The 88,164-nt window shown below is 41.0% G+C and carries 88 protein-coding genes and 7 tRNA genes; 42 read left to right on the top strand and 53 right to left on the bottom strand.

Annotated elements, in window-relative coordinates; translation table 11 throughout:
• Positions 1–98 precede the first annotated feature (98 nt).
• The 20 genes from KPL72_RS05010 (at position 99) to KPL72_RS04915 (ending at position 21,838) form a co-directional block, all read left to right on the top strand.
• Positions 99–174, top strand: a tRNA-Glu gene (locus KPL72_RS05010).
• Between the two features lie 54 nt (positions 175–228).
• A tRNA-Gly gene (locus tag KPL72_RS05005) sits at positions 229–303 on the top strand.
• A 28-nt stretch (positions 304–331) separates the two neighbouring features.
• Positions 332–407 (top strand) — tRNA-Glu (locus tag KPL72_RS05000).
• A gap of 48 nt (positions 408–455) precedes the next feature.
• Positions 456–1,283 carry an aminodeoxychorismate lyase gene (pabC, locus tag KPL72_RS04995; protein WP_219702057.1) on the top strand — a complete coding sequence of 276 codons (828 nt, stop codon included), beginning with the start codon at positions 456–458 and terminating at the stop codon, positions 1,281–1,283.
• Positions 1,270–2,301, top strand: a complete 1,032-nt coding sequence (gene mltG / locus KPL72_RS04990; protein ID WP_219702056.1) for an endolytic transglycosylase MltG — start codon at positions 1,270–1,272, stop codon at positions 2,299–2,301. The genes pabC and mltG overlap by 14 nt, the downstream gene beginning before the upstream one ends.
• 12 nt (positions 2,302–2,313) lie before the next feature.
• Entirely contained in the window at positions 2,314–2,952 is a 639-nt protein-coding gene (gene tmk / locus KPL72_RS04985) for a dTMP kinase (RefSeq protein WP_219702055.1), read from the top strand.
• A complete protein-coding gene (gene holB, locus KPL72_RS04980) occupies positions 2,953–3,891 on the top strand; it encodes a DNA polymerase III subunit delta' (RefSeq protein ID WP_219702054.1) in 939 nt (312 codons plus the stop codon).
• A 7-nt stretch (positions 3,892–3,898) separates the two neighbouring features.
• The gene (locus KPL72_RS04975; protein ID WP_219702053.1) at positions 3,899–4,717 is read left to right on the top strand and encodes a TatD family hydrolase; all 819 of its coding nucleotides are present in this window, start codon (positions 3,899–3,901) and stop codon (positions 4,715–4,717) included.
• Positions 4,718–4,910: 193 nt separating this feature from the next.
• Positions 4,911–7,400 (top strand): Lon protease family protein, encoded by a 2,490-nt coding sequence (locus KPL72_RS04970; protein WP_219702052.1) that lies wholly within the window; start codon positions 4,911–4,913, stop codon positions 7,398–7,400.
• Between the two features lie 564 nt (positions 7,401–7,964).
• Entirely contained in the window at positions 7,965–8,393 is a 429-nt protein-coding gene (locus tag KPL72_RS04965) for a cytochrome b562 (protein WP_219702051.1), read from the top strand.
• Between the two features lie 61 nt (positions 8,394–8,454).
• A complete protein-coding gene (locus KPL72_RS04960) occupies positions 8,455–8,808 on the top strand; it encodes a hypothetical protein (protein WP_212915280.1) in 354 nt (117 codons plus the stop codon).
• 112 nt (positions 8,809–8,920) lie between these two features.
• Positions 8,921–9,982, top strand: a complete 1,062-nt coding sequence (locus tag KPL72_RS04955; protein ID WP_212915279.1) for an AraC family transcriptional regulator — start codon at positions 8,921–8,923, stop codon at positions 9,980–9,982.
• Positions 9,983–10,122: 140 nt separating this feature from the next.
• A complete protein-coding gene (locus KPL72_RS04950) occupies positions 10,123–11,892 on the top strand; it encodes an acyl-CoA dehydrogenase family protein (protein ID WP_219702050.1) in 1,770 nt (589 codons plus the stop codon).
• Positions 11,893–11,945: 53 nt separating this feature from the next.
• Positions 11,946–13,595, top strand: a complete 1,650-nt coding sequence (locus KPL72_RS04945) for an electron transfer flavoprotein-ubiquinone oxidoreductase (protein ID WP_212915277.1) — start codon at positions 11,946–11,948, stop codon at positions 13,593–13,595.
• A 116-nt stretch (positions 13,596–13,711) separates the two neighbouring features.
• Positions 13,712–14,161: a YaiI/YqxD family protein gene (locus KPL72_RS04940; protein WP_219702049.1), complete on the top strand. Its 450-nt coding sequence runs from the start codon at positions 13,712–13,714 to the stop codon at positions 14,159–14,161.
• A gap of 76 nt (positions 14,162–14,237) precedes the next feature.
• On the top strand, positions 14,238–15,527 hold the full coding sequence (locus tag KPL72_RS04935) for an NAD(P)/FAD-dependent oxidoreductase (protein WP_219702048.1): 1,290 nt from the start codon (positions 14,238–14,240) through the stop codon (positions 15,525–15,527).
• Between the two features lie 161 nt (positions 15,528–15,688).
• Positions 15,689–16,099, top strand: coding sequence for a MerR family transcriptional regulator (locus KPL72_RS04930; RefSeq protein WP_212915274.1), 411 nt, complete (start codon positions 15,689–15,691; stop codon positions 16,097–16,099).
• Positions 16,100–16,132: 33 nt separating this feature from the next.
• Positions 16,133–18,718 (top strand): heavy metal translocating P-type ATPase, encoded by a 2,586-nt coding sequence (locus KPL72_RS04925; RefSeq protein ID WP_219702047.1) that lies wholly within the window; start codon positions 16,133–16,135, stop codon positions 18,716–18,718.
• Between the two features lie 257 nt (positions 18,719–18,975).
• Complete coding sequence (locus KPL72_RS04920; RefSeq protein WP_219702046.1) at positions 18,976–20,160, top strand: MFS transporter; 1,185 nt, start codon at positions 18,976–18,978, stop codon at positions 20,158–20,160.
• A 112-nt stretch (positions 20,161–20,272) separates the two neighbouring features.
• Positions 20,273–21,838 (top strand): sensor domain-containing diguanylate cyclase, encoded by a 1,566-nt coding sequence (locus tag KPL72_RS04915; protein ID WP_219702045.1) that lies wholly within the window; start codon positions 20,273–20,275, stop codon positions 21,836–21,838.
• Between the two features lie 98 nt (positions 21,839–21,936).
• On the opposite strand, the gene KPL72_RS04910 is transcribed toward KPL72_RS04915, so the two are convergent.
• Complete coding sequence (locus KPL72_RS04910; protein ID WP_219702044.1) at positions 21,937–22,686, bottom strand: bestrophin family protein; 750 nt, start codon at positions 22,684–22,686, stop codon at positions 21,937–21,939.
• Between the two features lie 398 nt (positions 22,687–23,084).
• Here KPL72_RS04910 and KPL72_RS04905 point away from each other — a divergent pair, with 398 nt between their 5' ends.
• Positions 23,085–23,381, top strand: a complete 297-nt coding sequence (locus KPL72_RS04905; protein WP_212915270.1) for a hypothetical protein — start codon at positions 23,085–23,087, stop codon at positions 23,379–23,381.
• 103 nt (positions 23,382–23,484) lie between these two features.
• Here KPL72_RS04905 and yjjG read toward each other — a convergent pair whose 3' ends face one another.
• From yjjG to KPL72_RS04870, 7 genes are all read right to left on the bottom strand, one after another.
• On the bottom strand, positions 23,485–24,165 hold the full coding sequence (gene yjjG / locus KPL72_RS04900; protein ID WP_212915269.1) for a pyrimidine 5'-nucleotidase: 681 nt from the start codon (positions 24,163–24,165) through the stop codon (positions 23,485–23,487).
• Between the two features lie 33 nt (positions 24,166–24,198).
• A complete protein-coding gene (gene yjjX, locus KPL72_RS04895) occupies positions 24,199–24,759 on the bottom strand; it encodes an inosine/xanthosine triphosphatase (protein ID WP_219702043.1) in 561 nt (186 codons plus the stop codon).
• Positions 24,760–24,840: 81 nt separating this feature from the next.
• Positions 24,841–25,938 carry a chorismate synthase gene (gene aroC / locus KPL72_RS04890; RefSeq protein WP_219702042.1) on the bottom strand — a complete coding sequence of 366 codons (1,098 nt, stop codon included), beginning with the start codon at positions 25,936–25,938 and terminating at the stop codon, positions 24,841–24,843.
• A 3-nt stretch (positions 25,939–25,941) separates the two neighbouring features.
• Positions 25,942–26,856, bottom strand: a complete 915-nt coding sequence (gene prmB / locus KPL72_RS04885) for a 50S ribosomal protein L3 N(5)-glutamine methyltransferase (protein WP_219702041.1) — start codon at positions 26,854–26,856, stop codon at positions 25,942–25,944.
• Between the two features lie 53 nt (positions 26,857–26,909).
• Positions 26,910–27,674 carry a hypothetical protein gene (locus KPL72_RS04880; RefSeq protein WP_219702040.1) on the bottom strand — a complete coding sequence of 255 codons (765 nt, stop codon included), beginning with the start codon at positions 27,672–27,674 and terminating at the stop codon, positions 26,910–26,912.
• Positions 27,675–27,869: 195 nt separating this feature from the next.
• Positions 27,870–28,889 carry a signal peptide peptidase SppA gene (gene sppA, locus KPL72_RS04875; protein ID WP_212915264.1) on the bottom strand — a complete coding sequence of 340 codons (1,020 nt, stop codon included), beginning with the start codon at positions 28,887–28,889 and terminating at the stop codon, positions 27,870–27,872.
• 3 nt (positions 28,890–28,892) lie between these two features.
• On the bottom strand, positions 28,893–29,537 hold the full coding sequence (locus KPL72_RS04870; RefSeq protein ID WP_212915263.1) for an HAD-IIIA family hydrolase: 645 nt from the start codon (positions 29,535–29,537) through the stop codon (positions 28,893–28,895).
• A 67-nt stretch (positions 29,538–29,604) separates the two neighbouring features.
• Between KPL72_RS04870 and KPL72_RS04865 the strand changes: the two genes are divergently transcribed.
• The 3 genes from KPL72_RS04865 (at position 29,605) to KPL72_RS04855 (ending at position 31,233) form a co-directional block, all read left to right on the top strand.
• On the top strand, positions 29,605–30,021 hold the full coding sequence (locus KPL72_RS04865) for a MaoC family dehydratase (protein ID WP_219702039.1): 417 nt from the start codon (positions 29,605–29,607) through the stop codon (positions 30,019–30,021).
• A gap of 266 nt (positions 30,022–30,287) precedes the next feature.
• Complete coding sequence (locus KPL72_RS04860; RefSeq protein WP_212915261.1) at positions 30,288–30,593, top strand: hypothetical protein; 306 nt, start codon at positions 30,288–30,290, stop codon at positions 30,591–30,593.
• 46 nt (positions 30,594–30,639) lie between these two features.
• Positions 30,640–31,233, top strand: coding sequence for a CBS domain-containing protein (locus KPL72_RS04855; RefSeq protein WP_212915260.1), 594 nt, complete (start codon positions 30,640–30,642; stop codon positions 31,231–31,233).
• A 97-nt stretch (positions 31,234–31,330) separates the two neighbouring features.
• Here the strand turns inward: KPL72_RS04855 and tusA are convergent, their stop codons facing one another.
• Together tusA and KPL72_RS04845 are read right to left on the bottom strand one after the other, a co-directional pair.
• Positions 31,331–31,564 carry a sulfurtransferase TusA gene (tusA, locus tag KPL72_RS04850; RefSeq protein WP_212915259.1) on the bottom strand — a complete coding sequence of 78 codons (234 nt, stop codon included), beginning with the start codon at positions 31,562–31,564 and terminating at the stop codon, positions 31,331–31,333.
• Between the two features lie 15 nt (positions 31,565–31,579).
• Positions 31,580–32,170 carry an alpha/beta family hydrolase gene (locus KPL72_RS04845; protein ID WP_212915258.1) on the bottom strand — a complete coding sequence of 197 codons (591 nt, stop codon included), beginning with the start codon at positions 32,168–32,170 and terminating at the stop codon, positions 31,580–31,582.
• Between the two features lie 178 nt (positions 32,171–32,348).
• Here KPL72_RS04845 and hemN point away from each other — a divergent pair, with 178 nt between their 5' ends.
• The 3 genes from hemN to KPL72_RS04830 are packed head-to-tail and all read left to right on the top strand — an operon-like array spanning position 32,349 to position 35,069.
• Complete coding sequence (gene hemN / locus KPL72_RS04840) at positions 32,349–33,719, top strand: oxygen-independent coproporphyrinogen III oxidase (protein WP_219702038.1); 1,371 nt, start codon at positions 32,349–32,351, stop codon at positions 33,717–33,719.
• A 21-nt stretch (positions 33,720–33,740) separates the two neighbouring features.
• The gene (fnr, locus tag KPL72_RS04835) at positions 33,741–34,502 is read left to right on the top strand and encodes a fumarate/nitrate reduction transcriptional regulator Fnr (protein ID WP_212915256.1); all 762 of its coding nucleotides are present in this window, start codon (positions 33,741–33,743) and stop codon (positions 34,500–34,502) included.
• Between the two features lie 24 nt (positions 34,503–34,526).
• Entirely contained in the window at positions 34,527–35,069 is a 543-nt protein-coding gene (locus KPL72_RS04830; protein WP_212915255.1) for an adenine phosphoribosyltransferase, read from the top strand.
• A gap of 72 nt (positions 35,070–35,141) precedes the next feature.
• Here KPL72_RS04830 and KPL72_RS04825 read toward each other — a convergent pair whose 3' ends face one another.
• The 4 genes from KPL72_RS04825 to KPL72_RS04810 all read right to left on the bottom strand — a co-directional run bounded on the left by KPL72_RS04825 (position 35,142) and on the right by KPL72_RS04810 (position 38,956).
• Positions 35,142–35,705, bottom strand: a complete 564-nt coding sequence (locus KPL72_RS04825; protein ID WP_212915254.1) for a YfaZ family outer membrane protein — start codon at positions 35,703–35,705, stop codon at positions 35,142–35,144.
• A gap of 10 nt (positions 35,706–35,715) precedes the next feature.
• Positions 35,716–36,555: a tRNA 2-thiocytidine(32) synthetase TtcA gene (gene ttcA, locus KPL72_RS04820; protein ID WP_212915253.1), complete on the bottom strand. Its 840-nt coding sequence runs from the start codon at positions 36,553–36,555 to the stop codon at positions 35,716–35,718.
• A 119-nt stretch (positions 36,556–36,674) separates the two neighbouring features.
• On the bottom strand, positions 36,675–37,199 hold the full coding sequence (locus KPL72_RS04815; protein ID WP_212915252.1) for a SprT family zinc-dependent metalloprotease: 525 nt from the start codon (positions 37,197–37,199) through the stop codon (positions 36,675–36,677).
• The gene (locus KPL72_RS04810) at positions 37,190–38,956 is read right to left on the bottom strand and encodes a RecQ family ATP-dependent DNA helicase (RefSeq protein ID WP_219702037.1); all 1,767 of its coding nucleotides are present in this window, start codon (positions 38,954–38,956) and stop codon (positions 37,190–37,192) included. The genes KPL72_RS04815 and KPL72_RS04810 overlap by 10 nt, the downstream gene beginning before the upstream one ends.
• A 96-nt stretch (positions 38,957–39,052) precedes the next feature.
• Between KPL72_RS04810 and KPL72_RS04805 the strand changes: the two genes are divergently transcribed.
• The gene (locus KPL72_RS04805) at positions 39,053–39,697 is read left to right on the top strand and encodes a YecA/YgfB family protein (protein ID WP_212915250.1); all 645 of its coding nucleotides are present in this window, start codon (positions 39,053–39,055) and stop codon (positions 39,695–39,697) included.
• A gap of 25 nt (positions 39,698–39,722) precedes the next feature.
• On the opposite strand, the gene KPL72_RS04800 is transcribed toward KPL72_RS04805, so the two are convergent.
• From KPL72_RS04800 to KPL72_RS04770, 7 genes are read right to left on the bottom strand one after another with little or no spacing between them, the layout of a single operon-like run.
• Positions 39,723–40,874 (bottom strand): fused response regulator/phosphatase, encoded by a 1,152-nt coding sequence (locus tag KPL72_RS04800; protein ID WP_219702036.1) that lies wholly within the window; start codon positions 40,872–40,874, stop codon positions 39,723–39,725.
• Between the two features lie 11 nt (positions 40,875–40,885).
• Complete coding sequence (locus KPL72_RS04795; protein WP_212915248.1) at positions 40,886–41,188, bottom strand: STAS domain-containing protein; 303 nt, start codon at positions 41,186–41,188, stop codon at positions 40,886–40,888.
• Positions 41,189–41,206: 18 nt separating this feature from the next.
• Positions 41,207–41,521 carry a BolA family protein gene (locus KPL72_RS04790; RefSeq protein WP_212915247.1) on the bottom strand — a complete coding sequence of 105 codons (315 nt, stop codon included), beginning with the start codon at positions 41,519–41,521 and terminating at the stop codon, positions 41,207–41,209.
• A gap of 11 nt (positions 41,522–41,532) precedes the next feature.
• On the bottom strand, positions 41,533–44,949 hold the full coding sequence (locus KPL72_RS04785; protein ID WP_212915246.1) for an SbcC/MukB-like Walker B domain-containing protein: 3,417 nt from the start codon (positions 44,947–44,949) through the stop codon (positions 41,533–41,535).
• A gap of 9 nt (positions 44,950–44,958) precedes the next feature.
• Complete coding sequence (locus KPL72_RS04780; RefSeq protein WP_212915245.1) at positions 44,959–45,606, bottom strand: DUF4194 domain-containing protein; 648 nt, start codon at positions 45,604–45,606, stop codon at positions 44,959–44,961.
• Positions 45,606–46,997: a Wadjet anti-phage system protein JetA family protein gene (locus KPL72_RS04775; protein ID WP_219702035.1), complete on the bottom strand. Its 1,392-nt coding sequence runs from the start codon at positions 46,995–46,997 to the stop codon at positions 45,606–45,608. The genes KPL72_RS04780 and KPL72_RS04775 overlap by 1 nt, the downstream gene beginning before the upstream one ends.
• 39 nt (positions 46,998–47,036) lie before the next feature.
• A complete protein-coding gene (locus KPL72_RS04770; protein ID WP_219702034.1) occupies positions 47,037–47,444 on the bottom strand; it encodes a sirohydrochlorin chelatase in 408 nt (135 codons plus the stop codon).
• 167 nt (positions 47,445–47,611) lie between these two features.
• Here KPL72_RS04770 and KPL72_RS04765 point away from each other — a divergent pair, with 167 nt between their 5' ends.
• A complete protein-coding gene (locus tag KPL72_RS04765; protein WP_219702033.1) occupies positions 47,612–48,493 on the top strand; it encodes a TIGR01777 family oxidoreductase in 882 nt (293 codons plus the stop codon).
• A 23-nt stretch (positions 48,494–48,516) separates the two neighbouring features.
• On the opposite strand, the gene KPL72_RS04760 is transcribed toward KPL72_RS04765, so the two are convergent.
• The 6 genes from KPL72_RS04760 to KPL72_RS04735 all read right to left on the bottom strand — a co-directional run bounded on the left by KPL72_RS04760 (position 48,517) and on the right by KPL72_RS04735 (position 53,166).
• A complete protein-coding gene (locus tag KPL72_RS04760) occupies positions 48,517–49,032 on the bottom strand; it encodes a DNA topoisomerase family protein (RefSeq protein WP_212915241.1) in 516 nt (171 codons plus the stop codon).
• Between the two features lie 4 nt (positions 49,033–49,036).
• A complete protein-coding gene (locus tag KPL72_RS04755; protein WP_249411555.1) occupies positions 49,037–49,405 on the bottom strand; it encodes a hypothetical protein in 369 nt (122 codons plus the stop codon).
• Positions 49,405–50,142 (bottom strand): HAD family hydrolase, encoded by a 738-nt coding sequence (locus KPL72_RS04750; RefSeq protein WP_212915239.1) that lies wholly within the window; start codon positions 50,140–50,142, stop codon positions 49,405–49,407. The genes KPL72_RS04755 and KPL72_RS04750 overlap by 1 nt, the downstream gene beginning before the upstream one ends.
• Position 50,143: 1 nt before the next feature.
• Complete coding sequence (gene hemH / locus KPL72_RS04745) at positions 50,144–51,136, bottom strand: ferrochelatase (RefSeq protein WP_212915238.1); 993 nt, start codon at positions 51,134–51,136, stop codon at positions 50,144–50,146.
• Between the two features lie 185 nt (positions 51,137–51,321).
• Positions 51,322–52,125 carry a sulfite exporter TauE/SafE family protein gene (locus KPL72_RS04740; RefSeq protein ID WP_219702032.1) on the bottom strand — a complete coding sequence of 268 codons (804 nt, stop codon included), beginning with the start codon at positions 52,123–52,125 and terminating at the stop codon, positions 51,322–51,324.
• A 105-nt stretch (positions 52,126–52,230) separates the two neighbouring features.
• Positions 52,231–53,166, bottom strand: coding sequence for a chemotaxis protein CheV (locus KPL72_RS04735; RefSeq protein WP_212915236.1), 936 nt, complete (start codon positions 53,164–53,166; stop codon positions 52,231–52,233).
• A gap of 114 nt (positions 53,167–53,280) precedes the next feature.
• Here KPL72_RS04735 and KPL72_RS04730 point away from each other — a divergent pair, with 114 nt between their 5' ends.
• A complete protein-coding gene (locus KPL72_RS04730) occupies positions 53,281–54,465 on the top strand; it encodes an EAL and HDOD domain-containing protein (RefSeq protein ID WP_212915235.1) in 1,185 nt (394 codons plus the stop codon).
• The gene (locus tag KPL72_RS04725) at positions 54,462–55,238 is read left to right on the top strand and encodes a TatD family hydrolase (protein ID WP_219702031.1); all 777 of its coding nucleotides are present in this window, start codon (positions 54,462–54,464) and stop codon (positions 55,236–55,238) included. Before KPL72_RS04730 ends, KPL72_RS04725 begins: the two co-directional genes overlap by 4 nt.
• Before the next feature lie 15 nt (positions 55,239–55,253).
• On the opposite strand, the gene KPL72_RS04720 is transcribed toward KPL72_RS04725, so the two are convergent.
• The 3 genes from KPL72_RS04720 to KPL72_RS04710 form a co-directional block, all read right to left on the bottom strand.
• Positions 55,254–57,602 (bottom strand): DNA polymerase II, encoded by a 2,349-nt coding sequence (locus KPL72_RS04720; protein WP_219702030.1) that lies wholly within the window; start codon positions 57,600–57,602, stop codon positions 55,254–55,256.
• Between the two features lie 64 nt (positions 57,603–57,666).
• Positions 57,667–60,126: an ABC transporter permease gene (locus tag KPL72_RS04715; protein WP_219702029.1), complete on the bottom strand. Its 2,460-nt coding sequence runs from the start codon at positions 60,124–60,126 to the stop codon at positions 57,667–57,669.
• A complete protein-coding gene (locus KPL72_RS04710; protein WP_219702028.1) occupies positions 60,123–60,806 on the bottom strand; it encodes an ABC transporter ATP-binding protein in 684 nt (227 codons plus the stop codon). The genes KPL72_RS04715 and KPL72_RS04710 overlap by 4 nt, the downstream gene beginning before the upstream one ends.
• Positions 60,807–60,832: 26 nt before the next feature.
• On the opposite strand from KPL72_RS04710, the gene KPL72_RS04705 reads away from it, so the two are divergent.
• The 3 genes from KPL72_RS04705 to KPL72_RS04695 are packed head-to-tail and all read left to right on the top strand — an operon-like array spanning position 60,833 to position 63,142.
• On the top strand, positions 60,833–61,462 hold the full coding sequence (locus KPL72_RS04705) for an arylesterase (RefSeq protein ID WP_219702027.1): 630 nt from the start codon (positions 60,833–60,835) through the stop codon (positions 61,460–61,462).
• Positions 61,463–61,481: 19 nt separating this feature from the next.
• A complete protein-coding gene (locus KPL72_RS04700) occupies positions 61,482–62,417 on the top strand; it encodes a D-2-hydroxyacid dehydrogenase (protein WP_219702026.1) in 936 nt (311 codons plus the stop codon).
• Complete coding sequence (locus KPL72_RS04695) at positions 62,417–63,142, top strand: pseudouridine synthase (protein WP_212915228.1); 726 nt, start codon at positions 62,417–62,419, stop codon at positions 63,140–63,142. The genes KPL72_RS04700 and KPL72_RS04695 overlap by 1 nt, the downstream gene beginning before the upstream one ends.
• Here the strand turns inward: KPL72_RS04695 and KPL72_RS04690 are convergent.
• A complete protein-coding gene (locus KPL72_RS04690; RefSeq protein WP_219702025.1) occupies positions 63,114–63,656 on the bottom strand; it encodes a GNAT family N-acetyltransferase in 543 nt (180 codons plus the stop codon). The two genes, KPL72_RS04695 and KPL72_RS04690, sit on opposite strands and share 29 nt — an antisense overlap.
• Positions 63,657–63,801: 145 nt before the next feature.
• Here KPL72_RS04690 and yciH point away from each other — a divergent pair, with 145 nt between their 5' ends.
• The 4 genes from yciH (at position 63,802) to KPL72_RS04670 (ending at position 67,730) form a co-directional block, all read left to right on the top strand.
• On the top strand, positions 63,802–64,146 hold the full coding sequence (gene yciH, locus KPL72_RS04685; RefSeq protein ID WP_219702024.1) for a stress response translation initiation inhibitor YciH: 345 nt from the start codon (positions 63,802–63,804) through the stop codon (positions 64,144–64,146).
• 160 nt (positions 64,147–64,306) lie between these two features.
• Positions 64,307–65,335, top strand: a complete 1,029-nt coding sequence (locus KPL72_RS04680; protein ID WP_219702023.1) for a GGDEF domain-containing protein — start codon at positions 64,307–64,309, stop codon at positions 65,333–65,335.
• A gap of 26 nt (positions 65,336–65,361) precedes the next feature.
• Positions 65,362–65,772 carry an acyl-CoA thioesterase gene (locus KPL72_RS04675; protein WP_212915224.1) on the top strand — a complete coding sequence of 137 codons (411 nt, stop codon included), beginning with the start codon at positions 65,362–65,364 and terminating at the stop codon, positions 65,770–65,772.
• Positions 65,773–65,831: 59 nt separating this feature from the next.
• Complete coding sequence (locus KPL72_RS04670; protein ID WP_219702022.1) at positions 65,832–67,730, top strand: alkaline phosphatase D family protein; 1,899 nt, start codon at positions 65,832–65,834, stop codon at positions 67,728–67,730.
• A 65-nt stretch (positions 67,731–67,795) separates the two neighbouring features.
• On the opposite strand, the gene KPL72_RS04665 is transcribed toward KPL72_RS04670, so the two are convergent.
• Positions 67,796–67,883, bottom strand: a tRNA-Ser gene (locus KPL72_RS04665).
• 92 nt (positions 67,884–67,975) lie between these two features.
• Positions 67,976–68,542 (bottom strand): nitroreductase family protein, encoded by a 567-nt coding sequence (locus KPL72_RS04660; RefSeq protein WP_212915222.1) that lies wholly within the window; start codon positions 68,540–68,542, stop codon positions 67,976–67,978.
• A gap of 110 nt (positions 68,543–68,652) precedes the next feature.
• Between KPL72_RS04660 and KPL72_RS04655 the strand changes: the two genes are divergently transcribed.
• Positions 68,653–70,170: a coiled-coil domain-containing protein gene (locus KPL72_RS04655; RefSeq protein WP_219702021.1), complete on the top strand. Its 1,518-nt coding sequence runs from the start codon at positions 68,653–68,655 to the stop codon at positions 70,168–70,170.
• Positions 70,171–70,193: 23 nt separating this feature from the next.
• Here KPL72_RS04655 and nadA read toward each other — a convergent pair whose 3' ends face one another.
• The 15 genes from nadA to KPL72_RS04580 all read right to left on the bottom strand — a co-directional run bounded on the left by nadA (position 70,194) and on the right by KPL72_RS04580 (position 81,146).
• Complete coding sequence (gene nadA / locus KPL72_RS04650) at positions 70,194–71,240, bottom strand: quinolinate synthase NadA (protein ID WP_219702020.1); 1,047 nt, start codon at positions 71,238–71,240, stop codon at positions 70,194–70,196.
• A gap of 43 nt (positions 71,241–71,283) precedes the next feature.
• Positions 71,284–71,359, bottom strand: a tRNA-Lys gene (locus KPL72_RS04645).
• A gap of 30 nt (positions 71,360–71,389) precedes the next feature.
• Positions 71,390–71,465 (bottom strand) — tRNA-Lys (locus KPL72_RS04640).
• A gap of 30 nt (positions 71,466–71,495) precedes the next feature.
• Positions 71,496–71,571 (bottom strand) — tRNA-Lys (locus tag KPL72_RS04635).
• Between the two features lie 41 nt (positions 71,572–71,612).
• Positions 71,613–72,401, bottom strand: coding sequence for a tol-pal system protein YbgF (gene ybgF, locus KPL72_RS04630; protein ID WP_219702019.1), 789 nt, complete (start codon positions 72,399–72,401; stop codon positions 71,613–71,615).
• Entirely contained in the window at positions 72,398–72,976 is a 579-nt protein-coding gene (pal, locus tag KPL72_RS04625; RefSeq protein ID WP_212915218.1) for a peptidoglycan-associated lipoprotein Pal, read from the bottom strand. Before pal ends, ybgF begins: the two co-directional genes overlap by 4 nt.
• Positions 72,977–72,995: 19 nt before the next feature.
• The gene (gene tolB / locus KPL72_RS04620; protein WP_212915217.1) at positions 72,996–74,294 is read right to left on the bottom strand and encodes a Tol-Pal system beta propeller repeat protein TolB; all 1,299 of its coding nucleotides are present in this window, start codon (positions 74,292–74,294) and stop codon (positions 72,996–72,998) included.
• Positions 74,294–75,241, bottom strand: a complete 948-nt coding sequence (gene tolA, locus KPL72_RS04615) for a cell envelope integrity protein TolA (RefSeq protein ID WP_219702018.1) — start codon at positions 75,239–75,241, stop codon at positions 74,294–74,296. Before tolA ends, tolB begins: the two co-directional genes overlap by 1 nt.
• Positions 75,241–75,669, bottom strand: coding sequence for a protein TolR (tolR, locus tag KPL72_RS04610; RefSeq protein ID WP_219702017.1), 429 nt, complete (start codon positions 75,667–75,669; stop codon positions 75,241–75,243). The genes tolA and tolR overlap by 1 nt, the downstream gene beginning before the upstream one ends.
• Positions 75,669–76,349, bottom strand: coding sequence for a protein TolQ (tolQ, locus tag KPL72_RS04605; RefSeq protein ID WP_012069892.1), 681 nt, complete (start codon positions 76,347–76,349; stop codon positions 75,669–75,671). Before tolQ ends, tolR begins: the two co-directional genes overlap by 1 nt.
• A gap of 9 nt (positions 76,350–76,358) precedes the next feature.
• Positions 76,359–77,372, bottom strand: coding sequence for a Holliday junction branch migration DNA helicase RuvB (gene ruvB / locus KPL72_RS04600; protein WP_212915214.1), 1,014 nt, complete (start codon positions 77,370–77,372; stop codon positions 76,359–76,361).
• Positions 77,373–77,375: 3 nt separating this feature from the next.
• Positions 77,376–77,978 carry a Holliday junction branch migration protein RuvA gene (gene ruvA, locus KPL72_RS04595; RefSeq protein ID WP_219702016.1) on the bottom strand — a complete coding sequence of 201 codons (603 nt, stop codon included), beginning with the start codon at positions 77,976–77,978 and terminating at the stop codon, positions 77,376–77,378.
• Positions 77,975–78,532, bottom strand: coding sequence for a crossover junction endodeoxyribonuclease RuvC (ruvC, locus tag KPL72_RS04590; protein ID WP_212915212.1), 558 nt, complete (start codon positions 78,530–78,532; stop codon positions 77,975–77,977). The genes ruvA and ruvC overlap by 4 nt, the downstream gene beginning before the upstream one ends.
• A gap of 163 nt (positions 78,533–78,695) precedes the next feature.
• Complete coding sequence (gene aspS / locus KPL72_RS04585) at positions 78,696–80,465, bottom strand: aspartate--tRNA ligase (protein ID WP_212915211.1); 1,770 nt, start codon at positions 80,463–80,465, stop codon at positions 78,696–78,698.
• 189 nt (positions 80,466–80,654) lie between these two features.
• Positions 80,655–81,146: a transcription elongation factor GreAB gene (locus KPL72_RS04580; RefSeq protein ID WP_219702015.1), complete on the bottom strand. Its 492-nt coding sequence runs from the start codon at positions 81,144–81,146 to the stop codon at positions 80,655–80,657.
• Between the two features lie 172 nt (positions 81,147–81,318).
• Between KPL72_RS04580 and KPL72_RS04575 the strand changes: the two genes are divergently transcribed.
• Together KPL72_RS04575 and KPL72_RS04570 are read left to right on the top strand one after the other, a co-directional pair.
• Positions 81,319–81,765 (top strand): MarR family winged helix-turn-helix transcriptional regulator, encoded by a 447-nt coding sequence (locus KPL72_RS04575; protein WP_212915209.1) that lies wholly within the window; start codon positions 81,319–81,321, stop codon positions 81,763–81,765.
• A 10-nt stretch (positions 81,766–81,775) separates the two neighbouring features.
• A complete protein-coding gene (locus tag KPL72_RS04570; RefSeq protein WP_212915208.1) occupies positions 81,776–82,516 on the top strand; it encodes a siderophore-interacting protein in 741 nt (246 codons plus the stop codon).
• Between the two features lie 64 nt (positions 82,517–82,580).
• Here the strand turns inward: KPL72_RS04570 and cysN are convergent, their stop codons facing one another.
• The 3 genes from cysN to KPL72_RS04555 form a co-directional block, all read right to left on the bottom strand.
• Positions 82,581–84,194, bottom strand: coding sequence for a sulfate adenylyltransferase subunit CysN (gene cysN / locus KPL72_RS04565; RefSeq protein ID WP_219702014.1), 1,614 nt, complete (start codon positions 84,192–84,194; stop codon positions 82,581–82,583).
• A gap of 18 nt (positions 84,195–84,212) precedes the next feature.
• On the bottom strand, positions 84,213–85,118 hold the full coding sequence (gene cysD / locus KPL72_RS04560; protein WP_212915206.1) for a sulfate adenylyltransferase subunit CysD: 906 nt from the start codon (positions 85,116–85,118) through the stop codon (positions 84,213–84,215).
• Between the two features lie 227 nt (positions 85,119–85,345).
• Complete coding sequence (locus tag KPL72_RS04555) at positions 85,346–86,266, bottom strand: hypothetical protein (protein WP_219702013.1); 921 nt, start codon at positions 86,264–86,266, stop codon at positions 85,346–85,348.
• 157 nt (positions 86,267–86,423) lie between these two features.
• On the opposite strand from KPL72_RS04555, the gene KPL72_RS04550 reads away from it, so the two are divergent.
• On the top strand, positions 86,424–87,008 hold the full coding sequence (locus KPL72_RS04550) for a superoxide dismutase (protein WP_100185804.1): 585 nt from the start codon (positions 86,424–86,426) through the stop codon (positions 87,006–87,008).
• Positions 87,009–87,081: 73 nt separating this feature from the next.
• On the opposite strand, the gene KPL72_RS04545 is transcribed toward KPL72_RS04550, so the two are convergent.
• Positions 87,082–87,531 carry a tellurite resistance TerB family protein gene (locus KPL72_RS04545; RefSeq protein WP_212915204.1) on the bottom strand — a complete coding sequence of 150 codons (450 nt, stop codon included), beginning with the start codon at positions 87,529–87,531 and terminating at the stop codon, positions 87,082–87,084.
• Positions 87,525–87,995, bottom strand: a complete 471-nt coding sequence (locus tag KPL72_RS04540) for a DUF6942 family protein (protein ID WP_219702012.1) — start codon at positions 87,993–87,995, stop codon at positions 87,525–87,527. Before KPL72_RS04540 ends, KPL72_RS04545 begins: the two co-directional genes overlap by 7 nt.
• Positions 87,996–88,164: the final 169 nt, after the last annotated feature.

Below are 88,164 nucleotides of genomic sequence, written 5' to 3'. Positions count from 1 at the left end.
GGTAACAGGGGTTCGAACCCCCTATGGGACGCCACTTTTACATTTTTAATGTAAAAGTGATGTAGGAAAGATAAATTGCTAGTGTGATAAAAGTTTATGTCCCATTCGTCTAGAGGCCTAGGACACCGCCCTTTCACGGCGGTAACAGGGGTTCGAACCCCCTATGGGACGCCACTTTTACCTTTATTAAAGGTAAAATATTGCTAACTAGTGTATAGCAATAAAAATGCGGGAATAGCTCAGTGGTAGAGCACAACCTTGCCAAGGTTGGGGTCGCGAGTTCGAGCCTCGTTTCCCGCTCCACTTTCTTAAAAGAGAAAGTTTTTTGTATGTCCCATTCGTCTAGAGGCCTAGGACACCGCCCTTTCACGGCGGTAACAGGGGTTCGAACCCCCTATGGGACGCCATTCTTTTTTGCGCTATCATAGCTAACCTTCATTTTTGAGTTTTTAGCCATGACTTGGTTTGTCAATTACAGATTAGACAATTCGGTTTCCGTTGCTGATCGTGGTTTGGCTTACGGCGATGGTGTTTTTGAAACTATTCGTGTTTTTCCTCAGTGCTTCTTGCAAATAAATGATCACCTTTCTCGTCTTTTTCGTGGGCTTTCTAAGCTTGCTATGCCTTTTTCTTCAGATCAAAAATCATCTCTGTATAATTTTCTGTATTCCGATGTTTTGTCACTCATAAATGAAGAGTCTGTCGTAAAAATTATTGTCAGCCGAGGAGAAGGTGGAAGAGGCTATTTAGCGCCTGAGAACTGTATTCATTCCATCATTATCGGTATCCTACCCGCACCTAATTATCAGAAATATAGAGAAAAAGGCGTTTTACTCTCCGTTTCTCCCGTTCCGGCTAGTACCAACCGCTTTCTTGCAGGAATGAAACACCTAAATCGGCTTGAGAATGTGATTGCTAAGCAATTTTTATCGTCGCCTGATTTTGAGGCAATTATGATGAATGGCAATCGTGAGCTGGTTGAGTGTATTCAGAGTAATCTTTTTTGGTGCAAACAGGGTGTAATTTACACCCCTTCACTTGAACAATCTGGTGTGCAAGGCACTTATCGAAAAGCCATTATTGAACATCAATATAATTATACCATTCAGGTTGGCCGATTTTTGCTTGCTGATCTGATGGCTGCGGATGAAGTGTTTATCACTAACAGCCTCATGGGTATAGTGCCAGTCATTGGTGTTACAGGAGTATCTTTCCCCATTGGGGTTCATACTCGAAAATTACAAGTTTTAATGCAAGCTAAGGATACGCATGGCGTTCATTAAATGGTTCTACCGCGTTGTTTTTTTATCTATTACTCTTTCGGCTATATTGGCTGGGTACCTTTACCATTCTATTACGGCTCCTGTCGAAATAACCTCTAAAGAAGAGTTTGAAGTTAAAGCGGGAGACACGGCATATAGTTTAGGCAATGAGCTAAGCGAAAAAGGCTTGATTGCGAATCCATATTTAACTCGAGTGGTTGCGAAATTGCATTCAGAGTGGGTGCCTAAGGTTGGTAAGTATGCCATCAAACCTGAGATGAATTTATTGGATATCATGGCCCTGTTTGATTCCGGTCAGTCTATTTTTTATTCCATTACTTTGTTGGAAGGTAAAACAACTCGTGATTTTCTATTGGCAATGAAAGCTCGTGGAAATATCACTATGACTTTGCTTGATGCATCTAACGAAGAGATCGCAAAAAAGCTAGGTCTTGGCCTTGTGCATCCGGAAGGGCAGTTCTTCGCAAATACTTATCGCTACCATGAAGGCGACACAGACGTCAGTATTTTAAAACATGCAAATGAGCTGATGGCGCAAACGTTGAGTCATTTGTGGGAGGATAAAGCGGAGAATTTACCTTATAAATCGCCTTACGAAGCATTAATCATGGCGTCTATTATTGAGAAAGAAACGGGCGTGCCTTATGAGCGACCATTAATAGCGAGAGTATTTATTAGCCGTTTAGAAAAAGGCATGCGCCTACAAACGGATCCTACCGTTATCTATGGTCTTGGTGATTTATTCAAGGGTAATTTGACGCGCAAAGGCTTGCAGGATTCATCACCTTATAACACCTATAAAATTTATGGCTTACCGCCCACGCCGATTGCTAATGTCGGCCGTGCAGCCATTGAGGCGGCATTAAATCCAGGAGATACCAAAGCCTTGTATTTTGTTGCTAAGGGGGATGGGACTCATGCTTTTTCAAGTACTCTTAAAGAGCATAACCAAGCGGTAAGAGAATATCAGTTTAAACGCCGAGAAGACTATCGTTCGACTCCAGTCATTGCGAAATAGAGGAATAGTGGTATGAGAGGTAAATTTATTTCGCTTGAGGGTGGAGAAGGTAGTGGTAAAACGACGGCGATTCATTTTATTCGCGAATGGTTAGATGATCAAAAAATCCCCTACATAATGACTCGTGAACCAGGCGGTACGCCACTCGCGGAAGAGATTCGTCAGCTTATTTTGACGCCTCGCGAAGAAGCAGTGAATGATGTCACTGAGTTATTGCTTGTCTTTGCTGCCAGAGCACAACATTTGGCGGAAAAAATCCAACCTGAGTTAAATAAAGGCGTTTGGGTTATCAGTGATCGTTTTTTGGATTCAAGTTACGTTTACCAGGGTAAAGCACGTGGTGGTGATCTCGCCATGCTTGATCAATTGGCAAATTGGGTGGTAGGCGATAATAAGCCTGATGCGACCCTGGTATTAGATGTGCCTGTTGAAGTAGGGCAAGAACGCGTTGTACAGCGTCAACATCAAGACCGTTTAGACAAAGAGTCACTAGCATTCCATCAAAAAGTTCGTGATGGTTTTCTTGAGCGAGCTAAAGCGGACCCTAAAAGAGTTAAAGTTGTTGATGCTAGTCAGTCTTTAGAATCAGTCAAAAAACAGATTGAAGAGCAGCTGGCAAAACTAAACAAAACTTGGGCTGGTGACTGTTAGATGGCAAATATTGCTGATTGGTTGATTCCGTGTTTGCGCCAAGTTCAGGTGCTGAAACAAACCAAAAGCCTTTCTCATGCGTTATTAATTACTGGTGCTGATGGCGTTGGGCAAGAAGAACTTGCCCATGAAATGGTGAAAGACTTAATGTGCGAAAGGGATCAGGCTGCCGCTTGTGGCGCTTGCCATTCTTGTCAGCTGATGCAGGCCGATACGCACCCTGATTTTCGCGTTTTAGATGGTGAGGCCGCGACGATTAAAGTCGACCAAGTCCGTTTATTAGTTCGTCAAATTAGCCAAAAGCCCCAAGTTGGTCAAAACAAAGTCGTATTAATTACCCACGCCCAAGCGATGAATATTAATGCCGCCAATGCTGTGTTGAAAGCGCTTGAAGAACCTGCCGATAGAACCTTTTTTGTTCTCACTAGTTCGCAATCAACCAGCCTTTTACCGACCATTCGCAGCCGTTGTTTATTGGTGAACGTCCCAACTCCAAGTTTGAGTGAAGTAAAATTGTGGTTGTTGCAGCAGCCTGATGGCGAAACCTTGAGTTCGCTGTTTTGGTTAACCACTCAACCATTTCGCTTACTGTCGATTCAACAGCAAAATAAGACTCAGTTATATGCGGGTTTGCCAGATCAATTGACGAGCATGCTGCGAGGAACAGTATCAGTTAGTGCTGTATTAAAAGGTCTGGACAGTAATAATATTGAAGATTACTGCAACGGCTTAGCGGCAATTCTCCATCAATGCATTTGCCATTCAACTGGTGCGCCTATTGATGAAGCACTGCAGGGGATTTATGACGTCCTTATTGTTCGTCTAGGCATTCAAGCTCTAATGCAGCGTTATCAATCGTTGCAAAAATTGAAGGCAGACCTTAAAAAAACAAATTTAAACCCCATTATGCAACTCACACACGAATTGAATCAGTGGTAAACCAACTATGTTAATTGATACCCATTGCCATCTTGATATGCTTGATCTGGCTCCACATAACAATGATATAAATTCAGTCATTGATGCCGCGTACCGAAAGGGCGTTAGACAGCTACTTACTATTTCTGTCGATCTTAACAAAATGGATACCGTGCTTGGTTTTACCAACCGTGACGGAGTCTACGCGAGCTGCGGTGTTCATCCATTACAGAGTGAAGGTCTTGTTACCGACGATAATCTACTGCGCCAGTACGCCGCTGATCCAAAAGTAATCGCGATCGGTGAAACGGGTTTAGATTATTTTTATGAAGCATCAGCAGAGGCTCATGAAGCCCAGAAGGTGAGTTTTATTCATCACCTTAAAGCAGCTGGCAGCCTTGGCCTACCTGTGATTGTTCATACCAGAAATGCAAAAGAAGACACTTTGTCTTTGATTAAGCAATATGGCAATCGTGATAGTGCTGGTGTGCTGCATTGTTTTACTGAAGATTACGACATGGCAAAAGCGGCATTAGATGAAAACTATCTGATTTCTATTTCTGGCATTGTGACCTTTAAAACCGCACAAGATCTAAAAGAAACCGTTCGCAAGCTACCGTTAGAATCTTTGATTGTTGAAACAGATTCGCCTTATTTAGCGCCCGTACCTTATCGTGGTAAAAAAAATGAGCCCCAGTATGTTTCTGAAGTGGCCCAATATGTGGCGGATCTAAAAGGCATTCGTTATGAAGCCTTATTAGAAGCGACGGCTGCTAATTTCCATAGAGTTTTTGGAAAAGCCGATCCGCAGCTTCAGCTACAGAGCTTTCTCCAAGGTACAGTGTAATCGAGTAACAAAAAGTTGGGCAACTGATGTTCGTTTGCTAATAAAGCAGTGATATTTCCTCTTCTATATAGTCGAAGTGAAATCAGAGTGTTAGTCTCAACGTATTGTATTTATTTAAAATATTTGAAAGAAGAGCCTTCTTCTTTCACAAGCCTATTTTTGCATGGCTTGTTAGACATAAGGAAATCCATTGATGTCCAACATGGTTACTTCTCTACCGTATCAAGCTCTTTCAGCCAAAGTTCCTGCTGATCACCTAACCTTCAAAACATTAAATGATATTGAGCCACTCAGCGGTATTTTGGGGCAAGAGCGTGCGGTTGAGGCCATTCAATTTGGTGTGGCGATGCAGCGCCCAGGCTACAATATTTTTGCTATGGGAGATTCAGGCACTGGTCGTTCTTCTTATGTATTAAGCTACTTAAAAAGTGAGGCGAAACGCCGTACAGCACCTAATGAATGGGCTTATATTAATAACTTTACTGAAAGCCATCGCCCGAAAGCATTAGAGTTTTCTCCGGGTCAAGCGTCTGAATTTGAAAAAGAGATTCGTGCGTTAATTGATGGCCTGATGGTTACCTTCCCAGCGGCTTTTGAAAACCCAACGTATCAGCAACAGAAAAGTGTTATTGACCGTGCTTTTAACGATCAATACGAAGCAGCAATTAATAAAGTAGAGCGTGTGTCTGGCAAAATTGGCGTCGCTATGTTTCGTGACGCATCTTCTGTCAGTTTTGCTCCTATGAAGGATGGCAAAGCTTTAGAAGAAAATGAGTTTGCTGCATTAACCGATGACGAGCGCGATGCATTTCAAGAAGGTGTTTCGACACTTGAAGGGTTGCTTAATGAAGAGTTGTTGGGCTTACCGCAATGGAAGCGCGCAACTTATGAGCAAATTCGCCAGCTAAATTTAGATACTGTCAAAGAAGCGCTAGACCCATTAATGTCTGGGTTGTTTGAAAAGTACAAAGATGATGCTGACATTAGTGCGCATTTAAAAGCATTGAGAGATGATTTAGACAAAACCATCATTGATCAAATGGCTGACGATAAAGCGTCTGAAAATCGGGATGAAATCGGTCGTCGTCAGTTTTATGAAGAACTGTATTTGCCAAATATCGCTATTACTCACGAAACGAATGGTGGGCAGCCTGTGGTGTACGAGCCACATCCTACTTACCGTAACTTATTTGGTCAGGTAGAACACAGTAGCGATCAAGGTATGTTGGTAACAAGCTACCGTTTGATTCGTTCTGGTAGTTTGCATGCTGCCAATGGTGGTTACTTAATTTTAGACGCCGAAAAGCTGCTAACAGACCATTATTTATGGGAAGCTCTTAAGCGTGCATTAAAGAGCAAGACCATCAAAATTGAGCATCCTTATGCTGACATGGGCTTGATGAATACCACAACTCTATCGCCGCAGGATTTGCCTTTACAGGTGAAAGTGGTATTGATCGGAGCGCGTGATATTTATTACTTGTTACAAGATGCGGATCCTGATTTCCAGGAAATGTTCCGAGTCTTAGTCGATTTCGACGATACTCTAAAACGCTCTAAAGATTCTGAACTGTCCTTTGCTCGCCTAATGAAGGACAGAGTGGATAAAGAAGAATACGCCAACGTAACTCGTGATGGTGTTGCCGCTTTGATCGAATACAGTAGTCGTTTAGCTGAACATCAACGTGAAATGGCGGCAAAAATTGGTGACGTGTTCGAATTGTTAGGTGAGGCCGATTTTGTTCGTCAGATGGCGAAAGACAGTGAAATCACTGCAGACCACATTTCGCGTGCTTTGAAAGCGAAAAAACATCGAACAGGTCGAGTCAGTGAGAAAATCATTGAAGAGATCATAGAAGGTACGGTGTTGCTAGAAAGTGACGGTTATGCAGTGGGTAAAATTAACGGTTTAACCGTTATGCAGATAGGTGATAGTAGCTTTGGTGCCCCTGCTCGTATTTCCACAACGGTTTATCCTGGCGGTAAAGGCATTATTGATATCGAAAGAGAGTCAAATCTCGGTCAAAATATTCACTCTAAAGGTGTGTTGATCTTGTCTGGTTATCTTGGCAATAAATACGCTCAGCGCTTTCCATTAGATATTTCTGCTTCTATCGCTATGGAGCAGAGTTACGGTTATATCGATGGTGACAGTGCTTCTACAGCAGAATTATGCTGTTTGCTGTCCGCATTGATTCAGGTCCCTCTACGTCAGGATCTAGCTATTACTGGTTCGTTAAATCAGTACGGTGAAATTCAGGCCATTGGTGGCGTAAATGAAAAAATTGAAGGTTTCTTTAATGTCTGTAACGCGCGCGGATTAACTGGCACACAAGGTGTGATTATACCTAAATCTAATGCCGTTAATTTGATGTTGAGCGACGAGATTGTCGACGCTGTTCAAGCGGGGATGTTCCATGTTTACGCCATCTCTACCGCCGACGAAGCCTTGCATTTACTGACTGGCATTGAGCCTGGTATTGCCGATGAAGAGGGTGAATACCCAGAAGGTTCGGTATCTGCTCGAGTAATCGAACGACTAGAAGAAATATCCAAGCTTGGTGAAGAAGAGGAAGATGAAGACGAAGACGACGACTCTGAAGAAGAATCTAATGAATCTTCAAAAAAAGATAAAGATAAAAAATCTGAGAAAGTGAAGAAGCCAGAAAAAGATAAAAAATAAATGGCGAAGTAAGGGAGTTGTTGCAAGATCTTCCTAGTGCTTGCCATTGGTTCTTTTGATGATTTTAGTCTTGCACTTAGAGTCTACTAAAGAAAAAACCGTATAATAGAGGTCGTCTGCTTTGACATAAACATAGCTGGCGACCTCTTTTCTTTTGCTAGGAAGGTGCTTTTTTAAGACCAAAGCATTTTTAAATGTTTTTCCACTCATGTACTTTTGCGCATCCTTGTCTGCTGCAAGTTTTGCGTCAAAGTCGCTGCATTCTGCGAAAGTAAAACTGCTTATGGTTAGACTGAACAGAACAAGTAATTTGTATCTAAACTTAAAAATATTGAACTCCCTTATCATTCAAATGACTAATCTATCTGACGAGGTAATAAAGTTTGTAAGATACACGTCAAACACCTTAAATGTCATTAGTGAATTAGATTACAAAGTTAAAGTAGTTATAACGATTACAATATAGTAGGTGTTTTTTTCAACGAGCATGTTATTTTAAGTGAATTGTTTTTATGCGAGTCGTTAAGCCTCATTTTTAAAATATTTTGGATGAAAGGTGTATTTATGAAAAAAGGTCTTCTTACTGCTGCAATTATTTCTATTTCTTGCTCATCTACTTTATTTGCTGCTTCATGTGATGATACTACGTTGCATAGCTACATGGAGCATATCAAAGATGAGATGCGCTCCATGTCCTCAGATGTAAAGTCTGGTGACAATGAATCTGCTGCTAAACGAGCAAATACCTTGATTACGTACTTCGAGAAGGCACGTACTGAAACACCTTATAAATTCACGGCTGAAAACTTGCAAGGCAATGAATTAAAAGATCAAAAAGCAGAATACACGAAAGTGGTTGATGGCACTATCGTGGTACTGAAAGATCTAGAGGTGGCATTGCAGTCTGGTGATTCCTCTAAAGTGAAAGAGTTGCTTGGTGCGATGGGCAACCAAAGAAAAACTGGTCACAGTTCTTTTAAAGCAAATTGCTAGTTCTGCTGGATGACCTAGCATGAATTCACTGCTACAATGCGCGCGATAAAGAGAGGATATTATGGCTCGTGTTAAAAAATCGCGCAGTATGCGTGGCAAACTTGGAAAAACTGGTTCAAAAGAGATGATGAAAGAGCAAAACAAAGCTCGTAAATCCTCACCAACTCGCCGTTTTGTAACTAAAAAATCCAAGGAACGCAAAGAACAAGCGCACAAAAAACTTGAACGATTAGGATTGCTTCCAGAAAAAGAAGCTGGGGCAGCACCTGTGCGTCCTCGTCGTTTTGTTTTCGTAAAACCTGTTGATGAAAAAGCAGAGCAAGCGGAAGCTATGGAAAACGCTAACAACATCGATACGGATAGTGAAGATCTGTCACTAGACGAATTGTTGTCTGCCTTTACTGAGCAAAAGTAAGTAAATAAACGTAAAATAAAAAAAGGCTGCTGATGCAGCCTTTTTTTATGCTAAAAAAGCACCCTAGAATAAAAAATATTAACTAGGGTAATCTGATAGATAGGTGATAAGTGTGAAAGCTTCTGTTCCGATGTCGAGTGTTCGCTATCTTTTAAAAGCAGTTGAAGGTCAAGGATTAGACCGTCAGTCAGTGTTAGAGAGTTTAGAACTAACACAAGATGAAATAGAACAGAGTGATTCATTTCCCGCTTATCGGTACGGTATGCTTTATCAGAAAATTATGTGGCTTATGCAAGATGAGTCATTTGGGATGCTGAGCGGTGGTAAAGTGCCAAATGGTACGTTCAGAATGATGTGTCTTTGTATCATACATGCACGAAGCCTTGCTCATGCTTTGTATCGCTGCAGTGATTTCTATGAAATTTGCCGAGGTCCAACGGTTAAGCCTGTGTTGATTAAAAAAGGTCGTTTCGCCATGGTGACCTTTGCACCTTTGGACTCTTCTGAAGAAAATATCAGCGAGCTGGTTGTGCCTGAGTCAAAAGAGCAGCTAAGAACAACCCTTTCTATGTGGCATCATTTTATTTGTTGGTTAATTGGTCGTCGATTAAATTTGAAAGCGGCTTACTTCACCAGTGAGCGACCAGACGATGTTGAATATTATAAAACTCTTTTCCAATCCGAGGTTAAATTCAACCAACACGCCAACGCTTTAGTATTTCCTGCCAGTTATCTTGATATGCCTATTGTGCAAACAGAAGACAGTTTAAGAGGCTTTTTAAAAACCGCGCCATACCAGTTGTTGGTGATGGTTGAAAATGACAACAGTTTGAAATCACAAGTCATGGCTATGCTAGGAAAGGATTTCTCCCGAGAAATGCCGAGTGCGGATGAAGTAGCGAGTGCGCTTAATATGAGTGTATCCACATTGCGACGACGTCTAAATGACGAAAAAACCTCCTACCAGAACATCAAAGATGACTGTCGTAAAGAAGCGGCGATTACTTATATGAACGCGCCTCAACTCAGTATCAACGATATCGCCGCGTTAATGGGATTTGATGAACCTAGTGCTTTTTTCCGTTCTTTTAAAAAATGGACGGGGATGACGCCAGGCGAATATCGAAAAAGTGAGGAATACTTAAAGTTTGGCAAAGCAATGAAACGCCTATAAATTATACCTTTAACGCTTTTTATTTTATGCCGTGAATGTATTTGTCAGAAATATAGGCCTGAATTGTTATTGAGAGATTTACTTTATTTTTCCATCCTATAGGCATAAATCCGCTCGGATAACTAACCGGAGAATAAAAAATGAGCGAATACCTATATCCAATCAATGACATTTTATTCAGCTTACGTTCCGTTGCTAAAACTGAGCGCCTTACACCTTATTTAGAAGATGCTGTCGATAACGATCTATTAGAGGCGATTCTTGGGGAGGCTGGTAAATTAGCTGAGCAAGTTATCGCGCCTATCAATGCCAGTGGTGACAAAGAAGGCTCTCGGGTAGAGAATGGCGAGGTTATTGAGGCTAAGGGCTTTAAAGAGGCTTTCAAGGCGTATTCAGAAGGTGGCTGGATCGGCCTATCTGGCGACCCAGAATACGGCGGACAAGGCCTTCCTTCTTATGTCGCAACGGCTGTTAACGAAGGCGTTCAAGCGGCTAACCTAGCTTTTTCCCTATGTCCTTTGCTAAGTCTAGGGGCAATCGAGGCGATTAGCTTGCATGCCAATGATGAGCTAAAGAGCCTTTACCTTCCAAAAATGTTGGCTGGCGAATGGGCCGGCACAATGAACTTAACTGAGCCTGCTGCAGGTTCTGATCTCGCCGCCATTGCTTGTAAGGCCACACCTGATGGCGACGTATTTCGTATCAAAGGGCAAAAAATATTTATCACGTGGGGTGATCACCAAATGAGTGACAACATCATTCATTTGGTATTAGCTCGTCTACCAAATGCACCTGATGGTGTGAAAGGTATTTCTCTGTTTATCGTTCCAAAATTCCTTTTAGATGACCAAGGTGAGCCTGCTCAGCGTAATGATGTTCATGTGGTTTCTGTTGAACATAAAATGGGCATCCATGCGTCACCAACTTGTGTGATGAGCTTTGGTGATAAAGAAGGTGCGGTTGGCTATCTTGTGGGTCAAGAAAACGAAGGCATCAAAGCCATGTTCACCATGATGAACAATGCAAGACAGGGTGTCGGCTTGCAAGGGTTAGCTATATCAGAGCGAGCTTATCAACAAGCGTTAACCTATGCTCAAGAACGTAAGCAGGGCATGAATGCTGAGCGAACAGGTCGTGCCGCTATCATCGAGCATCCTGATGTATTGCGTATGCTGATGACGATGAAGTCGCAAATAGATGCCATGCGCTCTCTTATTTATGTGGCAGCGGTTGAAAATGACATGTCACACCTTGCTTCAGGAGATGATCAAAAACACGCCATCGCTCGAACCGCTCTTTATACTCCGATTGTTAAGGGATGGATCACTGAGCAAGCTCAAGAAATCACTTCTTTAGCGGTTCAAGTACACGGTGGTATGGGATTTATTGAAGAAACTGGTGTTGCTCAGCACGCACGTGATGCACGAATTCTACCAATTTATGAAGGTACAAATGGCATACAAGCAATTGATTTGATTGGTCGTAAATTGTATGCCGATAAAGGCCAGTCAATGACCTTGCTGTTGGCAGATATAGAAACTGAGCTTCATTCTTGGCAGCAACCTAATGTTTGTATTCATGCTGATAAAATAAAACCTGTACTTGAGCAGGCTAAACAAGCAACAGCAAGCTGTTTGGCCGCAATGGAAAAAAATCCTGTCTTAGGTACGGGCTTAGCGTATTCTTATATGATGCTAATGGGATATTTGATTGGCGCGTGGTTGCAAGTAAGAGCATTACACGCCGCACAGGATGATGAAAAATTGAATGAATCGCAGAAAAATTCTTGGGAGCATTCTGTCGCATTTTATTGCGATCATGTTTTGCCACGTGCTTTGGGCCATGTTTATTCAATAATGTTTGGGTCAACAACTGTTGACAATCTAAACAAAAATGCTTTCAATCGATAAAAAGTATTTTATGACCATAAAGAATGCCCTAAACAATAATAATGGGAGGCAACATGTCAGATAGAGAAGTAATGGAATTTGATGTTTTAATTGTCGGCGGTGGTCCAGCTGGGTTATCTGCAGCCTGCCGTATTATGCAAAAAGCGCAGGATGAAGAAAAAGAAATCAGCGTTTGTTTGGTTGAAAAAGGCTCTGAAATTGGAGCGCACATATTATCTGGTGCCGTAGTTGATTCAAAAGCCTTAGCTGAGCTTTTTCCTGAATGGCAAGAAATGGATGCGCCATTAAATACAAAAGTAAACGTTGACGAACTTCATTGGCTAGGCTCAGAGAGTGCTTCGAAAAAATTCAGTAATTGGATGATTCCAAAGACACTACATAACGATGGCAATTATATTATTAGCCTTGGCAACCTATGTCGCTGGCTTGCAGAGCAAGCTGAATCTTTGGGTGTAGAAGTCTTTCCTGGTTTTTCTGCAGCGCATGTTGCTTATGATGATAAAGGCAATGTGGAAGGTGTTATTACGGGAGATATGGGTTTAGCGGCTGATGGCTCTGAAAAAGATGGCTTTATGCCGGGCATGTTACTCAAGGCTAAATACACCATTTTTTCTGAAGGTTGTCGTGGCCATTTAGGCAAAGAGCTTCTTGCTCGTTTTGAGTTGGATAAAGATAAGGCTCCTCAACATTATGGTCTTGGTATAAAAGAGCTGTGGGATGTTCCTGAATCTCAAAGCAAACCGGGCACCGTTATTCATACTGCTGGTTGGCCGTTAGGCAATGAAGCCGGAGGCGGCGGTTTTTTATATCATTTAGAAAGTAATCAGGTAGTGGTTGGTCTCATTGTCGACTTAAACTATAAAAACCCATACCTAAGTCCTTATGAGGAATTCCAGAAATACAAGCACCATCCTGTTATTTCTGAGCATTTGAAAGGCGCAAAACGCGTTTCTTATGGCGCTAGGGCAATTGCAAAAGGTGGCTGGGCCTCGTTGCCTAAAATGAGTTTCCCAGGTGGTTTGCTGATTGGCTGTGATGCCGGTACGTTAAACCCTGCCAAAATCAAAGGTACTCACACCGCAATGAAGAGCGGGATGTTAGCGGCAGAAAGCATTTATGATGCACTACAGTCAGAAGCGCCTGCAGCAGATCTGGTTCAATTTAATGACGCTATGCGTAATTCTTGGTTAGGAAAAGAATTACAGCAAGCACGTAACTTTGTACCTGTGATGCATAAGTTTGGTACTTTCTGGGGAGGCGCTTATAACTGGTTGGATCAAAATGTTTTTTCAGGCGGCTTGCCATTCACATTTAATGATATGACACCCGACTATGCATGCATGGAGCTAGCTGAAAAACATGTGGCTCCAAAGTATAAAAAACCAGATGGATTATTAAGCTTTGATAAGCTGTCTTCTGTATTTTTGTCGAATACTAATCATGAAGAAAATCAACCGTGTCATTTGCAATTAAAAGATGCGGCTATTCCGATCCAAAGCAACCTACCTAAATACAATGAGCCTGCTCAACGGTACTGTCCAGCGGGTGTATATGAAGTTGTTGAGTCCAATAATGAATCCATTTTTCAGATAAACTCACAAAACTGTATTCATTGTAAAACTTGTGACATTAAAGACCCTGCACAAAATATCACATGGGTAACACCAGAAGGTTCTGGTGGACCAAACTACCCAAATATGTAGTAGCACAAAGTGTTAGAGTAAACGGATCACTTATATGTGCTCCGTTTGTTCTTATTCATTACTGGATTTCACTTTTTGACTGATTAATAATAGTGCCCTACAAAAAGGGGAATCCTATGCGCTTGTGGGTCGATGCTGACGCCTGTCCAAATGTTATTAAAACCATTCTTTTTCGTGCTGCTGAACGTCTTGAAATCTCCTGCATTTTGGTAGCCAATCAAGCCATTTCTATTCCCCCATCAAAATGGATCGAACGCCGTGTGGTAAGTTCTGGCTTCGATGTCGCGGATAATTACATTGTCGATAATATTGATACTCAAGATTTGGTAATCACTGCAGATATTCCTTTGGCATCAGATGTGATCAAAAAAGGCGCCTTAGCAATTAACCCACGTGGTGAACTTTATACAAAAGAAAATATTAAACAGCGCTTGAGTATGCGAGACTTCATGGAGCAAATGCGTTCTTCTGGTATTCAGACGGGTGGCCCTGCGGTGTTTAGTCAACAAGACAGAATGGCTTTTGCCAATACGTTGGATAAGTTACTGGCACAAAGAATCAAGTAAAGGTTTCCTATTGAGGAATCTGGAAAGTGTTTGATGAATACTTTCCAGATTATTCAATGTTTATAGGTGATTTTATATGAAAAAAATCGTGGTTGTTGGCGGTGGTGCCGGTGGTTTGGAATTGGTTACTAAGCTAGGGCATAGCTTTGGTAAAAAACGCCAAGCAGAGATCGTACTTATTGATAGAAGCCAGACACATATTTGGAAGCCTCTGTTACATGAGGTGGCAACCGGCTCTCTAGATATCAATAACGACGGCGTCAACTACAGAGCCCATGCCGCTAAACACCACTATCAGTTTCAATTAGGTACTTTGATGGGAGTTGATCCTGAAGCGCGTACTTTAACGTTGGATTCTCTTTCTGATGATATGGGTCACATTGTTCTTCCTGAACGCTCTATTTCTTATGATATTCTCGTCATGGCAGTAGGGAGTGTGAGTAACGATTTTGGTACACCTGGTGTCTTAGAACACTGCTATTTCCTAGACTCTCATAAACAAGCGGAACGTTTCCAGCAGGCGCTTTTAAATCAGTTCTTACGTGTTCACCAGGAAGGAACGGATGCCAAGTTAAAGCTAGCCATTGTTGGTGGTGGCGCAACGGGCGTTGAATTGTCTGCAGAGTTGTTCCATGTGGCTGATATGCTTAAAGCTTACGGCATGCCGGAAATGTCTGGTAAACGAGTCAATATTCAACTTATCGAAGCTGGCCCACGAATTTTAGCGGCTTTGCCAGATCGAATTGCTTCATTAGCAACGAAAGAGCTGATCCGTTTAGGCGTTACTGTTAGTCAAAGTACACGCGTTGTACGTGCTTATGATGGCGGTTTTCAAACAGCGGATGAGAAAAATATTGAAGCAGATTTAATGATTTGGGCAGCTGGTGTAAAAGCACCCGATTTTGTTGCCAAGATTGAAGGCTTCGAAACCACAAGAAACAACCAGATATTGGTTAAAGGGACATTACAGACAACAGGGTTTGAAAATATTTATGTCATTGGCGACTGTTGTGCTTGCAAACAAGCTGATGGTTCTTTTGTTCCACCTAGGGCCCAGTCTGCTCACCAAATGGCATCGTTAGTCTTTGAAAATATTAAGGCGTCTTTCTTGAGTGAGCCATTGAAAGAATATACTTACAAAGATTATGGGTCCTTGGTTAACCTGAGCCGTTACAGCACAGTGGGGAACTTAATGGGTAATCTCATGGGGGGCTCTATGTTTATAGAAGGCCGCATTGCTCGTTTCGTTTATGTGTCTCTATATCGGCTTCACCTTATTGCGATACATGGCTGGTTTAAAGCAACAGTAATCATGGCTGCGCAAAAGATCGGCAAGGTTGTTAAGCCAAAGCTGAAACTACATTAATCTCTAGCTTACATAAGCAACATAGAAACCGAGTCATTATGAACTCGGTTTTTTTTGGCTTCAAATATCTGGTCTGGCGATTATTGTGCTAAAGCTTGACCTATGTGCTACCCATAGGTTTTACACTAAGGTTACAGTTTAGATATTTCAAAGGAGTTTCTATGCGAGTGAGTGAACTAGCAAAAAAAGCTAATGTGACAGCTGAAACAGTTCGTCACTACACTAGGCTTGGGCTGATCAACGCAGAGCGAAACCCAAACAATGGTTATCAGCTATACGATAAAGTGGCATTACAGCGACTAAATTTCATTCGCCAAGCCAGTGATTTAGGTTTTAGCTTAAAACAAATTGAGGAGATTTTTCATCAATCTGACAGTGGTGATTCACCTTGTCCTATGGTTCGCGATTTGTTGGAAAAGAAAGTTCCTGAAACAAAATTAAAGATAGCTCAACTACAGGCGCATTTAGTCAAAATGGAAGACGCGTTAGCAGCTTGGGAAAATATGCCAAATGGTGCACCTGATGGGCATTCAATCTGCTGTTTGATTGAAGACTGGGAAGATGCCAAGTAAGGCGATCAATAGCTATATAAGAGGAGGGTAGAAATGACGTATCCAGAACCAAAACCAGCTGATCAAATGATAAGGCTAACGTTAAATGTTACTGGCATGTCTTGCCAAGGTTGTGTGTCAAAAGTTCGCAAACTCATTCAAAAAAAAAGTCCTGAAGCGACCATCGAAGGTATGCCGAAAGAGCATAAATTAGTGGTTACATCGGATTTGGACTTAGCTGCTATTGAAGCTAGTGTCCAGAAAGCCGGATATAAATCATTAGGCTTGTTTGATGATAGTGAGCTTGCTCAATCAAATAATGGGCAAGAATCCAACGAAGCAAACACAGTAAGCAAAGAACAAGACAGTACAGACAAAATAGATAGTTCATTCAGCTACCAATTTTCTATTGGTGGAATGACCTGTGCTGGTTGCGTAAATACGGTACAAAAGGCACTGTCGAATTCTGCCGATGTTGTTTCCGCCGACGTTAACTTCGCTAACCATACTGCGCAAGTCATCACCAAAGGTTCTTCGGACGCATTAATCAAAGCGGTGGAGGATTCAGGTTATCAAGCAAGTCTTATTCTTGATGCAGAAAAAAGCGAAGAAGAGCGGGGCGAAAGAGAACTAGCGGAATATCATCATAAATGTAAATCGTCAGCGCTGGGTTTAGGCTTAGGAATTCCCTTGATGCTGTATGGCCTGTTTGGCGGAAATATGATGGTGAGCTCGCTCATCGAAAGGATGATCTGGTTTGTGGTTGGTGTTGCAACACTGTTGATTATGGTGAGTGCGGGTAAACATTATTTCCGTGGTGCATGGAAAGCCTTTACCAGCCATCAGGCTAACATGGATTTATTAATCGCTTTGGGTACTGGTAGCGCTTGGTTATATTCCATGTTGGTTGTGTTGGCTCCAATAAGTTGGTTGCCAGATAGCGCTCGCCACTTATATTTTGAAGCAGCCGTGATGATCATTGGTTTAATCAACCTTGGTCAAGCGTTAGAGCTTAGAGCGCGTCGTAAAACAAGCCAAGTCTTACATCGACTTTTAGACCTACGTCCTAAAATGGCCACTCGAGTAGATGGAGTTACAGAGTCTCGTATTAGCGTGACAGATATCAAGGTGAATGACATCTTGAGAGTTCGTTCTGGTGATAAGATTCCTGTTGATGGAGAAGTTTTAGAAGGCCTTTCAACAGTAAACGAATCTATGCTGACAGGTGAAGCTGCGCCAATAGAAAAAAACGCAGGCAGCTTGTTATCCGCAGGAACGGTAAACGGACAAGGTAGTTTGCTATTTAAAGCGACTCGCATTGGCTCGGATACGTTACTCGCACAGATTATCGCCATGGTTGGTAAGGCGCAAAACTCCAAACCACCCATTAGTGTGTTAGCCGATAAAGTATCTTCTATCTTTGTACCAAGCGTGGTTATTATCGCCATTTTAACAGCGCTTGCTTGGTTTAATCTTGGCAACGAATCTGTTTTCTCTTATATGTTGGTAACAACTATATCGGTGCTGATAATCGCTTGTCCTTGTGCTTTAGGATTGGCGACACCTATTTCTACCATGATAGGGATAGGTAAAGCTGCAGAATATGGTGGTCTTATTCGTAACGGTGAAGCCTTACAAAGAGCGAGTGAATTGACTGTTGTTGTGCTGGATAAGACGGGAACGATTACAGAAGGCAAACCGAAGGTCGTTAATGAAATATTAAGTGAGCAAGCTCATGAAGATTTGGTTGCAAAAATCGTTTCAGCTCTAGAGTCGCGAGCCAATCATCCTTTGGCGGATGCTTTATTAGAACATTGCCAGACAAAGACTGAAAAAAAAGAAAATGTTACTTTGGAGGAGTTTGAGTCACTTGCTGGTTTGGGCGTGAAAGGCAGTATTGAAGGGAAGGCTTATTATCTTGGTAATGAGCGCCTGATGAAAGAAAAGGGCATCTCTATAGACTTGCTCGCTACAGATGATCTGCATAATACAGCAACCCGTGTCTATTTCTCGGATGAAGCAGCGTTAATGGCTGTTTTTTATATTGAAGATCCCATTAAGAAAGGCGTCAAATCGGCTATTTCGAACTTCAAACAACAAGGCCTCAAAGTTGTCATGCTGACTGGCGACAACCCAGAAACGGCTGCTTCAGTTGCCAACATGGTAGGTATTGAAGATTATCATGCGCAACTGATGCCAGACGATAAACTGAACTGGGTTAAGAAACTTCAGTCTCAAGGTGAAGTGGTTGGAATGATTGGTGATGGCATTAACGATGCGCCAGCTTTAGCCCAGGCGGATGTGGGCTTTGCGATGGGAGCAGGAACCGACGTTGCCATGGAAAGCGCAGATATCACTTTGATCCATAATGACTTAAACGGCGTCGCAGATGTTATTCAGATAAGTACCGCTACGTTAAGGAATATCAAACAAAATTTATGGGGGGCATTTGCTTATAACAGTTTAGGTATTCCTATTGCAGCAGGGATTTTATTTCCGTTTACGGGATGGTTGTTGAGTCCAGTTATTGCTGGTGCTGCAATGGCCCTCTCGTCTGTAACGGTTGTCACTAATGCTAATCGACTTAGATGGTTCCGTATTTCTCGCTCTAATCTAGAAAGTACTGAGGAGGTTAAATGAGCGTACTCATTAATGTTCTAGGTGTTTTGCTAATCCTATTTGTTGTCTATTGGTTTTGGTGGCCAACCCACCAGAAGCAGACTAAAAAGCACAGCGAGAATAAGTAAAGGCATCTTTCAATAAGCAATGGCTCAGTAAGTGTTGTAAAATAACCTCAAAGATCAATAAGCCAAGAGCACAAGCTCTTGGCTTATTTCGTTTTCAATCTTAAATCGTCACTCTTGTTTATTAATCTTGAATCAAATATCGGAGCTTTTATGCTTGCTTATCAGTGGGGTATTTTTGCCATTGCCCTGGGTACTTTCGGAATAGGGACAACTGAATTCATGCCCATGGGCTTGTTACCAGTTATTGCTGATGGCGTGAATGCATCCATTCCGGCTGCGGGTTTATTGATTAGTGCCTATGCTGTCGGTGTCATGATAGGTGCGCCATTAATCACCTTATATTTAACGCGTTATAGCCATAAAACCTCTTTGCTAGCGTTAATGGTGGTTTTCGTCGTTGGTAACATACTTTCTGCTATTTCTGTGAACTACGAGACTTTCTTATTTTCGCGAATTATTACCAGTCTTTCTCACGGTGCTTTTTTCGGTATTGGTGCCGTTGTTGCTATGAATCTAGCGCCTTTTCATAAAAAAGGGTCTGCGGTGGCGTCGATCTTTTTGGGTTTAACCATTGCTAACATTGTTGGTGTTCCTATTACCACTTGGTTGGGGCAAACTTTTGATTGGCGAATATCATTTGCGGTGACCGCGATATTAGGCGTTGTCGCTTTCTTCGGTATTAGCCGCAGCTTGCCCGTTATGCCGCGGGCAGAAAAGCCTGATGTAAAAACAGAGCTAAAAGCCATCATACAACCTGCTGCGCTGAGAGCTTTTGCAACTACGGTGATGTGTGCAGGTTCGATGTTTACGCTTTATACCTACATTGCGCCGATCATGCAGACATTGGCACAAGCATCTGATAACGCCATCGCAACCATGCTGATGTTGGTTGGTATTGGCTTTACCTTAGGAAATTATATTAGTGGTAAGATTACCGATAAGTCACCAGATTTAGCCTTGTTTGTCTTTCTTGGCTTACAGGTATTGGTTTTGTTAATGTTTCGTTTTACCTCGACAACGCTAATTGGTGCAGGCTTAACAACCTTATTATGGGGCGTGGTGATATTCGGTAGCGGGCCACCGTTACAAATGCAAGTTATGAAAATTGCGGATCAAGCTCCAGGTTTAGCTTCGTCTATAAATATTGGCGCATTTAACTTAGGAAATGCTTTAGGAGCAGCTCTAGGCGGATTGGTTATCAGCATCGGCTTTAGCTTTGATTGGATTCCGAGCGCTGCCGCAGCGCTGTCTTTCATTGCATTAATTATGGTTTGGTTAAATCACCGTAAACCTAACAATATCACTAAAGATAATCTAGAAGAAAAGTCTGTTTAAAATGTTATAGCGGAAAAGAGGTGCTGAACGTGCCTCTTTTTTTATGCTATAACTTCAAGCGTAGTATGAGTAATTCGCTCGCAGACTTAAACCAATGTAATGGATGTACAGTTTGACCACATTAAAAAGTAAATTCCTAAAACTCAATCGACTTATTTTATTTTTAGCGCTAACCGCCACTGTTTTAACCTTTGTAAATAGCTTTTATTCGAATTACGAAGTTCAAAAAGCGCAATTGATACAGCAAACAATAGAAGTTAATAGAGCCTATGCCAGTAAATTATCTGATACGACAGAGGTGTTCATTACTTCTTCCAAGCAGCAACTTGTTTATGCGGCAAACTCACTGTTTGACAAAATGAACAATGAAGAACGCTTAAAGGAAGAGGCCAATAGGCTCAAATTCCAAACTGATAGTTTTAATTCTGTGGTCATTAGTGATGCATCAGGTCTAACTCAAGCGGCTTCACCAGAGACTCTGGATTTAGTCGGAAGACGGCTTACCTCTGCCGGTAGTTTAGAAGCTATAGAGGAAAAAACGCTACTTATTAGTAGTCCATATCTTTCTACTCTAAAGAATTTGATTGTTTTTCTTTCTGCTCCTGTATTTGATTTTCAAGGAAATTATTTGGGTTTTCTCGGTGGGTCTATCTATTTAAAAAGCCCTAATATTTTGAGCGAGATATTGGGTGAACATAATTACAAAAATGGCTCTTATATCTATGTGATAGACCAAGACAAGCAGGTCCTTTATCACCCTGAAAAAGATCGAATTGGTTCATTTGTCGCCGAAAATGATGGTGTTGATGAAATTGTCGCCAAAAAAGAAGGAGGGTTGTTACTGACCAACAGTAGAGGGATTGATATGTTGGCAGGTTTCTCAACTATTCCTAGTACTGGCTGGATTGTCGTTACACAGAGTCCTTTAGAGTCCACATTAGTGCCTTTAACAGGCATTATGGAAAAAGTTATTTTACGCACTTTGCCCATGGCTTTAGCCGTTTTTCTATTTATTTGGCTATTTGCCCGAGCCATTTCTCGACCTCTTCAGCAGTTAGCTGATAGAGCGAGATCACTTGATAGTCCAACTGTGAATGAAGACATAGAAAGTATCGACTCTTGGTACGTGGAAAGTTTAGGTCTTAAAAAAGCCATGTTGAGTGGTGTAAAGCTTATCCATAATCAGATTGGGGAGCTTAAGCGAGATGCCGAAACCGACCCATTGACTGGTGCAAATAACCGCAGAGCTTTTGAGTTTAAACTAAAGCAGTTAGCCTTACTTGAAATGCCTTTTTCAATTTTAGCCTTGGATATTGATTATTTTAAGCGTATCAATGATAGCTATGGTCATAGTGTGGGCGATGATGTTCTTAAGCAACAAACGCAAATATTGAACCGGTTTTGTAGAGATGGCGACATGGTTGCCAGAACTGGCGGTGAAGAATTTGTGTTGTTATTGAAGCAAACTTCTTTAGAGGATGCTTTTATAATAGCAGAGCGGTTACGTGTCGCAATTTCTGATGAAATATTTGACGTCGTTGGAAACATTACGGTTTCAATTGGTATTTCAACGTGGTCAATATCAGACGGTATCAGCATAGAGAAAACGCTTTCATTAGCGGATAAAGCACTTTATCAGGCTAAAGAACAAGGTAGAAATCGCTGTATTATCGCATGATCTAAACGGTATTGGATTTTTAGGAAGAGGGTGTTTATGGTAATTCATAGACACCCTTTTTTTATCTAATCTCAAATACCAGTTTAGTAGATATACAATCAGCTCAAAACGTGATCATTAGGTTTGATTTGAGGCGGTAGATCAATTTTTCCAAGGGCTCTATGAGCATCTCGCTCAATGATTCGAACCATCGAATCGGTTGGTAAGTCATTTACATCATTGCCAAACGGATCTTCTAATTCATTGCCAATTGCATCTAATCCAAAGAACGTATAGCTGACTATTGTCGTAAATATAGGTGCTAGCCAACCTAGCGGCTCAGCCATTGCAAATGGTAACAGTAAGCAAAAAACGAATGTTGTTCTATGTAATAGAAGTGTATATGGGAATGGTAGTGGTGTATTTTTGATTCTTTCACAGTTGGCCTGAGCTTCAGATAATCCTATTAAGCGTCTTTCAAGTTCTAAATAGCGCCATTCACTTATAACACCAGCGGAAGCTAGTTTTGAGCATTTTTCACCTATCTTGCTTAAAATTGTATCTGCAGGATTATCGATAAAAGTGAGCTTATCATCAATAATGATTTTCCCCCACATTTTTCTGCCTTCCCACCATCGGTCATAACATGAACTGTTCCTGAAGCTCATGAAAATGGACAGTGATAAACCTAAAAGAGTAAACGGGATGGAGCTAACATTCTCGAATGACTCTGGATATGTTTTTTCTAACAGAACAATGAGCGAGGCAAAAACGGTAATTAACAACACACGTAAAGCTATGCGTTTGGCAATCGAGCCTTTAAGCGTCGTAAGTATAACTATCCAATTTGGATTTGGGCGAACAATCATAGGAAAGCCTAAGAGTAAGATACATTTAATAAAAAAGTTATTTGTCAGGCCAAGACTTGCTGAATTTACTCAGAATAAACATTCAGAGAGATGATTGTTTAGCATTTCAATAGAAGGATGAGTTGGCTCGCGAATGATAGAACCAGCGATCATGGGTTCCAAGCATTAGTAATCATTAGCTAAAAATAGTCATTATGCGTATAAAACATATATTTATGCTATTTCCGATAATAACATTTATCGGAAATAGTGAATGTTATTCTAATCCTATTAAGTGGCATATTTCTAAATTGTGCAAAAAAATAGCTCGTTAAATCGTTTCGTCATTTTTTTGTAACGCAATTCTTTCATTATGAGTTTTTAACTTTTAAACAATCTACTTTTGTATAGGTATTCTTATGAACAAAAACAAACTGATTATCGCTGCTTTGCTTGCTGGATCTCTTAGCGCTTGCTCTTCAATGTCTTCTGACACATCTGCTGCTTCAAAATACGATGTCGATGGATTCACTACAAAAGTTGAAGATGGACGCCTTTGGGTTTTTGAGGAAGGTTCTAAGGAATTAGAGTTCTTTAAAGAACATGGTGAGCCTGCCAAACAGTATACAAATATCGGTGCTGGCCCAGACGGTATGACGGTTAAATCCGCAAGCCAAGAAACTTTAGATAAGTATTTGTCTGCTACTAAAAAATAAGTAATAAAGACGACTCAGCTAATATACTTACGGTTAACCCCATATAAACTTTGTTGAGTTTATATGGGGTTTCTGCATTCTGGGCTATTTAGAGCTAGATGCCCTATTTAGAATTTAACCAACTCTGTAACTCAACCAGTGAACGGATTTGGTGAGTTGGTGTTATCTCTTTTGGATGCTCTTTGTTGTGATGGTTAAGCCAGCATGTATCAATGCCAAAGTTGTTTCCTCCTAAAATGTCTGACTCCAAGGTATCGCCAACCATAAGTACGTGTTCTTTGTTTGGTGAGCCCATTTGTTCAAAAGTATGTTCGAATATTTTAGGGTGTGGTTTAGCAACACCAACGGACTCTGAAGTAACCACGGGTGCGAAATATGGTAAAAAACCTGTTCGCTCTAGTCGTACTGCTTGTAACTGGACAAAGCCATTGGTGATTATGCCCATCTTGATATTGTTTGCATGCAAATACGACACGAGTTCTACCGCGCCTGGTAATGTCTTACAGATTTCCGCCATGGAATCTAAAAATTGCTTGTTAAGCTCTTTGGCGCTGATGGCTAGTCTGTCGCTCCATAATTTAAAACGACGTGTTTGTAGTTGTTCTGCATTAATCTGATTATTTTGATAATCCACCCAAAGCTGTTTGTTTACAACCTGGTATTCATCGTATTCAACTTTTTCAAAAGTGACACCATGTCGGGCAAACATGTGTTTTAAACCTGCGAAATTATCGAAATGAAAAAGCGTTTCGTCGGCGTCAAATAGGATCCATTTATATTTCATTGTTTCTACTTCTGTGCTCTTAATTTATGTACATTAATAATGTTCAGGATGAATTGCAGGCGCTAACGCAAGCACTAATGCTTGGGTGTACACGCTTTCTCTAGTGGCTGCATGGTTTGTAAATAAGCCGATGGCGCCGCCTTTTTGTCGGATGTTATCGGTATTAAACAGCTCATCCATTACTTGCCCTAATTCTTCGTTTGCTTGCAAGCGTTGATAAACCTTATTTGGCAGAGGTAAATTTGCTGAACGTCCTGTCATTAAATCACCATTGCTAGCTAAAACAGCTACATAAGCAAAGGTCGCTGCGCCCTCCTCGAATTCATCGACGCCACCTTCCATGGCAACAAAGAAGTTCATATCGTTACTAGTTCTATGTTCGGAGCAATATCTGGCACGGTTTTGTGCACCAAGGCGAGTTTCCGCTTCTGTCATAGGTTGATCAGCAACACCAGACGGCGCATGCATCTCTTCACAATGAATGATGTGATTTGGGAATGCCTGCGAAAAAGCCTGTCTTGCCGCATTTACTTTGACGGGATTAGTTGATCCAACACAAACTCGAATGACAGTAGAGCCTAGTTTGATGGTCATTTACGCCTCAATTTCAAAAATAAAAAATAAAAAAAGCCGCTATGTTGTGAATAGCGGCTTGGTATTTAGTCTACTCTAGGCCTAGGCTTGCCCTTTAATAATTGGCGTTGGGCAAACCACGTCGGCATTTTGCGCTCTATGTCTTAGCAAATGATCCATAATGGTCAAAGCTAGCATTGCTTCAGCTATGGGCGTAGCGCGAATACCTACACAAGGATCATGACGACCTTTGGTAATCACTTCTATTGGATTACCAGCACGGTCGATACTTTTGCCTGGGATAGTGATGCTCGATGTTGGTTTTAGCGCCATGTGAACAACAATATCTTGTCCAGATGAAATACCGCCCAATACCCCGCCAGCGTGATTACTTAGAAAGCCTTCAGGCGTCATTTCGTCTCGGTGTTGGCTGCCTTTTTGCTCAACAACATCAAAACCGTCACCAATTTCAACCCCTTTGACGGCGTTGATGCTCATGATGGCTTTAGCAATATCAGCATCTAATCGATCAAAAACAGGCGCTCCTAAACCAGGCATCACATTTTTAGCGATAACCGTGATTTTCGCACCGACAGAATCGCCTTCACGACGAAGTGCAGTCATATATTTCTCAAGTTCCGGAATAGCATCGGGGTCTGGGCTAAAAAAACTGTTTTCATAGACTTGGCTTAAATCTTTGACTTCTAGTTTGATTGGACCAAGTTGTGACAAGAAACCTTGGATTTCGATACCAAATTGTTGCTTCAAGTATTTTTTTGCAATGGCGCCAGCAGCTACACGCATGGCGGTTTCACGAGCGGATGAACGACCGCCACCACGATAATCGCGGAAGCCGTATTTTTGATCATAGGTGTAATCAGCATGAGCAGGACGGAAAGTGTCTGCGATGTTGCCGTAATCTTTTGAGCGTTGATCTGTATTTTCTATTATTAAGCCAATTGGTGTGCCAGTAGTTTTGCCTTCAAATACACCAGACATAATTTTGACTTCGTCAGCTTCACGACGTTGTGTTGTATGCTTCGATGTACCAGGTTTACGCAGATCCAAATCGCGCTGTAAATCTGCTTCGCACAGCTCAATGCCTGGAGGGCAACCATCTACAATGGCGCCAAGCGCAAGACCATGACTTTCACCAAACGTGGTGACTTTAAAAAGTGTTCCAAATGTATTACCAGACATAGTTTATTTCTGCTCTTGTAATAGTTCGCTAAGTTGTTCTTTAGTTAGGATAAAAACACCATTACCACCCTGCTCTAATTCGACCCACATAAAAGGAATGTTCGGGTAAGCAGCTTGTAAGGCTATTTCGGTGTTTCCTACTTCGTATACTAATATACCGCCATCTTGCAGATAATGCGCGACTTGGGCTAAAAAATCATGGGTAAAATTGAGGCCATCTTCACCTGATGTTAAAGCTAATTCCGGTTCATTATGGAATTCCGCTGGAGCATTTTTAAAATCTTCGGCATCCACATAAGGTGGATTGCAGATAATTAGATCGTATTTTTTACCCGCTAAGCTTTTAAACATATCTGAATGAATGGCATGAACTCGCTCTTCGACTTGATGACGGACAATATTTTCATTGGCAACTAATAATGCGGGTTCACTGATATCGGAAATATCGACTTCTGCGTCTTCAAACACTAAGGCAGCAGCAATGCCTAAGCAACCAGATCCGGTACACATATCTAAAATATTCAACGGATAGTTTTTAAGCCAAGGTGCAAATTCGCTTTCTAATAGAGAAATAATCGGAGAGCGCGGAATCAATGTGTCTTTGGTGACTTTAAACGGTAGTCCCATAAACCAAGCTTCCCCTAGAAGGTAAGGCAATGGCTCACGTTTGGTTATGCGAGTTTGCACTAGCTTAAGAATATGTTTCTTTTCATTGTAGGTCAGCGCGCAATCCAACATATCACGATCAAAGTCGAGTGGAAGTTTTAATGCGCCCATAACAAGATGAATGGCTTCATCCCATGGGTTGTCTGTGCCATGACCGTAAAATAAGTCGGCCTGTTTAAAGCGGCTAAAGGTCCAACGAATGAAGTCTTTGATGGTGGATAAATCACGAACGGCTGATTGTTTGTAGCTCATCTTCTCTTCTTAATTATGAATGCGCGGGTATGGCGAGTGACGCATTATAACGGTTATTGTTTCGTGCCTCTATCTTTGCGTTGCATGGTTTTCACTGAGCTGGTTAATGCATCGAGCTTTTTTGTCATTTCTTGCCACTTTTTCGCGTCTTCTTTTGTTTTGTTATGTTGAACTTCGTCTAGCGTGGCTGTTAGTTTCGCATTTTCCTCAACTAGCTTTATGAGCTGGTTATCTTGCTTGGCAAGATCTACTTCTTTTTGAGAAAGGTTGATTCTGAGCTCGGTGATTTCTTTTTGCTCTTGTTTGATCTGGGTGGTCAGCACTGCGTTTTGAGTAATCACCTCTTGGTACCTTTGTTCACTGAATGCAAGTTTCTGTTTAAATGTTTCTGCTTCGTCACTTACTTTCTTGTGCTCTGACGTTAATGAGTCATGTGCTGCTTGTAATTCGATTAATGCTGAAGATAAAGATAGATAACCGCTTTGTGTTGCTTCTTGCTTGAGTATTTGGTGTTGCTCAATTTCGGATGATTTCTCATCGAGCAATTTTCCGAGATTTTGAGTTACTTCTCTTGAGAAACGTTTAAAGACAGGAAGCAATACATCATTGAGTTCGCTTAACTCATGTTGTTGCTGTTCTTTGTAGGCTTCTTCCCAGTCAGTGATCGCATTTAGGAAGGTAGTGTTTGAGCAGCGCCGACCGTCCTTTTGTAGGAAATATTCGGTTAAACGAGGAATATTTGGAAAGCTGTTTTTTTCTATCAACTCCCAGCAAGCTTGGTGAATTTCTTCTCTTGCTATGTTTGCTTTACGAGCCATAGTTCATCCTATACTGGTCGTTTAAGATTTAAATTAAATAAATAACGAAATTATTTTATCAAACTTATCTTTTTTGTAAAACAAGATGGCGGAATTATTGCAGCTTTCATTTTTTGCTTTGGTATATTTTAGACAATAAAAAAGCTCCCGTAGGAGCTTACTGATACTGAACTGATCTTAATGTCGAGCTGATGTTTATTGAATGCTGGTAGTATTTATGACTCTTGTTGCCATTTCAACACCAAACTCTTTGGCTAACTCTTTCCAAGAATCTTGTTTTGGCTCATAAACAACAGGCTCCGCATCGGGAAAGCGTGAGTCTAATATTTCGTTTACGCTTGCTAAGCCATCAATCAAACCAATCTTAATTGCTTGTGAACCGGTAAATACCATACCTGAGAACACATCATCCGTAATAACAAGTCTATCGCCGCGGCCTTCTTTGACTGCATTAATGAACTGTTGATGAGTTTCATCTAGTACTGCCTGCCATTTTACTTTTGCTTCTTCAGTCATTGGAGCAAATGGATCAAGAAATGCTTTGTTACGACCTGCCGTAAAAGTGCGTCGCTCTACACCAATCTTTTCGAGTAAATTACTTGCATCAAAACCGGAGGAAATAACACCAATAGAACCAACTAAGCTGGCTTTATCTGCGTAGATTTCATTTGCGGCGGACGCTATGTAGTAGCCACCTGAAGCGGCCATATCTTCAACAACTACTAGAACTGGAATGTCTGGATAGTTTTGCTCTTTGGCGCGGATAGCATCGTAAATAATGCCCGAATGAACAGGACTTCCGCCTGGGCTGTTCATTTCAATGACCACACCTTTGAGACGAGAGTTCTGGTAAGCTGCATCAAGCAAGCTAACAAACTCAGAGGATTCAATCTCGTTATCGGCACCGATAACGCCCCGCATTGGAATCATAGCAACTACATCACTTTCTAAACTAACGTCTTGAAAGTTAGATTTTGCAAACCAGCCACCAACTACCGCTAAGAAGATGGCAAGTGTGGTAAAACGAAAGAAGATTCTCCAGCGTCTAGCACGACGTTTTTCAATAAGGTTTTCGCTGAGTGTTTTTTCTAGTAAGGACCAAATCTCTTTATTTGGATCTGTTGTCTCTATTTCGGGCTTTTTCTCAGTATGTGCATGCTCGCTTGAGGTTTCGTTAAGCGACTGTTTGCGATCTTCGTCTTCTGTCCAGCTCATTTTCTATAACCCTAAAATGTTTGATAATTGATTGAAATCGTTTATTAGCGCGTGCGGTTGGCAAGCTCTTAGTCGTTCTTCTTGATGTGCGCCATAAGTTACCCCAATGCTTTTTATTCCCGCATTGGTTGCCATGTTTAGATCGTATTCCGTATCGCCAATCATAATGGCGTGCTCTGGCGAAATATTTAGCTCTGCTAATATTTGCTCTAGCATTAAAGGGTGTGGCTTTGAAATCGCTTCATCGGCGCAGCGAGAAGCAACAAAGTAATCTCTTGTATTGGTTAGAGACATTACCCTTTCGAGTCCTCGGCGACTTTTGCCAGTTGCTACCGCCATTTGCATGCCTGTGGCTTGCAGTTTATTCAGTACATCTATTACGCCAGGGTAAGCCAATGGTGGGGTTTGATCTGACGCGACATAAATAGTCTTATAGTGTTTGATTATTGCATTTTGCTCATTGGAAGATAGTTCTGGCCAAACCGTGTTGATGGCTTTATCTAAGGATAAACCAATGATGTTTTTTATATCGTCTTTTGTTCTTTGCGGTGCGTTTGCCAACTGTGCAGCTTGTAACATGCTGTGACATATATTGTCGATGGAGTCGAATAAGGTACCGTCCCAATCAAAAATTACCAACTTAACCATAGATACCTCTTAAGAATAATTCAGAGAAAGTGTACCATAACCGAAAATGACAAAATAAGGATTGGTAATGACTACTGGTTATACGTTAGAGCAACTTTCAATTGATCAAAGTGTTGAATATCGCAAAGTGGTTACACAAGCAGATGTACAAGCTTTTGCAGACGTGACAGGCGACACAAACCCCGTTCATTTGGATGCTGAGTATGCAGCGATAACCTCGTTTGGCAAGCCTATTGCTCATGGCATGCTAACCGCTGGCTTTATTTCGGCAGCCATTGGGACTAAATTACCAGGGCCTGGCTGTATTTATTTAGAGCAAACGTTGAAGTTCCGCTCTCCCGTTTTTGTTGGACAAGAAGTGGTTACCAAAGTAACGATCACAGATATTAACGAGCGCCGTCGTCGTGCAACACTCAAAACAGTGTGTGAGTGTGATGGTAAGGTTGTGGTGACAGGTGAAGCTACGATAATGTTGCCTGTATAAGCGATCTATTAAACAGTAATGATGCTTAAAAAGAGCATTGCTGATGCGGCAATGCTCTTTTTTCGCGCTGTGTAATAGTACTTGTTTCACAAGGAAAGTCGTGGCGTAAGCTTTTTACGCCCTTTTTGATTAATCACTCTTATTTGCATCACAATTGTTAGGCAAAGTGTGTGATCGTGAAAATATGCGGCATTTTGTAAAAAAGGCTGTGATTTACCGAAGTGCAGGCCTATATTTATTAGACAGATCAAGGACTAGGTGTTGCCATGAAAATTCAATTGCTAATGATCATTGCGGTTTTTATATCGTCTATATTGACGATATCTCAGCGCGCCAATGCTCAAGAAGTAAATCAGTTTCGCTGGCTAGAACCTACTATAGAGCAAAGATGCGATGAAATCGTTGTCCCAGATCAAGGCAATGGATCAGATAACAGTTTTGTTTTATTTACTTCATCCCAAAACCACGTACCTACTTTAACTTCTACGGCTTTTTTAAGTTATCGTTTACCTGTTATTACTAAAATTAGTACTAGCATAAACCCAAGAGCTCCACCGTTTTCATTGATATAACCCATCCAATTGCTGTTTATATTTTATTCTTTACTGGGGATTTATCATGAAAACTTTAACTTATGTATCTACAAAAGACGTTAATAATCTAACTTGGCCTGCAACTACAGAGAACATAAATCTTTATTCTCCTGCATTGTCTGTATTTACTGACTTTCAAACCGCTGGGCCGCGCGTTATTGAATCTAATACTCGTGCAGATGAGCTTGTTCAACTAATGAGAAAAGAACACGTACGCATGAAAATAGTGGTAGATGCGGACAATCATTTTGTCGGCATTATTAGTCTCGAGGACCTATCTGAAGATGTGTTTATCAAGCAAGTTGCTAACGGGTTTAAACGTTCAGAGTTGATGGTTGCTGATTTGATGAGAGCGAAAGAAGTGTTACTTGCTCTATCGTATACATCTCTTAAGCATTCAGATATTGAATCACTTTTGTTTAGTCAGCGTAACAATAAGCTGCAGCATTTACTTGTTATTGATGAAGATACCAAGGCTATTCGAGGTTTGATTTCATCTAACGATGTTGCCCGTCAGCTTCGATTGGATATTGATGTTGCTTTCTCTAGTTTTGCGCATACTTACCAAAGCGCTATTCTTGGTCAAAAAGAGCCTGCAAAAAAGTTAAAAGTAGCTTAACTCACGATCAATTTTTTGAGCTAGTTGCTTAAAAGAAGCCCAGATTATTAATTAGATAATCTGGGCTTCTTTTTGTTTGCTCTTCTTTCTTATGTTTTTATGGGCCTTTCTTTTCGATCCAATAGTAATAAGTACCCCCTTCTTGTTCCTGCTTAGTAAGCTTGTGGCCAAGAAACTGGCAGAATTTCGGAATATCTCTCGTTGTGGATGGATCTGTTGCAATAACCTTCAATATTTCTTTCGCCGAGAGTTTTCGCATCTCTACATGAAGCATCATCACGGGTTCAGGGCAAAGTAGATCTGTTGCATCAAGTATGGCTTGGTGTTCCATAATATTTCTCTCTATTTAGATGTTCTTTTCTAGCCAGTTTTTAGTGTGAATAGCTAACTCTAAAACGGTGTCTTCTATGTTTTTATTGTATTTTTTTAGTGTTTTAAAGTCATGATCCGCGCCTTCTATCCACAGAATTTCTATATTCTCAGGCAATGATTGCTGACTAACCCAATCATAAGAACCAAGTTGATCTCTGGTACCTTGAATAATTAGGCATGGCGCCTTTAGCTCAGCAAGAAAAGACAGTCGGTGTTTCTCCGGTTTTCCAGCAGGATAAAAAGGAAAACCAAAACACACGACCGCCTTTACCATAGCTAGATTCGTTAGCTGTGTGGCCACTCGCCCCCCCATGGATTTTCCAGCCACAACACAGCTGCTGTTATGTTCAATATACTCAGCATATTCAGGAACAAGGGTGGGGAATTTAGGTGGTGGCCTCTTCTTTCCTGAGCGCTCTTGCTCTTTCATATATGAAAAAGTAACAGGTATAACTGCTTGTTGTCGTTGCTCGGATATGGCTTCACAAAGTTGCTTTAAAAAAGAGTTGCTGTGGCCAGCACCAGCACCGTGTGCAAGATATAAAGGAAGAGAATTCATGCTCATAAATTTCAAAAATACTATTAGACCAGATCCGATGAATGGTTAAAACCTTACTCGATATATTATTGCAGACTCTACAGTAAAAGGTTTTATCTACAGTATGAGAATTCTTGATCTGGGTCAGCAAATGACTTTTCACTAAAGTGTAAACTTCTATTAGAAATTTTAATAGGAACGCATCATGATCTGGGATTCTTCACTTATCGCTAAGTACGATCTATCCGGGCCCCGTTACACTTCTTACCCGACAGCACCGCAATTTGACGCAAGTATTAGTAAAATTGCGCTTATTGATAAAATGTTAATGCCTTCCGAGGCGCCTCTTAGCCTCTATTTTCATATTCCCTTTTGTGCCAACCTTTGTTACTACTGCGCTTGTAATAAAATTGTAACTAAGCAGTACGAAAAAGGGGCCGAGTACGTTGAGTTACTGGGCGAAGAAATGAGATTGCGTAGTCTGATGCTTGACCATTCAAGAGAAGTGACGCAATTGCATTTTGGTGGCGGCACGCCTACTTTTTTGACGGAAGAGTTAATTGACGCGCTGTTTGATAATATCCAGCAGCATTTCAACTTAATCAATGATGGCACGCAGGATTACAGTGTTGAAATTGATCCTCGGGAGATTAGTCTATCTAAATTGAAGCTGTTAACAAAAAAGGGAATTAATCGAATCAGTATTGGTGTGCAGGATTTTGATATCAAGGTTCAAGAAGCTATTCACCGTGTTCAGCCTGTTGAGATGGTAGCCACTCTTGTTGACGATGCTCGAAAATTAGGCATTAGGTCGATTAATTTCGATCTAATTTATGGCTTGCCATACCAGTCTATCGAAGGTTTTAAAAAGACCTTGGAGCAAGTGATTCAGTTATCTCCTGAGCGTATATCGCTTTTTAACTACGCCCATTTACCTGATAGATTTCGTGCTCAAAGACGAATTTCAGATGAAAGCTTACCTATATCAAGCATGAAGCTTGAGCTATTGAGGATGAGTACAGAATATTTAATCTCTGCTGGTTATGAATATATAGGCATGGATCACTTTGCAAAACCAACAGATAGCCTAGCGATTGCTCAAAAGCAAGGTCAGCTACAGCGCAACTTTCAGGGTTATACAACGCATGCTGGTACCGATTTGGTTGCTTTTGGCGTTTCCGCTATTAGCGATTTAAATGGTGTTTATATTCAGAACCATACAGACTTATCAATTTATAGGAGTAGTATTGAGAAAGGCCAATTGGCAATCGCTAAAGGTTATATTAGTGATCTGGATGATAGAATCCGTCATCAAGTGATAATGACATTAATTTCTCAATTTGAGCTGAATGCTGTTGTTATTGAAAAGAAATACAATATTGATTTCTTTGAGTACTTTTCTGAAGAGATGGAAAGGCTAACTCCCATGGTAAAAGATGGTATGTTAGATATTGACTGTAGTGGAATGCAGACCACTATTAAAGTAACAGAACGCGGTAGATTACTAATTCGCTGTATTTGTATGGTCTTTGATAAATACCTTAATGGCGCCATAAAATACTCAAAAGTTATATAGATCGAGATCAGGGAGATTTACATGTCAATGACACACACACAGTCACGATTCAACAGCACCCTTACTTCGCAGTGTCAAAACTGTAGCCTAAGTGCTCTTTGTCTCCCAATTGCATTGGCTGATGAAGATATTAATAGATTAGATCAGATTATTGAGCGCAAAAAGCCACTTAAAAAAGGTGAGTTTTTGTTTCGCCAAGGCGATACATTTGATTCTGTTTACGCTGTTCGCTCTGGTACTTTAAAAACATTCAACATCACATCAGTTGGCGAAGAGCAAATCACAGGTTTTTATTGTCCTAGTGAATTGGTCGGTTTAAGCGGGATTGATTCAAATGTCTATCCGGTTTCTGCAAAGGCACTGGAAACCACTACAGTGTGTGAGATTCCATTTAGCCACCTTGAAGAGTTATCTTCACAGATTCCTTCTTTGAAACATCAAATATTTAAGGTGATGAGTCGAAAAATATCCGATGATCAACAGATGATGGTTTTGTTGGGGAAAAAAAATGCCGATGAGAAAGTGGCATCTTTCTTATTAAACCTATCTAATCGATTTAAAAAACGTGGCTACTCCGCTAGTTCTTTTCGTCTTTCCATGTCTCGCGGGGAGATTGGTAACTACCTTGGATTAGCAGTAGAAACAGTTAGTCGTGTCATTACACGTTTTCAAAAAAATGAACTAATACATGTTGACGGGAAAGAAATTGAGATTGTTGACTTCCCCGAAATGCAAAAACTCGTGGGGGTTGCGAGTGATTGTGGTAAAATCGCCAATATTTGATTGATATAATGAGGCTAAACTGGAATGCTTTACGACGATTTTTACGTTAAATCACTAATACAAACAATAGAAGACTGGCCAAAACAAGGTATTAGCTTCCGAGATATCACCCCTATTTTCAGTGACCCTAAAGGTATGAGAATGGTCGTTGATGCCTATGTGCATCGCTATATCGCAACGGATATCACTCATATAGCCTGTATCGATGCCCGTGGTTTTTTGATTGCAGCGGTTCTGGCTTATGAACTTCAAAAGCCTCTTATCTTAGTGCGTAAAAAAGGTAAGCTTCCAGGAAAGACTATTTCACAAAAATATGCGCTGGAATATGGTGAAGCAGAATTAGAAATCCAAGAGGGAGCTGTAAAAGCGGGCGATGAAGTATTGTTGTTTGATGATCTGATTGCGACTGGCGGCACCCTATTTGCTGCAATCAAGTTATTGACTAGTCAAGGCGCAAATATCAAAGAAGTCGCTGCTATTATAGATTTGCCAGATTTGGGTGGAAGCCAAAAACTAAGAGACAGTGATATACCTGTTTTTAGCCTTTGCGCTTATGATGGCGAGTAAGAATTGAACGAATAATAAAAAAGGTGGCCTCAGCCACCTTTTTTATTATTAAGCGTAAATAATTTACTGCTATTAAAAATCTACTGTTGCGCCAACAGAAAGACCTTTATCGATTTCTTTACGAGAATCGTCTTCAAATACAGTCACTGTTTTACCATAACTAATGAATGCACGAGCGTTACGCATTGTCATATATTCAGCACGGAATTCGTAAGTGTACATGTGGTCAAGATTTGAAATAGCCAGTACTTCCGGCGAGTAATACACAGAGCCATAGATACTCACACGATTTGCTTCAGGTAAGGTGTATCGATACCAGCCACCTAAAGCAAGTGCAACAGATAGGTCATCATTCTTCTCTGAATCTGCATCAATAGCGTATAGTCGAATACCAATCCCTGCTTGAAGTGGGCCACTGGTGTCTGAATCCTCTACCGTTACACCAATATGTCCAGTTGAGGTATTTTCATCATCATTATGAGTAATTCCGCCATTTACGCCGAAAGCCCCCATATTTAAGTTGATATTACCTTTCACTGTGTCGTTTGTTAAACTAACTCCAGCGGATGACGCATTTACGATAGAAGATCCTAAAATGCCGGCGGTTAACAATAGTGCTTTATGTGTTAGGTTCATTTCTATTACCCTATAGTGAAATAATATTTAATCGGTCAAATGCCTCAGGTGACTGCTTCAACCCCTTGAAGTCGAATAACTTTGTGTCTGCCAAATGTGATGGAACAACATTTTGTATAGCAGAGAACATGGTTTCTGTTCTACCCGGAAATTCTTTTTCCCACTTTTGCAACATGTCTTTTACGACCTGTCTTTGTAGGTTTTCTTGAGAGCCACACAAGTTGCAAGGAATGATAGGATATTCCTTCATTACCGCGAAGGATTCAATGTCTTCTTCTTTGCAGTAAGCCAAAGGACGGATAACAATATGTTTTCCATCATCGCTTAATAACTTTGGCGGCATAGACTTTAATTTACCACCAAAAAACATATTCAAGAATAATGTTTCCAGAATATCATCTCTGTGATGGCCAAGTGCAATTTTAGTCGCTCCAATTTCCTCAGCAAAACCGTACAAGGAGCCACGGCGCAAACGAGAGCATAAACCACAAGTAGTTTTACCCTCTGGCACAATTTCCTTTACGATACTGTAAGTGTCGCGCTCTAAAATGTGAAAATCCACTCCTAGCTCTTCCAGATAAGCAGGTAAAATATGCTCGGGGAAACCAGGTTGCTTTTGATCTAAATTCACAGCAACGATACTGAATTTTATAGGTGCGCTAGCCTGAAGATTTCGCAAAATCTCAAGCATAGTGTAAGAGTCTTTTCCTCCAGATAAACACACCATTACTTTATCGCCTTCTTCAATCATATTGAAGTCAGCAATAGCTTGGCCTGTTAATCTGCGAAGGCGTTTTTGGAGCTTGTTTAGCTCTAACTTTTCTTTAGGTCGAGTAGATAAATCCATCATAAGTACGCTGTAAACAAAACGCGCCTATATTACTATAAGCATGAAGCTATCGCATCAAAAATGGATAATATAAGGCAAAAGTGTATAAAAAATCACTATCTTACTGTTTTGATGGGTTGTCAGTTATCTTTGCTTATAAATTGTAACGTTGAACGACAGCCTTTGCAGATGTATTCAACACCACTTTGAGCCCTAGTATGGCGCCGTTTAGTGAATTGGTGTTTTTGGCAGGAGCAGCGGTATTCATAAGCCTGTTTTTGCGGTGGAACATCAAAAGTATGCGTTCTACTTGGTCGGATACCGTATACCTTCAGCATGACTGCCTGCCACTCTTTTCCGTGAGGCTTCACCGTGTTGCCATAGATTTGAAACACAACAATATGAGCTACTTCATGTGGAACAACGGTGCCTAAGAATTCAACTGGGTCTTGCTGATACATAAAATGGTTAAAGCGCAACTCATTTTTTTGCAAATGAGCTGTACCTGCAGCCCGTCCTCTTTGCTTTAAATTGCATGTTGAGCGTTTAAATTTATTACCAAAAAACGCATCGGCTTTATCAAAGCAGTGATTAGCTGTTTGAGCAATTACGCTTAGTGCTTCTTCTTCGTAGTTTAAGCTTGTCTGTCGAGAGGTTAAGGACATGCTGCAACGGCCTCTTTTGGTTCTACCTCATGGAGAATTTTTAATAGAGCCTCTGCAAAGTCGGCTACCTTCTCTTTTGATAAACCAGTCAAACGACTTAATGACGCAATCGAATTTGGCTTATGTAGACAAATTAACCTAAGTTGAGTATCACTCAAGTCCAACTTTTCGTAGTTGTATTTCCAAGCTAAGATTTTATGCCAATTTATGCTGTCGATTGCAAGATGCTCTTCCTGAAGTGTCGGATAGTAATGCTCAGCAGGAATAATTATTTGTGTTTTTCCTTGAAGTACACTGCGAGATTTTTCGTTGATGTGTACAGTAAAAGCACTAAACACCCCAAGAGTGATGTACTCATATGCTATTAAGTGCCTGATAACAGATTTCCATTGCACCTCGCTCAGTTCTTTTCCTTTGCCAAATAGCGGCAGAAACTCGGCTTTAATTGCACTAACAGGTTTAGATTTTTTCCCGAGTAAGATTTGGATAAGTAATGAAAAAGGCTGAAGTCCTTTTGTGTGATAAATCAGAGATAACAGTTTCTGGCTAGCTGTCGTCATATTTTGTTCAGATTTGTTGGAAAGGCATCTATCGCAATGCTGACAAGCCGGAATGCTTTCATCAAAATGTGATAATAAATTTTGTCGACGGCACCCTCTCCCTTCTAAAATGCGAAACAAACTGCCCAAATGTTGTAATTCTTTTTCTGCTGCCAAAGGCTGCATTGCAGCTAGTTGTTGTGCTTGAATCATATCTTGCAAACCATAGAGCAACAAAGACTTAGCGGGTTTTCCATCGCGTCCAGCACGTCCAACTTCTTGGAAATAGGACTCAGGGCTACTTGGCAAGTCTAAATGAACAACAAATCGCACATGAGCGATATCAATACCCATACCATAAGCGGTAGTTGCAACCATAATGGTTCCTTGTTGCTCTGCAAATATCTTATGATGCTTTTGTTTGTCTTCTTCTAGCATGGCTGCGTGATAACTTAAACTTGACAATCCAAGCTCGCTTAACCAATTTGCCAGCTCTTCGGTTTTTCTTCTTGACCGGCAATAAATAATCCCTGTCTCTCCGGGCACTTCGTGATGGAGGAAATACAAAATCTGCTGCTTGGCTTTACGTTTTTGAGCTATTTGTATTTTTATATTGGTGCGATCAAAACTGTTGCGTAAAACCAGGCAATTTTTAAGTTGCAATGACTCTTGAATCGTCATCATGGTTTTTTGATCAACGGTACCCGTAAGCGCAATAATAGGAATGTCAGGAAAAGAAGATTTCAGCTGACCAAGTTGGCTGTATTCAGGCCTGAAAAAGCTACCCCACTGTGAAATACAGTGGGCTTCATCGATGGCGAATAACGAAATATCAAAGCTGTGCAAAAAGCCAATAACCGATGGTTGAACAAGCTTTTCTGGTGATAAGTACAGCAAGTCAATATGCTGGTGTCGCAGCGCCCATACCAGGTCATCTTGTTCGCCTGGATTCAAGGTAGAATTCAGAAACTTAGCGCGTATACCTTTTTTATTTAATTCTTCTACTTGTTGTGACATTAGAGATAATAAAGGGCTGACAATGACAGCAACTCCATTTCGTATCAATCCAGCGGCCTGATACGCTAGAGATTTACCGCCACCAGTAGGTGCTGCTAGCAAAACGTCTTGTCCTGCACATAAAGCATCGATCGCCTGCTCTTGCAAAGGGCGATATTCAGAGTAGCCTAGACGTGAAAGTGTGTGCTTCTTTAAATTCATTTGCGAATTATCCCTTAACACAGCGCTTTCTGCATCGATTTTTCGCCTTCTTTTCGCTAGAATCAGTCACTTAATTTGTATTAGGGAAACATTTACATGGCACACCAACCTCTTGATGATCTTGAGTTAGAGACGTTAGAAAATTTTTTGGAGTCGGATCAAGTTCATGAGGAATGTCAGAACTTCGTTATGGCTCATGGCTTCTTAACGGCACTGTCTATTTGCCCTGTTTTGACAGCCGAAGATAAATGGCTACCGGTTATTTTTGAAGACACACCAAACTTTGAAAATGAAAAACAAGAAAGGCAAATACTTCAGTATCTATCACGTCTGTTTGTTGATATTCAAAAAGAGTTAGAATCAGAAGATGGCTTTATGGTGCCTTGTGAGCTTGAAATGGGCTCTTCACCAGAAGAACTAAGTGAGTTGCAGGAATGGGCTACCGGTTTTATGGAAGGCGTATTCATGACTGAACAATACTGGTTTGAGTCTGAAAAGGAAGAAGTTGTTGCAGAGCTTTTGTTGCCGATTATGGTAGCTTCTGATTTGTTTGATGATGAAGAAGTTGTGCAAATTCGCGAAAGCGAAAAGCTAACTAATTCGTGTATTGCTCAAATCCCAGAAGTGGTTACTGATTTATTCTTAGTTTTACGTACTGAGCCTGAAAAGCGTCCATTTCCAAAGGCTCAACCTAAAGCGAAAGGCAATAATAACAAGAAGAAAAGTGGTAAAAAATCTTAATCTAAATCTCCTGCTTGCATCCCTATTATTGCAAGCAGGTACTTCTTAGAGCAACAAGAGTAATGTCATCTAATTGCTCTGATTCACCCAGATATTCGGCTAGCTTTCTTTCAGTTATTTGCTGTGCGGATATTAGGCTTTTTTCTGCGTATGCGTTTGAAATAATAACTCTGGCTTGATTGTCTCCAAGCATTTCATCATGACAATTTTTAAGCTCCAAAACCCCATCCGAGACAATAATCAAGGTGTCTCCCGCGTTTAATTTATTGCTTTGTAAATCTGCTTCGAACTCACTGCCCGAAAGAATACCAAGCGGCATATGATTGGATTGCAAATAATCCACTGAGCCATTAGAACGTCGTATAAAAGCATTAGGCATTCCACCTCCCCAGTAAGCAATGTCACCACCCGGTGTCATGAGAATTAGATAACCAGCACAAAACATATAATCGGGCAGTATACTGAAAAGTATCCGATTGATTCGGACTGCCAGCTCATTTACGCAAAGCAAATCATCTACTGCATCGAAGAATGTCTGCATAACTGGCAACGCTCCAATCGAAGCCGGCAAACCGTGACCAGTGAAGTCTCCAACAAACACAAGACGAGCGCCATCTGAGCGGGTTTTAACTAAGGCTAAATCTCCATTAAAGCTGGCCGCAGAAAGCCTAGTAATAGCGACTTGTTCGGAGTTTTTTTCACTTCGCGTTTGAATATGATCAAGGACATGATGAGCCATTTCATGTTCTCGCTCTATCATGGTTTGATAATAGGTTAGAGCTTTGTTTTTACGGTACATTTCTTTCATTAGTTCGACATGGCGCATATGCGTTTTAAGTCGAATATTGAAAAGTACTTCATTGAATGGCTTGGGAATAAAATCGTCAGCGCCAGCCTTAAAGCACTTGTCCATAACAGAATCAGCGGTATGAGATGCTAGGAAAATTATTGGTACAAAACGACTTCCAGATAAGGCTTTCAGTTTTTGGACCAAATCATAACCACTGCCACCTTTCATAATGACGTCCAAAGTAACGATATCCGGATCATAGCTTTCGAAGGCAATAAGGGCCTCTTCATAACTGGCCACACTTTTGACCGTCACACCCTCTTTTTCTGCGCATAGGGAAATAATTTCGCGATAAACGGGCTCACTGTCTACGCACAATAATTTCATCTGTTTGGCCTTTATTGAATGTCAAAACGTTTATCAAAACGAGATATCATGAGAATGTTTTTAATAAAGGAATTGGCCCCTGATAGCTGAATGTTGCTGTCTGGGTCGATGGCATTGCGCATGCTCAATAACATACCAAGTGCTGCACTATCTAAGTACTCGACCATACTCATATCAACTATATAGGTTTTATAAAGTTTAGTTAGATCGGAGTAGCCCGCTCTAAACTCATTAAATAAAGAGAAATCAAAACTTCCAACAATAGTTATCGTTGCAATATCTTTAGCGTCATCAACAGTGATTGAAATACTCATTAGCTAATCGAGTTAGGGTTATTTGCCCTGCTCGCCTCCGTGGCATTTTGGCGATGAAGGAGCAAGCGCATTGCGCTCGCTCCACTCTTTAATTGAGTATAGATGCATGGCAAGAGCGTGAATCTTTGTCATCTCGTCTTGTAATACAGCATAAACAAGCTGATGGCGTTGAACCAGTCTCTTACCTTCAAAAGCATCGCTCACTAGAACCAGCTTAAAATGTGACTCGCTTCCTGCAGGTACATTATGCATATAACTCTCATTTTCGAGCGTCATATGATGTACATCCAATTTTTCATTGATACGTTGATCTATCTGATTTTGTATGATCATGCCATTCTCTATCAAGCTGGAGTTGCTAAGTTGTCCAATTGTCCATTTAGTAACACTTGGCCTTTTTCTTTCGGGTAAGCTACGTCAATAGATACTGCTCCGCCTTCACGCCACACACTAATGATAGTATCCATATTAGCAGCCATAACAGCACGTTTATCATCTGGCGCTGCAGCGATAACCTGCAAGCCGATGTCTTTCATGAAGCCCATACAAGTAGACGTCTTCACCATGTCTATCTTGTTGAAGGCCTCATCGAACATCGCCAGAGAGAAACCACCAACGATTTCGCCTTCCATGGTTTCATGTAAGCGATAGGTCGTAGACAAAGCCGCAGCAATCGCCAAGTAGAATGGGATTTGATGCTCACCACCAGAACCGGTTTGAATTCGTTGGCTCAGAGTTGTTTTCTTATTACCTTCTGCGTCTAAAATGTCTACTTCGAAGTTATAGAATTTACGATAGTCTGCAAGATCTTGTTGTTTTTCATCGTCAGATATCAGCTCCTGAATCGATGCAATAGCGCGGATATGATCAGGGTCATTGCTTAAATGTGGATCAAATAATCCGCCTACATTAGCTTGATCTTGCGCACTGAAACGTTCAACAAGATCCAAGATGTCTTTCATATCGCCATTTGGATAATAACGGAATTGATAGATTTCTTGGTTGAATGGACGACGCTTTAAGCTGTGGTTCAGCTCGCGAATAATGTGTGCTACCTGGTCAAGAGAGTCTTTCAGCTTAGATACATAGTCAGAACGGAAGGTTTCTTCCGCTTCTTTACGAGCCAGCTCCGCACGCTTAGCGTATTTAGCTAATTCAGTTTCACTCAAAATTTCAATTTGATAAGAAACATAGTGTTCAAACTCTTCAAATTTAGACTCCAAATAATCCAACTGGACATCATTGTCTAAATTTGCATGGTGATATTTGCCATAATGATCCGCCACTTCCTTACGAACTTTCTGATCAAAACTACGCGCTTTTTCACTGGCCTTGTCTGCTCGACTAATGGCTTCTTTATAGATGGCTGCGCCATTTACCATGCTACCCTCTAACAAAGAGTAACGCTCGCTGGCAAATTCAGCATCGTATTTTGGATTTGATGTTAAGCGATTACGTTCTTCATCAAGAGCGGCCAATGCTGAGCTTAGCTGACTTTTCTGTGTATTTAATGCACCAAATTGTTCCGCTATTTGTTGACGCTCTCGATCTAGTTTTTTCTGATCCAGCTCAACATTTGCGATACGAGATTTAAGTTCTTCAATACGTTCTTGTAGTTCCGTGTCGTCATGCTTTTGCAGTTGCGAGATTTCAGCTTCCACCGACTCTAATTCTTGAGTTAAACGCGTAACGGTGTGGCTGGCATTACCAATACTTTCTGCATCAAATTGGTTATTTGCCATCACGCGACCAAGCAAAGAATCCGCTTGTTCAAGACGTTGATCTGCCTTGAGGAAATTCATCAAGTCGCCACTTAGACTGGCAAGTTGTTTTTCACGGGATTCACGCATGCCTTCGGTATTGATGCCGACCATCATGTGCGGCACAAAGCGAATAGTAGAAATGGTACCGGCAAGTTTTAACATGCCATCAGCCGTCATCGCGCTATCTTCGCGTAGTAATTCACGTTCAGTGTCTACTGGCTTGATACCACCCAAACGACGATTTAGATAAGCTTGAGCATGGTCATTGTTGCAACGAATAAAACGCAATGCGGAATTATGATCACCACGATTCAACCATAGGCGAGTTTGTGTGGTATCGATAACTCGACATCCCATTAATTGACGTCGATGAGCACGGAATATACGAATCGACTCTTCTGCGTCTTCAGGTTCAACAATTAACGCTTCTCGTTGAGCGCCCAGGTAACCTTCAATAGCATCTTGCCACTTTCTGTCGGTTACTTCAGCTAAATGGCTCAATGGTGTTGCGGTAATATTGGCGTCTTTTAATAATGCAATCAGACGTTTTGTATTTTGAGAAAGTGGGCTTACACCACCTTTCAAAGAAGAAACATCCGATTCTAGTTGTTTGCATTCGTCTTTTAAATTCAGAATCGTACGGTTTAACTCTGAACGCTGACCAAAAACTTGAGATTTCTCTCTGTCTAAAATTGCATTTAAGGCAGCTAATTTTTGAGTTAACGGTTTCAGATTGCCTTCTACGCGCCCTTCTTCCGTGATCAAACCATTGAATGCAGCGAATTCTTTCACCAAGGTATTGGCTTCTTTCGAGAGCAAATCTTCAAAAGAATTCAGCGCTGACAACAACAAGGTTAATTGACGAACTTGCAGGATGGCTTTTTGATCTTGTTGACCCTGTAGAGTGAGTAGCTTTTTATTTTGCTCTAACTGCTGAAGTTTCAAGCCAACATCAGAATGCTCGTACTGTTGCTCAAAACGCAGTAGTTGTCCTTGCAGTTGTTTTAATAAACTACCTTGCGTTGCTAGCTCTTCTTCTATTTCTTCTTCACGCTCTTTTTGAAGCTCGTATTGATCTTGAATGTCGTCTTGTTTACTGCCTAGCTCATCAAAGCGAGCTTCGGTCGCTATCCATTGATAGTTGATTGCGCTTTGCTCTTGCTGGTGCTTTTTCTCACAGTCTTGCTGAATGAGTTTTAAATCATCAATACGCTTGGAGACTTCAAGGGTTTTGGCTTCTAAGTGACGATATTCATTTAGAGATTTTTGATAAGCGCCAACTTGCAATGGGGCTTCTGCTAAAACGAAATCCTGGACAAAGCGCGTTGGTGAGGCAATTGGTACGAACTTCAGAGCATTTTTGAAGTTTTTAAGGAAGCTGTCCAATGTGATCAAATGATCTGGGCTTGGGCTAAGCTCTTCAAGATAGCGGTTTATGTATTGAGTCGCTGACGCGCTGCCTGATTTGATATAAGGATCTAGGCAGACCTTTTTCATCGTTTCACGCACTTCAATCCATGGCTTCGCTTTGTAGCTTTTGCCTTCCATCGCGTCAATAAAATCTGATTTTCTAGCGCCAAAATTGGAAAGTACAAAACGCCCAAGTACATCTTCTTCAGGGGAAGCTAATGATGCACTTAATGCTAAACCTACTGTGGATTCTTTACCTGTAATGCTATCTTCGAAAACCAACGCTAGATAACTTGTTGCATCTTGTCTTGGTTGTGTTCCAAAGGCTTTAGCATTGGCTTGACCTGAGTCGATCATCCCTAATATATAAGAGCGAATGCTACGCCCACTGGCTTTACCATCGTTTGCGCTGGCGTTGTAATTAAGGTGACGCTTACTAGCACCCGTCAGTACAGTTTGAATCGCATCAAGCAAAGAGGATTTACCTGAACCAGTTGGTCCGATAATCGCGGTATTACCACGAATATTAATTTCTTCTGCACCAAGTAGGTACCAATTTACTAATACGATTCGATTTAACTTTTTCATATTTTGGCCCTAGTCTTGATTGGTTTCTTGCGTTGTTTCTGTTTCAGCATCTGAATCGGCAACTTCATCTTCATCTGGATCTGTACCATTGAATGATTCTAACTGTCTTAGATACGCCTCGGTTACGATCAATCTGACCACCGGAGTAATGTTGATCATTTGATTCTTGCTATCTTCTTCATAAGACTTGCCACGAATAACGATGCCATGACGACTAAATAAGGCCAGGATGTCTTTGAAACGAGTTTCATTTGGAATCTCACGCTTAACCAATTGCACGAATCTGTCGAGTATGGTGTGAGTGTTGGTTGCGACAAAGCCATTATCGACTTCGAAGTTTTCTATTTTTTCTTCGTAAATTTGACGAAGAACCAATAAAAATAGCGTCTCGTCGGTTTTCAAACGGACAAAAGCTTCTTTCTGGATTGGTAAAACACCAGCAAGTCGTTCGTTCTCGTTAATGTAGAGTTTCATGCCTAGCGCATCGAATAAGTTATCGAAGTAATCTTGATAAGACTCTAAAAGCAAATAATGCTTACGTTGGCCATGTTTGTAGGCGCTGGCAAATTGATTCGCAATCACAAAGTTTGCTGTCTGTTGGAATTCTTGAGCGTCTTTTCCGGACTCTTCAACGACTTTTTTTAATTCTCTAAGCATTACGCTTTGCTCCTACGCACTACAGTAAATTCCCGACATTCAACGAAGTTATGTACATCCAAGTATTCATTAGTAAACTGTACTTCAAATAAATCTTCTATTTTTTTAGCACTCACACCTAGTGAACCGACATAGCGTAAATGGTCAAAACAAACAAAATCTTCTACCGATTCAATGGTGAAATCTAAAATATGCTTACTATCGCCTGAAGCGATTTGTGTATCTAAATAGCTTTGCATTTTTGGAATGGTAACTTGTCGGGCTTCATGGAAGCGACGCTGCTGGTCACGCATTTTAATCGCATCCGCAGACACTTCTGATGGCGTCATGACTCTAGGTGGTGGTGGCTCACGGCGTTTTGTTGGTTGTGCCGCTGAAGCCATACCAACAAAACGAGAGCCAATAACTTCTTTTAAAATAGGCAACTTGTCGTATTTCGCTACATCAGTAATGATACCCGCTATTTTATTGGCCATACCAGGTCTAGAACTGTCCATGTAGCGCGCCGTATCAGCTGCACGTTTTTCCAAACGATAGCGGTATTCATCGATACGCTCTAAGCGCTGCTCTATGTTGCTAAAGGTTTGAATGATGTCACGGCAATCTTTTTCGACCATGGCTTGCGCTTCGCCCATGGTAATCAGTTGCTGATCAACATAGCACTGAGCAACCTGCCCCATGGTTTCTGGGTTGCTTAAAAACTCTTGAGTTAACTCAAGAATTTGGCGTCTAAATCGAAACGGGTTGTTACTGGTTTTGATCGTTTTATAGTCAGCGATCAAGATACCCTCAACGAATAAATCAAAAAAACCTGCCACAATAGCTTTAGGGTCTCGGCTTGCAAACAACTCTCGTTGTAGGCTGCGTATGCCAAGCAATATTTGGTTCAAATGTGCCGAGAAATCCCTAGAAGCTTCCGCTGATTGGCGTAATGTTACGCCTCGCTCTTTGGGATGTTTAGCAACGGATTCTAAATTACTAAGAATGCTCAAGACGGTTGCGCCGTAGTTGCGTTTACCGTGACGACTAATTTCTACTAGAGAGCGAAGCAACATGGAGATTTGCGGTGTCATTAATACACTGACACGATACAACTCCTGCTCTTCAACCAGCCACCCAGTATTAACTAAGCGATGGTAGATTCTTAAAGCATAATCATGGATGGTTTTAGGGGAATCAAAGGATTCTTTTTGATCATCATGCCAAGCAAGCGTATCTAACTTATGCAACGTGTCTTCAATCGACTCGATAATGGTCGATTTGTCTTTTATTGGATCTTCGGCGTGATCATAAAAAACTTCGGCAAGATCATTTAATACAGCTTCAATCAATGCTCTATTAGAGCCGCTTAATGCCTGAAATATTTCATCAGGTAAGTGTCTAAATAGCATTCATCCGGCTCCATGAATTAACGAAAACTAATGGCATGTCTAAACCTTACCTAAATGATTGGCAACGACCGTTTGCATGGCCTGTTTTACTAACGCATCATCTCCAATTGGAGGTAGCAACTCTATGTGCAGTTCGTCTGTTTGCAAGGCTGTTATTTGCGCTGGTACGTCATGTCTTAGATGCCGCCCCACCGCTAAAAATAGTGGCAAAACAGCAACATTACGAACCTCTGTACCAAGCATCGCGACGACATCTTCCAATGATGGCGATGTAAGTTCCATATAAGCCAAACTTACGTTGTCTTCACCATAGGTTTGCGACACCTGATGATAGAGTGATTCGAAGGGCTCTTTCCAAAGAGGATCAGGGCTTCCATGAGCGAGAAGTATGATGTGATCGTATTCTTTGCGTAGCATTTTGGTACCTAATGTTTCTCGATTCCCCATTTTAGCCATCCTATGTCAGAAAAAGAAGGTGCAGAGCAAAAAACCTTAAAATCTTCTGACTAAAACAGGCAAAAAAAAGATTATCAGGTAAATTTAGGAAGTTATTGATCCTATTTCATTTTTTATACGTATTACAACCATTATCGCAATACATGGAGCACGATGAAATGAAGGTTTTATTATCTGGAGCAACAGGCTTTATTGGTCAATCTTTACTCAAGGTGTTACTAAAAGATGATCATCAGATTTATGCTTTAGTGCGAAAATTTAATAAGCAACTAGATGCTAGCGTTACCCAACTGACATGGGAGATGTTAGAAACACTAGACGATAAAATAGATGTGTTCATCAATCTGGCTGGTGAGAATATTGCTAGCCAGCGCTGGACAAAAAAGCGTAAAACGGCGCTCTTTGAAAGTCGCGTGTCTCTAACAAGCAAGATAAAGAATGCATTAAAGCACCCGCCAAAGACTGTCATTTCAATGTCGGCTGTTGGTTATTATGGCGTAGCAAGAAACGAAATTTTTTATGAAAACACACCACCAAAACCAGGATTTTCTCATGAGCTCTGCGCTGCATGGGAAAGTTCTGCAAAGGCATTTGCGAATGATGATACAAGGGTTGTGATATTTCGCTTAGGGGTTGTATTGGGTATGAGTGGGGCGTTAGAAAAAATGCGCCTACCATTTTTATGCGGTTTAGGTGGGCCTATCGCTGGCGGTGGACAATGGTTTTCGTGGGTACACATAGCCGATGTGTTGAACGCAATTACGAATGCTATGTTTGATGAGTCATATAAAGGGACTTATAACTTGGTAGCGCCGCAACTAATTGAACAAAAACACTTTGCAAAATCCTATGCAGCGTCATTGAAACGCCCTGCTATTTTACCGACACCTAAATGGCCACTGGATCTCATTTTTGGAGAAATGGCGACTTTATTGACGGAAGGTGCGAAGATAATCCCTCAACAGTTAGAGAAGCAAGGCTTTGAATTTGAATTCGATAATATTGAGGATGCGTTATCGGATATTGCGAAACGTTACTAAAAAATTGACTGTTACTCAGCCTGTTAGCGTTTCTTTTTTAATACCGGTAAGCCTTTGTCGTCATTCAAGGTGTTTGTGCAGACCGGGTAAGTAATGCATCCCCAGAAGTAGCCATTCTTGCTCTTTTTTCTGACTAAATAGTGTCCACAAGCGCGGCAAGGGTATTTTTTCGTACTTGAAGGAACACCGTTGTCATCTTCTACCGTTACTTTGCATTCGGGATAATTAGAGCATCCCCAAAAGGCATTGTCTTTGAATGTTTTTCGTCTTAACGGAGACTGGCAGGCTGGACAAAGATAGCGCTTTGCCCTAACTGGCTTGCCATTTTCATTATTCGCCGTGTAGTTACAGACTGGATAGGATTCACACCCCCAGAAAGCGCCATTAGCACCTTCTTTTAAAATCAATAAACTCTCGCATTTTGGACAGCGATAGCGAATTTTAGCTGATTTAATATGAGCATCATCGTCCTGTTCTAGGAACTCTTGTTCCCAGTTACTAGATGATGTTGCGGGGGCTTTGCTGTCTTTTTCCTGCACAAGGCTACTCTTTGGCTTTACTACAAGGTGCACTGTCTTTTTTGCAATCGTCCTGCCCAGCAAGACGGCGAATTTTTGAGGCGCCTTCTCTTGCACCATCTGCGGTTGCTGTACCTGCCTCCTTCATTTTCTCCCAGACAATAGCACCTGTTTCTTTGGTTTTTGTAGATGCCTTACTGCCAAATTCAGACGCTTTCTCACCAAATTCTGATGCTTTTTCTGCGGTAGTATCGGCTATTTCGGATGTTGTGGTTTTGGTTTTTTCCCATATTTTTTGCGCACCATCCTTTGCTTTATCTAGCGTACTTTCTTCAGCCTGAGCCAAGGTGGAAATAAGAATAAGCGAGCAAAAAATTGCTTTTATATGTTTCATCACACTGCCTCTTTGTTTTCAAGCGGTGAAAGATTTAACCAATCAAAAAGTTTAGAAATATCGCTAAGCGCACCAAGTTGCGGGTAACGTAATAGTGTTTCGTCTGTTACTTGTTCGTGGTCCCAAGTGCTGTGATAAGGAATATGAAGTGCTTGGGCACCAATATCAAGAACAGGAAGAATATCCGATTTCAAAGAATTACCAATCATCAAAAAATGTTCTGTAGAGATCTTGTGGCGTTGAAGTATTTGTTGATAAGCGTCAGATGTTTTATCACTAACAATTTCAATCGCATCAAAATACTCAGCAATACCTGATCGTGCTAGTTTGCTTTCCTGATCAAGCAAATCTCCTTTGGTGATAACCAATAATCGAAACTGCCCTTTTAGTTGAGACAGCACGTGTTCTATATTAGGTAATAGCTCAACAGGAGAAGCCAGCATACATTTTGCTAGCTGTATTATCTCATGTATTTCATTGCCAGAGATGCGACCTTCTGTTAGTTCAATAGCTGTTTCTATCATCGACAAGGTGAAGCCTTTGATACCGTAACCAAAATGCTCTAAATTATTAATCTGCACTTCACCTAAATGAGCACGAATGTAAGCTTCGTCATGATATGGCAGAAGAAGGTTTATAAACTCATCTTGGGCGTGAATGAATATGTCTTCATTTCGCCAGAGTGTATCGTCTGCATCAAAAGCTATTGTTTGAATGTTAGAACGATTCAACGTCATTTTATGTCCATTGTTTAGTGTTTGTCTCTATCAAGTCCACATACAGTGCAACTTGATCCGGTGTATCGTTTAGTGCTGGAATGTAATCAAACGCCAATCCGCCATTGTTTTTAAACTCATCACCTAGTTCTAGGGTCACTTCTTCGAGCGTTTCTATACAATCAATTGAAAAAGCAGGACTGATGATGTTGATTTTCTTTATGCCCATAGAAGGAAGCGCCTTTAAAGTGGCATCAGCATAAGGCTTTAACCATTCTTCACGGCCAAATCTAGACTGATAAACATGAGTCCATTCATGATCACCAAGCTCCAGTTCTTCAGCAACCAGTCGACTTGTTGTTTCACAGCGTCGAGCATAAGGATCGCCATTAGTAACATAACGCTTTGGAATGCCATGGTAAGACAAAACAAGGTGGCGCCTTTCTCCTTGCTTATCCCACTGGGCACGCACAGAATTGGCTAACGCTTGGATGTACATAGGATGATCAGCGTAATCATGAAGCAACTGTAACGAAGGCCAATGAGGGCATTTTTTGAGCGACTTCATTAATCTGTCGTACGCCGCAGCCGTTGTAGTTGCTGAGAATTGTGGGTACATGGGGACGACAATGATATTTTTAACGCCCTGTTCTCTCAATTTGTTCGCCGCGGTTTCGACACTTGGGTTGCCATAAGTCATTGCAAGTTCAACGGGAACGGTTTGCCCTGTTTTTCCTGATAAAGCTGTTTTTACCTTTTCTTTTAATCTCTCGCTTAATACTAAAAGAGGCGAGCCTTCATCCATCCAAACTTGCTGGTAAATTTTGGCTACTTTTGGTGGGCGTAGCGTCAGGATAATGAGATTAAGAATTGGCTTCCAAATTAAAGGGTTTAAATCTACAACACGAGAATCAGACAAGAACTCTCTAAGATAACGGCGGACTTCGGGTGTCTGCGGAGCATCTGGTGTCCCCAAGTTCATCATCAATACGCCATAGTCGTTCTTGTTTTTCATGTTATACCTTTTGGTTTGAATTCTTAATGCATTATAAGCCAATAAAATGGGGGCAATAATGAAAATACCAAGCTATTTAAGGCCAGGTATTGTTTAGTTTCGTATCTAAAGGGAAAGATAGTGTCAGTTTTATTGTTTAACTATGAAATATGAGAAGGTAAAGTACCGACCAGCGCGATAACTCGCTATGTAATCCATATGCGAATCAATGAGCAGGTAATAAAAACAACAAAGCTGATAGATAAGACACTCTTGTCCAAGTCATTACCTAGATTGCGACTTAGCCAGTAAAAGAAAAAATGACTGAATGACAAAATCATCATGGAAGGCAAATGTACCGCACCAGCAAATCCTGCCATATTCATGTGATCAAATGTCTGCGCTGGATAAATAAAACCGACCAATGCTGCAATAGAAGCAAAAACAACAAAGCCATCGGATGTGCCTTGATGTTGTTTCTGATCTACTTTTTTTAATGAGCATAGCAAACTGGCAAGCACTCGACCGCAATTACCTGATAGAAGAGACAAAACCCCAACAAATAAGCCAATGGGTAAATGAGCTAATTTCCCTATTTTTACAGTGTTAATGCTTCTTAGCTGTGGTCGGAAGACAATATTCAAAACAGTAATTAATGATATCAATGAGAAAGCAATTTTGAATACGAGCAAGCTACTTAGAGACAATAGCTGCGCTCCTATCACCCCACCCATAGCAATACCTGGAGCGAAGTTAATTAGGTGCTGGGAGTCAACTTCTGCTTTCTTCATTGACGTTATCCAAGCATAAAGATGCGTTGGAATAAACGCAGCAATGCAGGTTGCAATGGTAGGAAGCATAAGATCTTGAAAAGATAAATTAAAAACGGGTAAGAAAAAATATAAAGCTGGAATGGCAATAAGTGATGGCGCTATTTTTATAACGGAAGTAGCTGACCCTGTTGCTGCGCCAATGAAGAGTAGTAAAAAAAACATTTCGATAGTTGGCATAAGATCCAAACAACTCCTTTAGCCACGACTCTCTAGCCATGAGTAAGACAACAAAAAAGCAGGCACTGGCCTGCTTATTTAGCACACTAAACTTGTGCTAAGTTATTACTCTTGTTCAACAACGCTACGCATACGATCCTGAATCAATGTTGCTAATTTATCAGGTTGGAATTTTGATAAGAAATCGTCACAGCCCACCTTTTGCACCATTGCTTTATTGAAGCTACCACTGAGTGATGTATGCAAAACGATATAAAGATCTTTTAGTCTAGGGTCTTCACGTACTTCGCGAGTTAAACGATATCCATCCATTTCAGGCATTTCTGCGTCGGTAATCATCATCAGGAGTTTTTCTGGAACAATTTCACCCCCATCAGCCCACTTTTTAAGGGTCTCTAAACCACGCTTACCGTTGGTTGCCTCATGTACTTTTATCCCCAGAAAGTCTAATGTGGAGCGACATTGAGCCAGAGCAACAGATGAGTCATCCACAATTAAAACCTCTAAACCTTTTGCAAGGGATAATAAGTCTTTATCAATGACATGATCACTGATACTACCGTCATAAGGTGAAATTTCGGCCAAGACTTTTTCAACGTCAATAATCTCAACTATGCGGTCATTAACTCTAGTTATTGCGGTTAGATAATGCTGACGCCCTGTACCATCTGGTGGAGGCAAGATTTCATTCCAATTCATATTGATAATACGATCTACTTCACCAACCATAAATCCTTGAACGGTATTATTGTATTCGGTCACAATTAAATTACATGGCTGAGTACGGTCAATCGGTCTCATGCCAATAGATTCAGACAGGTCGATAACAGGAACCGTCCTACCACGAAAGTGTGTAACACCAGCCACAGACGGGTGTCTATGCGGCATCAAGTTCAACTTAGGCAGCATGACTACCTCTTGAACTTTAAAAACGTTTATTGCAAACATTTGCATTCCACCAAGGCGGAACATTAAAAGTTCCAAGCGGTTTTCACCCACTAACTTGGTTCTTTGGTCTACAGCGTCTAGCATGCTTGCCATATATTACTCCAAACATTTTTAAATTAAGGCATTAATCCATTATAACCATGATATTCTATAAGGCTAAATCTTACAGTATTTTTTTGTGTTCACTATTTCTTACAAGGACTCTTAATGAAGGACGACGACGTACTTTTTTGCCGTAAAGCGGTTGTAAATCGACTCTCAGAAACAATCGCTTATTACATACTGCATCCAAGTATTGAAGAACAAGGTCACGACGCTTCTTTTTTAAGCTCCTTGTTTGTCGATGTCAATCTTACTGAAATTACACAGCAAAAAACTATATTTTTTCGCACTAGCTTAGTCGAACTGGCCGCCCTTCCACTACCAACAAATATCCATATGGTGATTTTTTTAAATGCCAATGAATTGGCTGAAAAGCATCTTGAAACATTATCTGAGTTTCGTCTACAAGGCTACCAACTTGGCATTATAAATCCTAACCCTGAAAAATTTTCTGCTGATTTATTCAGTATTTTTTCTTACGTGCTATTTTCATTAAACCATCTATCTATTGATGATGTTGTTGCCCGCATTAAACATCCAGTTTTATCTTCGAAAACCCTTTGGGTGAATAAAGTTGAAAAGGCGGAACAATTTATGCGGCTCTTAGAAAGTGTCCCCGAGGGACAATTTAGTGGAAACTTTATCAATAAAGCGACGTCAGTCAAAGGTAAGCGGATTTTAGCGCATAAAGCCATTTTAATTGATTTATTAGTGGCATTGAATGACCGTGAATCCTCACCTCGAGTGTTGGCTGAATATATTGAACGAGATCCAACGCTCACCTATCGAATCATTAAACTTACACATTCAGTGATTTATCGCAGTCAATTTAATGTCTCTAATGCTCAGCGAGCTATCGAAATAATTGGCGTTAGAGATCTTATTAAATGGGTTGGACTCGTTATGTTAGGCAGCGTATCAGGTAAGCCTGATTGTTTGTTTTCGATGGCGGTTTCTCGCGCTTGCTTTTGCCAAGGTCTTTCTGCCGCGCTGTTTCCTAAATTAGATGGTGCTTTTTTAGTAGGACTTTTTTCCTACCTACCTAGTTTCCTAGATGAAGATCTGCTGACGCTTTTGAAAGATTTGCCGCTCGATGAAAATATTAAAACAGCGTTATTAGAATACAAGGGGAATCTGGGCAGTGTTTTAAAAATAGTGATTGCATATGAAGCAGGCCGTTGGGAAAAGATTCCTTTTGATCACCTAGAAAGTAAAAACTTATCAAAACAATCATTGAAAGACCTTTATATACAAAGCTTAAAAGAGGCCCGTCAGATGGGAGTAGTATGATAGATATCGGCGTAAATATTAATCATCGTTTTTTTCTAGACGATTTAGATAAAACACTTAAAGACATGCAAGACGTTGGCGTGAATGGCATGATTTGCATTGCATCTGACTTAGAAGAAAGTAAAAAAATTCAGCTCTTGAGTAAGCGTTATTCGGCACTATGGAATACCTTAGGTTGTCATCCTCACCAAGCAAAAACATGGAATACAGAAAGTAAAGCTCAGATTTCCGCTCTTATCCAAGAAGCGAAGCCAGTTGCCATTGGTGAGACTGGGCTTGATTTTAATCGTAACTACTCAACGCCAAAAGAACAATTTTATGCATTTAGTGAGCAAATAGAATTAGCAACTGAACACCAGCTGCCTTTATATCTCCATGAAAGAGATGCTCATATGGAAATGGTAGACATACTAAAACAGCATCCTGATTTGGCGCAAACGTCTGTGATTCATTGTTTTACCGGAAGTCGAGCTGAGTTAGATCGGTATTTAGAACTAGGGTTGTTCATTGGTATTACTGGCTGGGTGTGTGATGAGCGTCGAGGTGCAGACTTACAAGCTTCCATCCCTCATATTCCACTGGATAGATTGCTTCTTGAAACCGATGCGCCTTATCTATTGCCGCGTAATATCCGACCGAGACCTAAGAAGAATCACCCTAAATATTTGCCTTGGGTGGCTCAAGAAGTTGCAAAATTAAAAGGCATCTCCGTAGAAGAGCTAGCCCAAATAACTATCGACAACACAAAAACTGTATTCGGAATTCGAGCTTAACCCCTCAACTAAAAACTACAGTAAAGAGATTTGCTGCGACAGTAAGCTTGCCATACTAGTTTTAAAAAAAGGCAGGATACTGTCGGCGATGGGCTCTATCTGCTTTTCGATGTAATGCTCGTAATCCAAATCGATCAAATCTTCAGCACTTTCATATGGTACGACACCAGAACGCTGATAAAGGTAATAAACACGCTTTCTACCTTTGTTATATTCTAAGGGAAGTCCCTGTTCTGCTCTTTTTTGATCAATCATCGCCGCTGCTCTGACATGAGGCGGCTTATTTTTAGTGTAGGAAGACAGCGGTCGACTCAACTGTTTGCTGTAAACCAATTGGTCGTCATAGTCACCCGCCCTAAGTTTTGTAATGGTCTCTTGAATATAAGTTATTGGATTTTCATCACCAAATACTTTCTCAAACAAAGTTCTTTGAAATTGTCTTGCTAAAGGCGTCCAATCGGTTCTGGCCGCTTCCAAACCTTTAAATACCAGTTCGCCCTTTGATTTTCCTGCATAACGTTTTTTGCTGCCTTCTTCTTGCCCACGTATAGTTGGCATGAAGAAACGCTCGTAAACCCGTTCAAATTCAAGCTCTAAGTGTGAGTCAAGCTGAGCGTACTCTTGGCACCAATTTGATAGACAAGCGTTAATCTCATCGCGCAACTGTTCACCTTGTTTTTGAGGATCTTCTACTCCGCTGTTAAGCGTAACAAAGAGAGAGTCTGTATCGCCATATATCACTCTAGCGCCACGCTCCTCCATCCAAGTCTGAGTTCTGCCTAACAACTCATGACCACGCATGGTAATAGAGCTTGCCAATTCGGCATGATAAAAGCGACAAACGTTTGACCCCAGCACACCGTAAAAAGAATTCATAATGATTTTAATAGCGTAGCTTAAAATGCCATTACCTACTCTTTTGGCTTCTTCTCTTGCATGAGCAAGTTCACCGACTAATGAGGGCAAAATAGCTTGTTGGCGATCAAAACGAGCACCCAAAAAACCAGGAACGAGCTGTTCTGCTGGTGTTTTATCTCTAAATAAAGGCGCTGAGTGTTGGGCTGTTATACGGGCTAAAGGATCAACGTGAAAGGTTCGAATAATACTGGGATACAAACTTTTAAAATCGAATACCAATACATTTTTATACAGCCCAGGTATTGATGACATAACAAAACCACCAGGGCTAGCAACAAAGTCATCGTCATTCCAAGCAGGTGCAACCCAACCAGCTGAATGCAATCGAGGTAAATAGAGGTTTTCGAAGGCCGCGACTGAACCGCCTGTTTGTTCGAACGGAATACCAGTTAAATCGACGCGTGTTTGCTGTAACTCTATGAGCTTGAGTTTTTCAAAAATGCGCATAACAAGATCGCAGTCTTGAAGATTGTAGGCAACAAAGGCATTGAGATCTTCTTTGTGCAGTCTTTCTATTTCTTGCCAGCGCTCGCTGCCATGCAATAGTTTGCCATCATCAAGGATTTCTTTACTGACGTTATTTAGACTATAAGACTCAAAGTGATAACCGCCCACTTTCAATAAAGTAATGCCGTCTAACGCCACTCGTCCGGGAATGCTTGCAAAGTACTTGCCTTGGTTATCTGATGAGCGGATATTCCAATTTTCACCATTAACACCAAATGCTGGACGAATCCCTAAAATCTGACAGCGCTGGTCAATAAATTGCAAATCAAAGCCGATTAAATTCCAACCAATGAAAATATCTGGTGAATACTTTTTCACATAACGAATAAACGCCAGTAACAAGCTTTTTTCATCATTGAACCGACGAATGATTGAAGACGTGGTTTCTTGGTCGGTGACAACAAAAGCGACACGCAGATCACGTGACGTAATACCAATAGACAGTAATGTATTGGTTGAAACGGATGTTTCGATATCTAGTGACCAGACATTCCAATCTGGTTGCCAATCGCCAGCGATCACCCTAGCTTGGCGAAATGTTTGATAGCTTGAATCAGGGACGCCAATAAAACGCACAGCACCGCGAATGTTTCGCTCCATCAAATATCGATTATGAGCCTTAATATCTTCTTCAAAAACAGAGAAGCCATTACGTTTCACCAAGCTAATCATCTGCTGGTGGAGCGCCAGACTAGTACTTTGAACCAACACAACTGGCTCGTTATTAAATGACTTCAATGCGGATTCGGAACACTGTACGCCCGTTACGTCGGCTGGAAGACTATCAAGCGGGGCATCGGTGAAAAATACGCTAAGCTGCCTATCCGGAAGGACTTTTACCGTTCCTTCCGGCGTTTTTATAAAAAGGCTCATTTCAATGTGGCCGCTAACATCTCGTGTATGACGGCTCACAATATAGCCAGTTCTTTCTACAAACATCTAAACAGCCTAGTATTTTAAAAGTGCTTATTCTATTAAAAAAACCTTATGCAGCGTATTTTAATTATAACCCACGCAGTAAAAGCATGGGCGGCACTTTTAGCACAGTCCTACTAGCAAATATACCAATCGTTGAGATAACAACAACACCTATGGCTGGCCCTAACAACCATAATAATGGATGAAAACTCGCCTCGGCATTGAATACAAAAACCTGCAAGCCTAATAAGCAGGTTTCTGCGCCTATGGTAGCAATGAGTCCCGCAAAGAATCCAAGGGCGCCAAATTCAACCAACAGTGCCTGTCGTACTAACGCACCTCTCGCCCCCAGTACTCGCAATAACGCGCCTTCTTCTAAACGTTCTTCTAATGTTGAGCGTACGCTGGCCAATAACACCAAAGCGCCAGCACTTAATATACAAAACAACACTAATTGAATAGCTTGAGACAGCTGCCCTATTATGGTCTGGATTTGTTTTAAAATATCGCCCACATTCAAGATAGAAACCGTAGGGAAAGTTGCCATAGCTCGATAAAAAGATTGTGCTTGGGCATCATCCACAAACAAGCTGCTAACAAAGTTGGCAGGATAATCCTCTAATGCACTCTTAGGTAGAATTAAATAGAAGTTAGGTTGCATTGACCCCCAATCAACAGTACGAACAGACGTAATTGGCAAGGTGACAATATTGCCACCAATATTGATAGTCAGCTTGTCACCTATGTCTAAGTTAGCTTCCTTAGCAACTCGTTGCTCAATCGATAGGCCTTCTGCTGTGAAATCCCCTTCGACAAGTTCATTGCCCTTACCAAGTGTGTCTGACCAAGTTAAGTTTAGCTCTCGTTCATAAAGCTCAGGCTCGCCCTTTTCTTCAGGATAAAGGGATTGTACTGTTTCATCGTTCACTGCTGTTACTCGACCACGTACCATGGGATACCAATCGGATTTTTTGAGACCTAGTTGAGTTGTCTGATCATTAATTTGTTCAATTTGCTCATCTTGTACATTAAATAAATAATGGTTTGGAGCGTCTTCTGGAAGCTGTTGCTGCCAGTCAGCAATCAAGCTTGACTTCACGCCAATCAGAATCAAAGTTAGCATGATAATTAGTGTGAAGACCAACAACTGAAATAGATTTGGTATCAACCTTCTGTATAACGAAGCAAGACCTATTTGCCAACCGCTGGTGGCTCCTGACGTCAACGAACGGCCAAGTTTAAATGCCAACCAACCAATAGCAGCAACAAACAGTGCAATACCCAAAATGGCAGCAGTCATAATGCTTGGAAGCAAAAAGCCATTGGTGTACAAGCACATCAGCCCAAACATACCGATGAAGCCAATCGCATAAATCGCAAAGCTATTGAGTTCAATTTTGGTGTTAGGTTGTAACACTGATAAAGGCGAAATCTTAATAAGGTGTGACATTAGTGGCAGACAAAAAACCACCATAGATATCATCCCTGTCGCGGCACCTAGCCATAAACGACTGATGGATGGTTCTGGTAATGTGGTTGACATTAGTCCAGACAGCAGAGAAGCAATAATTTCTTGCATTCCCCAACCAATACCCAAGCCAATCATGGCGCCGACAATAAACAACGCGAATAGTTGTAGAAAGAACAACTTGCCCAATAATTTCGGTGTTGCACCAAGTGTTTTTAAAATGGCGACTTGCATCAAATGGCGTTTTACAAATCGAGCGGAAGCCAGTGCCATGGCAACGCCAGACATAACAACAGCTAAAGTGCCAGCAAGTAATAAAAAGGACTCTGCACGGCCAATGGTGTCACCGATACGCTCCCCACGCTGTGTTGGTGTTTGCCAACGCTGGTCTTCATTCAATTGTGGGGTAATCCAATTTTCATACTCGTCAAGCGAGGCTCTGTCTCCTGCAAGTAAAAGGGAGTAGCGTACTCGGCTACCAGGAATAATTACGTTGGTTGCCGCTAGATCTGCCATATTCATTACAGCACGGGGCGATATTGCAAAAGCGGAAGTGCTGGAACCTGGGTCTCTCACCAAATATTTGGTTACTTTAAGCTTAGCATCGCCTACTTCAACCTGATCACCAAGGCTAATTTTAAGCAAGCTAGCCAAGCGTGACGACACCCAAACCTCACCTTGTTTTGGCGTTTCGGTCGAACGCTGACCGGCACCAAATAAAACATCATCGACCAGATAAGCACCTTTTAAAGGGTAGCCATCACTAACCGCACTTAATTGCGAAAGCTGAAGCGAGTCACCTGCGAACATCATGGTGGTAAAAGAGGTTCTTTGCGCGGTTTGCAAAGAAAGCTCATTTGCCTGTGCTTCCCATTCTGCTGGAATAATATCATCTGAGCGGATTAAACGATCCGCGGCTAATAGATTGGCAGACTCTTGCTCAAAAGATAATTGCAAGCGGTCAATAAATAAACCTATTGATGTGACCGTGCTCACTGAAATAACCAAGGCCAATAGAAGAGTGAGCAAGTCACCACTACGAATATCTCGGAACATTAAGCGAAAGGCAAAACTCATAAGGATTTTTCCGTTAGCTGACCTGCAGACATGACCAATTGACGGTCGCACATTTTGGCAAGCTCATTATCATGAGTCACCATCACCAACGTTGTTCCTTGGGATTGGTTAAGGTCGAACAACAACTTGATAATAAGTTTACCGTTCTCTTCATCAAGGTTGCCTGTAGGCTCGTCCGCGAACAGTATTTTTGGGTTGGAAGCAAAGGCACGAGCAATGGCAACACGTTGTTGTTCACCGCCTGAAAGCTGATTAGGATAATGAGTCAAACGGTGTGACAAGCCAACCTTTTCAAGTAGCGCTTCCGCTTTTTTGCGCGCATCTTTATCGCCTTTTAGCTCAGCGGGCAACATGACATTTTCAATGGCTTGAAGACTTGGCAAAAGATGGAATGATTGAAAAACAAAGCCAACGTATTGGCCACGAACAAGTGCCCTTTGCTCTTCTGATGGGCTAGAAAACTCTTGATCATAAAGAAAAATATCACCGGACGTATTTACATCTAATCCAGCTAGCAAACCTAACAAAGTAGACTTGCCAGAGCCAGATGAACCGACAATGGCCACGGACTCACTTTCCTTGATTTCCATATTGATTCCTTTCAATATGGTTAAATTCCCTGTATTCGACGTCACTGTATGAGTTAAATTAGATACTTTAATCGCGGTGTTTCTAGCCATGGTGATTCACTCTAAAAAGGTTTGATATGTTTTTAAAAAAGCAATTAAGACAACTATGTACAATAATCACGCTGCTATTCATTAGTTCATTCGTTTCAGCTTCTACTTTACTGGTTATGGGTGATAGTCTCAGTGCGGCGTATAACTTACGACAACAAGATGGCTGGGTTAGTTTACTGAAAAATCAACTTTCTCAATCGCACCCTGAAATACAGGTTATAAATGCCAGTGTTAGCGGAGAAACAACACAAGGTGGCCTATCTCGTTTTAATGATCTTTTAGCTACCCATAAACCAGATATAGTAGTGTTAGAGCTTGGTGCTAATGATGCATTACGTGGTTACCCTTTAGATCAGACCACACTTAATTTGGAAAAAATGATTGAGCAAGCTCAAACAAGTGGCGCCGTGGTGTTATTAATTGGTAACCAGATTCCGCAAAATTACGGTAAACGCTATACGCAAATGTTCTTTAATTTGTACAAAGACATTGCGAGCAAGTACAGCCTCGCCTACCTCCCCTTTATGCTTGAAAATGTCGCCCTAAACAAAGATCTAATGCAAAGCGATGGCTTGCATCCTAATAAAGCAGGTCAACCAATCGTATTGCAAAATATACTGCCACATTTGCAGCCACTATTAGACAATATTAAGTAGAAAAAATAAGGAAGGTTCAATGAAAGCAGTTTTCTTAGATAGAGGATCATTCCCTGCGCAGATAAATATTCAATTGCCCGTTCAAATTAGTGATGTGGTGACATATGAAAACACACCACTTGAACTCGTGGCGGAGCGCATTAAAGATGCAAATATCGTGTTGACCAATAAAGTAATGGTTGACGCTACTGCGATAAATGGCGCGGCGGATTTAAAACTCGTGCAAGTCATGGCGACAGGTATGAATAACGTAGATCTAGAAGCCTGTAAGAAAAAAAACATTACCGTCCAAAATGTGACCGATTACTCAACAATAAGTGTGCCTGAACATACCTTTGCTATGTTGCTAGCACTTAGAAGAAATCTAGCATCTTATTTAGATGCGGTAAAAACTGGACGATGGGCATCTTCTGAATATTTTTGTTTTCTAGATTATTCTATCAAAGATTTATCTGGCTCGACTATGGCCATTGTAGGAGGCGGCACATTAGGCAAAAAAGTCGCTGGCATTGCTCTGGCTTTCGGAATGAAGGTGGTCTTTGCTGATCGCAAAGGAGCGATAAACACTAGATCTGGTTACATCAAGTTTGAAGAGGCCTTACAGCTCGCGGATGTCATCAGTATCAATTGCCCGCTGACACCAGAAACAAAAGATCTAATTAGTGACGCTGAGTTTTCGTTAATGAAACAGAGCTGTCTACTACTAAATATTAGCCGCGGTGGTATTGTAGATGAGCATGCACTAGTTCGAGCTTTCAAAAATAACGTCATTGCAGGCGCTGCTTTTGATGTTTCAACACAAGAGCCTATGCCACTAGATCATCCACTTCAAATGCTTACTAAACAGCCAAATTTTTTGCTGACGCCACACATTGCTTGGGCCAGTGATGAAGCAATGCAAACTTTGGTGGACATGGCAATGAATAAAATAACTTCTTTTATAGATAAACCTTAATGACTTTAAATATTTTATTTCAAGACGAACACTTGGTTGCCGTCAACAAACCTGCAGGTCTGCTTGTGCATAGAACTCATTTGGCCAAAGATGAGGAAGACGCTGTAGTTCAAAGGTTAAGAGATCAAACTGGGAGATGGGTCTTCCCTGTTCATCGGCTTGATCGCGGAACGTCCGGGGTATTGGTGATGGCATTTAGCCCTGAAGTAGCAAGGCATCTTGCTATTCAGTTTTCAGAGTCTAAAACACGGAAAACTTATCATTGTTTAGTGCGTGGATATTGTGAAGAATCAGGTGTGATTGATTACCCTCTTGCGAAGCTTAATGAGCAAAAAGGTCGATCTCGTTTTAAAATTGAAGGCACAGAAAGGGAGGCTGTAACAAGCTTTACTCGATTAAAGCAGTTTCAACTTCCTTTTCCTGTAAGTCGTTATGACAGTATGCGTTTAAGCTGGCTAGAAGTCACCCCCAAGCAAGGCAGAAAGCATCAAATTCGCCGACATTTCAAGCATCATTTGAATCCTCTGGTTGGTGATTCTTGTTATGGTTGCCGTCACATTAATAAAGTTGTCAAAGAAATTTGGCCTGAGGATTTTAGATTGATGCTGCATGCTTCATGTCTTGAATTTACTCACCCTATAAGCGAGCAAATCATTACCTTAAAAGCCGATTTTAGTGACGAAATGACTAATATTCTTAACAAACTTGAATGTTATCTAACCTAGCTATTTTATAGTAAGAATCTTCTGTGACTGACCAGCGGAATACCCAGCAGTCATGGATTTCGGGGGCTAAATTTATCGCATTTTTTTGTATTTCATTCACTTCAAAACCACAAGAAAGCAGCACTTTCATTGAAGCTTTATTGTGGTCTGCCACTTGCGCATATACTTCTTTGACGCCGTTGCTCGCCCAAAGAAGTAATAAGTGTTTTAACACGTATTGAGCAATGCCTTGATTAGTGAAATTCTTAGCAATCCGATAAGAGACTTCTATTGATTCGCTGTTTAATAATTGTCCATTAAATCGTCCAATTAAGACATCATTAGGTAGGCAGACCAAATATTGTAAATTCTTTAATTTACTTCTGAGTAAGCTTTTGAAGTACGTCTCCGTTTGTTGCTGTAATACTTGATTCGGTAAGAATTGCGAAAACCATCCTCTGTTACGAAACTCAAAGAGCAAAATACTCCTAAGGTCTGCTTCAGTTGCTTGTCGAATTTTAAGTATTTTCTTCATATTAAACACGTACTGTAAACTGGTGATATCGTTAGCTTAGTGTAGATTTTCACTAAATGCCGAATTTAGCATTATTTATCTGATTCGCTTTTATTGAAATGATAAAATACTTAATTTCAACGGATGTTAGAGGTTGTGAGAACCCATGAAGAATCGAAACTTAGTCTATTCAACGGATCAAGGTCGACTTTGTCCCGTATGCGAGCACCCTGTTTCTGGGTGTGAATGCAAAAATGAGAATGTTGTTGGTAACGGAAAAGTCTTGATTGCCCTCGAAACCAAAGGTCGTAAAGGTAAAGGCGTTACTGTTATTACGGGCCTTCCGCTTACTGAAGAAGCACTAAAAGTATTGGGTAAAAAATTAAAAACTCAGTGCGGTACCGGTGGCGCTGTAAAGGATGGTCAGATTGAGATACAAGGAGATAACCGACAAAAAGTCAAAGAGTTACTTGAAAAAGAAGGTTTTTCTAGTAAATTTACCGGTGGCTAATGGCTATTATAAATTATTAGTCTTACTATATTCCTGTTTTCAATAATGAAAAAACATACTAAGTCATTATAAAATCGAAGCCGTAATGTTACCGAGCTTTCGCGCTCTTTTATAAAACATGAATTGCCACCAACGAAATGGGACGTCTTGGTGGTAACTAATGGCAGCAGAGGTTCCGATGTTCCAGAATAATATTAAGCAAGCTAATAAGCTAATGCGCTCAGCAATACCTCTTATGGTGAAGCTGGATATTCCGCCAACCCCCTATAACTATGGGATATGGTATGAATATGCTTCAAATAGAAGCCCAAAACTTAACCAAGTTGTTGATCGTGCGTTACGTCGGTTTGGCAGCCTGCCCGCTTTTGTATCTCAAGAGCTATTCAATGAATTTTTATTACCTGAAGAGTTTCAGTACGCTCACCGCCAGGATTCAACATTAAAAAGCCTTACTACTAATTTAGAAACGGACACTACGAGTATTTCTAATGAGCTTGAAAAGTTTAACGGCACACTGCGTAGCGCAAAAGCGGCACTTAAAAATGCCAATAATGTCGCCCAAGTCGAAAAACTTGCACTTTTTTTAGAACAAGGTGCTTTTAAAGCCAATCAAGCTGTTGAAAATTTTAGTCGCTCGCTACTTTCTGCTCAAGAAGAGTTAGCTACGCTTCGATCTGAATTGCTAGATGTGAAGAAAAATACGGAACTTGATGCAATTACCTTATTGGCTAATGAAAAAGGTTTTGAACGATCGTTATTCTCTCTCGTGCCTTATGCTGAGGATGATTTAACCCTCTTGTTAATAGACATTGATGACCTTGCTGAGATTAATCAAGAATATGGTAAAAAAGTAGGCACATCACTTATTCGATACATAGCAAAGCTTTTACTTGGGTTGTTGCCAGAAAATGGTTCTATTGCTCGTCTTAAAGGTGGTCGGTTTGCAATGCTATTAAGTGAGACAGAGTTAAGCGTTGCATCTCAATTAGCTGAATTTATTCGTAATGAAGTATCAATTCAAAAAATACGCTACAAAAATACTAAGGTGCTACTGCGACAGGTGACTGTTTCCATAGGAGTAGCCACTTTATTCGGTGACGAAAGCCCTAACGAGCTAGTTGAGCGTTCACAACATTATTTATTGTACGCAAAACGATCTGGAAAAAATCGTATTGCTCATCATGAATAAAAAACTACTATATTTAAGGCAATGCCATGAAGGACAATTTGGAGCAAAAAGATCGCGATCATTCTGAAGTTCGTGATTACGAATGTGATATGCAGGGAATTGTTAACAACGCTGTTTATCAAAACTATCTAGAACATGCTAGACATAAATTCATAAAATCTAGAGGATTAGACTTTGCTGAAATTACCAAACAAGGAATACACCTTGTATTGATAAAAGCTGAGTTAGAATACAAAAGGTCCTTACAAAGCGGCGATTCTTTTTACATTCAAACAAGTGTAGAGCGCATATCTAAGCTTAAACTTGCCTTTCTTCAAAAAATTTATCGATCTTGCGATGATCAATTGATGTTAAATGCCAAGATGACGATAACTTCCACAACAAAGGAAGGCCGACCTATACTTTTTGAAAAAGCTGACCTTTTATTTGCAGATTAGTGTTGTACCTTGTTAGATATTACTAAATGTACTATTCAACAAGTCGTATAAGGAAAATTATGCAGGTATTAGCTGGTCCAATATTGCGAAGAATGACCCCAAATCAGCTCACGTTCTGGTTAATGACTACAGAGCCTGTAACTGTTGATTTGACATTGTATAAAAGTGAAACAGTACTATTTACCCTACATAAAACTCAAACAGCTGAATGCCATACTCAGTTAAAAGCGGGCGATAATCTTTTTATACAGTTGCTTGATATCAAACTAGAAACGGCGCTACCCACGAATCAGCCTATTCATTATGACATTCAGCTTAATGGTCTTGATTGGACTCATTGGGCTGAAGATCTTGTTTATCCCGATCAGCCTCTGCCATTTTTTATCTTGCAGCCTAAGATAAAAAAAATTCTACATGGTTCGTGTCGTAAGCCTCATCATCCTAGCAAAGACGGGTTACTGAGGGTTGACGAGCTGTTGCAAAATACCACCCCAACAGACTGGCCAAGTATTTTGATGATGAGTGGAGATCAAATTTATGCAGATGATGTCGCAGGTCCAATGCTGTGGGCCATTCATCAGTTAATCCCTCATCTTGGTATGCCTGACGAAAAGTTACCTTGTGTAGACATTGAGAGCTCCAAAAAGCTTCACCAAGAATCCTCTTATTACTATGCAAGAGAAACACTTCTACCAGAAAATGAAGTGAATCGAGGTATGATTGATCAATTTTTTGGTGGTGTACGCAAGCCTGTATTTACGACGGACACAGCCCAAAATCACTTAATTTCTTTAGCAGAAATGCTCGCCATGTACGCCCTAGTTTGGTCACCTAAAGGGTGGGATTTGTTATTAGAACGTAGTGGCTGGTCTGAACCATCAGGTTTGTCTGATGAGCAAAAAAAAGACTTTTTGAAACATATCCCTATTCTGCAAGACTTTGTAAAAGGTTTACCGAAAGTACGTCGCGCTCTTGCGCATATTCCAGCAGCGATGATCTTTGACGATCATGATATTACAGATGATTGGAATCTTACCGCAGCCTGGGAGCAAACGGCCTATAACCACCCTTTCTCTGCACGCATTATTGGTAATGCCCTACTTGGCTATCTAGTTTGCCAAGGCTGGGGGAATGCGCCTGAACGTTTCTCTGAGGGATTAATTAGCGAAGTACAAAAAGTATTTAATAACCCAGGCAGAGAAGAACATGATGAATTAATACAAGAGCTCTTTCGGTTCTCAAACTGGCATTATACTTGGCAGACGACACCACCTCTTGTTGTGTTAGACACCCGCACCCAGCGTTGGCGCTCTGAGAAATCTCTGGAGAACCCTTCGGGACTAATGGACTGGGAAGCGTTAACGGACTTGCAGCAGCAACTGAAAGGTTTAGACGCGGTTGTGTTGGTATCACCAGCACCTATTTTCGGCGTGAAGTTAATTGAAAGTATCCAGCGAGTTTTTACTTGGATTGGCAAACCCTTAATGGTAGATGCTGAAAACTGGATGGCTCATCCAGGCTCAGCTTACGCCTTAATGAATATGTTTCGACACAACAAAACCCCAAAAAACTTTGTCATTCTATCTGGAGATGTACACTACTCTTTTGTTTACGACATTCAGCTACGTGGTATCCAACAAGGATCTGACTTGTGGCAAATTACCAGTAGTGGAATTAAGAATGAATTTCCTAGTAAATTATTGGATATATTTGATCGCTTAAATCGCTGGCTTTATTCACCTAGATCACCATTAAACTGGTTTACTCGACGTCGCAGCATGAAAGTTATTCCCCATAAACCAGAAACAGCCGCTCACGGTGAGCGCCTTCTGAATGCAGCAGGGATTAGTTTAGTGACATTAAATGATGATGGCTCGCCATCAGCCGTTGTGCAAATGTGTTCTGATGGTCGTGACATACACTTCACACTTTCTGAACAAGATGCCACTTGGGAGTAAATACAACAATTTCAATAAATTAAAGGCGAAAAAAAAGACATCATATGATGTCTTTTTTCAAATAATGGCGGTGAGCAAGAGATTCGAACTCTTGATGCCTTTCGACATACACGCTTTCCAGGCGTGCTCCTTCGGCCACTCGGACAGCTCACCAAAACCTTTATACGCTCTGCGTAATTTGTGCGCGTATTCTAGTTATGAGGAAAAAAGATTGCAACTAGTTTTTGTCAAATTAGTCTTAAAAATTAATCTCTTACCCATTTTAAGTGATTAGCAAGTTTTACCTCAGGTATAGATACCGGCTGCTCTTTAGGCGTTCCCGCATAGATTAGACCAATTATTTGATCATTTTCCTGTAGCGATAAAAGCTCTTTTGTTTTTTGAGTGAAACAGGCAGGGCCACTTCGCCACATACCACCATAACCAAGAGCATTTAACCCTAATAAAACTTGCTGAGCCGCTGCAGAGGCAGCCATAATCTGTTCTATTGGGGGGACTTTAGGATGATCTTGTATTCGAGCATAAACTAATAAGACTGCGGGAGCTCGATATGCCTTTTTAATAAAGGCCTCTTCTTTACTTTCTGGCATCGAATCAACTTCAGATAAAGCATGATGCCAATAAATCTGGCCCAACTTTGAGCGCCCTTCTCCTTCAAAAACACAAAAGCGCCAAGGCTTGAGGTTGCCATGATCTGCAGCTCGACTAGCGGCTTCCAAGATAGACTCCCATTCAGTTTCACTTGGCGCTGGCAAATCAAGTGCCGGCTGCGATACACGATTACGCATAAATGTTATAAATTCTTTACTCATAAAATAATTATTTCCGCTAACATAAGAAAAACAGCAAGCTAAAATGATGATTGGCTATAGCTTAATGATAATGGATATCACATCTATGACTTTAGGGCCTAGGAGTTTTTATGTCAAAGTGGTTGATTTGGGCGTTGCTTGAGTTAAGTACCTTTCTTTTATTGGCCAACTGTATTTTCTTATGGCTATCTCGCTCACTTGTTAAAAAAGACATAAAAAAACAATCTGACACGCCCCCCCCTCTAAAAGCACAAGAAGATACTGATGAGATAGATGACTCTAAAGTCTATAAGGGATTAGCTCACTATTTGGACTTACAAATTAATTTTGCAGCAAGCTCCATCGTACCAGGTAAGCTTGATCAACATGAAATAAATAGAGTGAAAATCTGGGGGACAGTCCTAAAGGCTGAAAGGGCTATTTTATTAAATCAAGTTAGTGAAAAACCAAAACCAATTTTAAATCGCTTTTTATCAAGCTTACTGTACGCATTGTCAGCTCCGAAACTACAAACAACCAATCCTGAAGAATTGCATCAAAACCTAAAGGAGATGGAAGAAGAATTCTTTCAGGCTGCAGAAATACTCATCACTAAAGAGTCCCTATTAAAAAACCAAGCCTTATTAAACGAAGATTTACGCAAAAATATTGAACGAGCAACAAAGCGCATCAAGCAATTAGGAATAAAAAAAGCAGAACAACAGCGTCTAGAAACTGAAATCGATAATCTACAGAAAAAAATTAAAAAACTGGAACAAAAACAATTTGAACACACAGGAAGCAGTACAGAATTTAATTTACAGATCCCAACGGCTCAAACACAAGAAAAGGCAATACGTAACGCTTCCTTTAAACAAATCTTAAGCTTAAGTAGCCTTTCCGATCGGCAAAAAATGGTGATAGACCAACTAAAAAATGAAATAGATAAGGCCCATAAGAATAACAATTTACATGCTGCTCTTGAGGCTCAAAAAGTTGCTGTGACTAAAATGGAGCGAATGTCGGAAGAATCCCAAGCGGTTATTTTGCAGTTAGAAGCTGAGCTAGAAACGTCTGATTTGTCTATTGCCTCCTTAACTCAAGACATTAGTATTAAGGATGCCAAATTAGCAGAATTAGAAAAACAATTAAGTAGAAGCAATGAAACGGCGATTGGTAACCTACAAGCCTTAAGTATTAACAAAAAAGAAGCCCTTGGCTCATTGCGTGATGGCTTAAATACAGCTCTTGAAAGCATGTCAACAGACAGTCTGATCGAACAAGATAAAGATGCAAAAATGTTAGAGCGATTGTTGCATGAGTCAGAAACATGCGTAACTTTATTGGCACAAGAATTGGAAACCGCAGAAAACACCAATAATCAATTGAAGCAAAAATTAGAAACGCACTCTCTAAGTGATTCTAATAGCCTAAGAAGCCAGTCAAAACCACTTGCGGAACAGAGAGAGAAAAATAGGCAATTAGCTCAAGCGACAACAGAACTAAAAAACAAATTATCAAAGATGGTATCAAGTAAGGATTATCAAGCACTCAGAGTAAGGTACAATAAAAAGAGTCTTGAATGTGATCGGCTGCAATTGGCGTTTTCGGATTTGGAAATGAAATATTTAGGGACACTAAATAATTAGCAGTCCCTAAAATTGAAGCGAGATTATTTTACTTGAAAATCAAGCATACGCTGCAAAGGAATCAGAGCTTTAACTCTGGTTTCTTCGGGTACATAAATCTCACCAGAATTATCTCTTAATGAGTTACGAAGCATCTCTAAGCTGTTTAATGCCATCCAAGGGCAGTGAGCACAACTACGGCAGTTTGCCCCAGAGCCCGCTGTAGGAGCCTCGACAAAACGCTTATTTGGTGATGCCTGCTTCATCTTGTAAAAAATACCCCTGTCGGTAGCGACAATAAAGGTATCGTTAGGCATATTTTTTGATGCATTTAATAGCTGGGATGTCGAGCCCACAACATCGGCTACTTCAACAACGGCTTCAGGAGACTCTGGATGAACCAGCACTGCAGCGTCCGGATAAATCGCTTTTAAATCTAAAATACCCTTTGCTTTAAACTCCTCATGAACAATACAAGCACCGTCCCAAAGAATCATATCCGCTCCGGTTTCGCGCTGGATATAACCACCCAAATGCTGATCAGGTGCCCAAATGATCTTTTCACCCTGCTCCACAAGATGGTTAACAACATCTAAGGCGATACTAGAGGTTACAACCCAATCTGCTCGTGCTTTAACTGCAGCTGAGGTATTTGCATATACAACCACTTTTCTATCTGGATGCTGATCGCAAAAAGCTGAAAACTCTTCAATTGGGCAGCCTATATCCAGCGAACATGTTGCTTCAAGAGTAGGCATTAGGATTGTTTTCTCTGGACTCAGAATTTTCGCAGTCTCTCCCATAAACTTAACACCAGCAACCACAAGCGTCTTGGCTTCGTGATTTGCGCCAAAGCGCGCCATCTCTAGCGAGTCGGCTATTATTCCGCCAGTCTCTTCCGCGAGCTCTTGAATAGCATCTTCAGTGTAATAATGAGCAACTAAAACAGCATTCTTTTGTTTGAGCAAAGATTTGATTTCTTCGCGAATTTGATCGTTGTCGACAGATTTTATTTCAAGAGTTTTTTCAGCTTCAGATAGATACTTTTGAACCGTATCGCGAAGTGCTGCTTTATTGAAAAGTTCGGACATATCATTACCCCTTAAGAAACTGGGAGCGGAATGAGTGTTTTTTTGGTGGGTCGTACTGGATTCGAACCAGTGACCAATTGATTAAAAGTCAACTGCTCTACCAACTGAGCTAACGACCCAAAAAATCACAAAAGGAATAAAAAACATGTTGGTGGGTCGTACTGGATTCGAACCAGTGACCAATTGATTAAAAGTCAACTGCTCTACCAACTGAGCTAACGACCCAAAAAATCACAAAAGGAATAAAAAACATGTTGGTGGGTCGTACTGGATTCGAACCAGTGACCAATTGATTAAAAGTCAACTGCTCTACCAACTGAGCTAACGACCCAACGGGTTGCGTATAATACAGAGCCCGCTGAGGATTGCAAGTTATTTAATTTTACTTAAATATCCTGCCGCTAGTTTAGCTGCTTTACTATCGGGAAAACGCCTAATAACATCCTGTAGATAGGATTTAGCTTTTGCACTGTCACCAAGCTGATCACTTACTGTACCTAGCTTATACAATGAGTCTTGCTCTTTGCTATGTCCAGGAAAGTTCTGGATTACAATAGTAAATGCATCTATTGCTTCTTGAGATTTACCTTGCACCAGTTTAACTTCTCCCAACCAGTAATAGCCATTTCCTGTTAAGGAGTTGTTTGGGTAGTCCTTTACAAACTTCGCAAATGCAGTCTCTGCTTCGTCAAAATTTCTCTGACGAATCAAATTATAAGCATCATTATAGGCTTGCTGAGCTTCAGCTGAGGCAGGCTGCAAACTAATAGGAGCTAGAGGTGAAGATACTAGTGAATTAGTTGCTTTATTGTTTTTTTCTACTGATGTCTGTGTGGCTGGTTGCTCCACTTTTGGTGCTGGCGCCGATGAATATTTTGGTTCATTTGCGGATGCAGACATAAGCAACGATATTCGCTTATCCAAATCGATGTAACGATCTCTTTGGCTCTCTTTCATTAGCTTTAGTTCATGACCTTGACTTTCCAATTGTCCACGAAGGCTTTGAACCTCCTGTTGCAGTGTTTCTAATTGAAAAAGTAGATCAGCAGCAGCGTTTGGCGAAAGACCGCCATTCATTTGCTGAGCTTCAGCTAGCGCAAATGGCGCTGTGAAACACAGCGCCATTGCAAAAGAGCGAACTCTTACGCTTTTAGAGATCATTTTTCGTAACGAACTTCAACTCGACGGTTTAACTGCCAAGCATTGCTGTCATGACCGAAGGCAACAGGAACTTCTTCACCAAAGCTTACTGTTTCGATTTGAGAAGCAGCAACACCTTGGATTGTCAAATAACGGCTAATTGCTTTAGCACGACGCTCACCTAGAGCCATGTTGTATTCGCGTGTTCCACGTTCATCAGCATGACCTTCTAAAACGACGCGAGCATCTGGATTTCCTACCAAGTATTCAGCATGTTTAGCTAAAGCTTCACGAGATTCTGGACGTACAATTGACTTATCGAAGTCAAAGTAGAATACAGTCTCTACGCCAGCCAAAGAATCCATGCCGTTGTTGTTAGAAGCATTTTCGTCAACGATAACACTAGTCATTGCATCGTCTTGGCCTGCGCCAAATGCTTGATCAGAATTTTCAGTTGTATCATTTGCTTGTTCAGTTGTATTGGCATCTTCAGCAACAGTTGAAGAATCAGTATCTGTTGCTGTTGTGCTACAACCTGCAATCCAAGCTGCAGATAAACCAATTACAGCAAACTTACCTAGTTTTGTTACACTCATTATTCACTCCTCAATGTCTTTATTTGAAATACGGGGACCAAGATGGCTCTCGTACATCTCCGTCTGCTGATGGCAACCTGTATTTTACAAGCCCATCAACGGATACTACGGCTAAGATACCCTTTCCTTGATAGGTTGTGGCATACATCACCATGCTACCATTTGGCGCAATGCTTGGCGATTCATCTAAATAAGTCTCTGTGAGAATTTGAACTCGGCCTGTTTTCATATCCTGAAGCGCAATATGATAATTACCATCGTTCTTCTGAACCGTCACAATATAACGGCCATCTGGCGTCATTCTTGCTCTGGTATTTAGATCACCTTCAAAAGTGACCCTCTCTACACGCTTACTATTTACATCTAGTCGATATATCTGCGGGTTACCGCCTCGATCAGATGTGAATACAATTCCCTTACCATCTGGTTCCCAGCTTGGTTCGGTATCAATAGCATAATGGTTGGTCATACGCTCCAGCTTTTGTGTCGCGATGTCTAAAGTATAAATTTCAGGATTATTATCTTTAGATAATACCAATGCTAATTTTTTTCCATCTGGCGACCATGAAGGTGCGCCATTTAATCCTCTAAATTGTGCAATTTGCTGACGCTTGCCTGTCGCTAACTCTTGAATAAAAATATTAGGGCGTCGATTTCTAAACATTACATAGGCAATTTTTCGACCATCCATACTCCATGAAGGAGATAAAATAGGCTCTTTTGACTCAACTACAACTTGCGGCCGGTGACCATCTGCATCTGCAACCTGTAATTTGAACAGCGGTGCTTTTTTATCACCCTCTGCAGTAACATATAATATTCTAGTACTAAATGCGCCTCTTGTCCCTGTCAATAATTCGTAAACTTTATCACTAATATAATGAGCAGCATCTCTAAAGTTTTTTGAACTAACATCAATAGAGCTATGTTTTTGTACAGGCTTTTGACTTAAAACATTTAATAACTCAAAACCAATTCGGTATTGATTATTAGGTAATTTTTTAACGGTGCCAATAACAACATAATCACTTTTCAAAAGCCGCCAATCTCTATAAAAAACATCTGCCTCTTTCGTTGGCATACTCAGCATATTAGAGCGCGGAATAGCTTGAAATAAACCACTGCGAGCTAAATCAGCCTCTACAATTTGAGCAACATCTTCAGGTAGTGCATCTACACCATCATAACCAAAAGGAACAACGGCAATAGGAAGAAGCTGGTCAGCACCACTGGTTATTTCAATAACTAATTGAGCTCTGGCTGAGCTTATAAATATTAAGCAAGTGAATAAAACACTCAAGTATTTTTTAAACATCATTAGTTTCTCAAATCTTGCGGGTTAAAAATCAAATCTACCTGACGAAAGTTTCTCTCAAAAACATAAGAGTCTACTTTTGCCAACTCATCTATCTTTCTTACCTTATAAACGGCATCCACTGCTCTTTGGTCAAATAACGCATCACCGCTGCCTGCAGTTACTTGAACATTCATTACTTCCCCGTTAGGTAAAAAATAAATACGTAACTGGGTTTTCATATTATTTCGAGCGCTTGGCGGGCGAATCCAAGCAGCAGTCACTCTATTATTGATTAATCCACTGATAGATTGAACCATTTGCGCTTCATCTGCCGCTCTTTGCTTCGCCTCTTCGGCAGCCGCTTTAGCTGCAGCCTCTTCTGCTTTTTTCTTCTCAGCTAACCTTGCAGCTTCCTCTTGGCGCTTACGCTCTTCTTCAGCCAAGCGATCAGCTTCAGCTTTACGAGCAAGCTCTTTCTTCTGTTTTTCATTGGCTTCTTTTTCAGCTTGGCGTTTTTTGTCAGCCTGTTCTTGAGCTAACCGTTTGCTTTCTGCTTCTTGTGCAATTCGCTTTTGTTCTGCTGCTTTTTGCTTTCTTTCATTTTCTTGCTTTTGCGCTTCTTTTTCTTTTGCTTCTTTTGCCTGCTTAGCTTGAGCTAGTTGCTTCTGCTGCTCTTCAGCCGCTTTGCGCTCAGCTTCTTTTTTTCTACTTTGATCTGCTTCCTTTTTCTTTTGCTCAGCTAAAGCAGCCGCCTGCTGTTTCGCCGCCCTTTCATCAGACTCTCTTTTGCCTATTATGGTTTGAGAGACATCAACAACGGTAGCGTTAACGATAGGTGGTCTTTTAGGCCTTGGGGGCTCATCGTCACTAAAATCAATAGCAACCAATCCAGCCACAACAATGCTTGCATGTAAGCCTATGGCCAGCACTGTTGGAATACTATAATTGTCACTACGTAACCATTTCATTATTTGTTATCCGGCTCGGTTACTAAACCAACATTTGGAACGCCAGCACCTTGTAGCGTTACCATAAGCCCAATGACATCACCATAAGAGACATTTTTATCACCTCTCACTAGTACGGACATCTTAGGGTTTTGGCTCAATACTTTTCTAACTCGGTCTTGCAATTGAGATAAAGCGATAGATTCTTGCTTACCACCTACATCTAAATAGTACTGACCTTTTGAGTCAACAGAGGCAATCATGACATCATTTTCAGAGTCTTGAATGGGTGATGCATTTGCATTAGGTAACTCAACATCAACACCTTGCGTAAGCATTGGAGCAGTAATCATAAAAATAACAAGCAGCACCAACATGACATCAATATATGGAACGACATTGATTTCAGCCATTGGACGACGTTTATTTCTTCTTCTTGAGCGAGCCACTATACAGCGCCTCCCTCTCTCACATGCACCTTACGGTGAAGGATGCTGGTGAATTCGTCAGCAAAATTTTCATAGCTAGAGCCAAGAGATTCCGCAGTAGAGGAAAAACGGTTATAAGCAATAACGGCAGGAATCGCTGCTGCTAGGCCTATAGCTGTTGCTATAAGAGCTTCAGCAATGCCTGGTGCAACAGTTGCTAATGTTGCCTGCTGAACTTCTGCAAGCCCGATGAAGGAATGCATAATCCCCCAAACGGTACCAAACAAACCAATGTAAGGACTGGTTGAGCCCACAGTTGCTAAAAATGGTAGATGTTGATCCAGTTTTTCCTCTTCTCGATAAAGAGCAACACGCATTGCGCGTTGAACACCATCCATGATGGCTTCTGGATCAACGTTGTGACTCTGTCTTAAGCGAGTAAATTCTTTGATGCCAGAAGTGAAAATATTTTCCATCCCCTCAACTTTACGGCCCTCTTGCGTTAACTTACGATACAGCTGACTAAGATCTATTCCAGACCAAAAGCTTTCCTCAAAAGCGGTGCGCACTTTTTTTGCTTCTTTTAAAACACGAATTCTTTGAAATATTACAATCCATGAAAAAATGGAAGCCGCTAGCAGTATCAACATAACAAGTTGAACAACAAAACTAGCACTGGCGATAAGTCCCCAAATTGACATTATTAACCTCTATTTGAAATCTGAAGGTAGTTGGTAATTAAAATGTTCGTAAGCACGCTTCGTAACTTGTCGACCTCTCGGCGTCCTAATTATAAAACCTTGCTGAATCAAAAACGGCTCTATGACGTCTTCAATAGTATCTTTATCTTCACCTAAAGCGGCGGAGACGCTATCTAGACCAACCGGTCTTCCGTCAAACTTTTCTATCATAGTCAATAACATACGTCTATCTAAGTGATCGAAGCCTTGACTATCTACACTTAACATATCCAGTGCCCTTTGAGCAACCTTTTGCCCCACAAGCACCTCTCCACTTACTTGCGCAACATCCCTAACGCGACGTAATAGGCGATTCGCTATCCTGGGGGTGCCTCTCGATCTTCTTGCAACTTCGAAACAGCCTGGATTATCAAGCTCCATCCCCATTTTTCCCGCAGACCTAGCGACTATTGTTGTTAATGATTCAACATCATAAAACTCTAATCGTTGCACAATACCAAATCGATCTCGTAATGGTGACGTTAGCAAACCAGCCCGTGTAGTTGCTCCGACAAGTGTAAACGGCGGGAGTTCAATTTTAATTGATCTTGCCGCAGGCCCTTCACCAATCATGATATCTAACTGGTAATCTTCCATTGCAGGATAAAGTACTTCCTCAATAGCTGGACTTAATCTATGTATTTCATCAATAAATAGAATGTCGCCTTCATTTAAATTTGTCAGTAACGCAGCTAAATCCCCCGCCCTCTCAAGAACGGGGCCAGAAGTCGTTCTTACCTCAGCGCCCATTTCATTTCCAATGATATGGGCAAGGGTGGTTTTACCCAACCCAGGAGGACCAAATATTAAAGTATGATCTAATGGCTCACTACGCTGCCTTGCAGCTTCGATGAAAATCTCCATCTGCTCTCGAACAACGGGTTGACCAATGTACTCCGCAAGCGCTTGTGGACGTATTGCGCGATCTACCTGTCTATCATTACCTTTAAGTTCCGCAGAAATAATACGATCTTGCTCAATCATGTTTTATTTCCTCAGCATTCCTTTCAAAGCAGCCTTGATAACATCTTCACTATTAGCTGCATCTATCGGAACACCAGCAATTGCCTTAGCAGCTTCTTGTGGCTTGTAGCCAAGAGAAATAAGTGCCGCTTCTGCTTCTTGTCTAGGATCCGCTTGAACTTGACGCAATACTGCAGGTGTGGAAAACAAGTCAGTTTTCGCTGCCTGACCAAGCTTATCCCTTAATTCAATAATAAGTCGTTCGGCTGTTTTCTTGCCAACACCAGGAATGCGAGTAAGAGCTGTAACATCGGACTCTTGAACGTTAGCAATCAGCTCTTCTGAAGACATGCTGGACAAAATTGCTAATGCCATTTTTGGGCCGATACCATTTACTTTAATCAGAATGCGAAATAAAGCGCGTTCATTCTTATCTATAAAGCCATAAAGTGTATGAGAGTCTTCTTTAACCAACAGGTGAGTAAATAATGTCACCTGACCTCCGACTTGAGGTAAGTCGTAAATAGTGGTCATTGAAGCGCTCACTTCATAGCCAATACCATTTACATCAACCATTAACTCTGGTGGAGTCTTTTCTATCAAAGTGCCGACAATTCGTCCGATCACAAAGTTTTCCTTACATCTTGTTCTGTCCAGCGCTTAGAGGTGCGCCCTGCTCTCTTTCCGACGCCGTATTCCAGCCCGCCAGAAGTTCGCGTGTTAGCATGACACAAAGCAATGGCTAAAGCATCAGCCGCATCAGCTTGAGGCTTAGAAGTTAAATTCAATAAAAGCTGCACCATCATTTGCACTTGTGCTTTATCTGCATTACCGTTGCCGACAACAGATTGCTTAACTCGTCGAGCGGCATATTCGTGTACTTCTAATTCTTGCAGAGATGCCGCTACAATAGCTGCGCCTCTTGCTTGACCAAGTTTTAACGCTGAATTCGCATTCTTAGCCAAAAACACTTCTTCTATAGCAAATTCGTTTGGCTTGTATTCTTCCAAGAGAGCTGAAACATTTTGAAAAATATATTTAAGCCTAACTGATAGCGCTTCATCCGGTAATCGAATGCAACCACTGTTAACATATACAGATTTACCATTTGTCACATCAACAATACCAAAGCCCGTTACTCGTGAGCCTGGGTCAATGGCTAAAATCCTGGTCGTGGGCATAACTTTTTTGTGCCTTATATAATTACTGTATATTTCAACAGCCCTTTACAAAGTATGCAATGCCAAAATACAAAAAAGGCCACTAATAAGTGGCCTTTTACGTTTTTCTTTCAATCTCTTAACATAACTTACTGTTTTAGAATAAGTTTAAGAGTAATTTCTATCATTCAACGACTGGTTTTCTGACGCGAATATTCAATTCTTTTAGTTGCTTCTCGCTTACTTCACCTGGCGCTTGAGTCAATAGACACGTTGCACTTTGCGTTTTAGGAAAAGCAATAACATCACGAATAGAGCTTGAACCTGTCATTAGCATCACAAGGCGATCTAAACCGAATGCTAAACCACCATGTGGTGGCGCACCAAATTTCAATGCATCTAACAAGAAACCAAATTTCTCTTCTTGCTCATCTTTGCTGATATTCAACAATTCAAAAACCGTTTCTTGCATTGAAGATTGGTGAATACGAATAGAGCCACCACCTAGTTCAGTACCGTTTAGCACCATGTCATAGGCTTGCGAAAGTGCAGTCAAAGGGTTTGCTTTCAGCTCTTCTGGAGAGCATGAAGGCGCAGTGAATGGGTGGTGAATCGCTGTAATTCCGCCATCACTGGTTTCTTCGAACATTGGGAAGTCAACAACCCACAATGGTGCCCACTTGCAAGTATAAAGGTTCAGATCTTCGCCTAGCTTGCAGCGCAATGCTCCAAGAGCTTCATTAACCACTTTAGCTGAATCTGCGCCGAAGAAGATCAAATCACCATCTTGCGCTTCTAAACGCTCAAGTAAAGCGGCACGAACTTCAACTGGAAGGAACTTAACAATAGGAGACTGCAAGCCTTCCTCTAGGTTAGACTTATCATTCACCTTGATATATGCCAAACCTTTCGCACCGTAAATAGAAACAAACTTGGTATAGTCGTCAATTTGTTTACGAGTTAACGCATTACCGCCTGGTACTTTAAGAGCTGCAACACGACCTTTTGGATCGGTAGCAGGACCAGAGAATACTTTAAAGTCCACATTAGCCATCAAGTCAGATACTGACACGATAGTTAGTGGAATACGAAGATCTGGCTTATCGCTACCATAAGTTTCCATTGCTTCAGAGTAAGGCATGCGTGGGAAAGTGCCCAAATCAACATTCATTAGCTCTTTAAACAGGCTAACAATCATCTCCTCAGTCATCGCCATGATATCTTGCTCACTCATAAACGATGTTTCAATGTCTACTTGAGTGAATTCTGGTTGACGATCAGCACGCAAATCTTCATCACGAAAACATTTTGCGATTTGGTAATAACGATCAAAGCCAGACACCATTAACAATTGCTTAAACAACTGTGGAGACTGAGGCAATGCAAAGAAACTGCCCTGTTGCGTACGGCTAGGCACCAAATAGTCACGCGCACCTTCTGGAGTAGCGCGAGTCAGAATTGGCGTTTCGATATCTAGGAAACCATTGCCATCTAAGTAGCGACGCAATACAGATGTCACCTTTGAACGGAAGCGCATTTTTTGCTGAATTTCAGGACGACGTAAATCGATAAAACGATTTTTTAAGCGAACGTCTTCACCTACCGATTGGTGTTCATCAAGCTGAAATGGTGGTGTTTTTGCAGCATTAAGAATTTCTAGTTCAGTTCCTAATACTTCAATTTCGCCAGTATTCATATTTGGATTTACTGTGCCTTCAGGGCGAGCTCGCACTAAACCTTTAAGTTTGACAACAAATTCGTTCCGAACACTGTCTGCAAGAGCAAAACTTTCCGCGCGATCTGGGTCGAAAACTACTTGAGTAATACCTTCGCGGTCACGAACGTCTAAGAAGATAACGCCGCCGTGGTCACGACGACGATGAACCCAACCGCATAGGGTAATTTCTTGTGAAATGTTAGAAGCATTTAACTCGCCGCAATAATGGCTGCGCATAATTTCTTTCCTATTACTTTCTCAGTAAGAGAGTGATTTTTTCTTAGAACGTTTTCTATTCGATCAGCAATGTTAACTGAATTTTAGACTCCGAATAGAATAACAGAATATTTTAAGGCAAAGCATTATATGCGAACAGAGTCTGACTCTCTAGGGTCTGAACCAAATTTGTCCGCTACAATATACGCTTTATGCAATAGTGGTTATTTCATAAGCGGTTTGCTTACCGTTTTGAGGCAGTTCAACCTCATCTCCAAGCATCTTACCAAATAACATCTTGCCTACAGGCGTAGAAGTGGTCACAAGATAAATGGTCTTTTCAGATATTTCGATATTGAGCCCACCGGCACAAGGTGAAATTAAGAAATATTTTTTAACGTTATTTGAAGATTCAAGTTCAGACAAGGTGACAATACACCATAAGCCAATGACGTTTTCTTCAGTAAATATAATTGGTTTCGCTTTATCAAAAAGTAGCCAATCTTTTTCGCATTCCAGCACTCGCTGAGATTGTCCATGAGCTAAATAAGAAGCCTCTAAGCCAAAAGTATCGTACTTATTCTCTGCGACACTTTCTTCATTCGTTGCAGCTTCATGAGCCTGTTTCGCTGCCCACTTTGCAGTTTCATAGCGACTTAACAATGCAGCGGTAACCGCTTTATATACATCGTGCTTATTCATATCACTCTATCTACTTAATGCTAACCCAAGCATTGTAACTATTAACTTCTATAAGAAAAACACCCTCCCTTCCTTTGGTTAGTATTTTCACCACAAACTCAGTTGACAATATCAACTTAATTCACTATATTGATAATCATTCTCACAATTTGAAATTTAAAAGCAGGAGCGTATGAAGGAAAAAATTGGCGAGTCGCTTCACAAACTGATGCACAACTATCGCCACCAAATGCGTGAAGCGGCATCAACATCAGGTATCGCAATTCCCGTAAGCCATATACGATCACTAAAGTGCATCAAAAACATTAAAAACTGCAGCGCAAAAGACATTTCGGACAGGCTTTCACTTGATAAATCTCAAATTACTCGCGTTCTTAAGGAGTTAGTCGGTGCCGGTTATGTGATAAAGGTCCGCTGTCCAGACAATCATCGCAGCCAGTTATTAAGTCTGACACAAATAGGCAGCGAATTACTCGAAAAGCTTATGATGTTAGATCAATTAGCAGTCGAAAAAATGACTAAATATTTAACCGCGCAACAAATAGAAGATTTCATACATATTTCAGAGATTATGGTAAATAACCTTGACCAGTCTCCATCATGTGACAAACAAAATTAAGGAGCCCGTTATGAGCAGACCACAACCACGAGAGTTAACGGTTATTAATAAATTACATGTTACCCCTAATATGTTGCGAGTCACCTTAGGGGGTGACAATATTAATACCATTCCTGAAGATCAGGAAAGCGGCTATGTTAAACTTATTTTTCCAAGAAAGGATCAAAAGCCCCTATTACGTACTTATACTATTCGACATCAACGAGCTAATGAAATAGATATTGATTTTGTCTTGCATGAAGATGGTGGACCAGCATCAACATGGGCAAAAAACACTCAACCTAACGACACAATTCTTGTTGGAGGCCCTGGCCCCAAAAAACTCATTGAAGAGTCAACTGACTGGAAAATACTAGTGGGTGATATGACGGCCTTGCCAGCAATCAGTGTCAATTTAGCAAAGCTTCCACAAGACTCAAAAGGGTATGCTGTACTTGAAGTAATTTCAGAGGATGACATTCAGCCTTTAAAGCACCCTACCGGCATTGAGCTTAAATGGGTAATTAACCCCCACCCTGGCGAAAACGCCAACTTACTATTGGATCAAATTCAGTCACTATCATGGCATCAAGGCAGTGTTTCTGTTTGGGTGGCTTGCGAATTTAGCAGCATGAGAATGCTACGTTCATTTTTTAAGAATGACAGAAATATTGAAAAAGAAAATTTCTATATTTCTAGCTACTGGAAATTAGGCAATAGTGAAGATCAGCATAAAGAAGTGAAGCGTGTTGATTTAGAAGAAACAGTGTAATAAAACCTTTATTTCAACAATAAAAAAGCCAGCCCATAGAGCTGGCTTTGTTACATTTCTTTCGTTATAGCTGAACGCTTTCAACAATTAAATCCACGACGTCATCTAGTGCGGATTCGGTGATCTGAGAATCCGCTATCGCCGAGTCGGCCACCAAAAAGGCAACACCTGTCTGACGAATTAGCGCCGATTCTTGCGCTGTCGCATCCGCTTTTACCAAAGCAACAATACCTTGGCGTAACAACAGGCGTTCAAGCGCATCACTTTGCTTCAACACGCTAGCGGCCAAGGCGATAACTGCAGGTTTTTGACCGAGTCGTGCGGCACGATCTTCCGCACTAACTACAGTGTTTTGATCTAGCTCAGCAACAGCCTCTTCAACCATACCTGCACCAACTGTTACGTTAGTTAAGCGGTCAATAATAATCAAAGCACCAGTGAAACGGCTATCTGTGTATTCATCAAATGCAACAGGTGCATCGAACTGAATGACTGCATCGCCGATACCATTTAGTTCCAACGCATCTATTTTGCTAACTTCAAGCGTATTAACGTCAACACGATGGTTAAAGTGATGAACTTTACCAGGAACTGTTTGCGTTCCTAATTTGAAGTCATACAACTTACCAGGAACCAATGGATGATCAGCCATCCACACAATGGAAGAGCGAAGCGTAGTCGCAATCAGAGGCTCTTGACCAATGTGCGAAAGCATGTCGCCACGACTAATATCGATCTCATCTTCAAGTGTAATAGTGACAGCTTGACCTGCTTTTGCTGCCTCTAAATCACCATCAAATGTCACAATTCTTTCAACTGTAGAGGTTTTACCTGAAGGCAAGGCTACAACTTTATCACCTGGCTTAACGACGCCTGCAGCAATGGTTCCAGAAAAACCACGGAAGTCTAGGTTAGGACGGTTAACATATTGAACTGGGAAACGGAAAGAGTCACGCTTCACATCACGATTAATTTGCACCGTTTCCAAAATCGACATTAATGGGCCGCCTTGATACCAAGGCGTGCTTTCTGACGCATTTACCACGTTGTCGCCACGCAATGCTGACATTGGAACAAAATGAATATCTTCAGGTTGACGATCACCAAGCTGGCCAACAAATTTTAGATAGTCATTTTTAATTTGGTTAAATTTTTCTTCGGAGAATTCGACCAAATCCATTTTGTTAATTGCAACCACAACATGCTTAATGCCCAACAAAGAAGCAATATAGCTATGACGGCGGGTTTGGGTTTGAACGCCATAACGCGCATCGATCAAGATAATGGCAAGATCACAAGTGGATGCACCGGTCGCCATGTTACGGGTATATTGCTCATGCCCTGGAGTATCGGCAATGATAAACTTACGTTTTTCAGTAGAAAAATAACGGTAAGCTACATCGATTGTGATGCCCTGCTCGCGCTCTGCTTGGAGGCCATCGACTAACAAAGCCAAGTCTACCTCTTCACCCTGGGTGCCAGACTTTTTGCTGTCACGCTTAACCGCGTCTAGGTGATCTTCATAAATCAACTTAGAGTCATGAAGCAAACGACCGATTAGTGTACTTTTTCCATCATCGACATTGCCACAAGTAAGAAGACGCAATAAGTCTTTTTCTTCATGTTGTTTCAGATAACCAAGTATGTCTTGGCTGATCAATTCTGATTGGTGAGACATTCTTTCTTTACTCCAAACTTAGAAATAGCCTTGTTTCTTCTTCTCTTCCATTGACCCAGATGAATCATGGTCAATCATTCGCCCTTGACGCTCTGAACTTCTTGTCAGCAACATTTCCTGAATAATTTCAGGTAGGGATGCTGCTTCAGATTCAACCGCACCCGTTAATGGGTAGCAACCTAGAGTACGGAAGCGAACAGACTTCATCTCAGGGACTTCACCGTTTAACGGCATACGCTCATCATCAACCATGATCAAAGTACCATCACGTTCAACCACTGGGCGTTTTGCAGAAAAGTAAAGAGGAACAATTGGAATGCTTTCCAGATAGATATATTGCCAGATATCAAGCTCAGTCCAGTTAGACAATGGGAAAACACGGATGCTCTCGCCTTTGTTCACTTTACCGTTATAGATATTCCACAATTCTGGGCGCTGATTTTTTGGGTCCCAGCGGTGTTGCTTATCACGGAAGGAGTAAACGCGCTCTTTTGCGCGAGATTTTTCTTCGTCACGGCGGGCGCCACCAAAAGCAGCATCAAAACCGTATTTATCTAGAGCCTGTTTAAGACCTTGAGTCTTCATTACATCGGTATGCTTTGAGCTGCCGTGTGTAAAAGGCCCAATACCTTGATCAATACCTTCTTGATTTTGATGAACGATAAGTTCTAAGCCAAGCTTAGCAACTAGCTCATCACGGAAAGTAATCATTTCCTTAAACTTCCAACCGGTATCCACGTGCATTAGTGGAAATGGTGGTTTGCCAGGATAGAATGCCTTCATGGCAAGGTGCAGCATTACAGCTGAGTCTTTACCAATCGAATAAAGCATTACTGGATTATCAAATTCAGCTGCTACCTCACGTATAATATGAATACTTTCGGCTTCTAGCTGTTTTAAGTGAGTAAGTCTTGCCTCTGTCATAATTTCCCATCTCTGTTGTCAGGCTTCAGCATTTTTAAAACTATAACATGCCTTTAGGTTATAAAAAGCATCCCATCTAGACTTTAGTAGAATATGTATATTAAAAAAGCTTTATAAGTAAAACCTTTTTAAGGGTAATTGAATTAGATCTTAAGGAGGAATAGAGAACATATTAGAAAAAGAAAAGGCCGATAAATCGGCCTTTACGCATGCAATTTAGAAAAAATTTACTGAGAGCTGAGTTGCTGCTCTAGCATAAGCTGATTAATCTGCTTGCGCAGACGAATAATTTCGCCATTAACTTGTGTTCTAAACGCGTCACTAGAGTTGATAGCATCTTGATGCTTAGCCAAAGTGTCTTGAATATTCGCCACATCGGTAGAGCTAGTATCAGCAGTGCGTTTTTCGATGGTTGATACTTTTTTCTGAAGAGCTGTCAGATCTTGTAGAATTTGATCCAAACTTAAGGCTTGCGCTTCGTTCTGCCCTGCTTGAGCTGCTATGGATTTTTCAGATGCTTGCAATTGTTTGGCTTGAGCATCTTGTTTTGCTGCAATTGTTTTTACTGTTTCATCTATTGAGGCAACAGTAGGAACAAGTTTATTGAAGCCAGCTTCAACTTCATTAAAGGCTTCTGCTTGAACAGCTATACGTTTCGACTGAGTCGAAATAGTGTCACGCATTGAAGAAAGCTTCTTCTGAAGCTCCTCAATCGCAGCATTATTACTCTCGATGGACTTTCTATTGGTATCATAAGAAACACCCCAGAGTTTACGAATTTCACTTTCGTGATTTTTCAATGTCTCTTCTAAGGTTTCACCCTGCTCATTAGCGGACACATCTGCAGCAAGGAGCTGATGATCTAAATTTTGTATCTCACTCTTGGCACCGTACAGATCGTTGCGCAACTGCATATTTTGCTGCCACAGCCAATATCCTGCACCTGCCAAAACGAGCAACAAAAGTATTAATAAAAAATAGATACCGACAAGACTTTGTTTTTTGTGTACAACACTAGGGGCATGAGCTGGTCTTGCTGGCGTAGGGGTCGAATGACCTTTTGGTGCGGTTGCACTAGGTCTTCTATTGCTGACTTCATCTTGATCCAGAGTCAGGCTTGGGATCTCAACATCATCGTCTCTTCGCATGGAAATCTTATATAGTCGCTATTAACAGTAATTATGGAAAATCGTTCTAGAACAAACCTAAATAATATTATCTTAAGTCGTTCGGTGCTACTATATAAGCACCATTAACTGCTTGATAACAAGCATTTTTCGTTAATTAAAAGCAAGGAGAATTGAAATGGCTTTTGAATTACCCGCTCTTCCTTATGCTAAAGACGCACTAGAGCCTCATATGTCTGTTGAAACGCTTGAGTACCATCACGGCAAGCATCACAACACTTATGTTGTTAAATTAAACGGCTTAGTTCCTGGTTCTGAATACGAAAATAAAACGCTAGAAGAGATCATTGTATCTGCTCCAGCGGGCCCTGTTTTCAATAATGCAGCTCAAATCTGGAACCATACTTTCTTCTGGAATAGCCTAAGCCCTAACGGCGGTGGCGAGCCTACTGGTGCTCTAGCTGATGCAATCAATGCAAAATGGGGTTCTTTCGCAGAGTTCCAAGCCGCTTTTGATGACAAAGCAGTAAACAACTTTGGTTCTAGCTGGACTTGGTTGGTTAAAAACGCTGATGGCTCTCTAGAAATCGTTAATACAAGCAATGCTGCAACACCTATGACAAATGGTCAAACGGCTATCATCACCGTAGATCTTTGGGAACACGCTTACTACATTGATTACCGCAATGTTCGCCCTGATTACTTAAAAGGTTTTTGGGCACTAGCTAACTGGGAATTCGCGGCAGCGAACTTCGCAGCTTAATTCTATTTTTTATTAAATTAATAATAGAGTAAGACCAGTCAAAAAAACGCGGCAATAGCCGCGTTTTTTTTGTCTAAGATTCTTCTGTTTTCATTTCAGCCAATACAAAGAGTTTTGCCTGAATAAACTCTGAATGAGGCATAAACAACAACTCGCTGATAGTTCGAATGCGATGATCTTCATAAGAATCAATATCACCATCAGCAAGTGCAACACGCCACAGAGCTTTTAATAGCAACATTTTTTGTTCTAGGGTTGCCGTTTCGTTAATGACCTTAGTAAATTGATAGAGATCATTCGCTGCATCTACACCCGAACGAGCTTCCTCATAAAGAGTATCTATATCATCCCCTAACTCACTTACTTCACGAAGAAACCGTTTTACCTGGTCTTCTTCCATTTCGTTTATTTCATTATCAGCCAGCATCACTTCCATAAGTAAAGCCGCTACGGCTTTCTGATAAGATATTTGCTCACCCTGCTCTACAGGAAGGCTAAAAAGACTCTTTAAAGCATTTAACATTTTTTCTCCAAAATATACTCACGTAGAGCTTCAATTAAGATATTAGGAAACTGTCTATAGTCTAGATATGGACACCAAATATACGGAAGACAAACAAAGGAAGTATGTACGTCTCCGACTTCTTGAGCAGAATCTACAACTGGCAGTTCGTCTCTAAATGTATTGCCGACAATAAAAATCAAGCCCCTATAGTCACCAAGTTGATCCAAAGAAAACGCAATGCCAACTTTATTTAAAAGCTCTTTATCGCGAAAGACTTTCCACGAATCATATGTCGGTGCTGCTAGCTTCGCCATGATAGTAAATATTTTACGCCAATGATTGCCATTCAGTTCGATTAAGAGAGATACATCCGGTTTCTCTAAAAACGATATATCGACAGGGCTTGGTAAAGCAGGCCTGTTTGGTAATAGAAACACGTAGTCAGCTTCATTTGGGCAGGCTCCTATCCACAAGTCATTCATTTGACACTCCTTAATTTAATAAGAATACAGCGAGCACTTTTTTATATCTGCCAGACAATAGGTAAAGACTGTGCAATTGCCGATAACTCCCACATACCAATCAAATTTAGCCATACGCAGATCAAGTAAACACAAAATAAAAGTGTATTAACAATAATACATTAGACTT

Source organism: Marinomonas lutimaris (assembly GCF_019426345.1).
Classification (GTDB): Bacteria; Pseudomonadota; Gammaproteobacteria; order Pseudomonadales; family Marinomonadaceae; genus Marinomonas; species Marinomonas lutimaris.
This window is presented reverse-complemented; position numbering and strand designations above follow the sequence as displayed.

Bases quoted from the DNA above. Each gene is read 5' to 3' on its own strand.
- pabC (WP_219702057.1), top strand. From the start codon at position 456: ATGACTTGGTTTGTCAATTACAGATTAGACAATTCGGTTTCCGTTGCT.
- mltG (WP_219702056.1), top strand. From the start codon at position 1,270: ATGGCGTTCATTAAATGGTTCTACCGCGTTGTTTTTTTATCTATTACT.
- tmk (WP_219702055.1), top strand. From the start codon at position 2,314: ATGAGAGGTAAATTTATTTCGCTTGAGGGTGGAGAAGGTAGTGGTAAA.
- holB (WP_219702054.1), top strand. From the start codon at position 2,953: ATGGCAAATATTGCTGATTGGTTGATTCCGTGTTTGCGCCAAGTTCAG.
- KPL72_RS04975 (WP_219702053.1), top strand. From the start codon at position 3,899: ATGTTAATTGATACCCATTGCCATCTTGATATGCTTGATCTGGCTCCA.
- KPL72_RS04970 (WP_219702052.1), top strand. From the start codon at position 4,911: ATGTCCAACATGGTTACTTCTCTACCGTATCAAGCTCTTTCAGCCAAA.
- KPL72_RS04965 (WP_219702051.1), top strand. From the start codon at position 7,965: ATGAAAAAAGGTCTTCTTACTGCTGCAATTATTTCTATTTCTTGCTCA.
- KPL72_RS04960 (WP_212915280.1), top strand. From the start codon at position 8,455: ATGGCTCGTGTTAAAAAATCGCGCAGTATGCGTGGCAAACTTGGAAAA.
- KPL72_RS04950 (WP_219702050.1), top strand. From the start codon at position 10,123: ATGAGCGAATACCTATATCCAATCAATGACATTTTATTCAGCTTACGT.
- KPL72_RS04945 (WP_212915277.1), top strand. From the start codon at position 11,946: ATGTCAGATAGAGAAGTAATGGAATTTGATGTTTTAATTGTCGGCGGT.
- KPL72_RS04940 (WP_219702049.1), top strand. From the start codon at position 13,712: ATGCGCTTGTGGGTCGATGCTGACGCCTGTCCAAATGTTATTAAAACC.
- KPL72_RS04935 (WP_219702048.1), top strand. From the start codon at position 14,238: ATGAAAAAAATCGTGGTTGTTGGCGGTGGTGCCGGTGGTTTGGAATTG.
- KPL72_RS04930 (WP_212915274.1), top strand. From the start codon at position 15,689: ATGCGAGTGAGTGAACTAGCAAAAAAAGCTAATGTGACAGCTGAAACA.
- KPL72_RS04925 (WP_219702047.1), top strand. From the start codon at position 16,133: ATGACGTATCCAGAACCAAAACCAGCTGATCAAATGATAAGGCTAACG.
- KPL72_RS04920 (WP_219702046.1), top strand. From the start codon at position 18,976: ATGCTTGCTTATCAGTGGGGTATTTTTGCCATTGCCCTGGGTACTTTC.
- KPL72_RS04910 (WP_219702044.1), bottom strand. From the start codon at position 22,686: ATGATTGTTCGCCCAAATCCAAATTGGATAGTTATACTTACGACGCTT.
- KPL72_RS04905 (WP_212915270.1), top strand. From the start codon at position 23,085: ATGAACAAAAACAAACTGATTATCGCTGCTTTGCTTGCTGGATCTCTT.
- yjjG (WP_212915269.1), bottom strand. From the start codon at position 24,165: ATGAAATATAAATGGATCCTATTTGACGCCGACGAAACGCTTTTTCAT.
- yjjX (WP_219702043.1), bottom strand. From the start codon at position 24,759: ATGACCATCAAACTAGGCTCTACTGTCATTCGAGTTTGTGTTGGATCA.
- aroC (WP_219702042.1), bottom strand. From the start codon at position 25,938: ATGTCTGGTAATACATTTGGAACACTTTTTAAAGTCACCACGTTTGGT.
- prmB (WP_219702041.1), bottom strand. From the start codon at position 26,856: ATGAGCTACAAACAATCAGCCGTTCGTGATTTATCCACCATCAAAGAC.
- KPL72_RS04880 (WP_219702040.1), bottom strand. From the start codon at position 27,674: ATGGCTCGTAAAGCAAACATAGCAAGAGAAGAAATTCACCAAGCTTGC.
- sppA (WP_212915264.1), bottom strand. From the start codon at position 28,889: ATGAGCTGGACAGAAGACGAAGATCGCAAACAGTCGCTTAACGAAACC.
- KPL72_RS04870 (WP_212915263.1), bottom strand. From the start codon at position 29,537: ATGGTTAAGTTGGTAATTTTTGATTGGGACGGTACCTTATTCGACTCC.
- KPL72_RS04865 (WP_219702039.1), top strand. From the start codon at position 29,605: ATGACTACTGGTTATACGTTAGAGCAACTTTCAATTGATCAAAGTGTT.
- KPL72_RS04860 (WP_212915261.1), top strand. From the start codon at position 30,288: ATGAAAATTCAATTGCTAATGATCATTGCGGTTTTTATATCGTCTATA.
- KPL72_RS04855 (WP_212915260.1), top strand. From the start codon at position 30,640: ATGAAAACTTTAACTTATGTATCTACAAAAGACGTTAATAATCTAACT.
- tusA (WP_212915259.1), bottom strand. From the start codon at position 31,564: ATGGAACACCAAGCCATACTTGATGCAACAGATCTACTTTGCCCTGAA.
- KPL72_RS04845 (WP_212915258.1), bottom strand. From the start codon at position 32,170: ATGAGCATGAATTCTCTTCCTTTATATCTTGCACACGGTGCTGGTGCT.
- hemN (WP_219702038.1), top strand. From the start codon at position 32,349: ATGATCTGGGATTCTTCACTTATCGCTAAGTACGATCTATCCGGGCCC.
- fnr (WP_212915256.1), top strand. From the start codon at position 33,741: ATGTCAATGACACACACACAGTCACGATTCAACAGCACCCTTACTTCG.
- KPL72_RS04830 (WP_212915255.1), top strand. From the start codon at position 34,527: ATGCTTTACGACGATTTTTACGTTAAATCACTAATACAAACAATAGAA.
- KPL72_RS04825 (WP_212915254.1), bottom strand. From the start codon at position 35,705: ATGAACCTAACACATAAAGCACTATTGTTAACCGCCGGCATTTTAGGA.
- ttcA (WP_212915253.1), bottom strand. From the start codon at position 36,555: ATGATGGATTTATCTACTCGACCTAAAGAAAAGTTAGAGCTAAACAAG.
- KPL72_RS04815 (WP_212915252.1), bottom strand. From the start codon at position 37,199: ATGTCCTTAACCTCTCGACAGACAAGCTTAAACTACGAAGAAGAAGCA.
- KPL72_RS04810 (WP_219702037.1), bottom strand. From the start codon at position 38,956: ATGAATTTAAAGAAGCACACACTTTCACGTCTAGGCTACTCTGAATAT.
- KPL72_RS04805 (WP_212915250.1), top strand. From the start codon at position 39,053: ATGGCACACCAACCTCTTGATGATCTTGAGTTAGAGACGTTAGAAAAT.
- KPL72_RS04800 (WP_219702036.1), bottom strand. From the start codon at position 40,874: ATGAAATTATTGTGCGTAGACAGTGAGCCCGTTTATCGCGAAATTATT.
- KPL72_RS04795 (WP_212915248.1), bottom strand. From the start codon at position 41,188: ATGAGTATTTCAATCACTGTTGATGACGCTAAAGATATTGCAACGATA.
- KPL72_RS04790 (WP_212915247.1), bottom strand. From the start codon at position 41,521: ATGATCATACAAAATCAGATAGATCAACGTATCAATGAAAAATTGGAT.
- KPL72_RS04785 (WP_212915246.1), bottom strand. From the start codon at position 44,949: ATGAAAAAGTTAAATCGAATCGTATTAGTAAATTGGTACCTACTTGGT.
- KPL72_RS04780 (WP_212915245.1), bottom strand. From the start codon at position 45,606: ATGCTTAGAGAATTAAAAAAAGTCGTTGAAGAGTCCGGAAAAGACGCT.
- KPL72_RS04775 (WP_219702035.1), bottom strand. From the start codon at position 46,997: ATGCTATTTAGACACTTACCTGATGAAATATTTCAGGCATTAAGCGGC.
- KPL72_RS04770 (WP_219702034.1), bottom strand. From the start codon at position 47,444: ATGGGGAATCGAGAAACATTAGGTACCAAAATGCTACGCAAAGAATAC.
- KPL72_RS04765 (WP_219702033.1), top strand. From the start codon at position 47,612: ATGAAGGTTTTATTATCTGGAGCAACAGGCTTTATTGGTCAATCTTTA.
- KPL72_RS04755 (WP_249411555.1), bottom strand. From the start codon at position 49,405: ATGAAACATATAAAAGCAATTTTTTGCTCGCTTATTCTTATTTCCACC.
- KPL72_RS04750 (WP_212915239.1), bottom strand. From the start codon at position 50,142: ATGACGTTGAATCGTTCTAACATTCAAACAATAGCTTTTGATGCAGAC.
- hemH (WP_212915238.1), bottom strand. From the start codon at position 51,136: ATGAAAAACAAGAACGACTATGGCGTATTGATGATGAACTTGGGGACA.
- KPL72_RS04740 (WP_219702032.1), bottom strand. From the start codon at position 52,125: ATGCCAACTATCGAAATGTTTTTTTTACTACTCTTCATTGGCGCAGCA.
- KPL72_RS04735 (WP_212915236.1), bottom strand. From the start codon at position 53,166: ATGGCAAGCATGCTAGACGCTGTAGACCAAAGAACCAAGTTAGTGGGT.
- KPL72_RS04730 (WP_212915235.1), top strand. From the start codon at position 53,281: ATGAAGGACGACGACGTACTTTTTTGCCGTAAAGCGGTTGTAAATCGA.
- KPL72_RS04725 (WP_219702031.1), top strand. From the start codon at position 54,462: ATGATAGATATCGGCGTAAATATTAATCATCGTTTTTTTCTAGACGAT.
- KPL72_RS04720 (WP_219702030.1), bottom strand. From the start codon at position 57,602: ATGTTTGTAGAAAGAACTGGCTATATTGTGAGCCGTCATACACGAGAT.
- KPL72_RS04715 (WP_219702029.1), bottom strand. From the start codon at position 60,126: ATGAGTTTTGCCTTTCGCTTAATGTTCCGAGATATTCGTAGTGGTGAC.
- KPL72_RS04710 (WP_219702028.1), bottom strand. From the start codon at position 60,806: ATGGCTAGAAACACCGCGATTAAAGTATCTAATTTAACTCATACAGTG.
- KPL72_RS04705 (WP_219702027.1), top strand. From the start codon at position 60,833: ATGTTTTTAAAAAAGCAATTAAGACAACTATGTACAATAATCACGCTG.
- KPL72_RS04700 (WP_219702026.1), top strand. From the start codon at position 61,482: ATGAAAGCAGTTTTCTTAGATAGAGGATCATTCCCTGCGCAGATAAAT.
- KPL72_RS04695 (WP_212915228.1), top strand. From the start codon at position 62,417: ATGACTTTAAATATTTTATTTCAAGACGAACACTTGGTTGCCGTCAAC.
- KPL72_RS04690 (WP_219702025.1), bottom strand. From the start codon at position 63,656: ATGAAGAAAATACTTAAAATTCGACAAGCAACTGAAGCAGACCTTAGG.
- yciH (WP_219702024.1), top strand. From the start codon at position 63,802: ATGAAGAATCGAAACTTAGTCTATTCAACGGATCAAGGTCGACTTTGT.
- KPL72_RS04680 (WP_219702023.1), top strand. From the start codon at position 64,307: ATGGCAGCAGAGGTTCCGATGTTCCAGAATAATATTAAGCAAGCTAAT.
- KPL72_RS04675 (WP_212915224.1), top strand. From the start codon at position 65,362: ATGAAGGACAATTTGGAGCAAAAAGATCGCGATCATTCTGAAGTTCGT.
- KPL72_RS04670 (WP_219702022.1), top strand. From the start codon at position 65,832: ATGCAGGTATTAGCTGGTCCAATATTGCGAAGAATGACCCCAAATCAG.
- KPL72_RS04660 (WP_212915222.1), bottom strand. From the start codon at position 68,542: ATGAGTAAAGAATTTATAACATTTATGCGTAATCGTGTATCGCAGCCG.
- KPL72_RS04655 (WP_219702021.1), top strand. From the start codon at position 68,653: ATGTCAAAGTGGTTGATTTGGGCGTTGCTTGAGTTAAGTACCTTTCTT.
- nadA (WP_219702020.1), bottom strand. From the start codon at position 71,240: ATGTCCGAACTTTTCAATAAAGCAGCACTTCGCGATACGGTTCAAAAG.
- ybgF (WP_219702019.1), bottom strand. From the start codon at position 72,401: ATGATCTCTAAAAGCGTAAGAGTTCGCTCTTTTGCAATGGCGCTGTGT.
- pal (WP_212915218.1), bottom strand. From the start codon at position 72,976: ATGAGTGTAACAAAACTAGGTAAGTTTGCTGTAATTGGTTTATCTGCA.
- tolB (WP_212915217.1), bottom strand. From the start codon at position 74,294: ATGATGTTTAAAAAATACTTGAGTGTTTTATTCACTTGCTTAATATTT.
- tolA (WP_219702018.1), bottom strand. From the start codon at position 75,241: ATGAAATGGTTACGTAGTGACAATTATAGTATTCCAACAGTGCTGGCC.
- tolQ (WP_012069892.1), bottom strand. From the start codon at position 76,349: ATGTCAATTTGGGGACTTATCGCCAGTGCTAGTTTTGTTGTTCAACTT.
- ruvB (WP_212915214.1), bottom strand. From the start codon at position 77,372: ATGATTGAGCAAGATCGTATTATTTCTGCGGAACTTAAAGGTAATGAT.
- ruvC (WP_212915212.1), bottom strand. From the start codon at position 78,532: ATGCCCACGACCAGGATTTTAGCCATTGACCCAGGCTCACGAGTAACG.
- aspS (WP_212915211.1), bottom strand. From the start codon at position 80,465: ATGCGCAGCCATTATTGCGGCGAGTTAAATGCTTCTAACATTTCACAA.
- KPL72_RS04580 (WP_219702015.1), bottom strand. From the start codon at position 81,146: ATGAATAAGCACGATGTATATAAAGCGGTTACCGCTGCATTGTTAAGT.
- KPL72_RS04575 (WP_212915209.1), top strand. From the start codon at position 81,319: ATGAAGGAAAAAATTGGCGAGTCGCTTCACAAACTGATGCACAACTAT.
- KPL72_RS04570 (WP_212915208.1), top strand. From the start codon at position 81,776: ATGAGCAGACCACAACCACGAGAGTTAACGGTTATTAATAAATTACAT.
- cysN (WP_219702014.1), bottom strand. From the start codon at position 84,194: ATGTCTCACCAATCAGAATTGATCAGCCAAGACATACTTGGTTATCTG.
- cysD (WP_212915206.1), bottom strand. From the start codon at position 85,118: ATGACAGAGGCAAGACTTACTCACTTAAAACAGCTAGAAGCCGAAAGT.
- KPL72_RS04555 (WP_219702013.1), bottom strand. From the start codon at position 86,266: ATGCGAAGAGACGATGATGTTGAGATCCCAAGCCTGACTCTGGATCAA.
- KPL72_RS04550 (WP_100185804.1), top strand. From the start codon at position 86,424: ATGGCTTTTGAATTACCCGCTCTTCCTTATGCTAAAGACGCACTAGAG.
- KPL72_RS04545 (WP_212915204.1), bottom strand. From the start codon at position 87,531: ATGTTAAATGCTTTAAAGAGTCTTTTTAGCCTTCCTGTAGAGCAGGGT.
- KPL72_RS04540 (WP_219702012.1), bottom strand. From the start codon at position 87,995: ATGAATGACTTGTGGATAGGAGCCTGCCCAAATGAAGCTGACTACGTG.